The sequence below is a fragment of the Bacillus sp. SRL543 genome, assembly GCF_984799205.1.
This window is the reverse complement of record NZ_OZ481794.1, coordinates 3,061,499-3,174,566: the sequence shown is the minus strand read 5'-3', so window position 1 is coordinate 3,174,566 and position 113,068 is coordinate 3,061,499. Positions and strand designations below refer to the sequence as shown.

Sequence of the window (113,068 nt, the reverse complement as noted above, 5' to 3'; positions counted from 1 at the left end):
CAGCTGGCCCGATGCTGGCCTCCTCGAAAGGAGCGCCAGTTTTTTGCTGTTCAGGATAATAAATTGTACAGTCTTCTAACTTTATCCAGGTCCTGATCCGTGCCCGGAGCTGCTCCCGGCCCCTTGAGCTTGACTAGTTGGGAAAATAGTATAAAATGATTCTTGGCCTCCTGGTTTACAGGCCGTTGATGCTGCAGAAAGCAGCTTGGATACTTGAATGGATGGCCGTGCTGTCACGGCTGTAAATAATATTGAAAATTACCGCCTCAGCCAGGCGGTTATACTATTTTATGCTGAAAAATCGCAGGAACTGCTGCATGTGCAGGAGTTCTTCCGCAATAGGCGGACCAGGCACACAGGCCGCAGTCCGGTCCCGGCATACTGCAAAAGATACAGGAAGCCCCCGGGACGCTTCTGGATATAGGAGGATTACATGCAAAACCAATTGCCCTTTGCCGTAGCAAAAACAGAATCATTTTTTGAGAAGCTTGGCGACTGGATCGGGGATGTTTTTTATGATCTGCTCCCTGAAGCCGGTTTTGAATTGAGAGACGAACAAATCTATATGGCTTTCCAGCTGGAAAATGCCTTCAAGGAGAAGAAGACGATCTTTGCTGAAGCAGGTGTCGGGACAGGAAAAACGCTTGTCTATCTCCTGTATTCCATCTGCTATGCGAGGTATACGAATAAGCCGGCTATCATTGCCTGTGCCGATGAAACCCTCATTGAGCAGCTTGTTAAAAAAGAAGGGGATATTGCCAAGCTGGAAAAGGCGCTTGGATTGAATATTGATGTACGCCTGGCTAAGTCAAGGGATCAATATCTCTGTTTGAACAAGCTGGACAAGGCTGTCGCGGAACAGGATCATGACGGATATGGAAACATCTATGACCAGCTCCCGTCCTTTACCCACAGCGGCGGATCCTTGCAGAATTTCGAAAGATACGGAGACAGGAAGGATTATCCTGAGCTGACAGACAGCGAATGGACCGGTGTGTCATGGGATTCTCTTCAGGATTGCTTTACATGCGAGAAAAGGCACCGGTGCGGACAGACACTCCACAGGGATTATTACCGGAACAGCCGGGACCTGATCATATGCTCGCATGACTTCTATATGGAGCATATCTGGACAAAAGAATCCCGAAAAAGAGAAGGCCAGCTGCCGCTGCTTCCTGAATCCTGCACAGTCGTGTTCGATGAAGGCCATCTGCTTGAGTATGCCAGCCAGAAAGCATTGACATACAGGCTGACCGAGCAGATCCTTGAATCGCTGCTTACCCGCCTTATGGCTAATGATGTCAGGGAAAAAACACTGAATCTGATTGAAGACACCATTGTCCAGAATGAGACTTTCTTCCATGCCCTTTCAAGCGCCGCCGGAATCCGGACGGACTCAGAGAAACAGCAGATTGCCAAAGGGCCGGCTGTCCTGAAAGAAGGAAAGCTCCTGCTTGAAATGATCGGCATGCTGGAAGAAGAGCTTGTATTCGAAAGCGAAATGTATGTCATAAATGAATATGATCTGAAGGTCGTTGAAGAATATCTTGAGCAAATTTCATTCTCGCTCTCCCTGTTTATTAAAGATAAAGGGGGGATCAATTGGTTTGAAGATCATAATGGAGAACGGACACTTGTCATCATGCCAAGAATGGTAGAGGAAATCATGAGGGATGAAGTGTTTTCACAAAAGAAGCCCTTTATCTTCTCTTCCGCCACTTTATCGGAAAAAGGCTCATTCGACTATATGGCCTCAAGCCTGGGCATTGACGACTATTTATCTTTCACTGTTGCTTCGCCTTTCAGCTATGATGAAAAAATGGCCATTCATATGCCAAAATACAGCAAAGAAGATATGGACGGCAAAATGGAATATACCATGGAGCAGCTGAAGATATCTGGAGGCAGAGGCCTTGTGCTCTTTACTGATCAGCGGGAGCTGAACCTTTTTAAAGACTATGCACAGGGCAGGGCGGAATTTCCTGTTTATTTTGAAGGCGAGGCCGAAATCAGTACGCTCGTATCGAAATTCCAGAACGAAGAAGAAGCTGTCCTTTGCTCTACAAATCTCTGGGAGGGACTGGATATTCCGGGCAGATCACTCGAAAATGTAATCATTTTCTCACTCCCGTTCCCTCCGCATGATCCAGTGTTTGATGCCAAGCGTGAAAGCGCAGAAGATTCATTCCGGGAAATCGACATGCCATACATGCTCCTCAGGCTCCGCCAGGGAATCGGCAGGCTTATCAGGAGTCATGATGACAGAGGAACAGTGCACATCCTGACCAGCAGAGAAGAAGATGTTTCTGTGCTTGAGTCTGTTGAAGCTGTACTGCCAGTCACACCTGTGAAATAATGTTTTGATTGCCCCCCCTGGCAGAGGGAGGGGCTTTTTTGCATGCATGGGAGGGGATGGCAGCAATCTTACTTCAGCCTTCTTCACTGCATTCAAAGCAGATCGTTTTCTTTTCTTCCGTTATGATTCCGTTGAAAAATCCGTCCAGGCAATAAATTGTTTTCCCGCATTGTATGCAGGTTCCGGCAGGTTCCCTCATCATTCTTCCTCCTGTTTTAGGTGATTTGTAGTTCTATTCTAGCGTTTTATTCAGAAAAATGTGATAAAATATATTTTGCAAATGATTTTTAGGGGGATGCCAGCATGAATGAAGCATTGAAAAAAACTGAAAAACACTTTCTTGATTTTGTAAAAAAGATGGGCGCATATAATGAGGCGCTGTCATTAATATACTGGGATCTTCGGACAGGCGCTCCCAAGAAGGGTGTAGACCAGCGGACTGAAGTAATTGGCATGCTGTCTTCCGAAGTGTTCAAGATGTCCACTTCCGAGGAAATGGCTGCATACATAGCAAAGCTTTCAGGAGAAGAAGCGGCTGCATCACTTGATGCAATTACCGTGAAGGTACTTGAAGAAAGCAAGAAAGAATATGACCGGAATAAGAAAATTCCGGCTGAGGAGTATAAGGAATACGTCATCCTGCAGTCAAAGGCAGAAAGTGTGTGGGAAGAGGCAAAAGACAAATCGGATTTCACCCTTTTCCAGCCGTATCTGGAAAAGCTTGTTGAAGCCAATAAGCGCTTTATCCAGTATTGGGGCTATGAAGGCAATAAATACAACACACTCCTGGATATGTATGAACCAGGCGTGACAGTCGATGTGCTGGATAAAGTCTTTGGCGAGCTCAGGAGCAAAATTGTGCCCCTCGTCCAGAGCATATCCGAATCAGATTCAAAGCCGGATACCAGCTTTTTATATGAACATTTCCCGAAGGAGAAGCAGCGTGATTTCAGCCTGGAAATCCTGAAGCAGATGGGCTATGACTTCGATGCAGGAAGGCTTGATGAAACGGTACATCCTTTTGCAACCGGATTGAATCCCGGGGATGTCAGAGTGACAACGAAGTATGACGAAAAGGACTTCCGCACAGCCGTATTCGGTACGGTCCATGAAGGCGGCCATGCACTGTATGAACAGAATATTTCCAAAGACCTGATAGGCACTCCGCTGTGCACCGGGACATCAATGGGAATCCATGAATCACAGTCACTCTTTTATGAGAATTTTGTGGGGCGCAGTGAATCATTCTGGAAGAAAAATTACGGACTGCTCAAGCAGTATGCCAATGGCCAGTTTGATGGGGTGGAGCTGGAAGATTTTTACCGTGCCATCAATGAGTCAAAACCGTCGCTGATCAGGATAGAAGCAGATGAACTGACCTATCCGCTTCATGTGATTGTCCGCTACGAAATTGAAAAAGGGCTGTTCAATGATGAAATTGAAGTAAAGGACCTTCCGGAAATCTGGAACAGCAAATACGAAGAATATCTGGGAGTGAGGCCGTCAAATGATGCTGAAGGAGTTCTTCAGGATGTCCATTGGGCAGGGGGCAGCTTTGGTTATTTCCCTTCGTATGCCCTCGGGTATATGTACGCGGCACAGCTGAAGCAGGCGATGCTGAAGGATCTTCCTGATTACGACCAGCTCCTGGAAAAGGGTGATCTTGCCCCAATCAAGGAATGGTTCACGAAAAACGTCCACCAGTACGGCAAGCTGAAAAAGCCGCTTGAGATTCTTGAAGATGTTACAGGAGAAGGACTGAATGCCAGCTGCCTGTCTGATTATCTTTATGAGAAATACGGGAAGGTCTACCGTTTAAAAGAGTCCTCCCGTTAATTTGAAAAAATGAAGAAAGGGAAAAAGAGCGGGATGCAGTCGCTCTTTTTCTGCAGGGTGAGGCAATGAAGAAGCTGATGCCATATTTTGCAATCTCTGCCGGTGCTTCTTTATGGGGACTGATTGCCTATTTTATCAGGGGCCTGTCCGGGTTTGGCTTTTCTTCTATGGAAATAGTCGGGATCCGGGCAGTAACTGCCGCTGCGGCTTTGCTGCTGATAGGGCTTTTTCTGGGCCCTGGCCGGCTGTCTCTGAAAAAGCCTTCTGATATTGGCCTGTTTGCCGGTACCGGGATCTGCAGCATCGTATTTTTCAATTGGTGCTATTTTACCAGCATTCATTTGATGGATATTTCGATTGCAGTCATACTGCTGTATACTTCTCCTGCATTTGTTGCAGTTTTGTCCTATATTTTCCTCAAAGAGAAAATAACCGGGCGGAAAATCATTGCCGTTTGCGGGACTGTTGCCGGCTGCATCCTGATTGCAGGGGTGGGGGGCGGTGCCGGTTTGAGTGTGATTGGAGTGGTTATTGGACTGGGAGCGGGTCTTGGCTATGCGCTTTACAGCATATTTGGAAAGTTTGCGCTTCAAAAGTATGAGCCGTTTACTGTCACGCTTTATACCTTCCTGACTGCCTCTGCTGTCCTGCTGCCGATTACCAGGCTATGGGAAAAAGCTTCTCTGTTTTTAAAGCCGGAGGTCCTGTTCCTGGGCCTTGGCCTCGGCCTGCTGCCGACCGTGCTTGCCTACTTTCTTTACACCTGGGGTTTAGAGAAGACAGAAAGCAGCAAAGCAGCGGTCATTGCTGCAATTGAGCCTGTCGTCGCCATCCTCCTGGGTGTTGTTTTATATTCGGAATCTCTGGGATTACTGCAGCTGTCCGGCTCTATGATAATTATACTGTGTGTCATCCTCATGAACCTCCCGGGCCGAAAGGCGAGAACAGGCCTTGGGGCCGGCAATAGTGCATAAGAAAACACTCCAGCTGCTGCTGGGGTGTTTTCTTTCGGTCTGGAATTTTTTTGGATTGTTTTATGCTTGAGGCCCACAGGATGTGGGTCATGCAGGCGTTGCCACAGGACGTGGCGTTTTTAGACTACGTTCCTTAATCTGTTCAAGCCGCCTCCGCTTTTCTTTATTGTCCAGCTCCGGGCGCTAGCCCCTCGAGTCATAAGCCACTTCAGGATTGAAGGCAAAGAACGCCTTCTATCCTGAAGCGTCTTATGCTTGTCGGGGCTGAGCAAGCGCCCTCCGCTTTTCTTTTTGTCCAGCTCCGGCTCCTAGGTGCTCGAGTCATAAGCCAATCAGGCCAGAAGGTTAAAGAACAACCTTCCGTCCTGCTTGTCTTATGCTTGTCGCACCTGAACAGTCGCCTCCGCTTTTCTTACCACAGTTTATACCCCTTAGATCCAGGCGGTGCGTTTTGGATTAGGTCGATGAATGGGATGGTGTAGGCGAACAGGATTAGAGCAGCGGTGATGCCGATCCAGAGCTTCCAATTTTCAAAGACAAGAGGCGTTTTTTCGGCATTTTCCGCTGTTTCGCCTACCGGGAATTCTTCAGAGCCTTTAGGGGCCATGAAGGCTAGATTTACAAAGATATAGAGCATCAGGATGATAGCAAGGAACAGGATGGATCCCCCGATCGCCTGTGCGACCTGATAGGGTATCCATTCGGCTGCCTGTGCCGCACCGCCGTATTCAGAAAAGGAAGAGCGGCGCGGGGCTCCCAATAATCCTGCAGCATGCATGGCCCCGGACATGAACGTCATGCCGATTGCCCAAAGCAAGCCTTGTGTAATGGCGAGGCGATTCATTGCTTTCGTCAGGACCCTGCCGGTCAAATGCGGGACCAGCCAGTACGAAATGCCGAAGAATGTCAGCACAACAGCAGTAGCCACGGTCAAATGGAAATGCCCGGTTACCCAGATTGTGTTATGCACTACCTGGTTCATCTGGTGTGATGCATTGACAATGCCCCCTGCCCCTGCAGGGATGAAGGCAACCATTCCGATGAAAGGCACCGTAAAGCGGGCATCACCCCAGGGAAGCTTTTTCAGCCATCCGAATAAGCCTGCAGACCCTTGGGATCTCCCGAATCCTTCAAACGTGGCAAATAGTGAAAAAGCAGTCATTAAAGAAGGGATGACAACCAGAAATGTCAGTATTACCTGCAGAAATTTCCAGGCTGCATCTATTCCAGGCTCCATCAGCTGATGGTGAAATCCGACCGGTATGGAAAATAGCAGGAACAGAATGAATGACATCCGTGCAAGGGAATCAGAGAATATTTTAGCGCCAATGACCTTTGGAATTACGACATACCAGCCCATATAAGCTGGAAGGAGCCAGAAATACACAAGCGGATGCCCGAAATACCAGAAGAGCGTCCGGCTTACCCCGACATTGACTGTTTCAACAAGTCCGAGCGACCATGGCAGCAGCTGTATCAGCACCGTTGCGGCGACTCCAATGGTAGCAACGATCCACATGATGGTATTTACAAGGCTCATGAATGTAAGCAGGGGACTCGCCTGTTTAGGATTATTCCTGCGCCATTCTGCATATTTCATGATGATTGCAGCGCCATCAAACCAGCTGCCGACTACTACGAAGGTCAGTCCCAGATAATAAATGGCATGTGCCTGCAAAGGGGCATAAAAGGTATACAAGACGCTAGCTTCATTCAGCAGAATCATGATGGCTGCCATGGTGGTTCCGGCTGTCATGAGCCAAAAGCCGATCCAGCCCATCGTGCGCTGCTTTTTCGTCAAGGTCCCGGATGTTTTGCTGACTGCAGCAAGCTGAAAGCCCATGATGAAGAATGTGGTAAGAACCAGGCCCAAGACGACCCCGTGGACAGTAAGAATCTGGTAATAGCCGATTCCTGCCGGCAGCTGGAATTTGCCTGACCGTACGAGCACCTGCAAAAGGCCGGCAAGACCGCCGATGGCGAGAGCCGTGAAAGCTACATAGAAATGGGCCATGGCAAGCTTTCCGTCCAGCCTGGCAACTTTTGTATACACATCTGGTTTCATTATGCTTCAACCACCTTTATTTTTGACGTCATCATATGGTGTCCTGCCCCGCAGTACTCATTGCAGAGAATAAGAAATTCCCCGGCTTTATCAAAAGTTGCTGTATGCTCACTGATATAACCGGGCTCTATCATCATATTGATGTTGGAGCCTGCGACCTCAAAGCCGTGGATTACGTCCTTTGTTGTTGCAATGATCTTCACTGTTGCACCTAGAGGAATTTCCACATCACCGGGATTATAGGAAAAGGCAGAAACAACGAATATCAGCTCATAATCCCAATCCTTGCCTTCGACTTTTTTTAGGCCAGGTTCATTGAATGGCGCTGTCTGATCGACTTTTTCCGGGTTGATGGTCGCAAGGCAGCTTGGAGGCTGGTTGCCCAAATAAAATGCGCTGATGCCAAGGACCGTCAAAAACACGATCAGTGAGCCGATTCCGAAGCCGAGCCAGGCTTTTTCAAATTTATGCATATGCATAGCATTTTTCTCCCTTCAGGCATTTCAATCATAATAGATTGCATGCTTGGATGATTAAAATCGATCTATAAATAAGAAATATACGCCTGCCCATACTCCGATTAAAAATAAGCCCAGAATAAACACAGAGGCCAAGGTTCCCTTTAAAGAGGAAGCATCCTCGATCTTTGTTTTAATTTTCCTGCCAAGTTCCGTGTTTGCCATGGCATTTTTCTCCTTTCAATATGGATGAATAAGTAATGATCACATCTTCATCATACAAGGAATTTCTCCGGATACTACCAGTCTTCACCTGTTTCACAAAGTGTTCATTCACTCTGTTGGCACTATGCTGATAGTGTAAAATTGATGTGCCAGTCTCCATGGGGAGGAATCTCCCTGGGGAAATGTGAAATTTATGTGAAACAAAAAAACTTGAAGCGTCTTTATGTAAAAGAGCCCATGCCAATGGAAGGGTGGAACTTTCATGATCAACGGAGTCAGCATTTTAAAAATAATCAGAATTCAGTCTGTTTTCCTTTCATTTTTAAATCAAATCCAGCGATTAATTTCTAAAACCGAACAATTATTGTGGAGACAAAAGAAATAATTCGACTTTTTCTTCGGTAAATGTATTGAAAAATCTTATTCAGGTGATATAATGAAACATAATTTCATACGGAAACACTCATATAATCGCGGGGATATGGCCTGCAAGTTTCTACCGGACTGCCGTTAACAGTCTGACTATGGGTGAGCAATGGGAGGCCTTAGTATTTTTTGCTATTGCCCCTGCCTTATAAAAGCCTGAAGGGATTGCTTCACTCATTTTTTTTGCAGTGAGCAATTACCTTCAGGCTTTTTATTTTTCTATTCAATAGGGAGGACAACGATGAAACTGCTAGAAGAAACAATCAAAAGAGAAGGCCGGGTGCTGTCTGACAGTGTCCTGAAGGTCGACTCCTTTCTTAACCATCAGATTGACCCTTTCCTGATGAAGGAAATAGGCAAAGAGTTTGCGGCCCATTTTGAAGGGGAGGCTATTACGAAGATTCTTACGCTGGAATCTTCAGGGATCGCACCATCTGTCATGGCAGGGCTCGAGCTTGGGGTGCCCGTGCTGTTTGCGAGGAAAAGAAAATCTTTGACTCTTTCAGAAGGGCTGCTTTCCGCCAGTGTCTTTTCTTTCACAAAACAGGAGTCCAACGAGATTTCAGCATCTTCTAAATATCTTGGTGATGATGACAGGGTCCTCATCATCGATGACTTCCTTGCCAATGGCCAGGCTGCTTTGGGGCTCATTGAGCTTGCAGGACAGGCTGGGGCTTCAGTGGCCGGTGTTGGGATCGTTATTGAAAAGTCCTTCCAGGAAGGACGCAGCTTATTGGAAGAGAAAGCTATTAAAGTGGTATCCCTTGCACGAATCCAGTCGCTTGGGAATGGAAGCATCACATTCTTGGAAAATAGCAGGGAGGCATCAACACTATGAAAAACTCACCTTTTAAAATAGCTTCATTGGGAATTCAGCATGTTTTAGCCATGTATGCAGGTGCTGTCATTGTACCCCTTATCGTGGGCGGGGCACTGGGCCTGTCAGGAGAAGAGCTGACATATCTTGTTTCCATTGATATCTTAATGTGCGGAGTGGCGACGATCCTCCAGGTATGGCGCAATCAATTCTTCGGCATCGGCCTTCCGGTTGTGCTTGGCTGTACGTTTACCGCAGTCAGCCCAATGATTGCAATTGGCGGGCAATATGGCATTACAGCTATTTACGGATCGATTCTGGTATCGGGGCTCTTTGTTATCCTGGTGGGAAAATACTTTGGCAGTCTTGTGCGTTTCTTCCCTCCTGTTGTGACAGGTTCGGTCGTTACCATCATTGGAATTACCCTTATCCCGGTTGCGATGAATAATATGGCTGGGGGCGAAGGAAGCGCAGATTATGGTTCGCTCTCCAATCTGGCCCTGGCGTTTGGGACTTTATTCTTCATCATTATTTTGTATCGTTTGTTTACCGGATTTATCCGCTCCGTATCTATCCTGCTTGGTTTGTTTGCGGGAACGGCCGCTGCGTTCCTGATGGGGAAATCTGATTTCTCAGCAGTTGGTGAGGCTTCATGGTTTCATATGGTCCAGCCTTTTTATTTCGGGATGCCGACATTTGAACCGGCAGCAATCCTGACGATGATCATTATCGCAATGGTCAGCCTGGTTGAATCTACAGGCGTTTATTTCGCCCTTGGGGATATTTGCGGTAAGAAGCTGGATAAAAAAGACCTGGCAAACGGCTACAGGGCAGAAGGGCTTGCGATTGTACTTGGCGGGCTGTTCAATGCATTCCCATATACAACGTATTCTCAGAACGTCGGTCTTCTCCAGCTGTCAGGCGTGAAAACCAAGAACGTCATTTACACAGCGGGCGTATTCCTGATCCTCCTTGGCCTGGTTCCGAAAATCGGCGCCATGACTACAGTCATTCCTTCGGCTGTATTGGGGGGCGCAATGATTGCCATGTTTGGAATGGTTATCGCCTATGGAATCAAGATGCTGAGCCAGGTGGATTTTTCTTCTCAGGAAAACCTCCTGATCATTGCCTGCTCAGTCGGCATGGGGCTCGGGGTGACAGCAGTGCCAGGCTTGTTTGCTGAAATGCCTGAGAGCATCAGGATCCTGACAGATAACGGTATTGTAGCGGGAAGTTTGACGGCTATTGCACTCAATCTGGTGTTCAATGTTAAAACTTCCAAAGCGAAGGGTGCAGCCTCCAAGTTTGAAGAGAAAGCAGCATAATCATAGTGGCTGGCCATCCTGCTTTTTAAGGGGATGGTTTTTTTTTGAAACATATATGCTCTTCATTCGTATTGAATACCATGATGCTCCAAAGGAGGAACGAATATTGAAAAACATCTTCCGGCTAATAATGGTTTTGGCCCTGGCCTTTTCCCTGGCAGGCTGCTCCTTCCTCGACGAAGCGGCAGGCACTGTTGAGTATGCGAATAAAGCAGCAGATCATGTTGAAAAGCTGAATGCTTTCGCGGAGGATGCTCCGCAGATGATTGAAGAAGCTGCCATGGATTCAGAAATCCGGCAGCAGCTTGAAGATAGGCTGTTTGACTTAAAAGAGGATATTGAGAATTTTATCGGTATTCAGGATATTCCAGCTGCTGCCGAGGCCATTCATGAGGAGCTGGCTGCCAAAAATGAAGTGCTGCTGGCAGAAATTAATCTGGCGATCGATGGCGGCAATCTGGCCCTTGATCAATTGGAGAGCTCCGAAATGATTAAAATAATAAATGATGCATCTGCCCTGCTGAACCGGATTGAAGGGCTGATGAATTAATCGATAAAAGGGCATCGCCGGGATGCCCTTTTAACTTGTCATTTTCCTTCCAGCAGCTCATCGGTAAATCTTATGCTCTTTTCCAGCCTCTCCCGGTAGCTGCCGTTGATTATTTTATAACAAACATTATGTTCATCAAGAAGAGACTTCAGCAGAAGGTGATTTTTCCAGCGCAAATCCTGATCCCCGAAGCTCCTTGTCCCGTCATCGACCCATTCCACATCCGGCTCTAATAAAAGCCATAAATCATATTCCTGCACCCTGGCCATTTCATCGAGGACCGGCTGTCTCCTATTCAGGTAGGCATGTGAGAAAAACTGGGTGGTGATCGCCTCAGTATCAACAAATAGGATTTTGTCTGCCAGCTTCTGCTGCTTCCATTCCTCCAGCTTATGAGCATATGCAATATGGGGATAATCTTCCGGTACTGTTATACCCTCGCATCCTCCAAGTTCTTCATAAAAAGTACGGCCATACTCCTTCACAAAAGAAGTATTATAAAGCTGTGCCATATTGGCTGCCAGCGTGGATTTTCCGCAGCTTTCGGTACCGGCAATCACCACTTTTTTGACGAAATGCGGCCGGACGCATTTAGGCACCATATCCCAATGCCTCAGCACACCATCTTTCCTGAACATCGTACCTGATACCGGATACCTTTTTCTCTCCGGATCTATGAGAATATGCTCTGCTTCCGGGTAAAGACGGGAAAAAATCGGTCCGTAATCTTGCTCTGAGCTGAACACAAAATCGATTGGACTCCCGATTGCGGCGCGGATTTTTTTTGCGCCATTCTCCCAATCGGAGAAAGAGCCGGTCTGTTCATCATAAATTTCATGGACATGCACATGCGGCAGCTCCCTGGTCAGCTGTTTCCACCAGCGAAGCCGCAATGTGAAGCTGACATGCTCTGCACAGCCGCCTTCACAAAGCTTTCGTTCATAGTCACTGTCGTGTGAGATGATGACATGAAGCTCGTCGGCTATTGCGGCTGCCGCCGTCATGCTGTATACATGGCCAAGATGGGGGAAAGGAAGGAACTTTCCCCCGTACATACCAATTGTTTTTTTCTTCAAACCGCTGCAGCTCCCTGTTTTTTATAAAGTTTCGTCCAATTTATATACCCATAAATGCTGTTAAACAAGAATGCCGTCCACATGACAAGCATAGATATATCATTGCCCCCTGTTGAAACCAGGGCATTAAACCAGAGGATGACGGACAGGACATTGACAAGGATCCATAAAAGCCACTGCTCTGCAAATCGTCTCAGCATCAATATCTGTGCAGTGACGGAAAGGACATTTGTGGCAGAGTCAATATAAACAGATCTGCCTCCCAGAGAGTCCAGGAGAATGGCATAAAGAAAAATGGACACCAGCACGGTGATGCCAAGAAGAGACCATCCTTTGGAATCAAGCGTCTTAACCTTCACATCTTCACCCTTAATGCTGTCTCTTGTCTGATTCTTCCTCCAGAGATAGATGCCTATGAACTGAACGGGGAAATAGAACAGACCATTGAGCATGCTTTCACCATACAAGCCGTAGGTGTAGGAAATATAAGCATAAGTCCCTGTCTGAATGATGCCAAAATAATAGTTTGCGATTTTTCCCTTTGCTACGAGGACTACGCAAAGCATCCCGGCCAAAGAAGAAATAAGGCCAAGAAGTGAATCCTGCCATGCAAAAAACAAATACACGTTAATGATTGTAAAAACAAGAAGCCAGCTTATTTCAAATATCGTCCAATCACGGAATAGTTTCATGTTTTCCTCCTAAAACAGGTTATGCGGCCATACAGCCTAAAATTTATTATAGGTTATTTGTTTCCAGAATAGGAAATAAATTTCTGTTATTTTCAAATGGCAGCATGGTCAAGGAACACTTTGAATTTATTAAAATAAAATATTATGCAGCAATACAGAATGAGGGTGAGAAAGTGGAAAAGTTCTATTGCGAGCATTGCAGGCTCCTTTACAATGAAGAGGGAATTTGTAAAGTATGCGGTTCTGCTGCAGGGAAGAAAATCATCATTAATGTCCAGACCCAGGATATTTCGTCCGAAAAATCCCGGGAATAGGCTGGAAGGGCGCCGGCAGAAGGCATTGGCCTGCATCAGGCAGACTGTTAGGTGTCCTGGCCGGCTCTGTGATAATATTTATATGAATTTTCTAAAAAGGGTGATAGATATGTATTTGCCTGATTTCAGGGTAGAAGGGAAAAAGGCATTGGTGACCGGTGCCGGGCGCGGAATAGGACGGGCCCTTGCGATCGGGCTTGCAGAAGCGGGCGCGGATGTAGCCCTGCTGGCAAGAACGAAGGGCGATTTGGAAGAAACCGCCGCAGAAGTGAGGAAGACAGGCAGGGAGGCCATTGTCATCCAGGCTGATGCGACCAAAAGGGAAGATGTACATAAAGCCGTCAAAACGGCTGCAGAACATTGGGGAAGGCTGGATATTGCCGTCAACAACGCAGGCATGAATATTCGTTCAAAAGCGCTGGATGTGACAGATGAAGAATGGCAGACGATCATGGATACTAATCTGAAATCGGCTTTCATGGTCTCACAGGAAGCGGGAAGGATCATGAAAGATAGCGGGACACCGGGCCGGATCATTACCATTGCCTCCGTTGCCGGACATGTCGCTTTGAGGACGGGAGTCGTATATGCAGCAACAAAGGCTGCCTTGATCCAGATGACTAAAGTCCTTGCCATGGAATGGGGCCCATACAATATTAACGTTAATGCTATCGGTCCATGGTATTTTAAAACACCGCTTACAGAAAAGCTCCTAGCAGATCCTGAATATCTGCAGGAGATATTGGATGTAACGCCGCTGAACCGGGTCGGCGAGCTGGAGGAACTTGTTGGCCCGGCAGTATTTCTGGCGAGTGCTGCCGGCAGCTATGTGACCGGCCAGACACTGTTTGTTGATGGCGGTATGACGATCAAAGGATTTTAAGCAGGAAAGCTAAATCCCCCGGCGATGTGCCGGGGGATGTCTTTTCTTTTTATTCAGTTGAAAGGGGACGACTGCTGCTATTCAAGCATCAGGATGACCATCAACTCACCGGCGCATGCAATCTTTACAGGGAGGCTGTACGCCTTCTCGAATCCGAAGACCTTCGTCTCGCCTGCAAGGACTGTAGGGGGAGTGATATCCATTTGCAGGCCCAGTCCTGAAATATTTATAGATAGATTGCCGGCAAGCATATTCCCGAGTTCACCCGCAAATGATTCCAGCATCTCGCCTTCCAGCAGCATGCCAAACATAGCTTCGCCTATTTTGCTGAAAGTCTGCTCTTCTCCATCTATAATGATCCTGCCCCGCAAATCGCCCGTCATTCCAATCAGCACACCGATGCTATGCTGTGTAAAAGGCTGTGAAAATTCCGCCGGCTCCTCAACTGAAGATTCAAAAGGAAAAACACTTTTAATTGATTCAATAGTCCCGCTAATGATATCTTCAATACTTTTTGTCAATGTCATGAACGATCCCTCCAGCAACCAGCTAACATTTATCTTAACATAATTTCCCACGGTTGGTAGTATGTTTTTGCAAAAAAACGACTGATTATTTCCCGAGACTGACAGAGGAAAAAGTCGCAGGACTATCAGCATTGATGCAAGTGGTTATTAATTGGAAAAGATTAAATAATGAATGCCCCATAAAAACGATATATAATAGAAGAGCACAGCAACTCCTTCAAAACGTGAAGCTTCCTCCTGGCGGGGAAGCTTTTTTTTTGCCCCCGGCTGCCGCTGCTGCAGCTAAAATCCCGCAGCGGAGCGGAATGAAAACCTGTGTATAATACTTCTTTATTAGGAAAAATTAACAAGGAATTGTTTATAGAGTGAGGAGCGTATAATATGCCAGCTATCATCTCGGCTGCTGAAGCCATTCCAGCGCACGCGCTGGAGCAGGGACAAGTAATGGAGTTTGCAAGGGATTTGTTTTCAGAGTCATTCAAGGATGTTGAAAGGCTGCTGAAAGCTTTTCATAATGGACAGATACATAAAAGGCATTTTGCTAAGGAAATGGATTGGTACAGGCGTGAACATTCTTTTGAAGAAAAGAATGAAGCATTCATTGAATGTGCGGTAGAGCTTGGGGCAGAGGCGATACAGAATTGCCTCCATAACGGGCAGTTCCTTGCACGGAAAATAGATTACTCGGAGATTGATGCCATATTCATGGTGACGAGCACCGGGATTTCCACTCCAAGCCTTGAAGCAAGGATCATGAACGTCCTTCCCTTTTCACAGCACACAAAGCGGATTCCTTTATGGGGGCTCGGCTGTGCAGGAGGTGCCTCAGGGCTTTCGAGAGCCTATGAATATTGCCTTGCCTATCCGAAGGCGAAAGTGATAATCCTTGCCGTCGAACTCTGCAGCCTGACCTTCCAGCGGAATGACCGGACAAAAAGCAACCTGATCGGCACCTCATTATTTGCGGACGGTGCGGCTTGTGTCTTAATGGCCGGTGACAATGCGGACCTGGAAAGTATCCGGCTCTCTCCAGCCATTCCAAGGATAATCGGGACAGCTTCAACTACAATGCCTGATTCCCTGGATGTAATGGGCTGGGATGTAAAGAATGAGGGGCTTTATGTGGTGTTTTCCAAAGATATTCCCTCAATCATTGAAAATTGGCTGAAGCCGAATGTTGAAGGCTTTCTGGAGAGCATGGATACGAGACTGGATGAAATTGTTCACTTTGTTGCGCATCCCGGCGGCAAAAAGGTGCTGGATGCTTATGTCAGCAGCCTGAAATTTCCTCCTCATATGACGGATGTATCCCTTGAGGTGCTGAAGGAGTTCGGCAATATGTCTTCTGCGACGATCTTGTATGTACTGAGAAGATTTATGGAAAAGGGAAAGGCAGGAGATCTCGGAATTGCGGCCGCCCTTGGGCCTGGCTTCAGCTCAGAGCTTCTGTTGCTGAGGTGGGAATGATATGGATGTATTTGCCGTTTTTATAATCATCATCATTCTGCAGAGGCTCGGGGAGCTGGCGGTAGCCAAAAGAAACGAGAAATGGATGAAAAGCCAGGGGGCGCTTGAATTTGGAAAGGGGCATTACAGTTTTATGGTAGTAATCCATGCATCATTCTTTCTTTTTTACAGCATGGAGGTTTCATGGGGGAACAGGAGCCTTTCTTCGTTTTGGCCAGCTATTTTAACAGTCATCATCTTCACTCAGGCTGGACGGCTGTGGGCGCTTCTTTCACTGGGGAAATACTGGAATACGAAAATCCTGGTCATTCCCCGTGCCAATGTGGTCATGAAAGGGCCTTATCAATTCATCCGCCATCCGAACTATATGATTGTAACCCTGGAATTCCTGGCTTTCCCGCTTATGTTTCAGGCGTATTGGACTTTGGCTCTATTTACAATCCTGAATCTTGCCATCCTTTCGGTCAGGATTCCGGCAGAGGAACAGGCTCTTGGCAGCCTGACTGAATACCGGCACAAATTAAACCATAACCGGTTTCTGCCATGGAGGTCCAAAAGAATTCCTGAAGAAAGCAGTTGAAAATGATTTTCATTGATGATAAAATTCTAAATGAGGCTGAATATTATTCTCAATTAAAAAAAGATTCGACCAAGGACGGTGTTACATATGATAACCTTTTTTATTATTAGCGTAATCGCTGTATACTCGTTTGTCATGAAACACGTTTTGAACCATGTTGCAAAGCCGCAGACAATCAAATAAACCATACATGCCCTTTTCCTTGCCGAAAAGGGTTTTTTATTTGTCTTTTTCGGCGTATAAGAGCTCCTTCCGCAGAACCGTATAACTGCATAGTTATAAATATATGAAAAGAGAGAATAATCGTTTAAAATGGTAGTAAATTCATAAAAGCAAGGAGAAGTATCGGATGTCATTCACATTGCCAGAGCAGCAGACAGCAGAGAAGGTCAACAAAGCTGCCGCCCTTCATGATTATTTTGCAGAACAGAAAGATGCCCAATCAGCAGAAAAGGCGGTCCAGCTTGCCAGAAAAATCCGCCGGAATGAGTTTACAATTGCTTTTTGCGGCCATTTCTCAGCCGGAAAATCAAGCATGATCAATAAAATCATCGGGGAAGACCTCTTGCCGTCCAGCCCCATCCCTACAAGTGCCAACTTAGTTAAAATCAAATCCGGGGAGGATTATGCCAAGGTTTATTTTAAAGAAGGAAATCCGCGGATCTACCCTGCACCCTATGATTATGAGCGTGTAAAACAGTATTGCCGCGATGGCGACCAGATTCATTCCATTGAAATCAGCAAGCCGGGGACAAGACTTCCGGAAAATATCGCTGTCATGGATACACCGGGTATTGATTCCGCTGATGATGCCCACAGAATTTCAACAGAGTCTGCGCTTCATCTTGCCGATCTGATCTTTTATGTAATGGATTATAATCATGTCCAGTCAGAGCTTAATTTTTTGTTTACAAAAGAGCTTGCTGCTGCCGGAAAAGAGATCTATCTGATCATCAATCAGATTGACAAGCACCGTGAAGAAGAGATAGATATGGAGAAATTCAAAAACAGTGTAAGAGAGTCTTTCTCCTCCTGGGGAGTTGAGCCTGAACGCATTTTCTATACATCACTAAAGAAGGAAAAGCATCCCCATAACGAATTTGGAAAGCTTCGCCAATTCATCCAGGAAAAGATGTCAGGCGGCGACGAGCTGCTCCCCCGTGCAGCTGAAGAAGCAATAAGGAGGCTCGCTGATGAGCATATCCGGTTCCGGGAAACACTTGACGAAGCAGAGGTGCAGCGGCTTGAAGAAATCCTTGAAGAGCTTCCGGCAAAGCGGAGGGAGTCTCTGGAGAAGGAAGCGGCCGATGCAGAAGAAAAACTAAAACAGAGTAAGGAAGAAAATGATGCCTTCCAGGAAAAACTTCGAAAGGAGCTGGAAAAGGTATTAAAGAACGCTTACCTGATGCCTTATCAGACAAGGGAGCTTGCAGAGAAATATCTCGAATCCCGGCAGCCTGGCTTTAAGGTCGGCCTGTTTTTCTCACGCCAGAAGACGGAGCAGGAGTCCGCCCGCCGGCTGGATGCATTCTGCCAGGATTTGCACGACCGGGTAAAAACAGAGCTGGCCTGGCATATCAAGGAAGTCTTTTCAAGGACGATAAAAGAAGAACAGCTGCATGATCCGGCATTGCTTGAAGCGGTCCAAAGCTTTACCATCCCGTTCTCGCCCCGTATGATCGAACAGACTGTTAAAAGCGGTGCGATGCTGACAGGGGAATATGTGCTCAATTACACCGAGGATGTAGCCTCGGCTGTCAAAAAAGCGGCTAAGGATAATTATGAAAGCATTAAAGACAGCATGATCCTTAGCGCAGCGGAAAACAAAACTGAAGTGATTGAAAAGGCAGAAGAAAAGTACAGGAAAATCAAAGGTTTTGCTGAAGCATGGATCACTCTTAATGAATTAAAAGAAAAACAGCTGGCTGCAAAGATGCGGCTGGAAGGGTTAATTAACGCTGACTATCCTTCTGATGCTATCAGCGGCAGTGCAATTGTGCTGACAGACGACAATGAAACGGCCGAAATTGCTTCAGCTGAAGAAGAACCCCTCCTTGAAAGGATCACTGAAATAGCTGAAAAGGCTGACGAAGGCATCCATCTTATAGAGCAGGGCACAGATCCGGAGACAGTTATTGAAAAGCTTTTGTTCACAGCTGAAAAATTGAAGGATGTCCCCGGTTTTTCCAAGACTGCTGCCGAATTGGCGAGAAAAGCAGTGCGGCTGAAGGACAAAGATTTTACTGTTGCTTTATTCGGGGCCTTCAGTGCCGGCAAGTCATCTTTCGCCAATGCGCTGATCGGCGAAAGGCTGCTCCCTGTTTCGCCAAATCCGACGACAGCTGCGATCAATAAGATCAGGCCAGTCAATCATGAACATGCCCACGGCACAAGCCTTGTGCATTTTAAAACAGCCGAGGTCCTTTACGGTGATGTCAATCGTTCCCTCAAGGCTTTTAATGAACAGGCAGCAGACCTTGATGATGCCCTGCAAAAAATCAGCAGGCTGGGTGAAGCAGGGGACTTGAACAGCAGTGAAAAAACCCATCTCGCCTTCCTGAACGCTTTTTCGAAAGGATATCCGGAGTATCGTGCCAAGCTGGGAGATACAATGACAGCCAGTCTGGCAGAATTCGGGGCATTTGTGGCAGATGAGGAAAAATCCTGCCTGGTAGAGCTGATTGAGGTATTTTATGACTGCCCATTGACAAGGCAGGGCATCACTCTTGTTGACACTCCCGGGGCCGATTCCATCAACGCCCGCCATACAGGTGTAGCATTCGATTATATAAAAAATTCTGATGCCATCCTTTTTGTCACATATTATAATCATGCATTTTCAAGGGCAGACAGGGAATTCCTTATCCAGCTCGGAAGGGTGAAGGATTCATTTGAACTTGATAAAATGTTCTTCGCCGTGAATGCGGTCGACCTTGCTTCCAGTGAGGAGGAAATGAAGAGTGTGCTCAGCTATGTGGAAGATCAGCTGACACAGTACGGCATTCGCCGGCCGCATCTGTATCCGGTCTCAAGTTTGCTGGGGCTGCAGGAGAAGCTGGGCGAAGCTGCCGGGAAATCCCATTTGGCAGAGTTCGAGGAACGGTTTTATTCCTTTATTTCCAGTGAGCTTTCCGCCATTGCCGTAAACTCCGCTGAAAGTGAATGGGAACGCGCCATCGGGCAGCTCAGGAGCTTTATCCGCTCTTCACAGGAAGATGAGTCGGCAAAACAGCGGAAGCGCCAGAAGGTAGCAGGGGAGAAGGCTGGAATCATGGACACCCTTGAAAAAGGCTCTTCTTCGGTGCTGAAGAAAAGGCTTGAACAGGAAGCGGATGAGCTTATCTTTTATATTAAGCAGCGGGTATTTTTCAGGTTTGGCGATTTTATCAAAGAAGCGTTTAATCCTTCTGTCCTGAAAGATGATGGCAGGAATATGAAGAAAGCACTCCAGGACGCCCTGGCCGACTTCATCAGCTCTTTCGGATTTGATTTTGCCCAGGAAATGAGGGCCACTTCGCTGAGGCTTGAGATGTTTGCCAGCAGGCTCGCAAAGGAAGCCCAGTCTTCCCTGGAATCTTCCATCAGCAAAATCAGCGGAGAAATTACATTTACAGAATTTGAAGTCTCAAGCCATCCAGGGGTTGATTTCCCGGCCGCTTTTACGGACATGGGGCCGGAGCTGTTCAAAAAGGCTTTAAGCTATTTTAAAAGCCCGAAAACATTTTTTGAACAGAATGGCAGAAAACAGCTGGGAGAAGAACTGCACAAAGTGCTGGATGGGCCGGCTGACAGTTATCTTGCTTCTGAAGGCAGCAGGCTGAAAGACTATTACACAGGCATCCTGGAAGAAGAATACCGAAAACTGACAGCCGAAATGGCAGAGCAGGCCGCTGAATATTATGAAGGTATTTCTGCGGCTCTGAGTGATGAGATCCCTCTAGAAAAATTGACTGAACTGGAACGCTCACTGGTCCATTTCTCTTCTGGCAGCAATGGGCGGTAACGTGAAAGAATGGCTTCTGGACCTGGAAAAAAAGCATAATATCACGATCTATTATGCATGTGAAGCAGGAAGCCGGGCCTGGGGAACGGCTTCGGTGCAATCAGATTACGATGTTCGATTTATTTACAAATACAATGATGTACGCAGCTACTTAGCATTAAAGCCGGAACAGCAGACAATCATCCAAGATTACCCTCCTGATTCGGCAGGCTGGGATTTGTTCAAGGCGTTCAGCCTGCTGGAGAAATCGAATCCGAGCCTGTATGAATGGGCGTATTCCCCGATCGTCTATATCGACAGGCTGGATTTTGCCAGCCGGCTGAGAAGCTTCATAAAGGAGGAATATTCCCCCTTTAAGCTTGCAAAGCATTATCAGGGCTTGATGGTGCGGAATTTAAAAGAGGTTTCCGGCAAGGAATTGACGTCCAGGCGGCAGAAGCAGCTGATTCATGCTGCAAGATCCTGCCTGCTGGCCGGAATGCTGTCAAAAGAAATTAAGGCTGTGCCTTGGAAGGATCTCCTTGGCTGTGTTCAGCGAGAGCCGGACTTCGTGAAGATTAAGAAGTACTACTTGATGCTTGCAGAAGAAAAGGCCAGCGGCAGACTGATAAGTGAAAGTGACAGGGCTGAATTGGAGGTCCTTTTGTCCAGGCAAAAGAACGGTCCGGACACAGCGTCCGAGGGGCCGGCGGAAAAAAGGGGAAAAACCAGGGAGAAGCTTAACCAATGGCTTTGGGAACTTCTCGATATTTAGGGGGAAATGATGGGGAAATCATTCCATGCTTGTGCCACCTGCATCCATTTCCAGGCAGAGAGGGCCGGCGGGAAAATGGAGTACCGGTGCAGGCGGCTCGGATTTGACACAATGCCGCATTATCAATTCAATTGCTGGGACCCAAAGGAAAATGTCAGGAAATTGATGAAGAAGAGGGAAGGGGGAGAAGAAAATGAAATATGTAAAAGAACTTAAAGAGGTGCTTGATGGGCTGGGCAGCCAGGACGTCCGGTTCTGTGATTGCCGTTTCAGTCTGGGGGAGCCGGAAAAAGGGGAGCAGGATTATCTTGAAGAGCATATCCCGGGCGCTGTTTATTTTCATTTGGAAAAAGACCTTTCCGGCAAGGTTTCAGAGCATGGCGGAAGGCACCCCCTTCCTGATATGGATGAATTCAGGGGAAAACTGGAACAGGCCGGAATTTCCAATCATACGGCTGTCATTGCTTATGACGGCGGAGAAGGGGCATTTGCTGCAAGATTATGGTGGCTGCTGAAATATGCCGGCCATGAAAATGTCTTTGTCCTGAATGGCGGCTTCAAGGGCTGGAGGAAGGAAGGGCTTCCTCCAGCAAGAGAGATCCCCCGTTTTACCAGAGGTTCATATACGATGAGCCTCAATGCTGATATAATGGCGGATACAGAAGAGGCAAAGAAGTATTCAGGCACACAGGGCCGGAAATTTTTAATAGATTCACGTGAGAAAAAACGGTATTTGGGAATAGAGGAGCCTATTGATAAAAAAGCCGGCCATATTCCCGGAGCGGTCAATTTTCCATGGACAGATGGATTCGACAGCGGTAATTACCGGAAAGCAGAGGAACAAAGAAGACGATTCAGCAGCATCAGCCAGGAAGATGCCGTCATTGTTTATTGCGGCTCCGGTGTCACAGCTGCCCCTAATTATATTGCTTTAAAGGAAGCGGGCTATGAAAATGTAAAGCTTTATATCGGCAGCTTCAGCGATTGGATTTCCTATCCGGAGAATCAGGTGGCCCAGGCAGCTGAAGAATAAGAAGAAAATCCCTTGAAAAAGGGATTTTTTAACTTTTATTCATGTTGTATAATTAAGAAGGTTCTGAAATCTGGATAGGGGGATATTTTTTCATGAGCACAGGCTATACCATTACAAAAAAGAGAAAAACGGAAATGAGCCAAATCTTTGTTTCATGTGCGATCATTTTAATATTGTCATCATGTCTGGTGCCGATCTTCATTCTGATACCTCTGCAGGAAATCCTGTTTTCACCTTCGGGAGAATGGTTCTTTGAGCCTTTAAGGTCTGCTTATGTATTCTTTATTGCCGGCCTGCTTTTGCTTGCAGCTGTTTGCATTGCTGCAGCAGTGCTGCTTAGCAGTCAGAAAATGACAGCCGGATCTAAAGGGGTATTGGCAGTAAGTGCTGTAATAGGTGTGATGTTCATTCTGCTGAGCACAGATGGCTATCATTATGCAGACCAAAACGGAATCACGGTCGACCCTATTTTTTCCCTGAAGGAAAAAACCCATGCTTGGGATGAGGTGGCAGCTGCAGAGCAGACAGCCAAACTATCAGGGGGAATAGCAACTGATGACAAATTCATTGTGACGTTCAAAGACGGAAAGAAATATTCCATGGTATTGAATAACAATGTAGTCAAAGCAAGGGTTGCCATGCAGTATGTACTTAAAGAAAAAGGAATTGAGGTTGTCAAGAAAGATCCGCCGGCAGAATAATAGAGCTGAAACCAAAGAGGCCTGTCCAGGGCCTTTTTTCTGTTAAGAACCCTAAATCTTTACAGGAAAGCCATGCCCACATTCATGTTATAATAGTGAAATATGAAAAGAGAAAAGGGGATGTACAATATGACTGAGAATAAACCTTCCCTGCTGCTAGTTGATGGCATGGCGCTGTTATTCAGGGCTTTCTTTGCGACGGCTGTCACCGGCCAGTTTATGATAAATTCAAAAGGTGTTCCGACCAATGCAATTCAGGGATTTCTGAAGCATTTTTTCACGGCGGTATCATCCTTTAAGCCAACACATGTTGCTGTATGCTGGGATATGGGCAGCAAAACCTTCAGGACTGAGATGTACAGCGGCTATAAAGCAAACCGCTCAGAAGCTCCGATCGAACTGCTTCCACAGTTTGATCTGGTCAAAGAAGCTGTAGAGGCTATGGATATTCCCAACATCGGGCTGGCCGGGTTTGAAGCCGATGACTGCATCGGCACGATTGCGAAAATGCTTCAGCCGGAGGCCAGGGTTTCAATTCTGACAGGCGACCAGGATATTCTGCAGCTCCTTGACGAAGATATTTCAGTCATCCTGCTTAAAAAGGGCTTTGGCAATTATCTTGTCCATACAGCAGACACTTTTTATGAAGAAAAAGGGATAACACCTAAGCAGATGATCGACCTTAAAGCTTTTATGGGAGATCCAAGCGATAACTATCCTGGTGTAAAAGGAATCGGCGAAAAGACAGCATTAAAGCTTTTGCAGCAGTTCGAGCATGTGGATGGCGTCATCGAGAATCTTGATAAGCTCACAAAAGCGCAAAAAGCTAAAATTGAAGAAGGGCTGGAAATGCTCCATCTAAGCAGGCAGCTGGCAGAGATTAAATGCGATGTTCCAGTCGAATGCGTACTGGAAGATGCTGTTTATAAAATCAATCAGCAAAAGGCGATGGAAAAGTTCAGTGAACTCGAATTAAGGGGGCTGTACAGGCACCTTGAAAGGCTTGAGGAAAGCAAGAGCCTTGCCTGAGTCAAGCATTATACAAGAATGGAGGAGCTGCAGCTATAGCAGCTCCTCTTGCTGTTATTTCGTGTTTTTCTTTTTTGCAGCATTTTCAAGCTTGCTTTTTGGCTCTTCAGCAAACTCGGCATCCTGCCCGTAGCCTTGAGGATTAACGCCTGGGGCTTTTTTTCCCCTGTTGGCATGGCCGTTCTTACTCATATTCATTCACCTCCGGAAAAGTGGTGCAGCTGCTGAATTCTGCACCTGCAGCTTTAGTATTTGCCAAACGAATATTTAAACCCGCTCATCTTCACAATATAAAATGAGGTGATGGCAATTGAATAAAGGAGTCATTGTAGCGCTGCTCAGCATCTTCCTTGCCCAGGGCATGAAAATACCGCTCCACTTTTTTAAAAAGAGGGAATGGAAGCCAGGTTTGTTTTTTCAGACAGGCGGGATGCCGAGCTCCCATTCAGCAGGCGTGTCCTCCCTGACTACATTCATCGCCCTGAAACGCGGGCTGCCGACGATAGATTTTGCTCTGTCTCTTGTGTTTGGCCTGATTGTACGATGCCCAGGGAATTCGGAGGCAAACGGGCGAGCTGACCTTGAAGGTTAATTCTATGGAAGAGCTGATGGATAAAGTCCATAAAGATGAGACTGTTGAATTTAAGGAAGAAAAACCGAAAAAACTCAAAGAGATGCTCGGACATCAGCCCGAGGAAGTGCTTGGAGGCGCCGTGCTTGGAATCCTTACCGGCTCGGCAGGTTATCTGCTGTCAAAAAAAGATAGAAAAATGTCGAAATTTAAGGTAAAATTTAGAAGATAGGATGACAAGATTCAGGGAGCTGCAGCATATTGAAAACGGTTGAAGAGTATTTGAATCATCTGGAAAGCAAAGGCTTTCAATTCGGCGAGGACGCAAAAGGTTTTGTATACTTTGGCAAGCAATATACGAATGCCTCGGATGAACTGGCAAATGCCGCTATCGAAATAACATTAAAAGCACAAAAAGCCTTTGACGGGAGCTTTTATGTGTCCCTGCTGGAAATGCTGATAACAAATGGGGTCACTACCCGCAAAGAAGCGCTCCAATTCATTAAACAAAAAGAGCTTTTGGCTATATAAGCCAGAGGGAAGGCAACGGCCTCCCCTCTTTTTTTATGCTGCGAGCTGGTGCATTTGGCCTTAGATGAAATATAAGCCCCGGCAAATGCCGGGGCTATTCATTCCTATACTCAGCAATCAGCTGGCCCTTTTGCTGTTTTCTTTATGATGCAGATTTCTGCTCGCGGGCCATTGCTCTTTTTTCCTTCCTCGAAGGCATCTCTGCATAGACCATTCCCGCAAAAATCAAGCCGCATCCAGCAAGAGCTGAAACCGTAAGGCGGTCCCCTGCCCAGAAATAGCCGGCCGCCGCCGCAAAGACTGGCTCCATTGCAAAGATAAGCGCCACTCTTGTGGGAGTGGTGAATTTCTGGAAAGCAGTTTGTGCCAAAAAGGCGAGGGCGGTTGCAAATATGGAAGTCACCAGCAAAGCTGTAACCACATTTCCTTCGAGAATGATATCAGGATTCAGGGCTGACTGCCAATCCTCGAATAAAATAGCAGAAATACTCGAAAGAGCTGACACAGTCAATATTTGAACAACCGTCAAAAGAAGGGCCGGATGCTGTTTGCTGAATTTGCCGGTGAAAATGATATGAAGGGCAAATCCCACAGCACAGGCAAATGTCAGCATATCCCCTTTATTCAGGGAAGATGCATCTGTCATGGCAAGCAGATAAAGGCCGGCTGCCGCCGCTGCCACTCCGATGACGCTGTTGCCGCCTGGCTTTATCTTCAGCAGAGCAAATGCCAATAAAGGCACCATCACAACACTCAAGCCCGTAATGAAGCCTGCTTTGGAAGAGGTTGTATAAAGAAGGCCGGCTGTCTGGAAGGCATATCCTGCAAACAGCCACAAGCCTATGAATATGCCTGAGGACACAAGCTTCCAATTAAGATGGATCAGCTGCTTCCGTTTAAAGATAAAAAGCCACATCGCAAGGAGCGCCCCGGCGATAAAAAAACGGATCGCATTAAATGTGAAAGGCTCCAGAAAGGAAATGGCATTCTGGACCAGCACAAACGTCGCTCCCCAAATGAGGGCGACCAATAGCAGGCAGATATCGGCAATAGTCTGAGGCTGTTTCATCTGGCAGTCCCTTCTTTCCCATTGTCGCGGACAGCCTTCCTGGCCAGTTCATCAGCTGTTTTGTTTTCAGTGCTTGGAATCCATTTCATAAAGAAAAGGTCAAACTGCCTGGATAGGCCGAGAGCTTTTTCCAGCAGGCCGCTGTAAAGAGGGTTCTTGACGAATTCCTTTTCGACTGCTGCATTCACAAGCTGGGAATCTGTCCGAAAAGAAACGGTCCTGTAGCCATTTTGCAGGCAAATTTCAAGTGCGAGGATAAAAGCGTGATATTCTGCCTCATGGTTGCTCATCTCACCAAGGGGGATGCTGTGCCGTTCAACAGCCTCTCCGCCTTTGATGAAAATCCCGGCTCCGCTTGGTCCCGGGTTGCCGGCGCTTGCACCGTCAATATATACTTCAATCATCATAAATCCTCCATATAAAAAGAATGAACCTTGCTTATCCCGCATGAGAACGGGTAACACTATATGTAAGTTTATCACAGAAAAAGCTATTTCAAATCCAGGTGACAGTAAAAAAAGAGTGCCGCGGCACTCTCTTTTACTATTGGTCAGCGGATGTTTCTGACATGCTTCTTTTATGCATTTTCTTGGCAAGATAGCCAAAAGGCGTATCAAGGATGGCAACAATGAATTTCAGCAGGTAGGTTGTAATGAATATCTGAATCCATTCATTGAGGGGGAAGACCCCTGCAAAAGCAATCCCGGTAAAAACGAGGGTGTCAATAAATTGGCTGATGATGGTACTTCCGTTATTCCTGATCCAAAACTGATTGTCTTTCGGGAATTTTCTTTTCAGGAACTGAAAGATGTATACATCCAGGAACTGGCTTGCAAGATAAGCTGCAAGGCTTCCCAGCGCTATTTGCGGAAGAAACGAGAAAATCGTATTCAATGCACCCTGTGCGATATCAATCTCATGCGGTTTGAAAAACAGCACCATCTGCATGATCACAGTCATCGACAAAAGTGTTAAGAATCCAAGCCAGACCGCTTTCTTCGCGTCTTCTTTGCCGTACTTTTCGTTCAGAATGTCAGTAACAAGGAAGGCGGTGCCATACATGGCATTTCCCAGGGTGGCAGTCATCCCGAATATTTCAATTGTTTTTATGACCTGCAGGTTGGCAAGTACAGTAGAAAGGCCAATCCAGACAAAAAGTCCGGTTTTGCCGAAAATGCGGTAAAATAATAGGACGAAAGAAAAATTAACTAAAGCAAAAATGAAGCCAAACCATTCGTTAAACATAAGATCCTCCTAGTTTTGATAGTGCGGGAAGTTGCGAACCGCCATATATTTAATTGTCCTTGACCATTATAGCGTGAATATAGAAGGAAAGACACATCTTAGCAAAAGTGAAAGTTTTGGCAATCTTGTGATACTTGTTCGTGATTTGGAATAGGCTAAACAAATACTTGATACTGCTGCGAAAGGCGGATACTATGAAATACAAGTTAGAGTGGCTATACAGGCTGAAAGGAACAGACGGGATCCGGTTCACCTCAGACTGGATGGACGGGGAAACTGCGCTTGAACTCGGCGGAGATCTGGAAAAGGGAGGAAAGGCCCTTGATCTTGAGTTTTTCGATGAGATGGGGACCGGCTGGTCTTTGAAGGAAATGAGGAAGCTGCTGGCCGAAGTGGAGGCAGAGCCCCACGATATAACAGTGTATTTTGACGGCGGATTCAATAAAGACACTCTTCAGGCAGGTCTGGGAGCAGTCATTTACTATAAACAGGGAAAAAAGAAATTCCGCATCCGGGCAAATGAAAGGATCAGTGAAATGGATACAAATAATGAGGCGGAGTACGCCGCCATGCATTATGCTGTTACACTGCTTGAGGAGATGGGGGTGCATCATATGACCTGCCGTTTCCTTGGGGATTCACAGGTCGTACTTAAGCAGCTTGAGGGAGAATGGCCTTGTTATGAAGAAAGTTTGAACAGATGGCTTGACCGGATAGAAGAAAAAATAAACAAGCTGGGACTTGAGCCGAAATATGAGCCTGTTCCGAGGTCTGAAAATAAAGAAGCGGATAAGCTTGCCGGCCAGGCGCTTGAAGGTAAGCTGATCAACAGCAGAATGCAAATCATATAAAAGATGAAATGAGTGCTCTCAGCAGGGAAAGGAAGGAAAGAGTTGGAACGGAAGGATATCTATAAAGAAACGGAAGAGCTTATGGAACAGTTCTGCAAAGACTGCTTTCTCCACAAACATCATAAGGAAGAAAAGGGCAAGCGGTTTGCACATCGATTTTGCATTACTCAATGCACAATCGGGGAAAAATTAAAAAAATGCGGCAGCAGGCTGTCTTAGAAACAGCCTGCCGCCGCTTTCATTTACATATGTAAAAAAGGCTGGCAGCATGCCAGCCTTTTTTAATTGGTCTCCAACGGGCCAATTATCTATAAGTGCTGATTAAAGTTTTACAACATTAGCTGCTTGAGGTCCGCGGTTTCCTTCAACGATTTCGAAAGAAACTTCCTGGCCTTCTTCCAAAGACTTGAAGCCGTCGCCTTGGATAGCAGTGAAGTGAACGAACACATCGTCTCCGCCTTCAACTTCGATAAAACCAAAACCTTTTTCGTTATTGAACCATTTAACTTTACCGTTTTGCATGTGATCTTTTCCTCCTAAGCCTTTCAAGACACAGATTGTGTCGAAATAAATATTATCATCAGCAGAATAATTAACCGGTTATTGAAAAATCAGAAAACTATTCTGTTAAATGATGTCTATAATATACACGAAGGGAAAATCCCAGTCAAGGAATAATGCGGAAATTTCTACAAAAATATCAATTATTTTTTGAATATTTTATATTAATAGAATATGAAGAAAAAAAGCTGGTGCTGTTTCCTGTTTTTGTTAAAATTAGAATAATAGAATGATTTTGCGGGCGGGGTGAAATGGTGAGAACCTTAACGGAACTCGGCAGGAAGAGGCCTTTAACTTCAGCAGAAATAGACCGGCTTCTTTTGCAGCTGAAAAGAGACAATCCTGGGGATCCGGTGTTGATTTTGGGCACAAGGGATGAAGAAGGCAGGCGGAAAGCTGCTGCGCTTATTGATGAAGCCGTGAAACAGGTTGAGGATATATTTGCCGGAGCAAGATTAGGGGAAGGGATTGGAATAACTTCAATCAAAAAAGATATACTGCCTGCCATTCGGACACTTGCGGAGATTCCCGGTGTGTCCCATATGTTTCATCAGCTTAATAGAAAAGACAGATATACCTCCAGCCATGCCGTATGTGTCAGTATGATCGCGGGGATGATCGGGCGCTGGCTCGGTATTGGCGGAGCCCTGATGGAAGATTTGCTTCTAGGCTCCATCCTCCATGATATTGGCAAAATAAAGATTCCTGATGAAATTCTATCAAAGCCTGGCAAGCTTACTTTATCAGAATATGAAGAAATGAAGCTTCATTCTGTTTATGGGTATGAAATGGTTAGGGATTTGGAAGCTGTCAGTCCAAAAGCAGCTCTCATTGTCCTCCAGCATCATGAAAGAGAAGATGGGCGGGGGTATCCGCTTGGACTGAGAGGGACGGAAATAGAGCATCTGGCCAAGATCACGGCAATAGCAGATGTTTTCCATGCCATGTCGTCCTCGCGCATTTACCACGAAGCACTGCCTTTTTACCAGATCATGCGAAAAATGAAGGATGGTGCATTCGGTTCATTTGAACCGGGCGTCATGCTTATCTTTATCCAGAACCTGATGAACAGCCTGGCAGGGTCAAGGGTCAGGCTGACGGACCGGTCAGAGGGGAGGATCCTGATGATCCACCCGTATGATCCTTTATCCGCCCTCGTGCAGACGGAAGATCGCCTCATCGATTTAAGATACAGCGGGGAGCTGCAGATCGACCGGATTTTATGAGTATGGAAGATTGCTTGTCATGTTCAGCCCTTTTTCTCATAGATTATAAAACAGCTGACTTACACTCGAGTAACGCGGAGGCTGCTGAAAAACAAAGAAAAAGGTGAGAGGATGTACAGGTTCTTAATAGGGAACGAGGAATGGATATTAAGATTTTCCCCGAATGTCGAGGCAGGGCCTGAAATCAAGCAGGCTATCCTTAGTTCACTCATACAGCTTGGGGAAACATTTGTGCAAAGTTCACACGGCGATTCTTTTTCTATCATAGATGAACAAATCGGCATGATCATATTTACTCTAGAGAAAATACCGTCCCTGATACTCACTGTATCCCATGTTGTCCCAAAGGAAAGATGGTATACCCAGTGCAATTTGTCAATAAAGCCTTATCAACCATAAACCGGCGCAGCCGGTTTATTTTTTTTGGTTAAACGGATTGACAAATATTATACTGAGGTTAAAATGTTTACCAAGAGAAACATTTGTGATTGTGAGTAAAATTTATAGTTGTGAGTAAAAAGTGTGCACATCACTAAAAGAGGTGCATACAATTTAAGACTGAGGATGAAGAAAAAACAAGGAAGAGGTGTCTGGATTGAAAAAGTGGATGATGTCAGTATTTGTTTTTAGCTTGATAGCCCTGGCAGGATGCTCTGAGAAGACAGCAGAAAGTGAAGGAGATGGAGAGAAGCTTTATGTCACCACAACGATCGGGCAGATAGCCGATGCAGTGAAAATCATAGCGGGGGAAAAGGCGGAAGTCCACAGTCTGATGGGACCGGGCACAGATCCCCACCTCTATAAAGCCACACAGGGAGATATGGAGAAACTTCAGGAAGCGGACATCATTTTTTACAGCGGGCTGCACCTGGAAGGGAAGATGCTCGATATCTTTGAAAAAATGAATGAACAGAAGCCGACATACGCCATCGCTGAATCTATAGAAGAAGAGAAGCTTTTGACTGCAGAAGGCAGCAATGCCCATGATCCGCACGTTTGGTTTGATATTGATTTATGGAAAACCGCTCTCGAAAAGGCAGAAGAAGGACTAATCAAAGCAGATCCAGATAATGAACAATATTACCGGGAAAATGCAGATGCCTATTTTGCAGAAATGGATGATCTTAAAATTTTTGCTGAAAACGAGATGTCAGGGATTCCTGAAGAACAAAGGGTGCTGGTTACAGCACATGATGCTTTTGGCTATTTTGGAAGAGCATACGATATGGAAGTGATGGGCCTTCAAGGGCTGAGCACTGATGCCGAATATGGACTCGGCGATGTTCAGGCACTTGTCGATACACTGGTCTCACGCAATATAAAAGCAGTTTTCGTTGAATCGAGCATCTCGGAAAGATCGATAAATGCCGTCATCGAAGGCGCAAAGAAAAAAGGCCATACCGTTTCCATTGGAGGAGAGCTGTACTCTGACGCAATGGGGGAGGAAGGGACAGAAAAAGGAACCTATCTGGGAATGTATAGGCATAATGTCGAAATTATTGCAAAAGCGCTGAAATAGGGGGAAAGACCATGAATTCAGTAGATATAAAAAATCTGACAGTCGCATATCAGAAGAAGCCGGTACTGGCCGATGTAAGCTTTTCGGTTGGTGAAGGAAGCCTGGTAGGGATCATCGGGCCGAATGGAGCCGGAAAATCAACGCTTATTAAAGCCATACTTGGCCTGATACCAAGAGCTTCGGGGGAAATAAAGGTTTTCGGCAAAGAATACCGGCCAAAAGACAGGCTCGTTGGATATGTGCCGCAAAGGGGTACAGTCGACTGGGATTTTCCAACGGATGCCCTTGATGTTGTCCTGATGGGGCGCTACGGCCATGTCGGATGGTTCAAGCGTCCAAAAAAAGCGGATGTGGAAGCGGCGAGGGAATGCCTCCGGAAAGTAGGAATGGAATCTTTTCAGCACAGGCAGATCAGCCAGCTGTCAGGCGGCCAGCAGCAGAGGGTCTTCCTTGCAAGGGCGCTTGCACAGGATGCAAGCATCTATTTCATGGATGAACCATTTGTCGGTGTGGATGCCGCTACAGAAAGGGCTATCATCAGCCTGCTGAATGAATTGAAGGAGCAGGGGAAAACGGTGCTGGTCGTCCATCATGACCTCCAGACGGTAAAAGAATATTTTGATTCTGTCATTCTGCTTAATATGAGGACCATCGCCCACGGCCCGGCAGACGAAACATTTACGATGGAAAACCTGCATAAGACATATGGCGGCAAGCTGGCTTTTCTGGAAAAGGGCCAAGTGATGGTCGAGCAAAGGTGAGGTGTCTTGTATGAAAGAACTAATCCAAATCCTGGGCAACGCGAATACACAGTGGGTCCTGTTCGGTACAATGCTGCTTGGGGTGGCCAGCGGAGTGCTTGGAAGCATTGCGCTTTTAAGAAAACAAAGCTTGATCGGGGATGCGGTTGCACATGCAGCATTGCCGGGGATATGCATTGCTTTTATGCTCACAGGTGAAAAATCACTGCCTGCCCTTCTTATCGGGGCGGCTATCACAGGTCTGCTGGCCGCCTATTGCATCCAATTCATCACGTCCAGCTCAATTCTAAAAGAGGATAGCGCGATTTGCCTGGTATTGTCTGTATTTTTCGGATTCGGGATTGTCCTGCTTACAAAGATATCCCAATCACCTGCAGGCAATAAGAGCGGGCTGGATGATTTTATCTTCGGGCAGGCCGCTTCCATGGTAGGCGGTGATGTAAAGCTGATGGCAGGGGCTTCTGCCGTGCTCATTGTAGTGACTGTGCTGTTTTTTAAAGAGCTGAAGGTCCTGACTTTCGATCCTGATTTTGCGAGGGGGCTCGGCCTTCCTGCCGGCTGGCTGAACTTTATGTTCCTGACCCTGCTGGCTGGCGCCGTTGTGATCGGGATTCAGGCAGTTGGTGTCATCCTTATGGCAGCCATGCTGATCACTCCAAGCGTTGCTGCGAGGTATTGGACAGATTCGCTCGGAAAGATGATTGTCATTTCAGGATTATTCGGTGCTGTTTCCGGAATGATAGGAACCCTCTTGAGCACGCTCGGGCAGGGGCTGGCGACCGGGCCGTTCATCGTGGTTACCGCGACTGCTCTATTTCTGTTCTCAGTCCTGGCTGCCCCGCAGAGAGGCCTGCTTACCAAGCTTTCAAAGAGGATCGTTTTTAACAGGCAGACGAAGAGAAGCCAGGTCCTGAGAGCGCTGTATAAATTAACAGAGGCTGAATTCAGGGAGACGGGAAAAGAAAAGCTGATCATTGGGGAACATCTTATTTCTGAAGAGCTGGCTTTCTCGAAATCCCATACAGCCAGGCTGCTGAATGATTTATATAGAGAGCAGCTGACCGTAAGAACCCCTGGGGGCTGGATGCTCTCGGATAAGGGCATACTGGAGGGCTATGTCCTGACTCTCAAAGGCCGCATCAATGAGCTGTTCCTGATGCACAGTGAAGAATTCAATGAGGACCAGAAAGAGGCACTTGCTGAAAAGCTGATTGAAAGACCGTCCGATCCGCTTGCCAAAAGAGCGGAAGGGCTGCTGTGGCAGTATAATATGATGCCTGCCCTTTCTCCCTTCCCCCTCCCTGAAAGGAGAGAGAATCTATGAGCTATGAATTTTGGATACTGGCAGTAGGATCACTGGCGGGAATCACCTGTGCCATCACAGGATGCTTTCTAATATTAAGAAAGCTCTCCATGCTGGCCGATGCCATCAGCCATACAGTGCTCCTCGGAATCGTCCTTGCTTTTCTGGTCAGCCAAAGCATGAACGGATTTTATATGCTCATTGGTGCAGCGGCAACAGGGCTGGCGACAGCCTTCCTTGTCCAGACCTTTAACAGCAGCGGCGTGCAGGAGGATGCCTCGATCGGTGTTGTGTTTACCTTCCTGTTTGCTGTAGGTGTTATCCTGGTATCGCTTTTTGCGGAAAATGTCCATCTGGATGTCGACCATGCGCTTATGGGTGAGATTGCTTTTGTTCCCTGGGATCTCGTCCAGATCGGAGCGCTGCCTGAAGTCCCGAAGGCATTTCTGATGCTTAGTGGTGTGCTGCTGTTTAATCTGCTGCTGATCGGGCTTTTCTATAAGGAATTCAAACTTACATCTTTTGATCCCCAGATGGCAGCAGCGATAGGGATTCCCGTCCTGTTCATACACTACCTGCTTATGGGGATGGTATCAATTACGACTGTGGCTTCCTTCGACAGCGTCGGGGCAGTCCTTGTCGTGGCCATGCTGATCGCACCTGGAGCATCAGCCTACCTGCTGACAGACAGGCTTGGGACCATGCTTTTATATAGCGCGCTGATCGGGGCGGCTGCGGCTGTCAGCGGATATTTCGCTGCCAGCTGGCTGAATGCCTCGATTTCCGGAAGCATGGCAGCTGCCAATGGAATAATCTTTGCACTGGTTTTTCTGCTGTCCCCAACAAAGGGGTATATAATGAAAAAGCGGAACAGCATGCGGGTCCATACAGCGGAATGATCATGGTCCTGAGGACAGCGGTTCTACAAGAAGCTTTTAAGAAAGAAATATTAATAGTATAATAGAAGAAGCGCCGAGAAAGGCGCTTTTTTCTGCTGCCTTAAGCTATAGGCACTGCAGCTTTCCTCAAGGTATTCACCCCAAAGAAATCCCCCTTTCCAATCAACTCTGAAAAAAGCGCCTGGTCCAATCTGCCAGGAGTTAAATGGTGCCGGAAAAGCCTGGAATCATGTATAATCTTTTTTTCGGGCCCCGCTGCCGTTTGGGTAAAGCAACACATTAATCAAATTGGACTTGCGCAGTCCCGAGCAAGGAGAATCAAAATGAAGCTGATTATTGCAGAAAAGCCCGATCAGGGAATGAAGCTTGCTGCCCCGTTTTCATCTAGGAAAAAAGAAGGCTATCTGGAGATTGCGCCGAACCAGCTATTCCCGGATGGAGCTTTCATGACTTGGGCCATCGGCCATTTATGCGAACTGGTCCCCCCCGAGGAATATGACCCAAAGTGGAAAAAGTGGTCTTTAAGCACACTCCCGATCCTTCCCGAGCAATTCAAGCACCGGGTTTCCAAGTCAAAATGGAAGCAGTTCAAAGTCATTAAAGAATTGGTCCATCATAAAGAAGTCAATGAAATTATCATCGCTGGTGACGCGGAGAGAGAAGGGGAAGCGATTATCCGCGTAATTCTGTCACAGTGCGGCAGCAAAAAGCCGATGAAGCGTCTTTGGATATCCTCGCTCACCGCCAAATCGGTTTTGAATGGCTTCGAAAATCTCCTCGATGAGTCGAAGACCAGAAATATCTATTATGAGGCATTGAGCAGGGCATGCGCCGACTGGCTCGTCGGCATGAATGCCTCCAGGGCATACACCCTGCTGCTTCAGCAAAAAGGAATCCAGGATGTGTTTTCAACCGGGAGGGTGCAGACCCCGACCCTCGCCCTGATTGTAAAAAGAGAAAAGGAAATCGAGAGCTTTAAATCAGAGCCTTTCTGGGAAGTTACCGCGACTTTCAATATGGAAGGGAAGGTTTATAAAGGGAAATGGCATAAGGATGGCAATTCCCGTCTGGACAATGAGGGGATGGCCAGAAAAATTCAGCAGTTTGCAGCAGGAAAGGATGCCAGGATCGAATCGATCGACAAAGAAAGAAAGGAATTTCTGCCTCCTTACTTATTCAATCTATCATCCCTGCAGGCTGAAGCAAATAAACTATTTAAATACTCCCCGCAAAAAACGTTGGAAATCGCCCAGAAGCTGTATGTAAAAGGAATCATTTCGTATCCGCGGTCAGATTCGAGCTTTGTCACGAAAGAGGAAGCGGGTGCTTTTCCTGAAACACTTGAAAAGCTTTCGAATATGGATGCATTTAAAGCTTATTTCCCGCTTCCTGTTTCATCCATCCTAGATAATAAAAGGTATGTGAATGAAAAAAAGGTGACAGATCACTATGCCATCATACCGACAGAACAGGCAGCAGACCCTGGAAAAATGGGTGCTGATGAAGCGAGGATTTATGAGCTTATTGTAAAAAGGCTGATCGCCGCACATTATGAAAAAGCCGTCTTTGATTATACAACGATTCATACGCTGGCGGACGAGAGGGCAGCTTTTCTGTCGAAGGGTAAGGAAATGATCCAGGAAGGCTGGAGGAAGGTCCTGTACAGTAAAAAGAAAAGCGAATCAAAAGATGAAGATGAGCAGGATCTTCCTTCCCTGGAATCCGGCGAAAAAGGGATCGTTCAGGATGCTGAGGTAAAAGAGAGCAAGACGCAGCCGCCAAAGCGGTATACCGAGGGGCAGCTTATCACTTTGATGAAAACTGCCGGCAGGCATTTGGAGGATTCTGATCTTGTTAAGGTGATGAACCAGACAGAAGGGCTTGGCACTGAAGCGACGCGAGCGGGCATCATTGGCATTCTTAAGGACCGGATGTATATTGATGTCCGCAAGAATCAGGTGTATGCAACGAATAAAGGAAAGCTGCTGATCGACTCAATCGGGTCCAGCCTGCTGGGTTCTCCTGAAATGACTGCCAAATGGGAGCAGCGCCTGAATGAAATCGGCGAGGGTGCAGCATCTCCCAAAGAATTCATGGAGCAGGCGAAGAAGCTGTCAATCAAGCTTATCAATGATGCGACTGAACAGAGTGCCCAGTGGAGCTTTGATGGATATGACCTGGAGGAATTCAAGGATAGAAGGCCCGGGAAGAAAGGCAAAAGGGGCGGTGCTGGCACGAAGGTCGGCAAATGCAAGCTTTGCGGCGGCGATGTTGTCGACAAAGGAACTTTTTATGGCTGTGCGAATTATAAAGCTTCTGACTGCCGTTTCACCATATCCAAAAAAGTGCTTGGAAAGACTGTCAGCCAGGCGAATATCCGCAAGCTTTTGAAAGATGGGCAGACGGATCTTATCAAAGGGTTCAAAAAAGGCGAAAAGGAATTTCAGGCCAGGCTCCAATGGGGAGAAGGCAGGCTTAACTTCGTCTTTGAGAACACCATGAATCAGCAATGAATGCAGGGGAGGAGCATCAGCTTCTCCCTGATGTTTTCCTTGCCTGACTTGTTTGTCCCCTCCATCTATAGTAAAATTTTTATTGGACAATTTTTACTGAGCTGCATGATGGACCTCTATGTTTGCAGGAAAGCATGGGCCGGTGGACGATTTTTAACAGATAATAGCAATGAAGCTGGAACCGGGCGTCTTATATGTCCGGCACGAAGCTGGTTTTAATACTTAGGAGGTTATCGGATGCCTACTCCAAGCATGGAAGATTATATAGAACAAATATACATACTGATAGAAGATAAAGGTTATGCACGTGTATCCGATATCGCCGAAGCTTTGTCAGTACACCCATCTTCTGTTACTAAGATGGTGCAGAAGCTCGATAAAGATGAATATCTTGTTTATGAAAAATACAGAGGACTGATTCTGACGCCAAAAGGCAAGAAAATCGGCAAAAGGCTGGTATACCGCCACGAACTTCTGGAACAGCTGCTAAGGATCATCGGCGTGAAAGAAGAGAATATTTACGAAGATGTAGAAGGAATAGAACATCATTTGAGCTGGGACGCGATTGACCGTGTGGGTGATCTTGTCCAGTTCTTTGAAGAAGATCAGGGCAGAGTGGATTCGCTCCGTGAAATCGCCAGGAAAAATGAGCAGACTGAAGGATAAAGACAAAAAAGCGGCAAGGTATGAGAGTATACCTTGCCGCTTTTTTGTCTTTACTTGCAATGATTTGAGGTTTTGCTTATAAATGGAGTCTGTTGATTTGCGTTCCAGGCACTTCGCTTTCCGCGGGGCGAAGTTGAGCCTCCTCGCGCTCCGCGCTGTGGGGTCTCAACATTTCCGCTGCAATCCCGCAGGAGTCTGCGTGCCTTCCACTCCAATCAACAGGGCTTAAGAATTATGTTTACATCAGATTTCCTGTTACATATATTCTCTCCTTAAACCTGGTCAACAGGGGTGTACTCCCATCCGCAGGTTGTTTTAACTAACCAAAGCTCGGAAAATCCTCTAACAGATTCACTGTATTAACATCCGCTTCCATCAGGCTGTGTTCCGCCTCTGCAAGTTCGATGAGCCCTTCCTCTGCTTCCATTAATGCTTTTCTCAATGATATGATGCGCCCTCCCGAGGTCTGGAAAGACATGATCTCACCCTGGTGGTTTCTTTGGACGGCAATTAATTTTTCCGGCTGCATGTATAGCCCCTCCTTTAATTTCCTTAGTACAAAGGATTACCAGGTGCCCTTATAGAAATACAAGAATGAAACCTTTTTAAATTATATCCGTAATAAAAGTGAGGGATCATCAATATGGAATTTAATTGGGCCGCTGAAGCGGAAAGGCTTTGGGATGAAAAATCCGGCTCCTGGAGCCGGCAGAGCAGGGAGATGTGGGAATCAGGCAGCCGGAAGGAAATTGCAGGCTTTTTCAGCAGGCATGTTCCTGCCGGCTCTGCGGTTTGCGACCTTGGCTGCGGCGATGGCTACGGCACTCTAAAGCTTGCAAGTGCCGGCTATAAAGTAACAGGGGCAGATGTTTCAGAGGAAATGATACATAAAGCCATCAAGGTTAATGAAGGAAATGATGCAAGTTTTATTAAAACTGATATTTCGTCTTTAGATATTTCTGATGATGCCTTCGATGCAGTGCTGGCGATTAATTCGCTTGAATGGACAGAGAGCCCCCTTGGAGTCCTCCGGGAAATGCAGAGGGTGGTCAGGCCGGGAGGATTTGCGTGCGTCGGGATTTTAGGACCCACTGCTAAGCCTAGGGAAAACAGCTATGAAAGGCTTTACGGCAAGAAGGCAGTCTGCAATACGATGTTGCCGTGGGAGTTTGAAAGGCTTGCCAGTGAAAACGGCTGGAGCAGGATATCCGGGTTCGGCGTTTATAAAAGAAGTGCTGAACAGATTCCCAAAGGCTCTTTAACAGAAGAACTGCAGCAGGCTTTGTCGTTTATGTGGGTATTCATGATCAAAAATGATAAATAAGAGGAGAGTAATAGAATGAGCAGATATTCAATCGAAGAATTCGTGAACCAGACAAAACAGCAGGATAAAGGGGAAGGCCTGTTTGAGCTTGAAACACCGAGGATGCTTGAAATCAACCTGACAAATCAGATATGGGCAAAATCAGGAGCCATGGTTTCATACAGGGGGAGCATCAAGTTTGAAAGAGAAGGGATCCTGGAGCATGGCTTAGGTAAAATGTTCAAAAAGGCGCTGACAGGTGAAGGGACATCCCTTATGAAAGCGACCGGGAATGGCAAGCTCTATCTGGCAGACCAGGGTAAAAAGATTTCCATCCTGAACCTCGGGGGGGAATCGATCTTTGTGAACGGAAATGATTTGCTGGCATTTGAACCCGGCATAGACTGGGATATCAAACTCATGAAAAGGATTGCCGGCATGATGGCAGGCGGGCTTTTCAATGTCCGCCTGGAAGGGCGCGGCATGGTTGCAATCACATCCCACTATGAGCCGCTGACATTGCTAGTCACACCGGATAATCCAGTGTACACAGATCCAAATGCGACAGTAGCCTGGTCAGGCACCCTTCAGCCGGAGTTTGTGACTGATATATCCTTTAAGACATTCCTTGGGAGAGGAAGCGGGGAATCAATCCAAATGAAATTCTCGGGCAGCGGGTTTGTTGTGGTGCAGCCGTTTGAGGAAGTCTACTATAGCCAGCAAAGCTGAATGAAACCATAAAATTAAAATGGCTGCCTCTAAGAGTGCAGCCATTTTGTTATTTTTTCTGAAAACAGACGTTACCATTCATATGGTGTTTCCTGATAGACATAATAATTCAGCCAGTTTGAGAAAAGCAGATGTGCGTGGGACCTCCATCTGTTCTTTGGAGGCAGCGCAGGGTTGTCTTCAGGGAAATAGTGCAATGGCAGGTCTGGGACCAGCCCCCTTGCCTGGTCCCTCTCATATTCATCAGCCAGGGTTCGTGATTCATATTCCAGATGGCCGGTGACCATGATTCTTCTGCCATCCTTTGAACTGATGATGAATGCACCGGCTTCGTCTGAAACCGACAAAAGCTTCAGGGACGGATTCTCGTTTATTTTTGCAATTGAAACGTCTGTGTTCCTTGAATGCGGAGCAAGGAAATGGTCATCAAAGCCTCTCAGCAGCTTTATGGAAGGATCGCAAACGGTATGGGAGTATACTCCCGAGCATTTCCGCGGGAGGATTTCCTTGCCGATTCCATAATAATGATAAAGCGCAGCCTGCGCACCCCAGCAGATATGCATGGATGAGGTCACATTCTGCTGAGCCCAATCCATGATCCCAGTCAGTTCTTCCCAATAATCGACTTCCTCGAAACCCAGCATCTCAATCGGCGCCCCGGTAATAATCATCCCATCGAATTTTTGATTCCTGATCTCTGGAAAAGTGGTATAAAACTGCTCAAGATGCAGTTCGCTCGTATTTTTTGATTCATGTGTGGCAGTTTTGAGGAACGATATATTCACTTGAAGCGGTGTATTGCCAAGAAGCCTCAAAAGCTGCGCCTCTGTTTTTTCTTTTTCAGGCATCAGATTCAAGATGATGATATTAAGCGGACGTATGTCCTGCTTCCTTGCCCGGCTGTCATCCATAATAAAGATATTTTCTTTCTCCAGGATTTCACGGGCAGGCAGCAGAGGCGGGATACAAATAGGCACGGGCCTTCCTCCTTGTTGGAATATTCAATTATCTAATTATAAAAGCAAACGGCACTGTGAAGCAATGCCGGGCAAAAGTTCCATTATTTAAAATTCTATCACTTATTATAAGACGCGGTGGTACAATATAGAAGGAAACTTTGCATATTTCGGGGGGACAAGAATGAACGTGAAACCAAAGGTGAAGTCAGATATTGAAATCGCACAAGAATCAGAACTGAAACCGATCAAAGAAATCGCAGCCGGGATCGGACTGGATGAAGATGATTTGGAGCTTTACGGAAAGCACAAGGCCAAGCTCTCTTATGAGGCAGTAAAAAAGCTGCAGACAAAAGAGTCCGGTAAAGTCATTCTTGTAACAGCCATCAATCCAACTCCGGCTGGAGAGGGGAAGTCAACGGTGACTGTTGGCCTTGGGGATGCACTGACAAGGCTCGGAAAGAAAACGGTGATAGCGATGCGCGAGCCTTCCCTTGGACCGACTATGGGGATTAAGGGCGGCGCCACTGGCGGCGGATATGCCCAGGTTCTGCCTATGGAGGATATCAATCTTCATTTCACGGGGGATCTCCATGCCATTACTTCAGCCAATAATGCGCTCTCTGCCTTGATTGATAACCATCTTCAGCAGGGAAATGAACTGGGTATCGACCAGCGGAGGATTGTCTGGAAGCGGGCAGTCGATTTGAATGACCGGGCGCTCAGAAAGGTGATTGTCGGCCTTGGAGGCCCCATGCAGGGAGTGCCGAGGGAAGATGGATTTGATATTACGGTAGCTTCGGAAATCATGGCCGTTTTATGCCTGGCATCCGATCTGGCAGATTTGAAGCTGAGGCTTTCCAGGATGGTCATCGCCTATAATGGCCAGAAAGAACCTGTAACAGCTGGCGATTTAGGTGCAGAAGGCGCACTTGCCCTGCTTTTAAAAGATGCCATAAAGCCGAATCTGGTCCAGACGATTGAACATACACCGGCCCTGGTGCATGGAGGGCCTTTCGCCAATATCGCCCATGGCTGCAACAGCGCAGCCGCTACAACAGCTGCTTCAAAGCTGGCCGATTATGTGGTTACAGAGGCTGGGTTCGGTGCAGATCTTGGTGCGGAGAAATTCCTCCATATCAAAACAAGAAATGCGGAAATCCAGCCTGAAGCCGTGGTAATCGTAGCCACAATCAGGGCGCTTAAGATGCATGGCGGAGTAAAGAAAAATGATCTTGCAGAGGAAAATGCCGCTGCATTGGCAGAAGGGTTCGCCAACCTGAAGAAGCACGCTGAAACGATTAAGAGTTTCGGCCTTCCATTCACTGTGGCCATAAATAAATTTGTAACAGATACAGATCTGGAAGTGAGCACACTGCTTGAACTCTGTGAGAAAGAAGGCTTCCCTGCTGCCCTTACAGAAGTGTGGGAAAAGGGCGGCGAAGGCGGACTTGCATTGGCTGAGACCGTTCTGAAGCTTATTGACAAGAAGGAAAGCAGCTTTGCTCCGTTATACAGTCTGTCAGATCCGCTTGAAGAGAAAATCAGGACAATCGTCCAGAAAGTATATGGGGGAGCTGATGTAGAATTCACAGGCAAAGCCAAGAAGCAGCTTGCTGACTTTGAAAGCTTCGGATGGGGCCGGCTTCCGGTCTGCATGGCTAAAACACAGTATTCTCTATCAGATGATCCGGCAAAGCTGGGAAGGCCGGAAGGGTTCACAGTAAATGTCCGCGAGCTGAAACCGTCCATCGGGGCAGGTTTCATCGTAGCCCTTACGGGAGATGTCATGACAATGCCGGGACTTCCGAAAGCTCCTGCTGCTTTGAAAATGGATGTGGATGAGAACGGTAATGCTGTTGGTTTATTTTAAAAGGGGGGTTCTGCTTGTTTGACCCTACTGCGTTTGAAAATATGAAGATCGTCATGGAGGGCCTTTTGTATGATAAGGACCTTGCCGGTCAAATCATCATCTTAGACCGCAACGAACTGATCAATACAGCCAAGCTTTCGAGGAAATTTGAAATAACGTTTCAGGACAGGGAATACGTCAAAGCTTCATGCACCTTCATCATGGAAGCGGCGCTCGAAAATCTGGCGGCTGAGCTTCATCCTGCCCTCCTTTCTGAAAAGCTCTCGGGCTGCATGATCAGCATCCGGTTTTCTTTCAGCCAAAAGAATGAGCCGGGACAGACAGCCGGGATTGACAGACTGATGAAGGCCATTTGGGGAGAAAATAGAACCATCCGCCAAACGGTGTCTTATGATCCCTTGCAAAAGCCGGACACTGTGCAGAATACGACGGAAATCTCTTTTGGCAGACTCATTTATGAAGACCAGATTGATGATCTTGCACTTCTGTCCGATCATATGGCCGAATGCCTGAGGGAGCTTGAGGATGTGCTCTCTTAAACAAGAGTTTAAACTGGCATTATAGGCTGATCGTGATTACGATAATAGCAGGAGGTGCAATGATGTCTATATATCAATTTAATGCAATGAAAGCAGATGGCTCGGATGTCCCGCTGAGGGAGTTTGAGGGGGATGTGCTTCTCATTGTCAATACAGCCAGCAAATGCGGCTTTACACCGCAGTTCAAGGAGCTTCAGGAAATCTATGATAACCTTCATAGGGAAGGGCTTGAAATCCTTGGATTTCCCTGCAATCAATTCATGAACCAGGACCCGGGCAGCAACGAGGAAATCCAGCAGTTCTGCCAGCTGAATTATGGGGTGTCATTCCCGATGTTTGCGAAGGTGGATGTCAACGGGAAGAATGCCGATCCAATTTTTCAATATTTAACTGAAGAGGCGCCTGGCATGCTTGGCATGAAAGCTGTCAAATGGAATTTCACCAAATTCCTTGTCAACAAAAAAGGGGAAGTCGTCAAGCGGTATTCTCCCAATACAAACCCGAAAGAAATACTCGGCGATATTGAAAAAGAATTGGCAAAATAAAGCTTGCAGTCTGAAAATCGGACATAAGAAAGGCTCTGCTTCGGCAGGGCTTTTCTTATGTCCATTTTTGGCGTTTTAAAAATTTAGAATTATCTTTACTTTAATTCTCTTACCTAATACGATAATAATGGGCATGCCAAAATGTTCCACCGATGCAAATGACTGCCCTGATTAAAGGAGGAAAAGAAAATGGACAAAGCAGGAAAAATACAAATTCAATTGAGCGATAAGATGGAGGGCACGTAGTTAAGAATCGAGGAGGAAGAGACATGGAAAAGGTGATGAATAAGATACAGGTGGTCCGCTACCAGCCTGGATTGGCGGATGCTATTGCGAAGATGTGGAATATGAGCCGGGAAAGCTGGGGCGGCGACAACAGGGTGATGACAGGGGAGCAAGTAAAGACAAAAGAGGAAAACTCGGATAATATCGAGCTGTATATCGCCCTGGATGGGGAAGAGGTCGTGGGCTATTGCGGACTTTCAGAATATAAGGAAGATGAAGGAGCGCTTTATATTCCTCTCCTGAATGTGCGGCCGGATTATCATGGCAGAAAAATCGGCAAGCTCCTTGTTCTTGAGGCACTTGAAAAGACAGTGGAGCTTGGGTGGCCGCGCCTGGACCTGTATACCTGGCCCGGCAATACAAAAGCTGTGCCATTGTACAAAAAATGCGGATTCTTCTGGGAGGACAGAGACGACTCCACTCACTTGATGAACTTCATTCCCGCTGTCTTGAATACGCCGCTTTTAAAGCCTGTTTTTGAAAAGCTGGACTGGTACAGCTCAAGCTCCAGGGTAATTGAAGTGAAACCTGATGGGAAAAACGAAAATGGCTTCACTTATTATGATTATGAGTGGGAACATGAGGGAACTCGTGCAAGAGTCCAATTTGAACGTTCAGGAAGGGGCATGCGCCTGATTGAAACAGATGAATTCCTGGCTGAACTCGTATTGAACGGGCACCAGCTCATTGAGGGGCGGAAGGAGTCCATTTCATTGAGGGTTGTCAATAAATCCGGAAATCCGCTTGCGGTTGAAGCAGCCGGGAAGGACAGCGGGCGCGTGAAATGCAGCTTAACAGAATCCCTGATGGTCTCTGGCGAAGAGGTCATCACAGGAGTGCTGGACATCAGCGAAGGAGAAGCGCCTGACTCCTGGAAGACACACCCATCTGCTGAAGTGGACTTGTCCATAAATGGCCGGAACTGTTCACTGAGGCTGGGCATCCATCCTAAAAAGCCGGCTGATGTCAATGCCTCGCTTCTAGGACATCTGAGCTACCAGGGAAAACAGGCAGAGGTTGCTGTCGAGGTTAAAAATAATCTGCCGGAAGATGCAAAAGTGCAGATCCATTTTCCGGAAACAGAGAATCTCATTCCAGAACAAAAAGAAATTGTGCTTGATTTAAAACCGAAAGAGCGGAAAAGCTTTTTCCTCCCGTGTAAGGTAAAGAAGCATGGTTTTTCTGAGCACCTTCTGCAGATGTCTCTAGCTGGTTCAAAGGGAAGCCGATTCCAATTTGAAAAGAAAGCCGGCCTGGCACTGAAGGGTTTTGGAAGCCAATTTGGCGGCGAAACAGAGGAATACTGGCAAATCTTCAATGGAAACAGCCAGGTGAATATCAGAAAGCGGGACTATACTGTGAAAGCCGGCCGAAGCGGGAATCTGGATCAGCCATTCTCGTTCTTCCAGCCGAAACTGGGAAAACCGTATACCGCAGAATTCACCAAAAAGAAGCCTGTATCTGCAGAGTGGTATAAAGATGGGGCAGCTGTAACTCATAAGCTGGAATTTCTTTCGGAGAATATGCCTGGAATTAAGCTTAGCATCTTTACCTCCCTTTATGCTGAAGGACTTGTAAAGAGGTGGATGGAATGTGAAAATGGCAGGGAAGAGCCTGTGGAAGGGCTGTATGTCAGCCAGTCCATGTACCATGAAGGCCGGGAGATGGTGTTTCCGCTGGATGGGGAGGCTGTTGCGTTTTCAGATATGAAGGAGCTTCTGTACGGAGATGTCAACTTTAGCTCTCTGTCAGGAAGTTGGTATTTCGCAGGACAAGGAGGGGAACCGGTAGGGCTTGCCTGGCCGGAAAGCGCCAAGGCTGTGCCGGATAATTGGCAGCTTTCAATTGAATTCCAAACCGGTGAGATCCGGGCGAAAGAAAAGGCGGTCCTCGAACCTCTTTATCTATCAATAGGAGCCTTCCGGTCATGGGAAGAATTCGCAGCATTTGCATCCTGCTCCCCTTCAGCTGATAAAAAGAGTACAGCTCCTGAGAAGGAGATGAACATCACTTCTGTATTCGGCTGTGATGATAAATTTACAGCAGATCTGACTTTGAACAGCCGCAGGCTCCAGCCATTCGAAGGGAAGCTCTCCATTTCAGTTGATGGCAGTGTCAAAGCTTCTGAAGAGATCATGATTGAAGGCGGGAAAGTTTATAAAACCAGCATTGCAATGGGGGAAAAAGCAGGAATCAGCATTGTGTCTGCAGTTCTTGAGGAAGGCAGCAGCTGCGAAAAGATCGATAGCATCGTCCTGAAGGCTGGTGGAAAGGTGCAAGTAACATCGGAAGAGGAAGCCGGATTAAAAGTGGCAAAAGCAGTAAACGGCCCAGTGGAAATCAAATCGGCTCCAGGCTTCTATCCCGGACTGTTTTCCATCTCAGTGAACGGGAGAAAATGGCTGGACCACTCCTTCCCTTCACTGCAGGCAAAAGGCTGGTGGAATCCCTGGGGCGGTGGAATGAAGACAATCCCTTCTAAGCTGAATGTTTTCTCTATCCTGAAAGGCCAGACAGAGGCGGAGGCAGCTGCGGTTCTGGATAGTTCAGGAAATTCGTGGCAGGGACTCAAGATTACAACAAGGCTTGGGGAGCATCCTGTATGGCAGGGACTTGTATTTTCACAATATTATCTCATGCTCCCAGGTGTACCATTGATCGCATCATTTCTCCGGATAGAGGAAGCGGGCGGCAAGCTACTTGCTGGTGAGTATGCTGTCAGTGATGCTTTCCTGAAGGGCGGAAAGCTTGAAGATCTTTCTATCAGGCCGGACGGAGCAGGTGAGAATGGCTTTTATACAGCAGGAAAGGACGAGAATGTTCTCTTTTTGGGGAATGGCTCATCCATCTGCAGCACACATGCAGAAGAAAAGCTGTATATGGTGACAAACAGCATGGCTGACCATAATGAGGCATATATGAACAAAGAGGCATGCCAGCTTATATCAAGGCAGCCATTCAGCGCCGGAGGGCAGGATAGCCGGACGAAACCGGTATTCATGCTGTTTGACAGCAGGGATTTGTCCGGGAAGCTGCTGGATAGGCTGCAGAAAATCAGTTTCAGCAATGAGGAGACAGAATGAAAATAATAGACGCACATATGCACTTTTCACAAATTACATCTTTTTATGAAACAGCAAGGGACCTTTCGTTTGTTGATTATTCTTATAAAGGGATCGCGGCGGAGTACCGGGATGCGGGTGTCTTGCTCGGAATCGGCATGGGCCTTGGTGAAACAGACGGTATGGGTTTTCCGGACCATGATGCAAGGACGCCGATGATGCTGGACCTGGCTGAATCCCAGCCTGACATGTTAGTGGCCTGCGCCGGCATTAACCCTTTCAATATGGATTCTGAGGCGCTTGAAAGGCTGGAAGACGTGATTCAGCGCCCCGGGACTGTCGGATTTAAAATCTATCTGGGCTATTATCCTTTTTACGCTTACGATGAAGTATATGAACCAGTCTATAAGCTTGCTGAAAAATACAGTGTGCCGGTTGTCTTCCATACTGGCGACACTTATTCAGAAAGAGGGCTGCTGAAGTACTCACACCCTCTTGCCATCGATGAAGTGGCAGTCAGGCATCGGAATGTCAATTTCATGATGGCTCATTTCGGTGATCCCTGGACCCTGACTGGAGCTGAGATCATTTATAAGAATCCGAACGTATACGCTGATCTCTCAGGACTGATAGTGGGTACGGAAGAAGAGCTGAAGAAAAGGAGCGGAGGGCGGTTCCTCGACCATCTGCGCCATGCAATTGAATTCGCAGATTCGTATGATAAATTGATCTTTGGGACCGACTGGCCCTTGATCCCTATAGCTCCATATATTGAGTTTATCAAAAATCTTATCCCGGAAGAGCATCATGAAAAGGTATTTTACCAGAATGCCTTAAAGCTCTTTCCGAAAATAGCGGCATTTTTGCCGGAAGAATAAAAGTGTGCGGCTATCCCTTCTATAGGGATAGCCGTTTATAACAGAAATAACCAGTACATAATTACGGCAAGGAGGAAACCTGATGGGAAAAGTGGCATGGGTTACCGACAGCACAGCATGCCTGGATGAAGAATTAGCGGCGCACCCGGATGTCTATGTTGTACCGATGACAATCATCATGGATGGCCAGGAGTATATAGAGGGGAGGACCATAAGTGCTGAAGACCTGTTCAGGCGGCTGAAGACACTTTCTTCGCCTCCAAAGACCTCACAGCCTTCTGTGGGCTCTTTTCAGGCTCTTTTTGAAGAGCTTGAAGAAAGCTATGATTCTATCGTGGCTGTCCTTGTATCGGCGAAGCTCAGCGGGACTGTTTCATCCAGCCAGCAGGCAGCACAGCTGGTGAACATACCTGTCTATACAGTCGATTCGGGCATCTTATCGTACCCTTTGACGAGGCTGATAAAGGAAGGGATGCTTTTGACAGAATCAGGGACCGCGGGCAGCGAAGCAGCCCGGAGGATCGAGGAAATCGGATCCACATCGGAGACATTAGTCCTTGTCGGGAGCCTCGAGCAGCTTCATCGCAGCGGCAGGATGACAGGGCTGCAATTTTATTTTGGCAGTCTATTGAACATTAAGCCTATCATTGCCATAACCGGCGGGGCACTTAGCATAAAGGAAAAGGCAAGGAGCATCAGGAAAGCTAAAGAACGGATGAAGGCCCTGCTGAAGGAAGCCTATGAACAGCATGGTTTCAGGGAGGTATTCATCCTGTATGGCTTATATGACGGAGAGGCAAAGGAATGGATGGCAGATCTTAGGGCCAGCTTCCAGGAAATCGAGTTCAGCGCTTTCCCTCTTGGGGCCACAATCGGGGTTCATGCCGGGGAAAATACCATCGGGTTCAGCTGGTTCAACGGGCTGAAATAAATCAGTATGCAGAAAGCCTTGCACAGCAGCAAGGTTTTTTCTTTTGATATTTTGCTCAGAAAAAGACAGATATAGCTGAGAAGAAACATCCTGCCCCTTTTCATGATAAAATAAGCTTCAGCAGGAAAGAGGTGCGTTTTCAATGGATAAGATAATTTCGCAGGCAGAGCGGTATGTCCGCGCTGAGCTTGGCCGGGATGCTTCAGGGCATGACTGGCATCATATAGATAGAGTCAGGAAAAATGCGTTATATATACAGAGTCAGGAAAAACGGGGAGATGCTTTCATCATTGAAATGGCGGCCCTTTTGCATGACATTCCCGATGCTAAGCTGAATGCCGGTGAGGAGCAGGGATGGGAAAGGCTCCGCAGCTTTTTTGCAGATGCTGGGATTGATTTCGGCCTTCAAAAGCAGCTGGAAGAGGTCATCGCCGCTGTTTCCTTCAAAGGAGGCTCAGGCCTGAAAGCTGAATCTCCTGAGGCAAAGATTGTCCAGGATGCAGACAGGCTCGATGCCATTGGCGCAATCGGGATTGCACGGACATTTGCCTATGGCGGCATGAAAGGGCATCCCCTTTATGACCCGGCGCTCTCTGCCAGGGAAGAAATGACTGTGGAGGATTACCGTAAAGGGCAAACCTCCTCCATCCATCATTTTTATGAAAAACTGCTGAAACTCAGCAATCTTCTGAATACAGATACAGCAAAAAAGATGGCAAAACAGCGCCATGAATTTATGCTAGCATACTTAAATGAATTTTACAGGGAATGGAATGGTCAGGCATGAAAATGATTTCAATTGAAAACTTATCAAAATCTTACGGGGAAAAGCAGCTCTTCCGGAATGTTTCTTTCACGATAAACGAAAAAGAAAGGGCAGGGCTGATCGGCGTTAACGGAACTGGAAAGTCTTCTTTGCTGAAGATCGTGGCTGGTGTCGATGTTCCGGATTCAGGGGAGATTGTATGCCCGAAAGATTATAAAGTGTCTTACTCTGAACAGAAGCCTGAGCTGGATCCGGGGCTGACAGTGCTTGAGCAGGTATTTGAAGGGGATGCGCCGATATTCCGCCTGCTGAGGGAATATGAACATATTATGGCGGGCCTCGGAGATTCTCCTGAGGACACCGGACTCCAGGAAAAGCTTTTTGCTCTTCAGAAAAGAATGGATGAGCTGGATGGCTGGGAAGCGGATGCCAGCGCGAAGGCGATCTTAAGCAAGCTCGGCATCGAGGAATACAGCAGGAAAATCGGGGAGCTTTCCGGAGGGCAGAAGAAGAGGGTTGCCCTTGCACAGGTGCTGATCCAATCTCCGGATCTTCTAATTCTTGATGAGCCGACCAACCATCTTGATTATGAAACCGTCAAGTGGCTGGAAGAATATCTTAGCCGATTCAATGGCGCGCTCCTGCTGGTCACGCATGACCGTTATTTTCTCGACCGGGTCACCAACAGAATGTTTGAACTGGATGGAGGAAGCCTCTACAGCTATAAAGGCAATTATGCCGCTTTCCTTGAAGCGAAGGCCGTCAGGGAGGAAAATGAGGCCGCTACTATTGAAAAGCAGAAAAATCTTTTCCGCAGGGAACTTGAATGGATCAGAAGGGGCGCAAAAGCCAGGACCACGAAGCAAAAAGCAAGGATACAGCGGTTTGATCAGCTGGAGGACACCCTGTCTGCTGTCAAAGCATCGGAAAAGCTCGATATGTCTTTATCCGGAAGCAGGCTCGGAAAGCAGGTTTTCGAGCTGAAAGATGCTTCTAAAGAGCTTGGCGGAACAGTTGTGCTCGACGATTTCAGCTTATTGGTCAAGCCTGGCGACAGAATCGGGATCATCGGCAGAAACGGTACAGGAAAGTCCACGCTTCTGAATATACTTGCCGGTAAAATTCCCCTGGATTCAGGTGATCGGATCATCGGCCAGACAGTCAAAGTAGCTTATTATACGCAGGAAAGCGAAGACATGGACGAAAACAAAAGAATGATTGAGTATTTGAAGGAGACAGCCGAGATCGTCCACACCTCTGATGGCAAAACGATTTCTGCAGCACAGATGCTCGAGCGCTTCCTTTTCCCGTCAAGCACACATGGAACACCAATCAGAAAGCTTTCCGGCGGGGAAAAGCGAAGGCTTTATCTTTTGAAGATTCTTCTGTCGGAGCCGAATGTCCTTTTGCTGGATGAGCCGACGAATGATCTGGATACACAGACACTGACCGTACTTGAAGACTATCTTGACGATTTTGCAGGTGTGGTCATAACTGTTTCCCATGACCGCTATTTTCTTGATAAAGTGGCAGAGCAGCTGCTCATTCTCGAAGGAGGCGGCAGAATCGGCTCTTACTATGGAAACTATACAGAGTATATTGAGAGCCAGCCGCAGCAGGCAAAACCAAAGAGCGTGAAACAGGAAGCTAAACCAAAGCAGGAGGCAATGCCGAAGAAAAAGCGCATGTCTTACAATGAGCAGAGAGAGTGGGAAAGCATCGACGGAAAGATTGCCGCTGCCGAAAAGCGCCTTGAGGAAATTGCCGGTGAGATGGCAGAAACGGGCAGCGATTTTATGAAGGCAAATGAACTTCTCGAGGAAGAAGCACGATTGAATGAGGAGCTTGAAGAGCTTATTGAAAGATGGAGCTATCTGGCCGAGCTTGCGGAGAGCTGAGAGCAAGCAGAGGGCCGGCAATGGGCTGGTCCCATATGTTAAGATGAAACAAAATTCTATCGAATCATAAGGAGGAACCATCATTGAAAATAAAATCAATTGAGCCTACACCAAGCCCGAATACGATGAAAATCATCCTTGATGAAGAATTGCCTATGGGCAAAAGCAATAATTATAAAAAGGACAAGACAGATGGAGCGCCAAAGGTTGTTTTGGATATCCTGCAGATAGAAGGAATCAAAGGGGTATACCATGTAGCAGATTTCCTTGCGGTTGAACGCAATGCAAAATTTGACTGGAAAGAGCTTCTCCCTCAGGTGCGTAAGGCATTCGGAGAGGAAGCGGAAGAATCAGGCGGCGAGGCAGCCCTCAATGAACATTACGGCGAGGTAAAAGTCCAGGTGCAGATGTACAAAGATATCCCGATGCAGATCAAACTGGCTGACGGAACTGAAGAGAAGCGCTTTGGACTGCCGGAAGCTTATGTGCAGGCAGTCCGTGATGTGCAGCAGCCTGATGATAATGTTGTCATGAGCAGAAAGTGGAAAGAATTTGGTGTCAGGTACGGAGATATGGACCAGGTCGGTCAGGACATTCTAGAAGAATTGCTGGCAGCTTATCCTGAAAGCAGGCTGAAGAGCCTTATCGAGCAAGGCAAGCATGGCGCAGCTGCAGACAGCAGGCCTGCAAGGACAAAAAGGAAGCTGTCGACTGAGGATCTGGACAGCAGTGATTGGCGGATACGCTATCAGCTGATGGAACAGATGGAAGATCCGGGGATGGAGGATTATCCAGTACTGGAAAAGGCGCTGGAAGATGAGAAGGCGTCAATCCGCAGGCTGGCAGCCGTCTATCTGGGAATGATCGAGGACAAAAGTGTTCTTCCATATCTATATAAAGCACTTAAGGATAAAAGTGTAACAGTAAGGAGAACAGCGGGCGACTGTCTATCAGATCTTGGCTTTGCTGAAGCAGAGGAAGCAATGATAGATGCCCTCCAGGATACAAGCAAGCTTGTCCGCTGGCGTGCAGCCATGTTCCTTTATGAAGCAGGTACAGAAAAGGCGCTCCGGGCATTAAAGAATGCGGAAGAAGATCCTGAATTTGAAGTCAGCATGCAAATCAAGATGGCCATTGAACGGATAGAACAGGGTGAAGAGGCCAAGGGATCTGTCTGGAAACAGATGACCGAGGCAAGAAACCAAAGCAGCTGACAATGTTTATAAAATCAGCTTATTGTCCAGAAAAGGGTCCGGAACGGAAGCGTTCGGGACCCTTTCTGTTTTTTGGGGGTCTGTGTTAAACATTGTTGTTGATTTTGGGCTCCTTCGTATGAATCTCAGTTTCACACGCCTTTCAGCACATGCAGCACTAACAGAGCCTTTTTCTTCGAATATTACCGCTTCACTTTAAAGCTTGCTTGCTTTTTAGCATTAAAAATTCATTAAATTTTGTGAAAATTATTGCAATTGCTGAAAAAGTCCTCTATATTGAAAAGAAAATCTTTCAGGAGGGCTTATAATTGGGAAGAGATCTTAGGATAAAAAGCCATGTAATCAGCGACGATGAAAGGCGGGCGCCAAACCGCGCCATGCTTCGGGCAGTGGGATTTACCGATGAAGATTTCAAGAAGCCGATGATCGGCATTGCCAGCACATGGAGCGAAGTGACTCCGTGCAATATACATATCAATGAACTTGCCTACAAGGCGAAGGATGGTGCAAGGGAAGCAGGGGGTGCCCCGCTTGTGTTCAATACGATTACTGTATCTGACGGCATCTCTATGGGGACGGAGGGCATGAGATATTCCCTTCCAAGCCGCGACCTGATTGCGGACTCCATCGAAACGGTTGTCGGCGGGGAAAGCCTGGACGGTTTCGTGGCGATCGGGGGCTGCGACAAAAATATGCCTGGCTGCTTAATGGCCATTGCAAGGATGGACCTGCCCGCCGTATTTGTGTATGGCGGAACGATCAAGCCTGGCAAGCTGCAGGGGCAGGATATCGATATTGTGTCAGTTTTTGAAGGGGTAGGGCAGTTCAGCGGCGGGGCCATCGATAAAGCCGGTCTCAATGAGATTGAATGCCATGCATGTCCGGGGGCCGGCTCCTGCGGCGGAATGTACACTGCCAACACGATGGCGAGCGCCATTGAAGCACTGGGGATGAGCCTTCCGGGCAGTTCCTCCAATCCGGCAGAAACGGATGAAAAACGGCAGGATTGCCATGAAGCAGGAAAGGCGGTCTATCGCCTCCTGGAGCAGGATATCAGACCAAGGGACATCCTTACGAAGGAAGCATTTGAGAATGCGATTACCGTCGTGATGGCCTTGGGCGGCTCGACAAATGCCATCCTCCATTTGATGGCCATTGCCCACTCCGCTGAAGTGGACCTTTCCCTGGAGGACTTTAACCGGCTGCAGAAAACGGTTCCCCATATTGCCGATTTGAAGCCAAGCGGAAAATATGTCATGCAGAATCTCCATGAAGCAGGAGGGGTCAGTGCCGTAATGAAAATGCTATTGAGGGAAGGGCTCCTTCACGGCGAATGCCTGACTGTCACAGGGAAGACACTCGCTGAAAATCTGGAAGAAGCAGAAGACCTGAAAGATGGCCAAAAGGTCATATACCCGCTCAATGCCCCTCTCAGGGAAAACGGGCCGCTCGTAGTCCTGAAAGGCAATCTTGCCCCGGAAGGCGCCGTAGCGAAGGTATCAGGACTGAAGGTCACAAGACACACAGGGCCTGCCAAAGTGTTTGATGATGAGGAGTCTGCTACAGATGCTGTACTGAGGGGGGACATCCAGACCGGTGATGTACTGGTAATCAGGTATGAAGGGCCGAAAGGAGGGCCTGGTATGCCTGAAATGCTTTCCATTTCGGGCATCCTCGTAGGAAAAGGGCTCGGCGAAAGCGTGGCCCTGCTAACAGACGGGCGTTTCTCGGGAGGGACCCACGGCCTTGTGGTCGGCCATATTGCACCGGAAGCCCAGGTAGGCGGGCCGATCGCACTCATACAGACCGGTGATATGATTACAATTGACAGCACCGAACAAACACTTGAAGTGGATATCTCTCCTGCTGAGCTGGACGAGCGCAGGAAATCCTGGAGTCCGCCGCCGCTTTTGGCCCGCGGAGCCCTGGCAAAGTATACAAGACTCGTTTCATCCGCTTCCAGGGGGGCTGTCACAGACCATTTTGAGGAAGAGCCCGCCGCGAGGCCTCTTAAAGTATAGTAAGCCATCCGATTGCAAATAGAGCAGAAATTATAGTATGCTAACATTGCAAACGTTTAAAGGAGGCAATCAAACATGTCTATGGCATATGAAGAATATATGAGGCAGATGGTAAAGCCGATGCGTGCTGAACTAACACAGGCAGGCTTCAATGAACTGGCTACTGAAGAAGAAGTTGAACAGTTTATGGAAAATACAGAGGGGACTGCACTTGTTGTTGTCAACTCTGTCTGCGGATGTGCGGCCGGTCTGGCGCGCCCAGCTGCGACGCAGGCTGTCATGCATGCTGAAAAAAAGCCTGATCACCTTGTGACTGTGTTTGCAGGGCAGGACAAAGAAGCGACGGCAAAAATGCGCGAATATTTTGATGGAATTGAACCTTCTTCACCAAGCATGGCTTTACTGAAAGGGAAGGAAGTTGTCCACTTTATCCCGCGCCATGATATCGAAGGCTTCCCGATGGAAACCATCATGGAAAATCTTCTGGCTGCATTTGAGGAAAACTGCTGAAGCAACACAGAAAGGATGCCGTAAAAGGCATCCTTTCGCATTTTCTGCATTTCTCAGAGAGGAAAAGGGAGGTCCATGGGGACTAAAAGCCAATTATTATTACTCAGTCAGGAAGGTAGAAACTATGTTTGTAACTACATCTGGAAGGACAAGCCCTGGCATGATCCAGGCGGCGAAAGAGGCTGCAGCTGAACTGGGAGTCGCTTTTCATCCGCGAAAGAGCCTTTCTGTTTCTTCACTTCAGGAGCAATATAAGGATGATTGCATTGTATATGGCAAAAACAGGCTCGAATTATTTTCATATGGAGAAAGCTCACCGTACTTCTTTCATCCGAATTCCGCAGCATTCAGGATAAAAAGGCTGATGCGAGGCGAGCCTGATCCCTTTTTGGAAGCGGCGAAAATCGAGCCGGGGGACACAGTGGCGGACTGCACGCTCGGCCTGGCTTCAGACAGCATCATCGCAAGCTATGCAGCAGGTCCATCCGGCAAAGTGACCGGTGTGGAAGGCAATCCTTTCCTTGCTTATCTCGCAGGGAAGGGGCTTAAAACCTGGAAGTCAGGAGTTCCGCAAATGGATGAGGCAATGGAGAGGGTCGAGGTCATCAGTGCTTTCTCCCTTGACTACTTGAAGGGCATGCAGGACCAGTCCGCAGATATTGTATACTTTGACCCCATGTTCGAGGAAAAACTTTTGGACTCCGACGGAATCAAGGAACTGGCTAAGTTTGCCTTGTATGGGCTGTCCGAGGAGCTGGTAGAAGAAGCCAAAAGGGTTTCGCGTAAGAGGGTCGTCCTGAAAGACCATTTCCGGAGCGAAAGATTCAGCACCTTCGGCTTTGAGGTTTACCGGCGGAAATCCTCCCGCTTTCACTTTGGGGTCCTGGAAAGAAAAAGATAAGCAGGCATAATTAAAAGCGCAGGAATTTCCTCCCTGCGCTTTGGTTTTTATTTTGCGTGAACCTTAATCCGTAATTGACAGGAATACAAAGTATCCCAGCGTCAGCAGACTTACAGCAACAAAAACAATTTCCCACTCCATTATTTTCCTCCTCGGACTATGTATTCATTTACCATTAGTTTTATATTATCCCCCAAATTTTCTCCCTTTAATCGCATTTTTCTAGGAAATTTTCTTTTTTTTCAAAATTTTTCTCGCATTTTTTCTTTTTTCTTAAAAAAAGAGTATAATATTTTCTAAGAAAGCATCAGGCTTTAAAGAATACTGGAGGTTTCTAGTATGAAAATATCCATGGCAAAGAGAATGGATGCATTTGGGGAAAGTGTATTTGCAGAATTGTCCCGCCTGAAGAAAGCCAAGATCTCTGCAGGTGAAGATGTGATTGATCTAAGCATCGGCAGCCCTGACCTCCCGCCTCCGCCCTTTATAAGAGAGGCAATCGCTGAAGGGGCGCTGGACAGCACCCAGTATGGATACACCCTTGCAGGGACAGAAAGCTTCTGCGAAGCAGTCAGCTCCTATTACCAGAAGAATCACAGCGTATACATAGATCCGATAGAGCAATGCTCTCTCCTGATGGGGTCCCAGGACGGACTTGTCCACTTTCCTCTTGCTTTATGCAGTCCGGGGGATTACATCCTGATGCCAGATCCTGGGTATACAGCCTATGCTGCGGGTGCCGCACTGGCCGGGGCAGACATATACCCTATGCCTTTAAGGAAAGAAAAGCAGTTCCTCCCTGATTTTTCGGATATACCTGAGGAGATAAGGGAAAAGGCCAGGCTGATGATCTTGAACTTTCCCGGCAATCCTGTGCCCAGCCTTGCAAATGAAGAGTTCTTCAGGGAGGCAATAGAGTTTGCCAGAAAATACGAGATTGTCATATTGCATGATTTTGCGTACTCAGAGCTCTATTTCGAAGAAAAACCGGTAAGTTTTTTAGCTGTCGAAGGCGCATTTGAAACAGGGATAGAAATGAATTCCCTCTCTAAGAGCTTCAACATGGCAGGCTGCAGGATTGCCTATGCAGCCGGAAACAAAGACGTGATCCGCATGATTTCAGATCTGAAATCCCATCTGGACTACGGTGTATTCCATCCCATCCAGACAGCGGCTGCCATGGCTCTGGCAGATCAGTCGGGTTTCCTGGAAGATTCAAGAGAGGTATACAGGAAGCGCAGGGATGCTCTTGTAGAAAGCCTGCGGGAGGCAGGCTGGGATGTTGACAGCCCGAAAGGTTCAATGTTCGTTTGGGCAGAAATTCCAAACGGCATCAGCTCCAGGGAATTCAGCATCCGCATGCTGGAGGAAGCTGGAGTGGCTGTTACACCGGGAAGCGCATTCGGCACTGCCGGCGAGGGGTTTGTGCGGATTGCACTTGTACAGCCGGAAGGCAGGCTCCGCCTGGCCGCTCAGAAAATCAGATCCTCCGGAATTTTAAAAAAGAAGTCTATCATTTGAAAATAGTCTTTAATGGGGAGTGATAAGAATGCCTAAGTGGCTGCGCAAATCGTTTGTGGTGATGGTAACCATCCTTACCTTTGGGCTGGTTACGCCATCACAGGCATTTCTGTATGATAATGCAAACCAGGACAGATCTCCTAAACGCGATGTCCTGGAGAGCCAGGCAGAAGAAATGGAACTTGCTTCCCCTGAGGAGGATGAGGCATCGGTCAGGCAAAGGTTCATCCAGGCCGCCGTCCAGGAAGCTGAGAACCAGTCTTATATCAAATTCGGGGGCAAAATCAAACCTGTCATTGAAGATGAGTTCCGCGAAGTCATCCTGCCGAATATTGAAAAAGCAGTGGAGGAAACAGCTGCAAGGATTCCGGGAAGCGACCTGGGCAATCTCGAGATAACCGAATGGCCAGGCGGGGGCAGCTCAGAAAAAATCTTCCATATTGTCAACCGGCAGTCTAACGAAGATGTCCTCCGTTTCCATGTGAGGAGAGACCATCCGCCCCAGGAGGGATACTGGTTCAACTTCCACTACCATACCTCAGAGGATGCCTTCCAAAAGCATCATGAGCTGGGTTCCATCTACTGGAATAAAAATACTCCGCCAAAATGGCTGAGCTGAGATTTGAAATGTAAGCAAAAGTATGAAAAAATATGCTTGTAGTTTTGAAACTTTTTAAAGATTGAAACGTAAGCATACTATCACAATAATTGGAGGTAGAAAAAATGGCAGTAAGTTTATCAAAAGGACAGAAGGTAGATTTGACAAAATCCAATCCGGGCCTCACAAATGTAATCGTAGGGGTAGGCTGGGATACCAATAAGTATGATGGAGGAGCAGACTTTGACCTGGATTCCTCAGTTTTCCTTCTGGGAGAGAACGGCAAAGTTGCTTCCGAAGCGGATTTTGTTTTTTATAACAACACAACAGGCGGAAACGGCTCTGTCGTACATACGGGAGATAACCGCACAGGCGAAGGAGAAGGCGATGATGAGCAGGTAAAGGTTGAGCTCGGTGCTGTGCCGGCAAATGTCCAGCGCATTACATTCACCATCACAATCCATGATGGCGAAGCGCGCAGCCAGAACTTCGGGCAGGTTTCCAATTCATATGTCCGCATCCTTAATCCCGAAACAAATGAAGAGCTGATCCGCTATGACCTTGGAGAAGACTTCTCCATCGAGACAGCACTTGTTGTAGGTGAACTGTACAGGCACGGCGGAGAGTGGAAATTCAGCGCAATCGGGTCCGGCTATCAGGGCGGCCTTGGTGCACTTGCAACTGATTTTGGCCTTCAGATTGGATAATCACTTTTTTTATCATTGATCTTCGAGACTCGGCTCTGCCGGGTCTTTCGTTAGCACTTATATAAGGTAATGGAGGAACTTCAAGAGATGACAATTATTCAAGGTTTTATAGATACATATGCCGCATTCTTTGACTGGCAGATGTGGGCGGAAGTTCTAAGCGACCCTGTTAGCTGGGGGCTTATCGGAACACTCGTAATCCTGGAAGGACTGCTTTCGGCCGACAATGCACTTGTACTGGCTGTTATGGTAAAACACCTTCCGCCGGAACAGCGGAAAAAGGCTCTATTTTATGGACTGCTTGGAGCATACCTTTTCCGTTTCATTGCAATCGGAATTGGGGTATTCCTGATTAAGCTGTGGTGGGTAAAGATTTTGGGAGCCGGCTACCTGGCATGGCTTGCCATTAAATATTTCATTGATAAGAAAAAAGGCGTCGGCGATGATGAGGAGCTTGAAGGCCTCAATCAAAGCGGTTTGCTGATCCGCCTGTTTGGTACCTTCTGGGGAACAGTAGCAGCGGTAGAGCTTATGGATATAGCTTTCTCAGTTGACAGCGTCCTTGCGGCATTTGGAGTCAGTGATCAAATCTGGGTCCTTCTTCTCGGCGGAATGCTTGGGGTCCTGATGATGCGAGGCGTGGCAGGAGTATTCCTTAAGCTGATCGATAAAGTGCCTGAGCTTGAAACAAGCGCATATGTGCTGATTTTGCTCATTGCTGTGAAGATGCTCCTTGGAGTATTCCATATTCATATTGATCATATCTACTTCTTCCTGCTGCTGATTGTGGTCTTCGGTGCAACTTTCATCGTCCACTTCATGAATAAAAAGAAAGCTGAGCAGGGCCAGAAAAGCAACTGACAGACATATAGAAACAAGGAAAGGGAACTGACAATTGTCCGCTCCTTTTCTTTTTATCCTTTTTTGGCAGTTTGAAAGCTTCATAGATTGGACAAGTATGCTTAGGGGGATGCTTGATTAATCCTTGAAGACAAGCGTTTCCCTCTTTTACTATGCATGAATAGGAGAATTGTAATGAAACTATTTGCTGATTTGGAAAACCGGGAGATTGACAGGCTATTTTATAAAAAGCCGGGGTCCTTCTCTAAACATTCCCCGAAAGAACTTTTGTCCTATTGCTTAGGCGCCACCCTTTATATGCCTGCTACCAGGCCGAATATCCATCAGGATCTGCTTTCAAAAAAGCATTCGGGCCTCACTTCCATGGTGATATGCCTGGAGGATGCCATTGGCGATTCGGAGGTAGAGCAGGCCGAAGAAAGCCTGCTGGCTGAACTGAAGCTTCTCCATCAAGAGCTTGGGAAAGGATATTTCCAGGAGGACGATCTGCCTCTCATCTTTATAAGGATCCGCAGCCATGAACAGCTGGTGCGGCTGTTTTCCAGGATGGGCCAGGAGATAAGCATGCTGACAGGGGTCGTCATTCCTAAATTCGAACCTGGGGAAGGTGCAGAAACACTTGCAGAAATCAGCCGCAAGAATAGAAATGGCCACGTTCTATATGCAATGCCGATTCTGGAAACAAAGAAAATCATCCAGAAAGAAACAAGAGTCGGAGAGCTTCTGGACATAAAAACGCTTCTTGAACAATACAGGGATATTGTCCTCAATGTCAGGATAGGGGCGACCGATTTTTCCGGCCTGTACGGCATCAGGAGAAACTCGGATAACACCGTATATGATATTGCGGTCATACGTGACTGCATTGCTGATATCATTAATGTTTTTGTTCGTGCAGACAGCCATTATACGGTATCAGGGCCGGTATGGGAATATTTTTCCTCTAAGGATAGAATGCTTAAGCCCCAGCTGAGGCAGACGCCTTTCCTGGAGAAGTACGGGGAGGCAGGCATCAGGATGAGGACGGGACTGATCGATAAGCATATGGACGGCCTGATCCGTGAAATTATGATGGATATTGCCAATGGCCTGACAGGAAAGACAATCATACATCCTACCCATATAAGGCCGGTGCAGGCTTTGAATGCCGTTACGCTCGAAGAGTACGAGGATGCGAAGAATATTGCTGCCAGTGCAGAAGGCACCATTGGCGTCATGAAAAGCGCCTATTCAAACAAAATGAATGAAATTAAGCCGCATTTATATTGGGCGCAGAAAATTTTATTAAAATCAGAAATATACGGGGTGCTTCATGAAGAATACTCATACATTGACCTGCTCGAAAAAGAAGTATTTGCATCAAGTTATTGAAGGGCTGCAAGTAGAACTTGATATAACAGAAAATCCTTATAACATACCTGTTGACCACTTTTTTACAATGGCCGCACGAATCAACAAAAAGAGGTCATTCCTTTTTGTCAGCAAACTGCTGGGGAAGCATCTGCCTATCCATCCGGAAAAGGCGCTTATCACTGGAGAGCTGCTGGCCGCACGATATGCAGAATTAAAAGAAGGCAGGCATCTGCCTGAAACTGAAGGGCTCCTTGCTTCCTTTTTGCAGGAACCGGCAGGCAGCAGGCAATCGACCCCATTTATTGACAAGAAATTTAATCCGGTGATCATCGGGTTCGCAGAGACTGCAACCGCGCTCGGACACAGCTTTTATAATGCCTTCAAGGCGGCAGGGTATTTTCATACTACAAGGGAAATGCTTCCTGAAGAGGTATCTATAATAGACTTCGAGGAAGAGCATTCTCATGCAACCTCCCATCGCTGCTACGCGGACAGAGAGCTTCTTGACAATCAGCGTGAAGTCATCCTGGTTGATGATGAAATGACCACAGGCAAAACGGCAGTCAATATCATCAGATCGATCCAGTCAGAATTTCCGCGCAGTGAATATACTGTCGCTTCTATATTGGACTGGCGTTCACAGGACAATCAGGCTGCATTCCAGGTGCTCGAAAAAGAACTCGGGATCACCATCAACAGTGTAAGCCTTTTAAAAGGGGAAATGCAGGCTGCTGGAGAACCTGTCATCCAAACGAATATAGAAGACAGAAAGCTGGGTACAGGCGGGGCCGGCATCAGATTCATCAATCTGGGTGAATCTGGGCTTTCTTTTGAAAAGGCAGGAAGTTCTTCGATCACACTCGGAGGCGGGGTCTGCAATATTCCCTACCTCAAAGGAACAGGCAGATTCGGGCTCCAAAAGGGAGCAGAAGAGCCTGAAAGGGAGCTGGAGGCTGCAGCCGCCCTCCTGTCTAAGAGCAGAAAAGGAGATAAAACACTTGTCCTGGGAACAGGCGAGTTTATGTATATCCCTATGAAAGTGGCATCGCAAATGGGGGAAGGTGTCTTTTTTCAGTCCACTACACGAAGCCCTGTCCATGTTCTGGACCGGGAAGGGTACGGGGCAAGGGAAGGACTGTCATTTCCTAATCCTGAGGATGCTGATATCAGGCAATTTGTCTATAATATCACTCCCGGATTTTATGATGACCTCTTTATCCTCTTTGAACGGGAACCGAATCGGGAAGCGCTTGTCCCATTGCTGGAGGAACTGAAGCAAACAGGGATCAAGGATATAAAAATCGTTTATTTTAATGGAGGGAACAACAATGGCTGAAACAGCAGCAGAAACTTTTGGGTCCTACAGCAGTGAAGATGTCATCTTTCTGCTGAAGGATCTCAGTGCATACGAATTGGAAGGGGCAACTGAAAACAGGGAAAAAAAGATCCAGTCCGGCCAGCATTACAGCGAGACGCTTCCGATTGAGTACATCCCTCCAGCCCATTATTTAGAGCTGTTCTGGAAAACGCTTGAAGACTACAAGGAAAAGGTGGCGCTTTGCACAGCGGTAACGGCGAAAAAGCTGCTCAGCAGAAGAGGGGACAAAATCGTCCTCGTTTCCCTTGCACGGGCAGGCACCCCGGTCGGGATCCTGATGAAGCGGTATATAGAGCGTGTATACGGGACAACCCTTCCCCATTACAGCATTTCCATCGTCCGTGACAGAGGCATTGATGAGAATGCCCTGAAATACATAATAGAAAAGCATCCTGGCTGCAATATTCAGTTTGTCGATGGGTGGACAGGCAAAGGAGCTATCTCGCTTGAATTGACGAAAGCATGCAGAAACATGAATGAAAAATATGGCTGGGATCTTGATGACACGCTTGCTGTCCTCGCTGATCCAGGCTATTGCACCAGTCTGTATGGCACAAGGGAGGATTTTCTGATTCCAAGCGCCTGCCTGAATTCGACTGTTTCCGGCCTTGTCAGCAGGACGGTGCTCAATGATTTGATCGGGCCTGAAGATTTCCACGGTGCCAAATATTATCGCAGCCTTGCAGAAGCGGATGTTTCCAATGAATATATCAGCATAATAGAAGAACAATTCGATTCCGTCATGGAAGAAGCGAAAAAAATCAGTGATGGCTATTCTGCTGAAGCTGAATCCGAACCTGATTTCAGGGGGATGGAGGAAGTACTTGCTATCAAAGAAAAATTTGGCATAGAAAGCACGAACTTTGTAAAACCCGGTGTCGGTGAAACAACGCGCGTCCTCTTAAGGAGAGTTCCATGGAAAATTCTGATGAGGGACCCGGAAAGCCCCTATGTCAGGCATATCAAACTCTTGGCTGAAGAACGCGGGGTGGAGATCGTCCGGTACCCTGACATGAGCTATACATGCTGCGGGCTGATCAAAAAGGTTGGCGGCCAGTCATGAATATGTTTGCGACAGATCTTGACAGGACTATGATTTATTCAAACAGAGCACTTGAAGATCTTGGCTGTGAGGAGGATCTCCAACTGTCAGCCGCCGAGATGAAGGAAGGGCAGCCTGCTGCATTCATGACTGCAAGGTCGCTTAACCTGTTAAGGGAGCTTGCAGAAGAAGCACTCGTTGTGCCTGTTACAACCAGGACATATGAACAATATAAAAGAGTAGGGATATTTGGAAGAGATATCCCTGTCTCTTATGAGGTCACTTCAAATGGAGCCCAAATCCATTATAAGGGGAAACTGCTGGCTGAGTGGACTGAGCGGGTAGATAAGCGCCTAAAGGAAGAATGCGCGCTGCAGGAGGAAATGGCTGAGTTTGCTGCAGGATGCAGATTTTCCGGGACTTTGAAAAAAGCAGGGGATTCCTTCTTCTACTATATCCTCCAGGAGCGCATCAGCCTTCAGGAAAAGAAAAAACTGGAAGAGGATGTCCGCCGTCTCGGATGGAGGATATCCCTGCAAGGCAGGAAGCTTTACTTTATGCCGATTCCTGTCTGCAAGGGAGAGGCGGTGAAATTCATCAGAAAAAGAGAGGGAGCAGATATTCTTGCCGGTGCGGGAGATTCCCTTCTCGATTATGATTTCCTGAAGGTATGCCATCATGCTTTTGTCCCGGATCATGGAGAACTTTCTATGGAGATGCCTCTTGGATTCAGCTGCAATTTTTCGGAGAACAGGGGAATACTTGCCGGAGAAGAAATCCTCCTGAAGGCATACAGTCTGCTTCTTGGCCGGGAAGCTGCCGTCAGCGGGAATCCCGGCCCCGGCCGGACTGCCCTTTTATAAAGAACTGAAGCAATAGCAGGAGCAGGCTGCCAAAAGCATAAAAAGTAAGAAAAATCGCGAGTGCATAAGTTGGCGAGTCGTGAAGATTGTATGTCATGATGGCGAGCATGGCTGACCATAGCAGGAGGTCAATGAATTGGTAAGCGCCGGAAGACATGATCTGCCGGACAACCGCCAATTCGTTCCTGCAGCTTTCATAAGAGGGCCTTTTAATCAGGAAGCGCAAGGGATCACCTTCTTTAATTATTTGTACTCAACTATATGCCGGGATAAGCCCGTTGGTGATTGTGCCGGGAAAGAGTGAATATAACTTGTATTGATGATATTGAAACTTTTTTCAGCCTGATCCGTATATTCTATAAGAGTTGAAAGCCAGTGCTGAAGGCTATCGTTGTTAAAACAAGCACCTGATATGATATGATGAAAGAAATTTACATAAGCCAATAGGGCTAAATCTTTCGCTCCTAGAGGGAAGGGATAATCATGTATCCAACTTACAATGTATTAAAGGTCAATCTGCTGCCTGTGTCTGCGGACAATTGGCTGTCTGCCATTAAAAAGCGCAGCTCTGAACGCCCGCAGTATCAGGCAGGCGACGGCATTATCCAGATCAGCCAGGTTGCTGCAAGGTTTCTGGGCATTCCTGCGGATGAAGATGAATACTATAATCAGCTTTATGATTATATACACTCACCAGATAATGGACTTATCCTTTTAAGCAGCGATACTCTTGATAAAACGATCGACAACCAGCATTTTCAGGCCATTCAGAAGGTATTGAACATCAACAGGGAGCAGAAGCTTTCAATCAACCGCTTCGTCGCCTTCCTTGATGGTGAGCAGCTGCTTTTGAAGCCTGATAATCCCCTTGTCCATAGAAAGGTAAGGGAGGCATTCACTAAAGTCATTGAGATGTTTGCCGGGAGGGAAAAAGAAGGCCTTGAAAGCCCAGACTTCCGCAGGGTGCTTGTAGATCTTGTGAAATGGTCCTTTAACCATCTCTCCCAGCCGTTAAGCGGCAGCAATCCGGAAGAAAGCATGCCGAAATTTCTTTGGTATGGAGAAGCAAGCAAGAGCCAGCAATATTTCCTGTCATTCATTTTTTTTCTTGGCTGCGATCTCGCAGTTTTCAGCCCGGATGGCCAGGACGTCCTTGCACTCGCCGACCCGGGGAAAGAGCAGACATTTGTCCACCAATATCCGGAGCAGAAGCCTGCTGAGCCTTTTCCCAAGGAGAAAAGGAGAAGGAAATCAACTGTGGCCTATAAAGCTTCAAGAGAGATCGAAACCATCCTTAACCATGAAGGCTCAGGCCTTTATAAAGCTTGGCAGCTGAGGGATTATAACCCCTCTGCAGTGACGCTGAAAACAACTTATGATGAACTGTTCATCCTCGCCAAAGAAAAAGCGATGATCAGGCCGAACTTTGAAGTCAGCGGCGGAGAAGTGAAGATCCCTTCCATTTTTTCGAAAATCAACGGAGTGAGCAAAAGCCGGAAAGAATATTGGGACCGCTTGCATGCCCTTGCCGAGAACGACTACAGCTTTCTGATCAGGCAGTTCCCATTTTCAAATCCTCTGACAAGCGACTTTCGCTTTCATTACAGAAATGCACTTGGAAAAGACGGGAAGCTCGATCCTGAAATCATCATGGGCTCGCACTACTGGAAATACGGCCATCTTCCCGGCGGCCTCCAGAAAGGGATCTCCCATGCACTCAGGAATCTTTGCACAAAGCCGGAGCTGAAGCCCGGCCATAATGAGAGCCAGGAAGAAATCAGCATCTATTTGTTTACACAGGCGATGCAGATGCCGGCCAGCATCCTTAAGCTTTTGCAGAAGTTTGATTACTCTCAGGATGTACCCAAGGTGATCCTCTATAACAATGAAATGAATGGTACGATGACAAGGAGCGATGCAGCACTCCTGCTTCTCCTGAACCAATTTGGAGTTGATATCATCGTGTATAATCCGCCCGGCCACAATGACCTTGAAAACTATGTCAATGAAGGGGCCTTTGATTCGCACTGGCTGGAAGAAGTGGTCTTTGACCAGGACTATAAAGAGCCTTCACTGATTAAGAAAGTGTTTCTGCAAGGGCTGTTGAAAAATTTGAAAGGAGATTAAATCATGAACGATCCCCAACTAGCAAATGCAGGACTGGTTACCCAGGATCCGGCCGATGTGCTTACAGAAACGAAGGTGCCGGAAATAAAACTGGCGCTGAGGCAGGAAGCGGAAGTCCAGAACCTCGCCAGAACGATCGATGAGCGCGACCAGATCCAAATACTTGAATTCGGGAAAGAACCTGCACAGCAGATTTCCCGCTTCTCTGACCAGATTCTCGGCAATATGCGGGCTACCAAGGTAGAAGACTCAGGCGTGCTCCTTAAGCAGCTGGGAAAAATCATGGACAGGTTCGACAAGAAGGATTTTGAACAAACTTCAGGCGGCTTGTTCGGAAAGCTGTTCAAGCGCGGGGAAAAAATGATCGAAAAGCTCTTTGGGAAATATCAGACAATGGGCAAAGAGATTGACAAGGTGTATGTCGAGATCTCCAAGTACCAAAGTGAAATGGTGGACTCCACCAATATGCTTGAGCAGATGTATGATCAAAACTACCAATACTACCTCACACTTGAAAAATATGCAGTTGCAGGCGAGATGAAGGCAGAAGAGCTCAAGAGCACACAGCTTCCGCAGCTGGAAGCAAGGGCAGCATCAGGGGACCAGGTCGCCTCCATGCAGGCCGACACGCTCCGCAACAGCATCGATCTGCTTGAACAGCGTGTGTATGACCTGGAAATGGCGAAGATGGTGGCCCTCCAGACGGCTCCCCAGATCCGCCTTCTCCAAAGAGGGAACACAAAGCTGATAGGGAAAATCAATTCGGCGTTTGTTACGACCATACCGATTTTTAAAAACGGCCTGATCCAGGCGGTTGCCGCCAAGCGACAGAAGCTGGTTGCCGATTCTATGAGCGAGCTTGACCGGAGAACCAATGAGATGCTCGTCCGCAATGCCCAGAATATTTCAACCCAAAGTGCAGAAATAGCCCGGCTTGCCGGAGGTCCGAGCATCAAGATTGAGACGATTGAAGAATCGTGGAATATCATCATGAAGGGTATGCAGGAAACGAAGTCCATCGAAGATGAAAACAGGCGCATGAGGGAAGAAGGCACCAAAAGGCTTGAACAGCTCCAGGAAAACTTCAAAAATATGAAAAACCAAGGCTGATGCTGCTTTTTTCAGCCTGAACCCGGGCTGTTAAATATAAAAAATACAGAAAAGAAAATTTATGAGGTGAAATGAATGGCGATTAATTTGCAAAAAGGGCAAAGAGTAGATCTGACAAAAGGAAATCCCGGTTTAACGAAAATAACGGTCGGCCTCGGTTGGGACCCGGTTGAAAACAAAGGAGGAGGCGGACTTCTAGGCTCCCTTTTCGGCGGAGGCGGAAGTGCTAATGTCGATTGTGATGCTTCAGTCATCATGCTTGGCGAGAATGATAAATTAAGGAATAACAGCGATGTTATCTATTTCGGCAACCTCAAGAGCTCAGACGGCAGCGTTCAGCATACTGGCGATAATCTTACCGGAGAAGGAGATGGCGATGATGAGCAGATCAATGTGGATTTAAGCCGCGTCCCTTCCCACGTCCAGAAGCTTGTATTTGTAGTGAATATCTATGATGCTGTTAAGCGCAAACAGCATTTCGGCATGATCCGCAATGCATATATCAGGATTGTGAATCCGATGGGCAGGGAAGAGCTCATCCATTATAATCTCACTGACGATTACAGCGGCAGTACAAGCCTGGTAGTCGGAGAACTTTACAGGCACGGAACTGATTGGAAGTTTGCAGCAGTCGGAACAGGCACCAATGCACCAGGGCTGTCTGATGTAGTCCGTTCTTATACTTAATAAGCTGGTTGTAAGATGATAATAGAAAACTATCAACAGAGGTGAAGATAAATGAGCAGCATCAATCTTTCTAAAGGGCAGCGCATTGATTTGACCAAGAGCAATCCCGGCTTGACAAAAGTGATCATCGGGCTTGGCTGGGACACAAACCGCTATTCCGGAGGCGGCGACTTTGACCTTGATGCATCTGCATTCCTGGCCGATGAAAATGGCAAGGTCGTCCAGGACCACGATTTTATTTTCTATAATAATCTCATCCACCCAAGCGGCTCTGTGGAGCATACAGGGGATAACCGGACAGGGGAAGGCGAGGGCGATGATGAGCAGATCAAAATCGACTTCAGCAAGGTGCCGGCCCATGTCCACCGCATTGCCATCACTGTTACAATCCATGATGCCGAGAGCCGCAGCCAGAACTTTGGACAGGTATCCAATTCATTTGCCCGTGTAGTGAATGAAGACACAAACCAGGAAGTGCTCCGCTTTGATCTGGGAGAAGACTTCTCTGTTGAAACGGCCGTTGTCATCTGTGAGCTGTACAGGCATGGAGGCGAATGGAAATTCAATGCTGTAGGAAGCGGCTTTTCCGGCGGACTGGCTGCACTGTGCAAAAATTTCGGCCTTGCCGTTTAATTTTATTTATCCCAAAGCCCGGCAAAACTGCCGGGCTTTTGCTTTTGGAAAAAATGAGGAATAATATTTGTTATGAAACTGGTTTCATGCTTTATAATTTCTCAGGAAGAAAAGGGCGCTGCTTATAAGCAGCCGGCGTAACGCCATTAGTATTCAGAGACTTTTCTGCAGAAAATAAGAAAGATTGCATTGACAATACAAAAGATACTGGAATATAATTCATTTAATCTTCTTTATATTTCCAATAAGCTGGGAAAAGGACATGAATCATTTCCGCTGCTTCCGACAGAGAAAAGGGCCGCCGGCTGAAAGCCCTTAGGAGAAAGAAATGAATTTACCGCCTTGGAGCTGTCATGGACAAAAGCCGTCTTTGGCCAACCATGATCGGGAGACCGTTATCTCGTTTGAGCGCCGCATGCTATGCATGAGGCGGAATTAGGGTGGAACCACAGCCGCAATTGTCCCTTGTACAGGGAGAATTGCGGCTTTTTTGTTATAAACAAATATAATAAGCTGGGAAAAGGACATGAATTCTTTCCACTGCTTCTGACAGAGAAAAGGGCCGCCGGCTGAAAGCCCTTAGGAGAAAGAAATGAATTTACCGCCTTGGAGCTATCATGGACAAAAGCCGTCTTTGGCCAACCATGATCGGGAGACCGTTATCTCGTTTGAGCGCCGCATGCTATGCATGAGGCGGAATTAGGGTGGAACCACAGCCGCAATTGTCCCTTGGTACAGGGATAATTGCGGCTTTTTTAATACAAAAATTTAGGAGGAAGTAAAAATGTCAATTAGAGCAGAAGCAGAGAAGAGAAATCACAGAAAGCTCGGTCAAGAACTGGAGCTGTTTATGTTCAGGGAAGAAGCGCCGGGGATGCCGTTTTATCTGCCCAAGGGAATGCAGGTAAGAAATATATTGGAAAACCTTTGGAAACAAAAGCACCAAAAAGCGGGCTATTACGAGGTCAAGACGCCGATCATGATGAAGCAGGCATTATGGGAGCAGTCTGGTCACTGGGAGCACTATCATGAGAATATGTACTTTTCAAAGGTAGATGAACATGACTATGCGATCAAGCCAATGAGCTGCCCGGGGGCTGTATTGATTTATAACAGCAAAAGGAGGAGCTACCGGGAACTGCCGCTCCGCTATGCAGAGCTCGGGCTTGTTCACCGGCATGAGCTCTCAGGATCCTTAAGCGGGCTTTTACGGGTGAGATCCTTTACACAGGATGATGCACACCTTTTCGTAAGAGAAGATCAAATAAAAGAAGAAGCAGCAAAAGTGCTGGAGCTGGTGCACCAATTTTATTCGCTGTTCGGCTTTGAATATAGAGTTGAGCTGTCTACTAGGCCGGAAGAATACATGGGGTCAGAAGAAACATGGAACCAGGCAGAAGCCGCATTGCAATCGGTCCTGCAGGAAAGGGGCATTCCATTCGAAATTAATCCAGGTGACGGTGCGTTTTATGGCCCGAAAATCGATTTCCATATCACTGATTCTCTTGACAGGAGCTGGCAATGCGGCACTGTCCAGCTTGATTTTCAGATGCCGGAGCAATTCGGCTGCCAATATATCGGCGAAGACAATCTGCCTCACAGGCCAATCATGATACACCGTGCCATATACGGTTCGATAGAAAGATTCCTTGCCATTTTGATTGAGCATTTCGCAGGAGATTTTCCTTTCTGGCTTGCACCGGTCCAAGCCGAAGTGCTCCCGGTTTCTGATGCCCATATCGGCTATGCGCTGGAAGTCAAATCTCAACTTGAGGAAGCTGGCTGCCGGGTTGACATTGACAGCAGGGCAGAGAAGCTTGGGCTCAAAATCAGGGAAGCAGAGATGCAGAAGGTCCCCTATATGATCATCATTGGAGACAAGGAGCAAGAGCAGGGCGGAGCTGCCTTGAGGAAAAGAGGGGTAGGAAATCTGGGCGTTTTCGACCTGCAGATGATCTTGGAGCGATTTCGTGATGAAGAATGTAAATAAGGCGCAAAAAAGGGGCTCTTGCAGCCCCTTCTTTTCTTTAAACATAGAACTGAATGGGAAAAAGAATCAATCCATAAGAATTCCGGCATACAATATACCCCTTACCAATGACTCTTTCATTCAAAAAACCCCCGCCATTCCGATGCTTCTGCAAAACTTCCTGAAATTGCCCATGAATCGCGGCCTTTTTACCGAAAATGATATGCTATAATATTTTCATATATACATAGATAGCAGGCAGCAAACGGGGCCGGAAGCGTCTGAGAATGGACAGAAGGTGATAGCATGAGAATCAGGATTTTTTTTCTGCTTATTGTAGTGTTTTCCCTGGCGCTTATGGGTAATTCCCAGGCAGCAATGGGTGGTATAAAACTTAAAGATTTCCCTGGCAACTCAGAGCTTGTCAAGTCTCTGTCTCTTCATTCAGGACAAGATCTGGGCAGGATTATTATTCTTCCTTTAGAGGACTTCGATCAGGAGGAAGCGGCAAAGATGATAGAAAGGCTGGATCAGCTTCCCTCATCATTGCTGTCTAAAATCAGGCAAGAAGGCATCTCGCTTAAGCTTTTTACAGGACAGCTCACAGACAACCCCACTGCAAGCCATCTGGCAGGTTTGACACCCAGGGGCTATCAAAATAAAGAAACAACCTGGGATGATGTACCGGGAATCGGCGGGGGGCGGACTGTTCTTGTAAAGATAGGATTTAGCGGCAGGGGCATGGGGCATGGATCTATCAACCTGGAACTCCATGAGCTGGCACACTCGGTTGACCGCTTTGTCTTAAGCGAGATCCGCTTCAACAGAAAGTTCCAGGGGATATGGAAAGAGGAGAAGGCAAAGCTGTTTCCCGGCCAGCCTTACTTCCTTTCATTCCCTGAAGAATATTTTGCTGAAACGTTCGCCATGTACTATATGGGAGGAGTAGAGCGCTTGCGCTTAAAAGAAAAAGCTCCGCTCACCTGGCAATTTTTCAGTACGCTTAATTAAGATTCATTTAGGAGGTCAATGGAATGGAGCAGTATTTACAGCTTTGCAGGCATGTCCTGGAAAAGGGTACAATTAAGGAAGACCGGACGGGAACCGGTACAATCAGCACTTTCGGATATCAGATGCGATTCGATCTGAAAGAAGGCTTCCCATTGGTCACAACAAAGAAACTGCATCTCAGGTCGATCATCCATGAGCTTCTTTGGTTTCTGAATGGAGACACCAATGTGAAATATCTCCAGGATAATGGTGTCAGGATTTGGAATGAATGGGCCAATGAGGAAGGAAATCTCGGACCTGTATATGGCCATCAATGGAGATCCTGGACCGGCGCGGATGGTAAAACGGTTGATCAGATCAGTGAGCTGATCAGCTCAATCAAGAATAATCCTGATTCAAGAAGGCTGATTGTTAATGCGTGGAACGTTTCTGAAATCGGCAATATGGCGCTGCCTCCCTGCCATTGCCTTTTCCAGTTCTATGTGGCGGACGGCAAGCTGTCCTGCCAGCTTTATCAGCGGTCTGCTGATGTCTTCCTTGGAGTGCCGTTCAATATCGCTTCGTATGCCCTCCTGACACATATGGTCGCCCATGTGTGTGATCTGGAGCCGGGTGAGTTCATCCATTCGTTCGGGGATGTCCATATTTATAGAAATCATCTGGAACAGGTGAACCTGCAGCTTTCAAGGGAGCCTCTCAAGCTGCCTCAGCTGAAGTTCGCCCGCAAGGTTGAAGATATCTTCAGCTTTGCGTATGAAGATTTTATCCTGGAAGGCTACGAATCACATCCTCACATTAAAGGAGTTGTCAGTGTTTGATTTCTTTGCTTTGGGCCATGGACGAAAACTCGGCCATCGGCAACAAAAATGATCTGCCCTGGCGCCTGCCGGAGGATCTGAAATACTTCAAGCGGGTTACGATGGGCCATTCAATTGCAATGGGCAGGAAAACATGGGACTCCATCGGCCGCCCTTTGCCTGGCCGGGAAAATATCGTGCTGACGCGGGACAGTGAATTTACCTGCGAGGGCTGTACCGTTTTCTATTCTTTTGATGAATTTCTTGCAGACTGCAGGGAAAAAAGTGATCAGGAGATTTTCATCATTGGCGGGGCTGAAATCTTTAAGATGGCCCTTCCAGCTGCCGACAGGCTTTATCTGACGATGATCCATGATAAGTTTGAAGCAGATACCTTCTTTCCTGAACTTGATTTGAAGAAATGGCAATTGGAGAGCCGGGACAAAGGGACCCGTGATGAAAAAAACCCCTATGACTATGAATTTTTGGTTTATACAAGAAAAGAACAGCCATGAGGCTGTTCTTTTCTTTAGATTTCCTCCAGCTGTTCCAGCATACTGCGGAATTGGCCGGGATCGCAGAAATCCTCCTCATGGAAATTGTGTTTAACCCAGTGGATGAGGTCTGATCTATTATTGAAAACTTCACCGCTTGTATCCGCCTTCCTGATCATATAGCGGCCATTATCTTCATCAGCCGTCACTTCCACAGGCATCCTGCTGTCAAGGCTGCAGAGCGAAAATTCCATTCTGTCCGCCCTCCTTTGGCTTTTTAATTCTATATTCAGTAAAACAAGAAAAAATGACCTGCTTGGCAAGCTTTTCATTAGTATATGCATAATAAGAATCCGGACTCTCAACTTTTTGAAGATAAAAAACACAAATTTTTTGATTATTCTGTTGATTAGGTATTCTGCCGTGTTATAATGTACAAATTATAACGGCAGAAATGAGGGTAGGCTTATGGAACAGAAATTAATGAAAAAAAAATGGGTGCAGCTGGAGGATATTCTGATCGCATACCAGCAGCTCAAGGATATCGTTGCCCATACACCGCTGCAGAAAAATGACCGGCTGTCGGAAAAATATAATTGCAATGTGTATTTAAAAAGGGAAGATCTCCAGCATGTGAGGAGCTTCAAGCTTCGCGGAGCCTTTTACAGCATGAAATCACTTGGCGAAGAGAAACTGGCAAAAGGGGTTGTTTGTGCGAGCGCGGGGAATCATGCCCAGGGAGTCGCCTATTCATGCAGTCTGCTTGGAATTGAAGGCAAGATCTTTATGCCGGCCACAACACCCCGCCAGAAGGTCAGCCAGGTTGAGCTGTTTGGCAGGGGCCATGTGGAGATCATTCTGACAGGGGATACCTTTGATGATTCTTATAAAGAGGCTGTAAAATGCGCAGAGGATGAGCAAATGGCATTCATCCATCCATTTGATGACGAGAAAATCATTGCCGGCCAGGGCACTGCCGCAGTCGAGATACTGAATGACTGTGAAGAGCCGATCGATTTTGTTTTTGCCAGCATCGGCGGCGGCGGATTGATGGCCGGCCTCAGTACATATTTCAATAGCGTATCGCCCCTGACAAAGATGATCGGCGTTGAGCCTGCCGGAGCTGCTTCCATGAAGGAGTCCTGCCTTTACGGCTCTGTGACCCCGCTCGCAGATATAGATAAATTTATCGACGGGGCCGCTGTGAAAAGTGTGGGAGAAAAGACTTTTGACATTTGCAGTGAGCTGGTGGAAGATATTGTATTAGTCCCTGAAGGAAAGGTCTGCACCTCGATTTTACAACTGTACAATGAGCATGCAATCGTAGCGGAGCCTGCAGGCGCCATGCCAATTGCCGCTCTTGATCTGTATAGTGAGGAGATAGCCGGCAAGACAGTTGTATGTGTCGTGAGCGGCGGAAATAATGATATAGGGCGGATGCAGGAAATCAAGGAAAGATCGCTTCTATATGAAGGGCTATTATGCTATTTTATCGTAAATTTCCCCCAGCGGGCTGGTGCACTGCGGGAATTCCTTGATGAGGTCCTCGCCCCTTCGGATGATATCACTAGATTTGAGTACACGAAGAAAAACAATAAAGAAAACGGGCCTGCACTCGTCGGTATTGAACTTAAGGACAAAGATGACTATAGCAGCCTGATTAAAAGGATGAACAAAAAAGGCTTTGCATTTACGGAAATCAATAAAGACAGCAACCTTTTCCACTTGCTGATTTAATTGGAACCCCCGAACTTTCCGGGGGTTTTAATTTGCAGAAACGTTCTTTATAAAGTACAATTTTGTTAGCGGAAAAGTTTCAGTGTTTCTTCTTTTTTAGACTTGGAGATTATTAATAATGAATGCAAATAGGATCGGGAAGCGGTGAGTCCATGCGTGGAATATACATCTATTTAGGGATATTGAATGCGGTGGATGCACTGGCCACCTGTCTGGGTCTGAATGCAGGGTTGATAGAAGAAGCGAATCCGGTGATGGGAGGATTGTACGAAAAAGGGCCGCTGCTGTTCCTCCTGGCCAAAATATCTTTCAGTGCCTTTCTATGTTACTTTGCTTATATGAAATATATGCCTGAAACGAAACTCCTGAAAATCCTGCTGCTGTTTTCTTCTTTTTTATATACATCAGTATGCCTTCTCCACCTGTATTGGATAGCCAGCCAGATTCCATGATGAAACAGCTGCCCTTCTTCGAAAAATATCACAAACAGCGCAGATTTAGACACACTTCGGGACTGTCATGAGGTATAATATAATAAACGGGTGAAAAAGAGGATTGATATTTTGCTATTCAAAAGCCTAGAGTTCAAAAATGCTGTTGGACAGAAGGTTAAAGTCATTGAGATTCCAGTATTGGAGGAAGATAGCCCAAATTTCTTTATGATCCAAGTCCGTTTAAAGACATTCATCTCGGCCGTTCACAAAGACACCAGCAGGAGAAGTGTGTACTCATTCAGAGAATACTTGAAAAGAGTCCTGAAATGGAAGGATTATGAACACCTGTTTAATGTACCCGAATTAAAAAATAATGCTTGACTCCTTGCGCCGGTTTACCGGCGTTTTTATTTTGCCCGAATCCCTGTAATGAAGGAAATTCGCAAGCATTTAAACCGCTTTCTATTTTATTTGCTGTCCAAAACCATGTATAATAACATTCAAAAGTGGATTGTTGGGAAGTGATATTTTGGCAAAGGTAAAGATAGTGACAGATTCAACAGCAGACCTGCCGGCAGCCCTCGCAGCCGAGCTTGGAATCGAAGTGGTGCCGCTGTCGATCAGCATAGATGGCGAAACCTATCTGGACAGAATTGAAATTACGCCTTCTGAATTTATGGAAAAAATGAAAACTTCTGCAGAACTGCCAAAAAGCTCGCAGCCGCCTCCAGGAAAGTTCGTTGAGCTATACGACCGTTTTGGCGAAGAAGGCTATGAAGTATTGTCGATACATATGACAGGCGGGATGAGCGGGACTGTCCAGTCAGCAGAGAGTGCGGCAAAGATGTCCTCTGCGAAAGTAACAGTCATTGATTCCCGTTTCATATCGAAAGCACTTTCTTTTCAGGTAGTAGAAGCTGCAAAGATGGCCGGCGAGGGGCTGGGTGTGGAAGATATATTAGATAAACTTGCAAAAATAAGGGAGAAGACGCATTTGTATGTGGTCGTGGATACTCTCGAAAATCTCGTTAAGGGAGGGAGGATCGGCAAAGGAAAAGCTCTTATCGGATCTCTCCTGAATATCAAGCCGATCGCTTCACTTGAAGGCGGCGTCTACACGCCGGTAACGAAGGTTAGAAGCTATACCCAGGCTGCCAAATATCTCGTAAAGCAATTTGCAGGGGATGTTAAAGGCAGGACAATAAAAGGGGTAGGCATCTGCCATGCAGAAGGACTTGAGCTTGCGATGAAGGTCAAGGAGGGGCTGGTAGAACTGACAGGTTATGAAAATGTCGAAATAGAGGAAACGACCCCGATCATCAGCACTCATACAGGGCCGGGTGCTATTGGTTTTATGTATTATTATGAATGAAGGTAAGCCGGATATTTCCGGCTTTTTTCTTTTGGCCTGCATCCTTCCATATGCCTATTTTAATGAAATTTCAAAAAAATGCCATCAAAGACAGGTGTATGAAATATTCTAAATAGGGGGGAGATAATATGGCCAAAATGAAAAATGTCCTGCTTTTCAGCGACTTTGGAATAGATGATTTTGTGGCAGCCATCTATGCCTTGTTTTCGGAAGAAGTCAATATAGTCGGGATCGTTGCCGATTATGGCAATATCTCAAGGCTTGATGCCCTCAGGAATGCAGCTTATCTGCAAGAGGTCACAGGCGTTACCAACATCCCGGCATTCAGCGGGGCCGAGCTGCCGCTGACGGGCGAGACCCCTGTCTACTATCCTGATGTCCATGGGCTGGAGGGCCTTGGGCCGATTTCTCTGCCTGAATATGAAATAAAAGAAGAGTTTTTTGAGAATTTTGATGGCATCAAGGAAATAATCGCTAAATACGAGGGTGACATAATAATCGTAAATTTGGGGAGGCTTTCGTCCCTGGCTACAGCTTTTATTTTATATCCTTCTTACATGTCGAGCGTAAAGGACTTTTATATTATGGGCGGGGCCTTTAATGTTCCCGGGAATGTCAGCCCGGTGGCAGAAGCCAACTTTTTCGGAGATCCGTACGCGGCAAATATCATCATCAGGCAGGCGCCAAAGCAGATTCATATTTTCCCTCTTGATGTGACCATGTCAGCCATCGTGACCCCGGCACTCATAGACCAGCTTGATGAATATTACAGATCGATAGACAGCAAGCCTGGATTGCTTGTAAAGCCGATGGTTGATTATTATTATGAATTTTATAAAAAAAGAGATCCTGATATAAGCGGGAGCCCCCTTCACGATGTCTTTACACTTTGGGCTCTTACTGAAGGTGCGGCAATTAAGTATCAGGAACTGCCTGTAAACATTCAGGTGGATAAGGGGGAAGGGCAGGGGCAGAGCATCGGGGACTTCCGGAAATATGTGGAGAAGGCCGACTACCCTATACATAAAGTTGCCGTATCCTTCGATTATGCAAGATTTATCAGCAGTTTTTACAGTTCGATGAAGAATCACCACAGCACACCCCTCCCTGAATAGAAAGTCACATCCTTCTGCCGGACCCTGTAAAAGGGCCGGCTTCTCTTGCTTCCGCCGGGCTCCTGTACCCCAAAGGTGAAAAGCCAGGAGTTTCCTTCCTCTTTTTGATAAATTTCCTTTCTTCGGAAAAGCTATAGAAAAACATATAAAAAAGGTGTTCATCATGTTCAGAGGCAGACGAGGAAAAAACAATTTAAAGGAGCAGGTTAAAAACCGTTCCCATTCTTTAATAATTGAAGAGCTGCAGAAAGAAGTATGCCAGGAGCTCAATGACAGCCCTGATCTGCTATTCCGCGTCCTTAGGAATAATGGGCAGAAAATGGCAATCATCTATCTGAAGACACTGATTGATTCGCTGATCCTGGACGAAAGGGTGCTATTGCCGCTCCAGAAGGCAGAAGGCCCCTTTGAGGCAGAAGATATCCCTGATCTGCTCCCAATAGGGGAGGTGGCTTCTGCAAACCAGCTGAAAGAGATTGCTGCTGCACTCTTGAATGGAAATACGTATGTCTATATTGAAGGGCAGCCATTTGGGACTCTAGCAGGAACGGGTAAAACGGCTGAAAGGTCGATTGAGAAAGCTGAAACGGAATCCCTTGTTTACGGTCCAAAAATCTCCTTCACCGAATCGCTTGAATCCAACGTCAATATTGTCAGGAGAAACCTGAATGGGGCGAATCTCCGTATTGAGGATGTGGAAGTAGGAGGAAGGAGCAAGCTTAAAGCCAAGCTATTTTACATTAAAGATGTGGCAGACCCGGACAATGTCCAGACGTTCCGGCAGAGGATCAGTGAATTGAAGACAGATTATATCCCGGATACAACCATCCTTGCACAGTATATCGAGGACAACAGCTGGTCGGTGTTCCCCCAGGTCCTGACAACAGAACTGCCGGACAGGTTCTGCATTTCGCTCACCAAAGGGCAGGTAGGGGTTTTGCTTGACAGAAGCCCCAGTGCCATGTACGGACCTACGACTTTTTTCAGCTTTTTTGAGACAACCGAGGACCTGTATATGCGCTGGAACATGGGAACTTTTCTGCGCCTGCTCCGCTTTTTATCCATTTTCCTGTCTGTCCTTCTGACCCCGGCCTATGTTGCGGTGTTAACGTATCATTATGAAGTGATCCCTTCACCGCTACTCGTTTCTTTAGGCCAGTCGAGATCAAATGTACCCTTTCCGCCTGTTTTTGAGGCGCTTCTCCTTGAGTTCATCATTGAGTTATTAAGAGAAGCAGGCGCACGGCTTCCCACAAAAGTAGGGCAGACAATGGGTATAGTAGGCGGTATTGTTATTGGTCAGGCAGCTGTTGATGCCGGTTTCACCAGCAATATCCTGATTATCATCATAGCGCTGAGCGCTCTTGGTTCCTTTACAGTTCCCAGCTATTTAATGGGGACTGCCATCCGGATCATCAGATTCCCTATTATCATAATGGCTGGTTTGTGGGGCGGCATCGGCATCATGATATCTTTCTGCTTCCTGCTGATTCATCTGCTGAAGCTCTCAACGCTCGGCCGTCCGTATTTGGCACCCATTTATCCTTTAAGATGGAAAGACCTGCGCTACAGCATGGTGCGCTTCCCGCTCCAATATTTATCGCAGCGTCCAGAGATGAATATGCCTAAAGATTCAACAAAATTCCCCGCGAAAAAGTCAGCGAAAACGAAAGATGTTGATGAATAGGAGGTGCCGGTGTGAAGCCGCAAGTGAACATTAATCCAAAAGATAATATCCTATTTGATGCATTTTTTATGTTTTTCCTTATCCATACCATCCAGACAGGGGTGGGGATTGCCGGCCTTCCGAGGATTGTGTATCTTTCTGCCGGACATGATGGCTGGATTTCCATCTTGCTGGCTGGACTGCTTGTTTCAGCTGTCATTTTTATGTCGTTCCAGATGTTGAAGCAATATGACAGTGCGGATCTATTTGGCATACATTACGATGTATTCGGCATCTTTGCAGGCAGGCTGATCAATTTACTGTATTCCTGCTATTTGATTTCCGGCATTTATGTGATTGTCATGAATTATGTGGAAATAGTCCAGGCTTGGGTATTTCCGGATCTGAGCACCTGGTTTCTTGCATTAATTCTGCTGCTGCTGGCTGTTTATGCAGTAATGGGAGGCGTCAGGGTTGCTGTAGGCTTTGCTTTCATGTCTTTTCTTCTGACGTTTTGGATTGTCTTAATCATCATCATACCAGCCCGGGATTTTGACTATACCCATTTAATGCCGATATGGGATACAAACTACAAAAATATCCTGAAGGGAGTGTATAAAACCTCTCTATCCATCGCGGGGTTTGAGATGCTCCTTTTTCTGTATCCGTATATCAAAGATAAGAAAAAAGCCCATTTATACACCCAGCTGGGCGGTTTATATACAATCATTCTATTTGTCCTCGTTACAGTCGTATCTATTGGTTTTTTCGGAGAAAAAGGGCTTGAAAGGACTATTTGGCCGGTTCTATCCATGTTTAAGATAGTCCGTCTCCCGAACCTTGAGCGGTTTGAATTTATCGCTGTATCTTTTTGGATGCTGATCATTCTCCCCAATATCTGCTTGTATCTCTGGGCTGCATCGAAAGGCCTTAAAAGAACATTTCCGGCTTGGAAGCATAAAACATTCATATTAATAATTGCGCTCCTGGTTTGGGGCTTCAGTTTCCTTATTAAAGCAAGATACCAGATAAATATTGTCACTGACTATATCGGGATGGCAGGCTTTTATATAGGGATCTGCTATCCGGCAGTTCTTTCGGTGATAGTCCTGGCAAAAAAGAAACTGATTAAAGGGAGGAAAACCAGTGATGCGTAGCTTATTGATAGCGTCCCTCCTCCTCCTCCTCCCCCTCTCAGGCTGTGTGAAGACTAAACAGCTGGAAAGACTGGGGCTTATCACAGCAGTCGGCTATGATGAGAAAGAGGAGGGAATTGAGGGGACCGCAGTACTCCATACCTTCGAGTCCAAGGAGGATAGTGTGACACAAATTGTTTCGGCTGCTGGAGAAACTAGCAAGGGAATCCGCCAGAAGCAGAATGCCAAAACATCGCATAACCTTGTGTCCGGACAGCTGAGGGTAGCGGTATATAGCGAAGAAACAGCAAAAAAAGGCTTGATCGAGCTGGTGGATACTTTGAACCGCGATGCAACGATTGGAAACCTGGTTTATCTGACGGTCAGCAAAGGGAAAGCAAAAGACCTTCTGAAAAAGGCAGGAGAAAAAGAAAAGACCAATCTTGGCACCTATCTTTATAATCTGATGAAACAAAACATTAAAGATGAATTGATCATCTCGCCTACACTCCACGAATTCAATCACAGCTATTTTGATCCCGGGAAAGATCCCGTCCTTCCAATTTTAAAGCTGGAGGAAGACAGAGTGATCATTTCCGGGATGGCAGCATTTAAGGATGACATCATGGCAGGGGAAATAGAGCTGGAAAAATTATTCTATCTTAAAACACTAGAAGATAATTATGAGTCCGGAAACCTTGAGCTTGAAATTCCAAAAGAGAATGTAAAGGAGTTCCTCATCCCGATCAGCAGCGAAACTGAAGAACAAAAAGAAGAACCGGTATTTATCACAATAGATGATATTCGATCTTCTAAGAAAATCAGGCTGGAAAACAAGGAAGAAATCAAGTTTTCCATTGATATAAGATTAGAGTCCCGGATACTTGAGGTTTCAAGGGATATGGATTTAGGCAATCCCGAGGTTATAAAAGCGCTTGAAAAGGAGACAGCCCGGAAAATCAGGCAGGAAACAGAATCCATGCTGAAGCGGCTTCAGGAAATGGAGTCCGACCCCATCGGTTTCGGGAACGTATACAGCGCCAATATGGAACGCGGAAAGCAAATGACCCGGGATCAATGGCGAAACATATATAAAGAAGCTAAATTTGATATTCATGTAGAAAATATCATTGTCAGGACAGGGGTTATTGATTGAGCGGGATTTGTGAAGCAAGTTCACGGATTTGTCATATCTTTTTCTTTCTTCTTTCTAATTCGTCTGCTAGAATTATTGTCATCTGATAAAGAGCAGGTGATCATATAATGAAGCAAAAGCAGGTGTGGACAATCAGCCTCAGCCTGATGCTGGCAATCGTTCTTTCAGCCTGCGGCCAAAAAGGGATAGAGAACCCTTATAATTGGACGGTGCAGGACTTTACATATACCAACCAGGCTGGAGAACAGACGGGAATGAAGGATCTGAAGGGAAAGGTATGGATCGCAGACTTCATTTTTACAAGCTGTGAAGATGTATGCCTGCCCATGACCTTTAATATGTCGAAGCTTCAGGACAAAGCAAAGGAAGAGGGCATTGAGGACCTTCAGTTTGTTTCCTTCAGCGTCGATCCTGCCGTCGATACGCCGGAAACGCTGAAAGCATATGGAGACAACTTTGAAGCAGACTATGCCAATTGGAGCTTCCTAACAGGCTACGGACAGCAGGAAATCGAGGATTTCGCGAAGGAGAGCTTTAAGACCCTGGTTGTAAAGCCAAAATCAGATGACCAGGTGATCCATGGCACTGAATTCTATCTGATCAGCCAGGAAGGTAAAGTCCTTAAGTCCTATACAGGGCTGAAGGATATACCTTATGATGAGATTATCAAGGATATTAAATCGATTCAGTAATTGCAGAGGCGGCCGGTGCTGCCTCTTTTCCATTCCTGCTGAGGCCAGGCAGTGCTGTTTGGTTTCGATTGAGAGCAAACGTGTTATAATAACTATACTAGCATAAGGCAGGTGATTAGATGAGAAAGACATTCACCTTACTTGTTTTGGCCACTGTCTTCCTGGCTTCCTGCAGCAGGGCAGGGGATTCAACCCCAAAGAATATGGGAATGAAGAATATCAGCATTATAGAAAAAAAAATGGTGCCCAATGACTTTATTCCGCGTGATATTCAAGTGGTCTCAGTTGGAGATTCGCTGACAGAGGGTGTTGGCGACAGCACGGGACGGGGCGGCTATCTGCCATATCTCCAAGACCAGCTGGAACAGGATAAAGGCGTCGCACGGACGGAATTCCATAATTTTGGAGTGAAAGGGAACCGGACAGACCAATTGCTTAAAAAGCTTAAATCAGCGGAAGTCCGATCTGCCATTTCGGAAGCAGACCTGGTCATTATCACGATCGGCGGAAATGATGTCATGAAAGTTGTTAGGCAGAATTTCTCGAATTTGGATGTCAGCGATTTTACGGGCCAGAAAGCCCAGTATGAAGAAAATTTAGAAGAAATCATAGATACGGTGCGGAGTGAAAATTCCGGCACGCAGATTGCACTGATCGGACTTTACAATCCATTTTATAAATGGTTCTCGGATATAACGGAAATATCCGATATCATGGACAACTGGAATGAAGCGAGCAGGGAAATTCTTTCCCGCTATGATTATACTTATTTTGTCGACATTAAAGATATTTTTGAAAATAAGGCAGACGATTTGCTGTATACCGATTACTTCCATCCGAACGATAAAGGCTATGAGCTTATTGCTGACAGAGTCTACAGGCAGATTGGCCGGGAGGCACTCGAAGTGATTGCCGAGCAGCAGAAATACACAGCCAGGAAAGAGGAGAATTGACTTGAACAAAAAAAATAAATGGAAGGTCCTGTTTTTCCTCTTGTTGGGAATTGTGATTGCCTTCATAGCCTTTTTTTTCATTATGATAAATCTCCCGGCGAAAGATGAAGCAATTGACACAGCAGAGGTGGATGAAGACGGATATGTTCCATTTCATCTTCAGACCAATAAAAGCGATCTTAACAGAATCATAGCCCATTATATTGCCAAAGAAGGCCTGGACGGGCCCATTGACTATGAAGTGATTCTTGATGATGAGGTGGAGCTTTACGGAAATCTCCCGGTGTTCAGCCAAAACCTCGAAATGAAACTCACTTTTGAGCCCGAAGCATTGGAAAACGGCGACGTTGTCCTTACCCAGAAGTCCATTGCTGTCGGCCAGCTGAATCTTCCGGTATCATATGTACTGAAATTTGTCCGCGACAGATACCAGCTCCCTGAAGGGGTTGTCATCCAGCCTGATAAAGAGCAGATATATGTCTCCCTTCAGGATATGAAACTGAAGAGCGATCTTAAAGTCAAGGTTGATGAGTTTGACTTAAAAAAGGATGATATCCGCTTTACCTTATATGTTCCGACTGAATAAAAAAACTGGCTGAATTCAGCCAGTTTTTTCGTCTTAAAAAGAGATTAATAGTTACAGCAGTAATCATGCGGGCAAGTGCCGGAAGGAGACTGATAGGTTTATGACTGGGCGGTGCCTGCTTGGTCACGCTTGATGAAGTAGGGAGTTCAGGTTATCCTTCGATGATAATTGCTTCAAGCGGCGGTTCCCCGGCAGCTGTGCCTACAGCAAGGATGGTATACACTTTATTCGGCTGCAGCTTGACTCCAGGGAGGGAAAGAACTGTGTTGCTTGAACCGGCAACCCTGACCTCGAGATCAACGGTCATCGGTGAGAGTCCCAGATATTGAGTCGCCTGCCTGAAAGATATGTTCGGAAAGATGACATCCCCTTTTTTGACGGCGATATCGACGGCCGGTGCGTCCGGTGAAAGGTGAATGAATCTGGCTTTTGTCTCGCCTGACGGCACAGAAGGCTGATCCTCGAAGGCAAGCAGCTTCAGCTTGCTTGCCGGTCCTGCTGCAGCAAGAGTATATGATTTCCCGCCTTCCACTGTGACCTTTTTGCTGAGGACGGTCGACACCATGCTGCCGGCAGGATAAATGTCTATCTGATACTTCCCGGCAGGAAGGGATAGATAGCCGCTGACGTCTTTGTAAGGGAAATCCTTTAAAATTCTGTTTCCGTTCACGTAAATATCGACATTCGGTGCATCTGGGGAAGCGTGCACCACCCTGACCATTGCCGGCTGCCTCATGGCTTCATACTGCTGGACAGCCTCCATCCGCATGCTCTGGACAGCCCTTCTAATATATTTTAGATGCTGATAATAATAGGCAACATGCAAAGCTGGATCGCTGTACTTATAATACTTGGCCAGCAGCGCGTATTTATTGGCTTTGGCAAAATCATCATGCTGATCTCTGTTAAAAGACATACCTTCCGCTCCTATCCTCAAATATTCTCAAAGTATGATATGCCCCGCACAATAGGTGTGTGCCTAACGGACTTTTCAAAAAAATGTTTACAATCTGAGAAAAAAAGAATATAATGGAAACAAATACAAGCGAAAGCGGGTGAAGTGCTATGGAAAAATTATTAATTGCAGTAAATGAGATTGTATTTTCAAAGAGCACGGCCCGGAGAGTAGCTGTATAAACTTGAGAATAGTTCTATTCCTTTTTTATGCTGACTAAAACCATGGGCTGTGTGCCTATGGTTTTTTATTATGCTTATAAACAAAAATAAAACGGTCAGCATGGAGGAAATATTGAACATGAACTTAAAACAAATCGGCTATCATACACATTTTGAAACAGAGTTTAACAATCTAGGAACGGAAGGGCTCATCCCGGGACGGGTTGCCCTTGAACATAAAAGGATGTACCGTGTCTGGACAGAAGAAGGAGAGCTGCTCTGCGAGGTATCAGGCAAATATTCCTTTGCAGCAGGCAGAAGGGAAGATTACCCGGCAGTCGGGGATTGGGTGGCTGTTAAGCCGAGGGGCGGAGAACAAAAAGGAACCATTCAGGCCCTCCTGCCGCGGACGGGCAAGTTTTCCCGTAAAACGGCTGGAAATACAACTGAAGAACAGATTGTGGCCGCCAATGTATCGACCATTTTTCTTGTCAATTCACTGAATGACGACCTGAACCTTCGGAGGATAGAACGTTATTTGCTTCTGGCGTGGGAGTCAGGTGCAAATCCGGTCATCGTCCTGACAAAAGAAGATCTGTGCGAAGATGCAGATGAGAAAAAGTCGCTCGTTGAATCAATCAGCATGGGAGTGCCGGTGATTCCGGTCAGTGTTATGTCTGAATCGGGGATTGCAGAGCTCCGGCCATACATCGGCCACGGGTCAACAGTTGCCCTCCTTGGCTCTTCTGGTGTAGGCAAATCCACGCTCACAAACTATCTCATGGGAAGAGAAGTGCAAAAGGTACAGGAGATACGCGAGTATGATGATAAAGGAAAACATACGACAACACACAGAGAATTGTTCATCCTTCCGGACGGCGGTGTGCTTATCGATACACCGGGCATGAGGGAGCTTCAGCTCTGGAATAGTGAAAACGGGCTGTCCGAAAGCTTTTCTGATATTGAAGCCTTAGGGGATTCCTGCAGGTTCAGAGACTGCTCCCATGAAGATGAGCCAGGATGTGCTGTCCGCAGCAGCATAAAAGATGGAACAATGGAAGAAAGCAGGCTTGCGAGCTATAAAAAGCTTCAGCGTGAGCTGGCGTATCTTGACAGGCGGATGGACAAAAAAGCACAGTCTGATGAAAAGAAAAAATGGAAAAGCATCCATAAACAAGTAAAACAAAAAAATAGGCACTAACGATGAAAAATTTCTATCGGGTTATGGTGAAAACGCCGATGCCTGGAGAGCCTCCTGACTTTAGGGGGCTTTTTTAATTTCACCGTCTTCTCTGTTAAATAGGAAAAACAGCTGCCGGCTCTTTGATCAGTGCAAAGCGCTTGCACTCACCAGGTGATTTCGGATAATCTAGGGGAGATAGCTTTAAAACCCAGTTTTAAAGGGAATAAGAGTAAGGTGAATGAAAGCTGAAAAGAGGTGTCTTCAAGTGAATGAGAAGAAATTCGAAAAAGCCGTTTTTGCTGGAGGGTGTTTCTGGTGCATGGTCAAGCCATTTGATCAGGAGCCGGGGATTGAAAAAGTAGTTTCCGGATATACAGGAGGAACGGTGGATAATCCTACCTACAGGGAAGTCTGCTCCGAAACGACAGGACACTATGAGGCTGTTGAAATAACATATGATCCGGAAGTTTACCCTTACAGCAGGCTGCTTGAGGTCTACTGGCAGCAAATTGATCCTACCGACCCGGGCGGCCAGTTTTTTGACAGAGGCCAGTCATACCAGACAGTGATCTTCTATTATAATGATGAACAGAAGGAGCTTGCAGAGGAATCAAAGAAGCAGCTTCAGGAGAGCGGGCGTTTTGATAAGCCAATCGCGACAAAAATTCTGCCTGGCAAGGAATTCTACCCTGCTGAGGACTATCATCAGGACTATTATAAGAAGAACCCGGACCGATATGAATCGTATCGCGTCGGCTCGGGGAGAGATGCGTTCATCCGCAATAACTGGAGGGACAAAAAATGAAGAATAAAGAAAACCTTGAAAAGAATTTGACTCCGATTCAATACGAAGTGACGCAGAACAATGGCACAGAACCGCCGTTTCGAAATGATTACTGGAACGAATTTAATGACGGTATCTATGTGGACATCGTTTCCGGCAAGCCGCTGTTCAGCTCAAGAGATAAATATGATGCAGGATGCGGCTGGCCGAGCTTCACCAAACCGATTCAGGACGAAGAAATCATTGAAAAAGCGGATATGAGCCATTTCATGGTCCGGACGGAAGTACGGAGCAAGGAAGCTGATTCCCATCTTGGCCATGTGTTTGATGACGGTCCCGGGCCTAATGGGCTCCGCTATTGCATCAATTCCGCTGCAATGCGGTTCGTCCCGAAGGAAAAGCTCGCAGAAGAAGGATATAAAGAGTATGAAAAGCTTTTTGTCGAGGACGAGAAAAAATAATTGGCGGTGTTTGAATGTTCAAGAAATTATTTGGCAAAAGAGAAGAAATAACGGAAGTTGTACTGAAGGCGCCATTGACAGGGAAGGCGGTTGATTTGGCCGAAGTGCCGGATCCTGTATTCTCAGAAAAAATGATGGGAGACGGGCTGGCAATTGAACCTTCTGAAGGCATAGTCGTTTCACCTGTGGATGGGGAGGTTGTACAAGTGTTCCCGACAAAGCATGCGATTGGTTTAAGAGCTGAAAATGGGGCGGAAATTCTAATCCATATTGGCCTTGAAACGGTATCAATGAAAGGGGAAGGCTTTGAAACCCACATTTCCGAAGGCGCTAAAGTGAAAACAGGGGACAAGCTCGTAAGCTTTGACATTGATCTGGTCAAAGAAAAGGCGAAAAGTACGGTCACTCCTGTAATCATTACCAATGGAGATGCTCTTTCTTCAATTGAAAAGAAGCCTTTAGGAGCTGTAACGCGCGGGGAGACTCCTGTTATCACTGTGATTAAATAATGAAAAAAAGCCGTTGGAAGACGGCTTTTTTCTATTCAGAAGCATTTCCCTTATGGGTGGCCATGCCTCCGGATAAGATGAATTTCATCGCATCCTCCGGCTTTACATCAATGATCTCTATCTTGTCCTTTGGAATCAGGAATGTGAAGCCTGCCACCTGAAAAGTCTGCGGGATATAAACCGCGACGCTGTCTTTTAAAGGCTCATAGAAATATTCCAGGTTTTCTGCTGTTATGAAACCGATGCTTTTCATTTCTGTACCGGGTATAGTGACGATGGCAACCTTCGAAAAGGCCCGCTTTTCGCCAAGAAAGGAATTGATTGTATCTTTAATGACAGAGTAGATGGTCTTAACCAGAGGAATCCGATCCAGTATCCTGTCAATGAACCGGATCACGCTGCCGGTGATGAATCTGTTTGACAGCCACCCTAATATCGTAATGGCTGCAGCTGTAGCCAGCAGTCCCACACCAGGGATATAATCTTCCTTCAAATATGGCTTCAGGGTGCTGCCCAGAAGATTATCCAGGAACATGAATACTTTGTATATGACGAATATCACCAGAATGATTGGTACGATTGTCAGAATACCATTAATAAAGTTTTTCAAAAGGCTTTTCATCTTGATTTCTCCTTTATAATTGATTCCTCCGCAAAAAAAAGCTGCCGCAGGGCAGCCTAGTGCTCTTTATTGCTTTTCAGGCACGATAATCGAGGATATGCTGACAGACGAGTAGGTCAATAGACTTTGGAGGCTCTGTTCACCTTTTACAACAAATCTAATGGTATGCGGTCCGTCGGTCAGCCCGCTTGCTGCATATAGCGCCCTTTTTCTCTCAAATGGCCACCAGGTGGAAAGGGTAGTGTAATACTGGCCGTCTATAAAGACATCCAGCATGCCGCCTTCCTCACTCCTCAATACATTGACACCAACAAAGGTGCCTCTAAATTCATATTCCAGGAAGCTGCCCTTTGCCGAGCTTTTCAGAAATCCGTTTTGATACCGGAAATTCCCTTCCATCTTTCGGGCATAGCTTTTTCTGTCCATGAAAAGGTCAGCAGCATCGTGGATGGGTGATTCCAGTGAAGCAATAGAAGGATTGGCTTCTGTAAGTGAGCTGATGACAGTAAAAAGCTCTTCAGCATAAAATTTATAGCCTATTCCATTTGGATGGACCAGATCTTTGGTCAATTGTTCATCTGCAAGGCCTGACTTTTCAAATACGTTTCTCATATTTACGTTTTTTGCGTGATAATGGTTCGATATCCTTTCGATTTCATTCGTAAAGAGTTCATGGTCCAGCGGGCTTTCCGTAATGGTAATAATTTCGCTCCCCGGGTAATTCAATTTCGCTTTCCTTAAGAGCATTTCATAAAAATAAGAAAAATCCTGCTCTGTCATGTATTTGCGGTCATTTTCCCCGAATACAATAAAGATTAGGTCGATTCTTCCCTGATTTTCTGTATGCTGCAGTTTATAAATTCCTTCAAAAGCAGTTGCGCCGCTTTGAACGATTGAAACTCTTTTATAATCATTATGAAACTTTCCCTTCAGCAGCTCCTCAAGCTGGGCAAACCAGGTAAGCTCCTTCTTCTCGGCTCCTGAGCCCCTTCCGATGCTGTCCCCGATGATCATATAGCGGATATCTTCATTCCGCGCCAGTTTTTCATATACTGTCGCTTCCATTTCATCCGCCCTGGAGAAGATTTGCAGGCTCCACAAGGAGGCGGCAGCCAAAATCAATGAGATAACAGCCATTAATCTTCTATTCATTGGTGTCTCATGTTCCCCCTGATGGTTAATTTTCACTTATTAATTCGAAACAGTTCCGGGCGCCAGGTGCTCGAGTCATAAGCCACACAAGAATTAAAGGCAAAGAACGTCTTTTATTCTTGTGCGTCTTATGCTTGAGGCCCACAGGATGTGGGTCATGAAGGCGTTGCCACAGGACGTGGCGTTTTTAGCCTGCGTTCCTTTTGGAACAGTCGCCTCCGCTTATCTTTTTGTCCAGCTCCGGGCGCTAGCCCCTCGAGTCATAAGCCACACCGGAATTGAAGGCAAAAAACGCCTTCTATTCCGGTGCGTCTTATGCTTGTCGGGTCTGATCGAGCGCCCTCCGCTTTTCTTTTTGTCCAGCTCCGGCTCCTAGGTGCTCGAGTCATAAGCCGCTTTGGAACCGAAGGCAAAGAACGCCTTCAATTCCAAAGCGTCTTATGCTTGTCGCACCTAAACAGTCGCCTCCGCTTTTCTTTTTATAATAACTCAATGGGTGTTTTCTTAAAAGAGGTTTTTAAGCGGGTCTGGGGATGTACAGTTAGTTTTATGAATAATATGGGCGAATGCACATACGGGTCAAGTACCTAATACATATGGTGTATGGAAAGAGAAACAGAGAAAAACGAGGAGTGATTCGAAATGAATTATGGGTACTCAGGCTACGGGTGCGATCCATGCTATAGCGGAGGATATGGATATCCAGCATATCCGGTTGCAGGCGCGCAAGGCGGCTATGCAGGGTTTGCGTTAATAGTTGTTCTGTTCATTCTGTTGATTATCATCGGCGCAAGCTGCTACGGAAAATGGTAAAAAGGAAAGGATTGCCTCTGCGGCAATCCTTTTCTTTTCGCATATTCAGATTTTGAATTTTGAGACCAAAGCCCTCAACTGCTCTGCCTGCCTTGACAGCTGTTCTGAAGATCCGGCTATCTGGGCCATCGCTGCGGATCCTTCTTCAGCTGCAGCTGCAGAGGAGTCAGTGCTTGCTGCGGTTTCCCTGGCAATGGATGAAACCGACTCGAATGCGGCAGTCACTTCTTCGGCAAGGCTGCGGGATGCCTTTATTTCATAAAGCATCTTTTCAATATGTCCGGCTGTTTCCTCAGCCTTGCCCCTGATGTTCTTAAGAGAGGTATTCGTTGATTCTGAAATGGCGACACCCTGTTTCACTTCCTCAGCACCCTGCTGATTCCCGGCAATAATTTTTCCGATTTCCTCCTGGATCGAGCCGACAATATTTGTAACTTGCTTGCCGGCCTGCTGGGACTGATCTGCCAGCTTCCTGACTTCATCAGCTACTACCGCAAATCCTTTGCCCGATTCTCCGGCGCGGGCAGCTTCAATGGCTGCATTGAGTGACAGAAGGCCAGTTTGATCGGCGATGTCTGAAATTGTGCTGATGATGGAATTGATATCAGCCGATTTCCTCCCAAGTGCTTCAATCAGTTCTGTATTGTAGTGCATCCTTTTTTCAATCAATCTGATTTTCTCAGAAGCGAGCTGGACATTCTGCTGCCCCTCATCTGCTGCCAGCTGCATTGATTGAGAAGCTGAGCTTACGGAATCGGCACTTTCCTGTAGTGATGCTGATGCCTGGTTGAGTTTTCCCATTGCGATAAGAGAGTCCGACATTTTACTGTTGGTTTCTTCTGAACCGCTGGCAATCTGGCCTGCACTGGCAGCAATCTGGGAAATTGTCTTGGATGTTTCCTCGCTGGAAGCATACAGCTCCTGGCTGCTGGAAGAAACATTGTCAGCAAGGGAGGATACTTCCCTTACCAGTCCCGCAATTCCTTCTATCAGCATGTTGGCATCAGACGCCAGCTTTGCCAGCTCATCTTTGGACTTTACCTCGATCCTTTTCGTCAGGTCTCCGCCTGCCTGGGCAATCTCAATCATAGAGCGGCTGATTGCGCTTGAACTCCGTTTGATATTCCTTGATAATGTGAAGCCAAACAGTGCCGACAGCAGAAGTGCTGCAATGGCAAGGATAATGGTGCCGGTCTGCGCAGCTGATACCTGGCTGTTCAGATTGGCGATCCTTTCTTCGGAAGCCTTCAGCTCCTCTTCTTCAAAGAACTGGATCTGGCTCTTCAGCTTATCCATTGTTTCTTTCCCTTTTGCTGATTCAACAAGCTGAGAAGCCTCTTCTTTTGAAAAGTCCCTGCGTGTTTCAATCACAGTATCAATCCATACGAGCCATTCTTTATATGTATTTTCAATTTCAGCGATCTTTTCCATTCTTGCTTTGCTGCCGGCACTCAATTCCTTGAGCGTCTTTAGATTGTTATCAACCATGTTTTTGCCATTCCCATAAGAAGCCAGAAACGACTCTGATCCTGTGATGACAAAACCCCGTTCCCCAGTTTCTATATCTGAGTACGCTTTGGACATGAGCTGAAGCTGTTTGTGGAATTCCATGTCGTGCCCAATGATGTAATTCGTTTCGTTTTTCAGATTGTGGATGCTCAAAATGGAACCTGCTGACAGTGCAGCAATGACGATCAGCAATATTCCAAAGGAAAGATTGACCTTCCCTCTGATCGTTTTAAAATAAGAAAATACTTTTTTCATGGTGAACGCTCCCCTCTAGGTAAAAAGACCTTTTCAGGCTGATAGATCAAAAGACTGCCAATATAGAAAATTATAGCAGGTTTTAGTGGGAGACTCTGCAAAAAATAGCGAAATTTGAAAAAATATAAAGTCAGAGAATTTCTGCTGCAATGTTTTACTCTTATTTCATCGTGAGCTGAAGTTTTTCTTGTTTGTCATCCAGCTGGATCAGCACCGTAAAACTTTCTTCAATATCAGCAGGTAATTTGACATGTTCAAAAACATGCTCTACAGTCGCTTCTTCTTTGCTTGAAAAATCGGTCTGATAAGCTGCTTTGGATTGGCCGGGAAGTGAAACTGAAAAGGCAAGCTCTTTTTCTTCCTGGATTTTTTTTCCGTCATACATCAATTTAAGAGTGATTGTGGCCTCGCTGATTGTTTCATCTGCCTTTATTTCCATCTCACCCTCCCAGTTCTCGCTTTTTCCCTCATATATGTAGTAGGAAGGTGTTGAGCATCCCGTAATCAAGAACAGAAATAAACTGGCTGCGATCAGGACTTTGTCTAAGCCCATTCACATTCCTCCTTTAAAATCTGAACACTGTTATCTTTTTCTATTCTTACCCCCGATGGGGAATTTAAATGACATGTCCAAGCTGAAATTAAAATAAATTAAAGAAGCCATGCAGTTAACAGGGCTTCTGGCTTTCTGCTCAATCAGGCATGATCGTCACAATCTGTGCAATTCTTATAAAAAAGATTTCATCTCCCGACTTAACAGCGATATGATCCGGCTTTACATCCATCAGCCTTCCCCGCAATGTATCTTTCACCGTTTCGACAACAAGATTTCGGCCCATTACGCTTTGGAGCGTCTGATAAACATAGGGATCAAAATGAAAAACGGGGGCAGGCGCCTGCATTGGCTGGGTGCCCATCATATTTACATCTGCTGGCATCTGATTTCTATAATACTGCATATCTGCATCTCCTCCTGTTCAGTAAACAATATGCACCGGCCGGGCTTCCGGTGCAGGGGGATGATGCCCCGGAAACAATGATCCGGGAATTTATTCAGAAAGATTCCCGGTGGACATTCATATAATGAAGCGAGCGGGGCAGTAGACGCGACACCAGTCACTGAAATGGAGGAAGCGACATTGAATCAGCCGTCGTTTTTGATAAAGCCAATGCTGGATGCCGATTATCCAATGATTGAGCGGGGCAAGGGAGTATATTTATATGACAAAGAAGGAAAGAAATATCTGGATGCCTGTTCAGGAGCAGTGACGGCGAATATCGGCCACGGCAACGAAGAAGTGATCCAGGCAATGATGGAACAGGCTAAAAAGGTTTCATTTGTATACAGATCCCAATTCACCAGCGATGCAGCAGAAAACCTTGCCAGCAAAATAGCAGAAGCTTTGCCGGGTGATCTGAATTGGTCATTTTTTGTGAACAGCGGCTCAGAGGCCACAGAAACCGCGATGAAAATAGCCATCCAGTACTGGCAGGAAAAAGGAATTCGTACAAAGACCAAGATTTTATCCAGATGGGTAAGCTATCACGGCATCACATTAGGGGCACTTTCAATGTCAGGCCATCCGGGGAGAAGAGCCAGATTCATCCCTCTCCTGGAGGATTTCCCTGCCGTTCATCCGCCATACTGCTACCGCTGTCCATATGGGCTGGAGGCGCCTCAATGCGGCCATCTGTGCGCAGCAGAACTCGAAACGGCGATTAAACGCATCGGATCAGAACAGATTGCAGCGTTCATTGCAGAGCCGGTCATCGGGGCGGCGGGAGGAGCCATTTCTCCTCCGGAAGGCTATTACAAAGTGATCAAAAAGATCTGCGAGAAGCACAATATTTTATTCATTGCAGATGAAGTGATGACTGGATTTGGCCGGACAGGTACAATGCTTGCCTGCGAAAACTGGGGCATCCAGCCGGACATCGCCGCGTTTGGCAAAGGCATGGGAGCCGGATATGCCCCGATAGCAGCTGCCGTAGTCTCCGATAAAATAATGGAGCCTATTATGGCAGGGTCAAAGTCCATCATGAGCGGGCATACATTGAGCGCCAATCCGCAATCTTGCGCTGTTTCACTGGCGGTGCTGGAATATCTGGAAAAAGAGCAAATCATCTCTGAGGTGGTCAGGAAGGGTGAGTACCTGCGTGACCATCTCCGGCGGCTGGAGAAGAAGTACAGCTTCATTGGCGACATCAGGGGGAAGGGACTGCTTCTTGGAATCGAGCTTGTTAAGGACAAAGCGTCAAAAGAGCCATTCGGCCGGTGCCGGATGGCTGCACAAAAGCTGGTCAGCGCCGCCCAGTGGAAGGGCCTGCTCCTATATCCCGCCGGTTCAGGGATAGACGGCATTCATGGGGATGCCATCATCATTGCACCCCCTTTGAATATCAGCATGGAGGAACTGGACCAATTGGCGGTGCTCCTTGACCAGTCTTTGTCTGAATTTCAGAAAATGATAGAACAGCCGGAAGGGGGGCACACATGAGCGGCTCATTTAACAAGGTTGTGACCGCAGCGCAGGCAATGGATCTCTTCCATGATGGCATATCCATAATCGCCGGAGGATTCGGGGGAATCGGTACGCCGCCGACCCTCATAGAGGAATTGATCCAAAAAGGGACAAAAAATATCACCCTTATCTGCAATGATGCCGGATTTCCCCATATAGGCGCGGGGAGGCTTGTTACATTGGGGCGGGTCAAAAAATTGATTGCATCTCATATAGGCTCCAACCCGGAGGCAGGCCGCTTGATGAATGAAAGCAAGCTCGAAGTGGAGTTCTCTCCCCAGGGAACGCTTGCTGAAAGGATCAGGGCTGGCGGTGTTGGCATTGCCGGGATATTGACAGATATCGGCATATCAAATGAGATGGTTTCGGCAGGAAAGGCAACTCATACTATCAGCGGAAAAGAATATCTGATTGAAACAGCGATCACAGCTGACATTTCAATTGTGTATGCAAAAAAGGCGGATCCGTTCGGCAATCTTATTTATGATAAAAGTGCACGAAATACAAACCCTCTGGCAGCAATGGCCGGGAATAAAACGATTGCTGAGGTGGAGGAGATCGTCCCTATGGGCGCTATTGATCCGGATGAGGTCATGACGCCTGGGGTATTTGTGGATTATGTGGTTCCTTCAAAGGGAGTGAACTGGAAATGGGCATGGGAATAGAGAACAGAAAGAGAATTGCCAAGAGGGCAGCGGAAGAAATCAGAGACGGGATGATCGTCAATTTAGGAATCGGCATTCCTTCTCTTGTGCCAGATTTCCTGCCGGAATCTATAAGTGTTATGTTTCATGCCGAAAACGGCATAACAGGGATGGGGCCAAGTCCTGTTAAGGGCAAGGAAGACCCCCATCTCTGCAATGCAGGCGGATTTCCGGTTACCAGCGTCAGAGGGTCCTCATATTGCGACAGCACCACGGCTTTTGGGATGATCAGGCGCGGGAGGGTTGATTTGACAATTCTCGGCTCACTGCAGGTCAGCGGGAAGGGGGACCTGGCCAACTGGATCGTTCCCGGCCGGAAAGTACCGGGGATGGGAGGGGCGATGGAGCTTGCACAGAAAGCGAAGAGAGTTATCGTGGTAATGAATCAGACAGATAAAAACGGCAGCCCGAAAATTCTTGAGGACTGCACACTCCCTCTGACATCCCCTGCCTGTGCTTCCCTTGTCATTACAGAGATGGCGGTGTTTGAAATCACCAAAACAGGGATGGTCCTGAAGGAGCTTTTTTCTCCCTATTCTGTGGAGGAAGTAAAGAGCAAGACAGGCTGCAGTCTGCAGCTGGCGGAGAACATAAGAATAATAGATTAGCAGGCATCTGGGAGGCGGTTTTATTGAATGATAGTGATGGAAGAGTAAAAGAATGGCTGAGCAAAAACCGGTCCAAAGGGACCAGGCTTCTCCAAAGGCTTGTCCAGGAACCAAGCACAAGGGGGAATGAGGCCGGTGCCCAGGCTGTGATCATCGAGAAGTGCCGTGAGATGGGTCTGGAGCTGGATATATGGGAAATCGGCAAAGATGAGCTGCCTGCACATCCCCTATTCTGTTCTGACAGAAGGGATTTCAGCGGCAACCCGAATGTGGTGGGAGTCTGGAAGGGGACCGGCGGAGGCAAGAGCATCATCTTGAATGGCCATATCGATGTGGTGCCTGAGGGCAACAGGGACGATTGGAAATATGACCCCTATAGCGGACAAATAAAGGATGGGAGGCTTTATGGCAGGGGGGCGACCGACATGAAGGGCGGGACAGTTTCCCTTCTGCTGGCGCTAGAGTACCTGATTGCGGCGGGGAAGGAATTAAAGGGTGATGTCATCTTTCAGAGTGTCATAGAAGAAGAAAGCGGAGGAGCCGGAACACTTGCAGCCGTCATCAGGGGCTACAAGGCAGATGGCGCCATTATCCCCGAACCGACAAATATGAAGCTGTTTCCGAAACAGCAGGGTTCAATGTGGTTCAGGATTACAGTCAAAGGCCGTGCTGCACATGGCGGCACCCGCTATGAGGGCGTCAGTGCCATAGAAAAGGCAATGAAGGTCATAGCTTCTCTCCAAATGCTCGAAAAAAAGAGAAATGAACGGATTACTGATCCTTTATATAAAGGAATCCCTATCCCGATTCCCATTAATATCGGAAAAATCACCAGCGGGGAGTGGCCATCTTCTGTCCCTGATACTGCGGTCATAGAAGGAAGGATCGGGGTTGCCCCTGAAGAAGATATGAAGATGGCAGAAAAAGAGCTGGAAGCTGTATTGGCCTCACTTGCTGAAGAGGATGTCTGGTTCCTGGATAATCCCTGCAGGATCGAATGGTTTGGAGGAAGATGGCAGCCGGGGAATCTGGATATCGGCCATCCGCTGATGAAGATAATCTCTGAAAGCTATGAAAAGGTGGAAGGGAAAATGCCGGCGATAGAGGCGTCTCCATGGGGAACAGACGGCGGCATCCTTTCCGGGGCCGGCGGAACGCCTGTAGTAGTCTTTGGACCTGGAACGACAGAGGCCGCACATGACGCCAATGAATCCATTTCCCTTGACGAAATGTTCAAGGCTGCAGAAATCATTGCCGAGAGCATCATGGAGTGGTGCGGGTAAAATTGTGAAGATAATATCATCCTGGCGTCAGGGGAAGCCGATTGGTGGGATTTTTCAGCCCAGGAATTTATACTTAAGCTACATTGTCTATAGGAGGTAATCATATGAAGCAGGATTTATGGATCAATGGCAGTTTTGAACCCGGCAGTGAATACAGGGAGCTTAGAAGCCCTTATAATCAGGAGAAACTGGCAGATGTGGCGGCGGCTGGAAGCGGAGAAATCGAGGCAGCCATCGCTTCTGCAGAGAAAGCATCAAAAATGATGGCCGGAATGCCTGCCCATACAAGGGCTGAAATACTGGAGAATGCAGTGCAAATCCTCAAGGATGAGAAAGAGGAGTGTGCAAGAATCATTTCTCAGGAAGCAGCAAAGCCGCTGAAAGCAGCACGGGCAGAGGTGGACAGGACCATTATGACCTATGCATTTGCTGCACAGGAAGCAAGAAGGCTGTATGGGGAAACCATCCCGATGGATGCAGCACCGGGAGGCGAGGGAAGGCTCGCTTACACGGTAAAAGAGCCGCTCGGGGTCATTGGCGCGATCACGCCCTTCAACTTCCCGATGAATCTTGTTGCCCATAAGGTCGGTCCTGCCATTGCGGCAGGCAACACAGTCGTCCTGAAGCCGGCCAGCCAGACGCCTTTGAGCGCATATAAGATAGCGGACATTTTCCATCGTGCCGGCCTGCCTGCAGGTGCGCTCAATGTGATATCAGGAAGCGGCAAAACAATCGGGGACATTTTCCTTTCTGATAAAAGGATCAAGATGATCACTTTTACGGGAAGCCCTGAAGTTGGCACTTATATCAGGGAAAATGCCGGCCTGAAAAAGGTGACGCTTGAGCTGGGCTCAAACTCAGCCGTCATTGTCGACAAGGATACCGACCTGGATAAGGCGGTCCCAAGAATCGTATCAGGAGCTTTTGCTTTCCAGGGCCAGGTCTGCATCTCTGTTCAGCGGATATATGTACATGAAGCCATTTTTGAGGATTTTACTGAAAGATTTGTCCTTGAAGCCGGGAAGCTCAGAGCAGGTGACCCGCTGAATGAGACGACAGATGTATCTGCCATGATTTCTGCAGATGATGCTGAACGGGCAGAATCCTGGGTGAAAAGTGCTGTAAACAGCGGGGCTAAGCTTGCTCTTGGGGGCAGGGGGGAAGGATCTCTGTTCCAGCCGACAGTTCTCCTGGATGTAGACAAAGAAGAGAAAATTTCCTGTGAAGAGGCTTTTGCTCCTGTTGTCCATATCAATCGCTTTTCGGACGTGAATGAAGCTATAGGTTATGTGAATGACTCCCAATACGGATTGCAGGCAGGGATATTCACGAAGGATATCAATGCCGCACTGAAGGCAGCGCGCGAGCTGGAGGTCGGCGGAGTGATGATCAATGATTTCCCGACATTCCGTGTGGACCATATGCCATACGGCGGAGTCAAGCTGAGCGGGACCGGCAGGGAGGGAATCAAATATGCTGTCGAGGAAATGACAGAGCTTAAGCTTGTCAGCATCAAATATGAATAAAACCTTCAAACCGGGACGGTTTTATGAAGGCAGGGGGCGCTCGGACTGAGGGTCCCCTTTTTTTAAAGGGGGAGGAAAATGGAACAGTCGTCAGTCAGAATCATCAGGCAGGATACATTCTCTCTTGAGGTTTTCATTGATCCGTATAACAAGAGGATCAGGGTGGATGACTGCCTTGGAAACCATGAAGATGCGCTTGAATGCGCATACAGTCTAAGAAAGGAAATCCAGGCAGAAAAAATGATTGTCAAAGCAAGGGCAGAGGAGGCGGAGTTTTATCTAGAGAACGGCTTCCAGACGGAAGGCAAAATCGATGGATATTTTTTAGGATCTGATGCTTATTTGATGTCGAAATATTATAAAAGCGCCAGAAGGAGCAACCTGAACTGGGCTGAGGAGGATGAGATTGCAGAGAAAGTGCGCAGCCTCGAAAGAACCGGGAATGGTTCCAGTCTTCAGCCTCCATTCCGGCTTGTACGCTTCAAGCCGGAAGATGCCCGGGAACTGGCTGAGCTGTATAAGGCGGTATTTCAAATTTATCCCGTTCCTATGGATGACCCCCGGTATATCGAAAAGTCGATGGAAAATGGCACTATGTTCCTTGGAGTGAAGCACGAGGGGACAATCGTGAGTGCAGCCTCTGCAGAAATCAATTCTTTCTACCGAAATGCAGAATTGACGGACTGTGCCACACTCCCTGACTTCCGAAAGCATGGATTGATGAAAATACTGATTGGCAAACTTGAAGAAGAGCTTGCCTGCCAGGGAATCTTTTGCGCATATTCCATCGCAAGGAGCCTGTCATACGGGATGAATGCAGCCCTTCATCAGCTTGGTTACAGTTACAGAGGCAGGCTGTCCAATAACTGTTATATTTTTGACAAGCTTGAAGATATGAATATCTGGGTGAAAAATCTTGCGGAAGTGCCAAAAATCCGGCACTAGAAGGACAATTTTCCGGCACCTTTTCATATAGATGAGTAAGGGGGTTGGATGTATGAAAGAACAAGTGCTTACAGCCATTCTGAAAGGTATAGATGAAGGCATTCATGCTGTGGATATAAATGGGATCACCATCTTTTATAATGAAGTTGCCGCTGCACATGATGGGATGGGGATGGAAGAAGTGCTCGGAAAGCCGCTGCTTGAAAGCTTTCCATCTTTGAGCATGAAGTCAAGCACCCTTCTCCAGGTAATGAAAACAAAACAGCCGATATACGATCAGTCCCAAAGCTATATTAACCTTCATGGCAAAAAGATTGAAACCCTGAACACCACCCTTCCACTTTTTGTAGAAGGAGAGCTTGTAGGGGCCGTGGAGATTGCAAAGGACTATTCACGCCTGAAGATACTGTCCGAAAGGCTGCTGGACCTTCAGAAAGCAAGCGTGCCAAGGGAAAGGAAGCTGCGGCCGGCAGGAAGCACAGTATATACGCTGGATGATCTGCTGACAGTCAATGCTGATTTTATTCAGCTTAAAAAGGATGCATTAAAGCTGGCTGGCTCTTCTTCACCCATCCTTGTCTATGGGGAGAGCGGATGCGGCAAGGAGCTGTTTGTCCAGGGAATCCACCACGCATCAGCCAGAAGGGATAAGCCTTTCATTGCACAGAATTGTGCAGCAATACCCGAGACACTGCTTGAAGGAATTCTTTTCGGGACAGCAAAAGGCAGCTATACTGGAGCGGTTGAAAGGCCGGGGCTTTTTGAACTTGCGGATGGGGGGACTTTGTTTCTTGATGAGCTCCATACGATGCCGGCTGTTCTGCAGGCAAAGCTCCTGAGGGTGCTGGAGGATGGTGCAGTCAGGCGGATTGGGGGGGCCAGGAGCATTGCCACCAAGGTCAGGATCATTGCGGCCATGAATATCCCTCCTCATGAGGCCATGGAGCATGGGATTTTGAGGCATGACCTATACTATCGGCTGAATGTGTTTACGTTTGAGTTGTTCCCTCTTCGAGAGAGGCCTGAGGATATCGGGATCTTGGCAAGCCACTTTCTTGAATCGTTCAACAGGAATCTTGGAAAAAAAGTAAAAGAAATCGGCAGTTCTGCAGAAAAATTCTTCCGCAGCTATCACTGGCCCGGGAATGTGAGGGAATTAAAGCATACGATTGAGTATATGGTCAATATATCAGAAGGCAGTGAGCTTGCTGAAGAGGATCTTCCCGTCATGCTTAAACAAATGAGAAACACCGGCAGAAGCAAGGAAAATGCGTCTTCCTTGAAAGAGCTTGTAGAAGCTGCAGAAAAGGAAATCATTGAAGCGGCATTAACCGAGACTGGCGGAAACATCCTGCAGGCGGCCAGGCTTCTGAAGCTTCCAAGGCAGACTCTTCAATATAAGCTTCATAAGCATCATCTGGGGAATGCCGAATAACCGGCATTTCTTTTTATTTTCCTTTCTTTTCTGCAGCGCTGTATGAGGTTTTAACATTTGGCATGGAAATTGCATGTAATACAGTATAAGGAAGCTGCAAACTTTACCATTAGCTGGGAGGAATTGAAAATGAAGCTGGACTTATATAAAGCTGACCGCCATTGGAAGGATATAGAGCTTTGGAAAGATGTAACAGAAGAGCAATGGAATGACTGGCTTTGGCAGCTGACCAACACGATAAGAAATCTGGAAGATTTGAAAAAAGTCATTAATCTGACGCCTGAGGAAGAAGAGGGCGTCAAGATTTCAACTAAAACGATTCCATTGAATATTACACCATATTATGCTTCACTGATGAATCCGGATGACCCCCGCTGTCCTGTCAGGATGCAGTCTGTCCCGATTTCTCAGGAAATCCATAAAACAAAATATGACCTGGAAGACCCTCTCCATGAAGATGAAGATTCGCCTGTGCCCGGATTGACGCACCGCTATCCTGACCGGGTGCTGTTTCTTGTGACCAATCAATGTTCCATGTACTGCCGCTACTGCACAAGGAGGAGGTTCTCCGGCCAGATCGGCATGGGCGTGCCGAAAAAACAGCTGGATGAAGCGATCGCTTATATCCGGAACACACCAGAAGTCCGTGATGTGCTCATATCAGGAGGAGATGGACTTTTAATCAATGATACGATCCTGGAATATATACTGAAAAACCTGCGGGAAATTGATCATGTGGAAATCATCAGGATCGGCACGCGCGCCCCAGTGGTTTTTCCGCAAAGGATTACAGAAAATCTGTGCAATATTTTGAAGAAATACCATCCAATCTGGCTGAATACCCATTTCAATACGAGCATTGAAATTACGGAAGAAGCAAAGAAGGCGTGCGAAATGCTCGCTGATGCCGGCGTGCCGGTCGGCAACCAGGCAGTCATCCTGGCGGGCATCAATGACAGTGTCCCTATCATGAAAAAGCTAATGCATGATCTCGTAAAAATCAGGGTGCGCCCTTACTATATTTATCAGTGTGATTTATCAGAAGGAATCGGCCATTTCAGGGCGCCGGTCTCGAAAGGTCTGGAGATCATTGAAGGACTGAGGGGACATACATCAGGCTACGCTGTGCCGACTTTCGTTTGTGATGCCCCTGGCGGCGGAGGAAAGATTGCCCTGCAGCCGAATTATCTGATTTCCCAAAGTGCGGATAAGGTAGTGCTGCGGAATTTCGAAGGAGTCATCACGACTTATCCTGAACCGGAGAATTATGTACCAGGCCGGGCAGAGGACTATTTTAAAAGCATTTATCCTGATATGGACCAGAAAAAAAGCAATACAGGCATATCGGCTCTCATGAATGATTCACAGTTCAATCTTGTTCCTGAAGGCTTGAGGAGGCTGGACCGCAGGGAAGCGTACCAGCAGAATCCGGAGCACCATTCCCTTAAGGATAAACGGGAGAAGCGCGATGAATTGAAAGAAAAGAAATTCGAAGCACAGATGAAAAAATGGGGCGAGGGGAAGGAGGAGAAGGGGGAATGAGTTGTGACTGGTGCTCTTCTGAAGATACTGCAGAGCAAACCGCCTCGGTCTTCTGGGAACTGCCTGATGGGACAAAAGGGATTGAAATCAAAGAAACCCCCTGCATTGTCTGCAATGGGTGCGGAATGATCTATCAAAAAGAAAAGATCATAGAACAGATTGAAGACCAGCTCTTTTTAATTGATACGAAAAGTATTGAAAAAACACTTACCTTTCAAGAATTGATGGCTAAACCCAAGCTCCTGAAGAGGAATTATTTTAAATTTGATTAAGGACATAGCAAAAGGCCCGGGATGATCGGGCCTTTTGTCTATTCTCCTGTCAACAGCTGCAGGAGCAAGAATGGAGAATGCTAAGGTGCCTGAAAGCGCACCGGTCATGTGAAAAGAACGGGCGGTTATTGCTTATTTTCCAGCATATTGTACATGATTCCGTCCCTGACCGTTTTATCGCAGTAAACAAAATAGGGAGACCGGGCAGTCTCCATCACCTGGCATACGATTTGAATGGCAGGAAGAATGATATCTCTCCTTTTTTTTGACAAACCTTTTATTTTAGAACGCTCAGTTACATCCATGGAGGAAAGCTCAGAGAAGATGCTGTTCACTTCATGGAGCTTTACTTCTGCACTGTCAAATTTCGCGTGATGGATTCTGGCGAGGTTTTTTGCGCTTCCTCCAATCCCGATAATTGGGAGGCCGGCATTTTTCAGCCAGGGAAGGGCCTGGATGCTGTCCGATATATAGCGGCGTAATTGGGTTAGTTGATAATCATCAGCTCTTTTGCCCTTAGTATAGGTTTCATGCAGATTGACAGCACCGAATTGAAAGCTGTGATAATCTGCCATCTCCCTGTTTCTGAAAAGGGTTATTTCCGTGCTTCCCCCGCCGATATCAATAGTGATCCCCTCCTTTGCATCCATAGAATGAATCACGCCGAGGTAGCCATAGTATGCTTCTTCATAACCGCTTATAACAGAAACTGAAATACCGGTCCGGGCCGCAACCTCAGCCAGGATCTCTTTCTGATTAAGGGAGTTGCGGATAACGGCAGTGGCATAGCCGGTAATGCGGCCTGTCCCGTACTTTTCAGCAGTTTGCCGGAACTCTTTAAAAATGGTGATGATAAGCTGGATGCCTTCCGGTGTTAAAAAGCCTTTTTCATCTACATGATTGATAAGCCGTGCCGCTGTCTTGATACGCTCAACTTCATGAAAAACCTGTAAATCCTCATTGATTTCGTAAATGGCCATTTGAATGGTATTGGACCCTAAATCAATCAGGGCGATTGTCTGCTTGTTCAAAAAAAGGACACTCCTTTGAAGACTTTTATAAATACAATTCTATATGAAAATACTAAAGTCAAATGTAAAGCTATTGTAAATAAAAATACGCTCCAGGAATCATTAAGCAGAGAAAAAGTAACAAGACCTGCCTGTGGTTGTTAGCTTCAATTAACAAATTTACAAAACTTAACATTATCATACTAGTTATTTACATCCTTATTTGCTAATTTTAACATTGTCGAAGATTGCAGAAGGGGATGTAGAACCATGTACATAAACCATGAGAAACCTGAAATTTCTGACCTGGACAATCCTTCCTATTACAATAATCGGGAACTGAGCTGGCTGGATTTTAATAATAGAGTGCTGGAAGAGGCGGAAGATGATCAGAACGCGTTATTGGAGCGATACAAATTCCTATCAATTTTTAGTTCAAATCTGGATGAGTTTTTTATGGTGCGTGTAGCTGGGCTGCTGGATCAGCTGAAGGCCGGGTTTAATAAACCGGAAAATAAAGCAGGGCTGACTCCCAAGGAGCAGCTGAACGCCATTTCCGAAAAAACACATAGTCTGGTTAAGAAGCAAGATGAAATATATTGCAATAAGCTTACTCCCCTTTTAACAAAAGAACAGGTGGAAATCTCCAGAATAAAGGATCTCTCCTCAAAGGATTTGTTATTCCTGGAGAACTTCTTTGAAGCAAATGTCTATCCTGTCCTGACCCCTATGGCGATAGATGCCTACCGCCCCTTCCCGATGCTGCTAAACAAATCATTGAATCTGGCTGTCATCATAGAAGAGAATTATCCGGATAAAAAGAAGCAGCTGAACCTTGATGGAAAACTGGTCATCGTACAGGTTCCATCTGTGATCGACCGGCTGGTGGAGCTTCCCCAAAAAGGGCAGGCCAGAAAGTTTGTGCTATTGGAAGAAGTCATTATCAATTGCATACACAAACTGTTTACTGGCTATAACGTACGATCTGCCACTCCTTTCCGGATCACCCGCAACGCCGATCTGACCATTCATGAAGATGAAGCGGAGGACCTGCTGCAGGAAATTGAAGAAGAGCTTAAGAAACGTAAAAGAGGTGCAGCTGTCCGGCTGGAATACCAGCAGGATGAAAACAGCCGTCAGGTGATCGATTTCTTAAGAAAGGAATTGGAGATACACGGGAAGGACATATATGCTGTTCAAGCCCCCCTGGATCTTACATTCCTGTTTCCATTTTATAAAGAAATTCAGGCCAGCCATGAGCATTTGGCAGCACGGTCCTTTATACCCCAGCCACCTCAGGATTTGGAGGGGGACGGAAGTATTTTCGGGAAGATCCGGAGAAAGGACGCACTGCTGCATCATCCTTATGAGTCTTTTGAGCCTGTTGTGGAATTCATGAGAGAAGCCGCAGAGGATAAAGATGTACTGGCAATCAAGCAGACCCTTTATCGAGTCAGCGGGGATTCACCAATCATTGAAAGCTTGAAGCGTGCTGCCGAAAATGGGAAGCAGGTAACCGTACTGGTGGAACTGAAGGCCAGATTTGACGAGGAAAAAAATGTCCAGTGGGCAAAGGAACTGGAACAATCAGGCTGTCATGTGATCTATGGCATGACACATCTGAAAACACACAGCAAAATCACACTGGTTATCCGCCGGGAAAAAGGGAATATCCAGAGGTATGTGCATCTGGGCACAGGAAACTATAATGATGCCACCGCAAGGATTTATACAGACATGGGGCTGCTCACTTGCAATTATCAGCTTGGAGAAGATGCTATTAACTTTTTTAATTATCTGAGCGGATATATGGAGAGGCCTTCATATCAGCATTTATCTGTTTCGCCTTTCGGCATCAGGGATACCTTCATCGAACTGATTGAAGAGGAAATGTATTTTCACAGGATAAACCAGAATGGAAGAATCATTGCCAAAATGAATTCTCTGACAGACAAGAAAATCATCAAAAAATTGTATGAAGCTTCGATCGCCGGGGTGAAGGTAGACCTCATCATCAGGGGTGTCTGCTGCTTGAGGCCCGGCATTGAAGGCGTCAGCGAAAACATCAGGGTCCGCAGTATTGTCGGTGCATTTCTTGAGCATACAAGAATTTTTTATTTTCACCATGATGCAGATCAAAAGGTATTTCTATCTTCAGCAGACTGGATGACGCGGAATATGGAAAATCGGGTTGAAATTCTTTTTCCCATCCTGGAAGAACGGCTTAAAGAGAGAATATATAATGTGCTTGACCTTATGCTAAAAGATAACTGCAAAGCAAGGGAACAGAACCATGATGGCCGCTATCGCTATGTGGACAGGAAAAGCGGCGAAGGCCGTATAAACAGCCAGCAGCAGTTATGCGAGGAAGCTGTCCAGTTCAAGCTTTTGGCGAAGCCTGCTAGCAGCTATCCTCCGGCACACCGTCCAAAGCCGGCTTCACTTACAGAATCTTACTTACTGAAGCTGAAGGAGTTAATTCCATTGCTTAACAGATAGCGGAGGTTCCACAATCCATCATGTAATCGTCATTCGCTTCTCCCTGCAGCGGCCTATTGAAGTGGCAGCATACTTATCCTTCAAGCGGGTATGTCTTTGTGGACGAACCGGCAAGCATCCTTTATAGTAGACGGTATAAATGTTGAAAATGCGTGCGGCTGTTCAGCCAGCGCTTATTATACCAGAGAAGAAAGGGAGTACCATGTCGAAATCCTTTTATCATTTCCTGATGAAATACCGTCATCCTGAGCCGAAGGACAGCATCAGCTCTTTTGCCAATTCTGCATTTGAAGACCACAGCTTCCCGAAGACATTTTTTGATTATGATGAACTCAGCAGCTACTTGGAATTGAATGGCCACTATCTGGACAGCATGGCCATCTTTGATGAAGCATGGGAGCTATATCTGGTGTCAGAAACGAAGAGATAAGAATTTGTATGGAAAGACTCATTATTTATACTCTTGGGGCTGCTTGAAAAGCAGCCTTTTTTCTTTTTTTAAGCTAAGTGGCGAACAGGCAAATATGGGACCGAATATCCTCTGCCTGCATATGATATCGTAATTAATACTCACGACGATCATTGAGAGGATGGAGGATATGGAAAAGAAAAAAAAGCCAAGATTTAATATCGGTGATACAGTCGTGATCACGATGTATGGAACAGTCGGCAAAATAACAGATGTTAAATGGCTGGACGGAATGCATGTGTATGAAGTGAATAAAAGCGAGGGCCTGTTTATGGAATCCAGCCTCCAGATGCTTTCTGAGTATGAAGGTAATATAATGGAGAAAGAACATATAGATATTGAATACAAATTTTTGTTCGGCGATCTGGTGCAGGTGAAAGGGTATGGATCAGACCTCTTTAAGGTAGTGGGGTTCCGGACTGAAATCTGGCGTTACAAAGAGGATGCCTGGGAAGATGTCATTTATGAGCTTTCCAGGATTAATGACGGCGAATGGCTGGAGGCCGGAGAGGAAGAGCTGACCCTGCTTGCGGATGCAGAAAGCGCCGACACTTTCATCCAGAAGCTCGGGCTCCTTTATATAATCAACAAGCAGCAAAAGCCTGTCAATCTGAAGAAGCAGCAGGGCTCTGTAAAGCAGATGGAAAAAGAATTCCTGGAAAGCCGGAAAGAGAAAAAGCAGATGATTGATGGCCTGCTTGATATTTACAATGACTACCGGATCCTTTTTCAGCTGTTCGGCGACGATGAATACAGGCATATCATGCAGGTGATTGTACGGAAGCTTAAGCATCTGACAGGCATTGACGGCAAAAAGCACGCCTAGACTATAAACCGGAAACGAGGTATAGATAGGCAAGATAGGGAAGACCTGCTGCAAGTAGGACCAGGTACATGGAAGAAAGAACTTTCCCAAAAAAATCTATAATGCTGCTGTTTTCCTGATTAACATCATCCTTTATATCGTCAATAACCGCTCTGAGTCTATTCATCATTCCGCCTCCCAATTTTTCTGATAGAACATTGTATGCTTGTCCGGAGCAGATATGACATACAGCTAATAGATTTAAAGTTTTCCTCATATTGGGCATGAAAGAAGGAAAAGCATCATACATTCTGAAAAAGGGGGCGTTGCTGTGAGAGAAATCGAAGTTTTTATAGATACGGAGGAAATAGCAGAGTTTTTCTTTCATGAGCTTGTAAAAAGGGGATACGTTCCTGAGGAAATGGAGCTGGAGGATCTGGCGGATATTACCTTCGAATATTTGCTGGATAAGTGCATCATAGATGAGGAAGTTGAAGAGTAGAATACAATAAGAATGGAAGCTGGCGCTGGTAAGGCGCCAGCTTCTTTATTTTTCCTGGATTGATAGATTGTCAGGGGATATATGATGGGCAATGGAATCTGCAGCGGCCAGTAAGCTATGCTGCTTCAGAAGATTCCAAGTGATAACATAGTCTTCTGTTCTCGGCAGAGTATCCATATAATGTAGGCAGCTGTCCCGCTCTTTACTGTACCAGTCTGTTTTCTTTGTGAAATAGTGTTTTTTGTTCTTCCATGCCTGATCCAGGGACGGGCTGTATAGCTTGCCGGATTCTTTTTCGGCTGAATACCTGCTGCTCCAATAGTCTGACCTTGAAGCTGTATGAGGTGTCTTTAGTGCAAATTCTTTAATCTTTCTGTGATGTTTTTCGGAAAAAAGGATCTGATACAATGACTTGCCAGTGTGGATCCGGGCATCGGGAGACCTGAAATCCCTGACAGATACACCGTGTAAGATGCAGTGTTTTGCCTTCTTCAGCGGAAAGACAACCGTTGTAAAACCGAGTTTCTCCTGAAGAAGAAAAGGCAGATTCTCCAGTATGGCGGCGCCTGAAGCTCCGATAACCCTGTCTTCCAGCATTTTTTGTTCATTCACAATCATGGCGGCTGTTATTATAGCAGAAGAGCCATGCTGAAAGAAGTTTTGCCAAAAAGGCTTCATCCAGCGTGATACATAGAACTTGGGGAGCAGGTGAAACAAAGGGGTCCCCATTCTCCTGCTATATTCTAACAGCAGCAGCTGTGGATATGCATCCTGAAAAATATAAGCGTTGCAGCGCTCCAGAAATATAAAATACCTCTCCTGGTCTTCTTTTGTCAGGAAACTGTCCAGATAAGAACTTTTTATATCTGTCATATAATATCCGCCATTCCTTGATACCATATGGGCAAGGAATGCCCAGTGGATGTCGGGATTTCGCCTGTAAAACGAAAGATATGCTTCTGTCCTCGTGCTATTGTTGCGGTTATATTTTTCCGTTTCTTCAAATATAGCTTCTGCAGCCTCCTTTTCTTTTTCTGTCAAAATATAAATCGGCATATCGTTGCCGGCCTGGCTGATTAATGCCTGTTCAATACCGGCCCTCTTCTGCCCGCCAAGCAAAGCTTTCTTTGGAATGGCAGGCGCACTCCGGCGATTGAAAATTCTTGTTATCCATGCAGGATAAAATTCTGTTGATAATTTCATTTTGCCTCCCCGGAAATGAAACTTTATCATCATCCATACGTATTAAAATCATCAGGCTGAAATGAACGCATATCGTAATATTAATGTATTAATGTAATTTCGGCTTCATGTATGCTGCTTCAGCAGTCTAATCGAAATAGGGGGAATCGGGATGTCATTTTTTAATAAAGTGCTGGCGAGTGTAGGTGTGGGTTCTGCTTCTGTTGATACAAAATTGGAGCGGGATTCCTTTTATCCGGGTGAAATGGCCAAGGGTGTCATTGAAATCAGGGGAGGAAAGACAGAGCAGAAAATCGATCAGATTTACCTGGCTCTGAATACAACTTATATTAAAGAATCAGATGATAAGAAGTATACTGCTGCAGGTGTTATTGATAAATACAGGATCGCTGAGACACTGCTGATCCAGCCGAATGAAACGAGGGAAATTCCTTTTTCCATTCAAATTCCGGAAGATGCCCCGCTGACATTGGGCAGAACGAAGGTATGGATTTCAACGGGTCTGGACATCAAGAATGCGGTAGATCCCGGTGACAAGGATTATATATCCATTAAGCCAAACAGGCTGATGGACGGCGTGCTCCAGGCAGTATCAGAACTGGGCTTCAGGCTCAGGGAAGCAGAATGCGAAGAAGCGCCCCGCAGGCTGCGCGGCAGGCTCCCGTTCATTCAGGAGTTTGAGTTCGTCCCGGTTTCAGGGCCTTTCAGGGGCAAGCTTGATGAGCTGGAACTCGTATTCCGTCCTGCCGGAGGGGCGCAGATGGAGCTTATGCTGCAGGTGGACCGGAAAGCAAGGGGGTTGGGAGGCTTTCTTTCAGAGGCCCTGGAAATGGATGAAACCAATGTGCGGCTGAGAGTGTCAGATTACGATCTCGCTGGCATAAAACAGCAGCTGCAAAATACCATCTTAAGGTATTGCTGAATGGAAAGAAACTGCATGAAAGAAGGCGATGGAAAATCCATCGCCTTTTTTCATGGGGTCTAAGCAAGCAGCTCTTTTTTACAAATCTACGAATGAAAAGAGCCGTTCAAAGGTGCTGCTGTATCTGGAAGAACTGTCTGGGTAGATGTCCGAGATGATTCCGTTGACATGAAGGCGCTGCATGGCTGCGAATTGCTGTTCTTGCGTAACTGTCCATGAATTGATACTGTATCCTAATAATTTCGCCTGGCTGACAAAGGACTTGGATAAAAAGGCATGGTGGACAGACATAAAATCGGCAAAGCTTCTGTACGAAGCAAGCTGGAATGTATTAAGCGGCTTGCTGACCAGTATTCCTGCCTGTATTTGAGGCGAAAGGGCGCTGAATGTACGGATGTCAGCGATATTAAAGGACTGCACCATCAGCAGATCAGGGTCAACTCCGTCCTCCAGCGTTCTGTTCAGCAAAGCAGCCACCTCTTTCGGCAGGCTTGCCCCGCTCCCTGCTCCCTTCAATTCAATGAGAAGGCCGACCTTTCCCCCGAATCTTTCTACTACTTCGTTCAAAAGTGGAATTTTTTCTCCTTTATACCGGCCGCTGAACCAGGAACCTGCGTCCAGTTCCTTCAGTTGCCTGGCGGAAAGCTCTGTTACCAGTCCGGTTTCTCCTGTTGTCCTGCTGACATCCCCATCATGAATGACGACGGGCTGGAGGTCTCTGCTCAGCCAAACATCGAGTTCAATGAAGTCAAAGCCCAGTTCATACGCTTTTTCGAAGGCTGCCATCGTGTTTTCGGGAGCCGATTGGACAGCACCCCGATGGGCAATGGACTGGAATGGGGCGAGCGGCTGAAAAGCAAAGCTCAGCATAGAAACAATGACGGCGAGAATCATTGATCCCCTAACAGGTTTATTTTGAATATAAGAAAGTAAATGAAAATCTTTCTGCTGCAGCCTTTCACATGCTTTTATTCTTAATAGTTGGAAAAACAGAATATATGAAGAAATTCTGGAGCGGGAGGAGATGTTTCCTGCTGGAAGGGCAGATTTCTGGCCCCTCATGTTCATTCCCCCTTTAAAAGGATGAGATTTATACATAGTATGCGAAAGCTGGCATGTCCGGAAATGATATACGACAGAATTTTCTGAAAAACGATAAAAATAGAATATGTTCTCTGAAGGAATCGACAGGATGAATATGTAATAACTGAAGTAGAAATATATAGAGCCGAATGAAGAGGATGGATCTGGAAAAAGGGAAAAAATAAAGGAGGCTTTCTTCATGCTGAAGGAATTAACATTGCCAATGTTGAAGCAGAAGGATTTTGACGTGACGATTTTCCAGACGCCGGAGTTCCGGCAAAAGAAAGGGTATAAAGAAGTGTACCGGCTTCCTATTAAGGGGGCGACACATGAAGAGTGCCTTGATAATGCTTTCAGGAGCTTCAATGTCCCCGACCGCATGCCGGCTGACTTCAGCGGACGTTTTTTGTCAACCGGTGATATTGTCTTCATTGATGAGGGGAGAAGGGGGCAGTTTTACTACCAGCTCAAACCCGGAGGCTGGGTGCAGGTGAACCGGGTGCATATCAGATAGATACTTGGAAAAGCAGCAGAGAAAAAGTCCCTGCTGCTTTGCTTATTATTTTTTTCTTCTTTCGGCAGAATTTTCTTTGCCGTGGGCTTCATGTTCAGCTGCAATGGCTTCAGGCGGAATATGATTGTTTTTCTTTGGCGAATTGATGCGGCTGCGGTGTTTTTTTCCCACTTTCGCTTCTCCTCCTCTGATATGATCTCAGATAGACTATTGTTTATGCTTCCTCCGTACTGTTTTGGAGGTATGCGGTTCAGTATTGGAACGTGAAGATGGATTGGTTTCATTCGCATGCTGGACAGCCTGTCTCAGCTTTTTGCTCATCGGTTCTTGCGGCATGTTTATCCCTCCTTGGGAAAGACTAATATTAGATTGCCCGGTCAGAAAAAAAACATGCTGGCATCACTTGGTTTTCCAGCATCAGCGGAAATATGGTATAGTGTGATGTGAAAGCAGTTGCAAACCATGCTTCAGAAAAACATTGGAGGTACAAAAGATGAGTGTACATATCGGTGCAGAAGAAAATCAGATTGCAGAGACGGTTCTGCTTCCAGGAGACCCTTTGCGTGCTAAATATATAGCTGAAACCTTCCTTGAAGGTGCTGAAT

Annotated in this window: 116 protein-coding genes, 3 pseudogenes and 1 riboswitch (1 of these 120 only partly in view); of the genes and pseudogenes, 90 read left to right on the top strand and 29 right to left on the bottom strand. The window is 46.6% G+C overall.

Features of this window, described 5'->3' with window-relative positions; genetic code table 11:
- Window positions 1-217: 217 nt before the first annotated feature.
- Together AC4E8B_RS16250 and AC4E8B_RS16245 are read left to right on the top strand one after the other, a co-directional pair.
- Entirely contained in the window at window positions 218-424 is a 207-nt protein-coding gene (locus AC4E8B_RS16250) for a hypothetical protein (RefSeq protein WP_490214389.1), read from the top strand.
- A 9-nt stretch (window positions 425-433) separates the two neighbouring features.
- Window positions 434-2,356 carry an ATP-dependent DNA helicase gene (locus AC4E8B_RS16245; protein ID WP_490214388.1) on the top strand — a complete coding sequence of 641 codons (1,923 nt, stop codon included), beginning with the start codon at window positions 434-436 and terminating at the stop codon, window positions 2,354-2,356.
- Between the two features lie 73 nt (window positions 2,357-2,429).
- On the opposite strand, the gene AC4E8B_RS16240 is transcribed toward AC4E8B_RS16245, so the two are convergent.
- Window positions 2,430-2,558, bottom strand: coding sequence for a hypothetical protein (locus tag AC4E8B_RS16240; RefSeq protein WP_490214387.1), 129 nt, complete (start codon window positions 2,556-2,558; stop codon window positions 2,430-2,432).
- A 101-nt stretch (window positions 2,559-2,659) separates the two neighbouring features.
- On the opposite strand from AC4E8B_RS16240, the gene AC4E8B_RS16235 reads away from it, so the two are divergent.
- Together AC4E8B_RS16235 and AC4E8B_RS16230 are read left to right on the top strand one after the other, a co-directional pair.
- Window positions 2,660-4,192: a carboxypeptidase M32 gene (locus AC4E8B_RS16235; protein ID WP_490214386.1), complete on the top strand. Its 1,533-nt coding sequence runs from the start codon at window positions 2,660-2,662 to the stop codon at window positions 4,190-4,192.
- A 65-nt stretch (window positions 4,193-4,257) separates the two neighbouring features.
- The gene (locus AC4E8B_RS16230) at window positions 4,258-5,166 is read left to right on the top strand and encodes a DMT family transporter (RefSeq protein ID WP_490214385.1); all 909 of its coding nucleotides are present in this window, start codon (window positions 4,258-4,260) and stop codon (window positions 5,164-5,166) included.
- A gap of 412 nt (window positions 5,167-5,578) precedes the next feature.
- On the opposite strand, the gene AC4E8B_RS16225 is transcribed toward AC4E8B_RS16230, so the two are convergent.
- The 3 genes from AC4E8B_RS16225 to AC4E8B_RS16215 are packed head-to-tail and all read right to left on the bottom strand — an operon-like array spanning window position 5,579 to window position 7,914.
- Window positions 5,579-7,231, bottom strand: coding sequence for a b(o/a)3-type cytochrome-c oxidase subunit 1 (locus tag AC4E8B_RS16225; RefSeq protein WP_490214384.1), 1,653 nt, complete (start codon window positions 7,229-7,231; stop codon window positions 5,579-5,581).
- Window positions 7,231-7,710: a cytochrome c oxidase subunit II gene (locus tag AC4E8B_RS16220; protein WP_490214383.1), complete on the bottom strand. Its 480-nt coding sequence runs from the start codon at window positions 7,708-7,710 to the stop codon at window positions 7,231-7,233. Before AC4E8B_RS16220 ends, AC4E8B_RS16225 begins: the two co-directional genes overlap by 1 nt.
- 54 nt (window positions 7,711-7,764) lie before the next feature.
- Window positions 7,765-7,914, bottom strand: coding sequence for a cytochrome c oxidase subunit 2A (locus AC4E8B_RS16215; RefSeq protein ID WP_490214382.1), 150 nt, complete (start codon window positions 7,912-7,914; stop codon window positions 7,765-7,767).
- A gap of 443 nt (window positions 7,915-8,357) precedes the next feature.
- Window positions 8,358-8,459, top strand: a riboswitch (purine riboswitch).
- A gap of 122 nt (window positions 8,460-8,581) precedes the next feature.
- Between AC4E8B_RS16215 and AC4E8B_RS16210 the strand changes: the two genes are divergently transcribed.
- The 3 genes from AC4E8B_RS16210 to AC4E8B_RS16200 all read left to right on the top strand — a co-directional run bounded on the left by AC4E8B_RS16210 (window position 8,582) and on the right by AC4E8B_RS16200 (window position 11,032).
- Window positions 8,582-9,178 carry a xanthine phosphoribosyltransferase gene (locus AC4E8B_RS16210; RefSeq protein WP_490214381.1) on the top strand — a complete coding sequence of 199 codons (597 nt, stop codon included), beginning with the start codon at window positions 8,582-8,584 and terminating at the stop codon, window positions 9,176-9,178.
- Window positions 9,175-10,482 carry a nucleobase:cation symporter-2 family protein gene (locus tag AC4E8B_RS16205; RefSeq protein ID WP_490214380.1) on the top strand — a complete coding sequence of 436 codons (1,308 nt, stop codon included), beginning with the start codon at window positions 9,175-9,177 and terminating at the stop codon, window positions 10,480-10,482. Before AC4E8B_RS16210 ends, AC4E8B_RS16205 begins: the two co-directional genes overlap by 4 nt.
- Before the next feature lie 106 nt (window positions 10,483-10,588).
- The gene (locus AC4E8B_RS16200; RefSeq protein ID WP_490214379.1) at window positions 10,589-11,032 is read left to right on the top strand and encodes a DUF6376 family protein; all 444 of its coding nucleotides are present in this window, start codon (window positions 10,589-10,591) and stop codon (window positions 11,030-11,032) included.
- A 38-nt stretch (window positions 11,033-11,070) separates the two neighbouring features.
- Here AC4E8B_RS16200 and nadR read toward each other — a convergent pair whose 3' ends face one another.
- Together nadR and pnuC are read right to left on the bottom strand one after the other, a co-directional pair.
- A complete protein-coding gene (nadR, locus tag AC4E8B_RS16195) occupies window positions 11,071-12,108 on the bottom strand; it encodes a multifunctional transcriptional regulator/nicotinamide-nucleotide adenylyltransferase/ribosylnicotinamide kinase NadR (protein WP_490214378.1) in 1,038 nt (345 codons plus the stop codon).
- The gene (pnuC, locus tag AC4E8B_RS16190) at window positions 12,105-12,800 is read right to left on the bottom strand and encodes a nicotinamide riboside transporter PnuC (protein WP_490214377.1); all 696 of its coding nucleotides are present in this window, start codon (window positions 12,798-12,800) and stop codon (window positions 12,105-12,107) included. Before pnuC ends, nadR begins: the two co-directional genes overlap by 4 nt.
- A gap of 104 nt (window positions 12,801-12,904) precedes the next feature.
- On the opposite strand from pnuC, the gene AC4E8B_RS16185 reads away from it, so the two are divergent.
- On the top strand, window positions 12,905-13,114 hold the full coding sequence (locus tag AC4E8B_RS16185) for a hypothetical protein (protein WP_490214376.1): 210 nt from the start codon (window positions 12,905-12,907) through the stop codon (window positions 13,112-13,114).
- A 109-nt stretch (window positions 13,115-13,223) separates the two neighbouring features.
- Entirely contained in the window at window positions 13,224-13,997 is a 774-nt protein-coding gene (locus AC4E8B_RS16180) for an SDR family NAD(P)-dependent oxidoreductase (protein ID WP_490219728.1), read from the top strand.
- A gap of 77 nt (window positions 13,998-14,074) precedes the next feature.
- On the opposite strand, the gene AC4E8B_RS16175 is transcribed toward AC4E8B_RS16180, so the two are convergent.
- Window positions 14,075-14,524 carry a chemotaxis protein CheX gene (locus AC4E8B_RS16175; RefSeq protein WP_490214375.1) on the bottom strand — a complete coding sequence of 150 codons (450 nt, stop codon included), beginning with the start codon at window positions 14,522-14,524 and terminating at the stop codon, window positions 14,075-14,077.
- Window positions 14,525-14,905: 381 nt separating this feature from the next.
- On the opposite strand from AC4E8B_RS16175, the gene AC4E8B_RS16170 reads away from it, so the two are divergent.
- The 8 genes from AC4E8B_RS16170 (at window position 14,906) to AC4E8B_RS16135 (ending at window position 24,091) form a co-directional block, all read left to right on the top strand.
- A complete protein-coding gene (locus AC4E8B_RS16170; protein ID WP_490214374.1) occupies window positions 14,906-15,991 on the top strand; it encodes a type III polyketide synthase in 1,086 nt (361 codons plus the stop codon).
- 1 nt (window position 15,992) lies between these two features.
- Window positions 15,993-16,571 carry an isoprenylcysteine carboxyl methyltransferase family protein gene (locus tag AC4E8B_RS16165; protein WP_490214373.1) on the top strand — a complete coding sequence of 193 codons (579 nt, stop codon included), beginning with the start codon at window positions 15,993-15,995 and terminating at the stop codon, window positions 16,569-16,571.
- A 349-nt stretch (window positions 16,572-16,920) separates the two neighbouring features.
- On the top strand, window positions 16,921-20,574 hold the full coding sequence (locus AC4E8B_RS16160; protein ID WP_490214372.1) for a dynamin family protein: 3,654 nt from the start codon (window positions 16,921-16,923) through the stop codon (window positions 20,572-20,574).
- On the top strand, window positions 20,564-21,328 hold the full coding sequence (locus AC4E8B_RS16155; protein WP_490214371.1) for a nucleotidyltransferase domain-containing protein: 765 nt from the start codon (window positions 20,564-20,566) through the stop codon (window positions 21,326-21,328). The genes AC4E8B_RS16160 and AC4E8B_RS16155 overlap by 11 nt, the downstream gene beginning before the upstream one ends.
- A 6-nt stretch (window positions 21,329-21,334) precedes the next feature.
- Complete coding sequence (locus AC4E8B_RS16150; RefSeq protein WP_490214370.1) at window positions 21,335-21,544, top strand: hypothetical protein; 210 nt, start codon at window positions 21,335-21,337, stop codon at window positions 21,542-21,544.
- Window positions 21,522-22,361 (top strand): sulfurtransferase, encoded by an 840-nt coding sequence (locus AC4E8B_RS16145; protein WP_490214369.1) that lies wholly within the window; start codon window positions 21,522-21,524, stop codon window positions 22,359-22,361. Before AC4E8B_RS16150 ends, AC4E8B_RS16145 begins: the two co-directional genes overlap by 23 nt.
- A gap of 92 nt (window positions 22,362-22,453) precedes the next feature.
- A complete protein-coding gene (locus tag AC4E8B_RS16140; RefSeq protein WP_490214368.1) occupies window positions 22,454-23,062 on the top strand; it encodes a hypothetical protein in 609 nt (202 codons plus the stop codon).
- 129 nt (window positions 23,063-23,191) lie between these two features.
- Complete coding sequence (locus tag AC4E8B_RS16135) at window positions 23,192-24,091, top strand: 5'-3' exonuclease (RefSeq protein WP_490214367.1); 900 nt, start codon at window positions 23,192-23,194, stop codon at window positions 24,089-24,091.
- Between the two features lie 54 nt (window positions 24,092-24,145).
- On the opposite strand, the gene sspL is transcribed toward AC4E8B_RS16135, so the two are convergent.
- Window positions 24,146-24,283: a small, acid-soluble spore protein L gene (gene sspL / locus AC4E8B_RS16130; protein WP_022544111.1), complete on the bottom strand. Its 138-nt coding sequence runs from the start codon at window positions 24,281-24,283 to the stop codon at window positions 24,146-24,148.
- A 118-nt stretch (window positions 24,284-24,401) separates the two neighbouring features.
- Here sspL and AC4E8B_RS16125 point away from each other — a divergent pair.
- Together AC4E8B_RS16125 and AC4E8B_RS16120 are read left to right on the top strand one after the other, a co-directional pair.
- Window positions 24,402-24,894 (top strand): annotated as a pseudogene (locus AC4E8B_RS16125) (divergent PAP2 family protein).
- A gap of 29 nt (window positions 24,895-24,923) precedes the next feature.
- Window positions 24,924-25,193, top strand: coding sequence for a DUF6123 family protein (locus AC4E8B_RS16120; protein WP_490214366.1), 270 nt, complete (start codon window positions 24,924-24,926; stop codon window positions 25,191-25,193).
- 142 nt (window positions 25,194-25,335) lie between these two features.
- Here the strand turns inward: AC4E8B_RS16120 and AC4E8B_RS16115 are convergent, their stop codons facing one another.
- The 3 genes from AC4E8B_RS16115 to AC4E8B_RS16105 all read right to left on the bottom strand — a co-directional run bounded on the left by AC4E8B_RS16115 (window position 25,336) and on the right by AC4E8B_RS16105 (window position 27,507).
- A complete protein-coding gene (locus AC4E8B_RS16115) occupies window positions 25,336-26,262 on the bottom strand; it encodes a DMT family transporter (protein ID WP_490214365.1) in 927 nt (308 codons plus the stop codon).
- Window positions 26,259-26,666: a reverse transcriptase-like protein gene (locus AC4E8B_RS16110; protein ID WP_490219726.1), complete on the bottom strand. Its 408-nt coding sequence runs from the start codon at window positions 26,664-26,666 to the stop codon at window positions 26,259-26,261. Before AC4E8B_RS16110 ends, AC4E8B_RS16115 begins: the two co-directional genes overlap by 4 nt.
- A gap of 139 nt (window positions 26,667-26,805) precedes the next feature.
- On the bottom strand, window positions 26,806-27,507 hold the full coding sequence (locus AC4E8B_RS16105; RefSeq protein ID WP_490214364.1) for a queuosine precursor transporter: 702 nt from the start codon (window positions 27,505-27,507) through the stop codon (window positions 26,806-26,808).
- A 194-nt stretch (window positions 27,508-27,701) separates the two neighbouring features.
- Between AC4E8B_RS16105 and AC4E8B_RS16100 the strand changes: the two genes are divergently transcribed.
- Together AC4E8B_RS16100 and AC4E8B_RS16095 are read left to right on the top strand one after the other, a co-directional pair.
- Window positions 27,702-28,358: a ribonuclease H family protein gene (locus AC4E8B_RS16100; protein ID WP_490214363.1), complete on the top strand. Its 657-nt coding sequence runs from the start codon at window positions 27,702-27,704 to the stop codon at window positions 28,356-28,358.
- A 42-nt stretch (window positions 28,359-28,400) separates the two neighbouring features.
- Window positions 28,401-28,577, top strand: coding sequence for a zinc-finger domain-containing protein (locus tag AC4E8B_RS16095; protein WP_490214362.1), 177 nt, complete (start codon window positions 28,401-28,403; stop codon window positions 28,575-28,577).
- A 102-nt stretch (window positions 28,578-28,679) separates the two neighbouring features.
- Here AC4E8B_RS16095 and cspD read toward each other — a convergent pair whose 3' ends face one another.
- Complete coding sequence (cspD, locus tag AC4E8B_RS16090) at window positions 28,680-28,880, bottom strand: cold-shock protein CspD (RefSeq protein ID WP_009791749.1); 201 nt, start codon at window positions 28,878-28,880, stop codon at window positions 28,680-28,682.
- Window positions 28,881-29,170: 290 nt separating this feature from the next.
- Between cspD and AC4E8B_RS16085 the strand changes: the two genes are divergently transcribed.
- From AC4E8B_RS16085 to mntR, 7 genes are all read left to right on the top strand, one after another.
- Entirely contained in the window at window positions 29,171-30,145 is a 975-nt protein-coding gene (locus AC4E8B_RS16085; protein ID WP_490214361.1) for an HD-GYP domain-containing protein, read from the top strand.
- Window positions 30,146-30,740: 595 nt separating this feature from the next.
- Window positions 30,741-31,664, top strand: coding sequence for a metal ABC transporter solute-binding protein, Zn/Mn family (locus AC4E8B_RS16080; protein ID WP_490214360.1), 924 nt, complete (start codon window positions 30,741-30,743; stop codon window positions 31,662-31,664).
- Between the two features lie 11 nt (window positions 31,665-31,675).
- A complete protein-coding gene (locus AC4E8B_RS16075; RefSeq protein ID WP_490214359.1) occupies window positions 31,676-32,425 on the top strand; it encodes a metal ABC transporter ATP-binding protein in 750 nt (249 codons plus the stop codon).
- 10 nt (window positions 32,426-32,435) lie between these two features.
- Complete coding sequence (locus AC4E8B_RS16070; RefSeq protein WP_490214358.1) at window positions 32,436-33,749, top strand: metal ABC transporter permease; 1,314 nt, start codon at window positions 32,436-32,438, stop codon at window positions 33,747-33,749.
- Window positions 33,746-34,627: a metal ABC transporter permease gene (locus AC4E8B_RS16065; RefSeq protein ID WP_490214357.1), complete on the top strand. Its 882-nt coding sequence runs from the start codon at window positions 33,746-33,748 to the stop codon at window positions 34,625-34,627. Before AC4E8B_RS16070 ends, AC4E8B_RS16065 begins: the two co-directional genes overlap by 4 nt.
- A gap of 323 nt (window positions 34,628-34,950) precedes the next feature.
- On the top strand, window positions 34,951-37,140 hold the full coding sequence (locus tag AC4E8B_RS16060; RefSeq protein ID WP_490214356.1) for a DNA topoisomerase III: 2,190 nt from the start codon (window positions 34,951-34,953) through the stop codon (window positions 37,138-37,140).
- Window positions 37,141-37,377: 237 nt separating this feature from the next.
- Window positions 37,378-37,806, top strand: a complete 429-nt coding sequence (mntR, locus tag AC4E8B_RS16055) for a transcriptional regulator MntR (RefSeq protein WP_009791612.1) — start codon at window positions 37,378-37,380, stop codon at window positions 37,804-37,806.
- Between the two features lie 319 nt (window positions 37,807-38,125).
- Here the strand turns inward: mntR and AC4E8B_RS16050 are convergent, their stop codons facing one another.
- On the bottom strand, window positions 38,126-38,335 hold the full coding sequence (locus AC4E8B_RS16050) for a DUF3892 domain-containing protein (RefSeq protein ID WP_490214355.1): 210 nt from the start codon (window positions 38,333-38,335) through the stop codon (window positions 38,126-38,128).
- Between the two features lie 114 nt (window positions 38,336-38,449).
- On the opposite strand from AC4E8B_RS16050, the gene AC4E8B_RS16045 reads away from it, so the two are divergent.
- Window positions 38,450-39,130, top strand: coding sequence for a class I SAM-dependent methyltransferase (locus AC4E8B_RS16045; protein WP_490214354.1), 681 nt, complete (start codon window positions 38,450-38,452; stop codon window positions 39,128-39,130).
- A 15-nt stretch (window positions 39,131-39,145) separates the two neighbouring features.
- A complete protein-coding gene (locus AC4E8B_RS16040; RefSeq protein WP_490214353.1) occupies window positions 39,146-39,838 on the top strand; it encodes an AIM24 family protein in 693 nt (230 codons plus the stop codon).
- Window positions 39,839-39,909: 71 nt separating this feature from the next.
- Here AC4E8B_RS16040 and metA read toward each other — a convergent pair whose 3' ends face one another.
- On the bottom strand, window positions 39,910-40,815 hold the full coding sequence (gene metA, locus AC4E8B_RS16035; RefSeq protein ID WP_490214352.1) for a homoserine O-acetyltransferase MetA: 906 nt from the start codon (window positions 40,813-40,815) through the stop codon (window positions 39,910-39,912).
- Window positions 40,816-40,978: 163 nt separating this feature from the next.
- Between metA and AC4E8B_RS16030 the strand changes: the two genes are divergently transcribed.
- The 20 genes from AC4E8B_RS16030 (at window position 40,979) to AC4E8B_RS15935 (ending at window position 64,540) form a co-directional block, all read left to right on the top strand.
- Window positions 40,979-42,667, top strand: coding sequence for a formate--tetrahydrofolate ligase (locus AC4E8B_RS16030; protein ID WP_490214351.1), 1,689 nt, complete (start codon window positions 40,979-40,981; stop codon window positions 42,665-42,667).
- Window positions 42,668-42,681: 14 nt separating this feature from the next.
- Entirely contained in the window at window positions 42,682-43,206 is a 525-nt protein-coding gene (locus AC4E8B_RS16025) for a hypothetical protein (protein ID WP_490214350.1), read from the top strand.
- 62 nt (window positions 43,207-43,268) lie between these two features.
- Window positions 43,269-43,751 (top strand): glutathione peroxidase, encoded by a 483-nt coding sequence (locus tag AC4E8B_RS16020; RefSeq protein ID WP_490219725.1) that lies wholly within the window; start codon window positions 43,269-43,271, stop codon window positions 43,749-43,751.
- Between the two features lie 269 nt (window positions 43,752-44,020).
- Entirely contained in the window at window positions 44,021-47,119 is a 3,099-nt protein-coding gene (locus AC4E8B_RS16015) for a GNAT family N-acetyltransferase (RefSeq protein WP_490214349.1), read from the top strand.
- Entirely contained in the window at window positions 47,116-47,976 is an 861-nt protein-coding gene (locus tag AC4E8B_RS16010) for an amidohydrolase family protein (RefSeq protein ID WP_490214348.1), read from the top strand. The genes AC4E8B_RS16015 and AC4E8B_RS16010 overlap by 4 nt, the downstream gene beginning before the upstream one ends.
- Before the next feature lie 82 nt (window positions 47,977-48,058).
- Window positions 48,059-48,907 carry a DegV family protein gene (locus AC4E8B_RS16005; protein ID WP_490214347.1) on the top strand — a complete coding sequence of 283 codons (849 nt, stop codon included), beginning with the start codon at window positions 48,059-48,061 and terminating at the stop codon, window positions 48,905-48,907.
- A gap of 142 nt (window positions 48,908-49,049) precedes the next feature.
- A complete protein-coding gene (locus tag AC4E8B_RS16000; RefSeq protein ID WP_490214346.1) occupies window positions 49,050-49,694 on the top strand; it encodes an HD domain-containing protein in 645 nt (214 codons plus the stop codon).
- Entirely contained in the window at window positions 49,691-51,571 is a 1,881-nt protein-coding gene (locus AC4E8B_RS15995; RefSeq protein WP_490214345.1) for an ABC-F family ATP-binding cassette domain-containing protein, read from the top strand. Before AC4E8B_RS16000 ends, AC4E8B_RS15995 begins: the two co-directional genes overlap by 4 nt.
- An 83-nt stretch (window positions 51,572-51,654) precedes the next feature.
- Complete coding sequence (locus tag AC4E8B_RS15990) at window positions 51,655-52,785, top strand: conserved virulence factor C family protein (RefSeq protein WP_490214344.1); 1,131 nt, start codon at window positions 51,655-51,657, stop codon at window positions 52,783-52,785.
- A gap of 308 nt (window positions 52,786-53,093) precedes the next feature.
- Window positions 53,094-54,806, top strand: coding sequence for a dihydroxy-acid dehydratase (gene ilvD / locus AC4E8B_RS15985; RefSeq protein ID WP_490214343.1), 1,713 nt, complete (start codon window positions 53,094-53,096; stop codon window positions 54,804-54,806).
- 75 nt (window positions 54,807-54,881) lie between these two features.
- Window positions 54,882-55,316 carry a BrxA/BrxB family bacilliredoxin gene (locus tag AC4E8B_RS15980; protein ID WP_490214342.1) on the top strand — a complete coding sequence of 145 codons (435 nt, stop codon included), beginning with the start codon at window positions 54,882-54,884 and terminating at the stop codon, window positions 55,314-55,316.
- A gap of 124 nt (window positions 55,317-55,440) precedes the next feature.
- On the top strand, window positions 55,441-56,217 hold the full coding sequence (locus tag AC4E8B_RS15975) for a class I SAM-dependent methyltransferase (protein ID WP_490214341.1): 777 nt from the start codon (window positions 55,441-55,443) through the stop codon (window positions 56,215-56,217).
- A gap of 339 nt (window positions 56,218-56,556) precedes the next feature.
- A complete protein-coding gene (locus AC4E8B_RS15970; protein ID WP_490214340.1) occupies window positions 56,557-57,738 on the top strand; it encodes an LL-diaminopimelate aminotransferase in 1,182 nt (393 codons plus the stop codon).
- Between the two features lie 28 nt (window positions 57,739-57,766).
- Window positions 57,767-58,357, top strand: coding sequence for a YpjP family protein (locus tag AC4E8B_RS15965; RefSeq protein ID WP_490214339.1), 591 nt, complete (start codon window positions 57,767-57,769; stop codon window positions 58,355-58,357).
- A gap of 104 nt (window positions 58,358-58,461) precedes the next feature.
- Window positions 58,462-59,043 carry a TerD family protein gene (locus AC4E8B_RS15960; RefSeq protein WP_490214338.1) on the top strand — a complete coding sequence of 194 codons (582 nt, stop codon included), beginning with the start codon at window positions 58,462-58,464 and terminating at the stop codon, window positions 59,041-59,043.
- Between the two features lie 87 nt (window positions 59,044-59,130).
- The gene (locus AC4E8B_RS15955) at window positions 59,131-59,904 is read left to right on the top strand and encodes a TerC family protein (RefSeq protein WP_490214337.1); all 774 of its coding nucleotides are present in this window, start codon (window positions 59,131-59,133) and stop codon (window positions 59,902-59,904) included.
- 174 nt (window positions 59,905-60,078) lie between these two features.
- On the top strand, window positions 60,079-61,275 hold the full coding sequence (locus AC4E8B_RS15950) for an HpcH/HpaI aldolase/citrate lyase family protein (RefSeq protein ID WP_490214336.1): 1,197 nt from the start codon (window positions 60,079-60,081) through the stop codon (window positions 61,273-61,275).
- On the top strand, window positions 61,217-62,593 hold the full coding sequence (locus AC4E8B_RS15945; protein ID WP_490214335.1) for a phosphoribosyltransferase family protein: 1,377 nt from the start codon (window positions 61,217-61,219) through the stop codon (window positions 62,591-62,593). Before AC4E8B_RS15950 ends, AC4E8B_RS15945 begins: the two co-directional genes overlap by 59 nt.
- The gene (locus AC4E8B_RS15940; RefSeq protein ID WP_490214334.1) at window positions 62,586-63,698 is read left to right on the top strand and encodes a cysteine protease StiP family protein; all 1,113 of its coding nucleotides are present in this window, start codon (window positions 62,586-62,588) and stop codon (window positions 63,696-63,698) included. The genes AC4E8B_RS15945 and AC4E8B_RS15940 overlap by 8 nt, the downstream gene beginning before the upstream one ends.
- Window positions 63,695-64,540: an HAD family hydrolase gene (locus tag AC4E8B_RS15935; protein ID WP_490214333.1), complete on the top strand. Its 846-nt coding sequence runs from the start codon at window positions 63,695-63,697 to the stop codon at window positions 64,538-64,540. The genes AC4E8B_RS15940 and AC4E8B_RS15935 overlap by 4 nt, the downstream gene beginning before the upstream one ends.
- Here the strand turns inward: AC4E8B_RS15935 and AC4E8B_RS15930 are convergent.
- Window positions 64,500-64,766, bottom strand: a complete 267-nt coding sequence (locus tag AC4E8B_RS15930; RefSeq protein WP_490214332.1) for a hypothetical protein — start codon at window positions 64,764-64,766, stop codon at window positions 64,500-64,502. The two genes, AC4E8B_RS15935 and AC4E8B_RS15930, sit on opposite strands and share 41 nt — an antisense overlap.
- A 257-nt stretch (window positions 64,767-65,023) precedes the next feature.
- On the opposite strand from AC4E8B_RS15930, the gene AC4E8B_RS15925 reads away from it, so the two are divergent.
- The 8 genes from AC4E8B_RS15925 (at window position 65,024) to AC4E8B_RS15890 (ending at window position 73,389) form a co-directional block, all read left to right on the top strand.
- Window positions 65,024-66,667, top strand: a complete 1,644-nt coding sequence (locus AC4E8B_RS15925; RefSeq protein WP_490214331.1) for a YceG family protein — start codon at window positions 65,024-65,026, stop codon at window positions 66,665-66,667.
- 3 nt (window positions 66,668-66,670) lie between these two features.
- Window positions 66,671-67,777, top strand: coding sequence for a toxic anion resistance protein (locus tag AC4E8B_RS15920; protein WP_490214330.1), 1,107 nt, complete (start codon window positions 66,671-66,673; stop codon window positions 67,775-67,777).
- A 75-nt stretch (window positions 67,778-67,852) separates the two neighbouring features.
- Complete coding sequence (locus AC4E8B_RS15915; protein WP_490214329.1) at window positions 67,853-68,464, top strand: TerD family protein; 612 nt, start codon at window positions 67,853-67,855, stop codon at window positions 68,462-68,464.
- A gap of 51 nt (window positions 68,465-68,515) precedes the next feature.
- Entirely contained in the window at window positions 68,516-69,097 is a 582-nt protein-coding gene (locus tag AC4E8B_RS15910) for a TerD family protein (protein ID WP_490214328.1), read from the top strand.
- A gap of 784 nt (window positions 69,098-69,881) precedes the next feature.
- Window positions 69,882-71,087 carry a threonine--tRNA ligase gene (gene thrS, locus AC4E8B_RS15905; RefSeq protein ID WP_490214327.1) on the top strand — a complete coding sequence of 402 codons (1,206 nt, stop codon included), beginning with the start codon at window positions 69,882-69,884 and terminating at the stop codon, window positions 71,085-71,087.
- 285 nt (window positions 71,088-71,372) lie between these two features.
- Entirely contained in the window at window positions 71,373-72,077 is a 705-nt protein-coding gene (locus AC4E8B_RS15900) for an anthrax toxin lethal factor-related metalloendopeptidase (protein ID WP_490214326.1), read from the top strand.
- A 23-nt stretch (window positions 72,078-72,100) separates the two neighbouring features.
- On the top strand, window positions 72,101-72,895 hold the full coding sequence (locus AC4E8B_RS15895) for a thymidylate synthase (RefSeq protein WP_490214325.1): 795 nt from the start codon (window positions 72,101-72,103) through the stop codon (window positions 72,893-72,895).
- Window positions 72,892-73,389, top strand: coding sequence for a dihydrofolate reductase (locus tag AC4E8B_RS15890; RefSeq protein WP_490214324.1), 498 nt, complete (start codon window positions 72,892-72,894; stop codon window positions 73,387-73,389). Before AC4E8B_RS15895 ends, AC4E8B_RS15890 begins: the two co-directional genes overlap by 4 nt.
- 14 nt (window positions 73,390-73,403) lie before the next feature.
- Here AC4E8B_RS15890 and AC4E8B_RS15885 read toward each other — a convergent pair whose 3' ends face one another.
- On the bottom strand, window positions 73,404-73,622 hold the full coding sequence (locus tag AC4E8B_RS15885; protein ID WP_490214323.1) for a hypothetical protein: 219 nt from the start codon (window positions 73,620-73,622) through the stop codon (window positions 73,404-73,406).
- A gap of 214 nt (window positions 73,623-73,836) precedes the next feature.
- Between AC4E8B_RS15885 and ilvA the strand changes: the two genes are divergently transcribed.
- The 11 genes from ilvA (at window position 73,837) to AC4E8B_RS15830 (ending at window position 84,215) form a co-directional block, all read left to right on the top strand.
- The gene (ilvA, locus tag AC4E8B_RS15880; protein ID WP_490214322.1) at window positions 73,837-75,105 is read left to right on the top strand and encodes a threonine ammonia-lyase IlvA; all 1,269 of its coding nucleotides are present in this window, start codon (window positions 73,837-73,839) and stop codon (window positions 75,103-75,105) included.
- Window positions 75,106-75,257: 152 nt separating this feature from the next.
- Entirely contained in the window at window positions 75,258-75,557 is a 300-nt protein-coding gene (locus tag AC4E8B_RS15875; RefSeq protein WP_490214321.1) for a DUF5658 family protein, read from the top strand.
- Between the two features lie 111 nt (window positions 75,558-75,668).
- Window positions 75,669-75,920, top strand: coding sequence for a YpmP family protein (locus tag AC4E8B_RS15870; protein WP_490219723.1), 252 nt, complete (start codon window positions 75,669-75,671; stop codon window positions 75,918-75,920).
- A 148-nt stretch (window positions 75,921-76,068) separates the two neighbouring features.
- Entirely contained in the window at window positions 76,069-76,911 is an 843-nt protein-coding gene (locus AC4E8B_RS15865) for a DegV family protein (RefSeq protein WP_490214320.1), read from the top strand.
- A 128-nt stretch (window positions 76,912-77,039) separates the two neighbouring features.
- A complete protein-coding gene (locus AC4E8B_RS15860; RefSeq protein ID WP_490214319.1) occupies window positions 77,040-78,026 on the top strand; it encodes a nucleoside hydrolase in 987 nt (328 codons plus the stop codon).
- A 163-nt stretch (window positions 78,027-78,189) separates the two neighbouring features.
- Window positions 78,190-79,713: a spore germination protein gene (locus AC4E8B_RS15855; protein WP_490214318.1), complete on the top strand. Its 1,524-nt coding sequence runs from the start codon at window positions 78,190-78,192 to the stop codon at window positions 79,711-79,713.
- A gap of 11 nt (window positions 79,714-79,724) precedes the next feature.
- Window positions 79,725-80,849, top strand: coding sequence for a GerAB/ArcD/ProY family transporter (locus AC4E8B_RS15850; RefSeq protein ID WP_490214317.1), 1,125 nt, complete (start codon window positions 79,725-79,727; stop codon window positions 80,847-80,849).
- Window positions 80,842-81,984, top strand: coding sequence for a Ger(x)C family spore germination protein (locus AC4E8B_RS15845; RefSeq protein ID WP_490219721.1), 1,143 nt, complete (start codon window positions 80,842-80,844; stop codon window positions 81,982-81,984). The genes AC4E8B_RS15850 and AC4E8B_RS15845 overlap by 8 nt, the downstream gene beginning before the upstream one ends.
- A 107-nt stretch (window positions 81,985-82,091) precedes the next feature.
- Window positions 82,092-82,676 carry an SCO family protein gene (locus AC4E8B_RS15840; protein WP_490214316.1) on the top strand — a complete coding sequence of 195 codons (585 nt, stop codon included), beginning with the start codon at window positions 82,092-82,094 and terminating at the stop codon, window positions 82,674-82,676.
- A gap of 119 nt (window positions 82,677-82,795) precedes the next feature.
- On the top strand, window positions 82,796-83,629 hold the full coding sequence (locus AC4E8B_RS15835; RefSeq protein WP_490214315.1) for an SGNH/GDSL hydrolase family protein: 834 nt from the start codon (window positions 82,796-82,798) through the stop codon (window positions 83,627-83,629).
- A gap of 1 nt (window position 83,630) precedes the next feature.
- Entirely contained in the window at window positions 83,631-84,215 is a 585-nt protein-coding gene (locus tag AC4E8B_RS15830; protein WP_490214314.1) for a YpmS family protein, read from the top strand.
- Between the two features lie 151 nt (window positions 84,216-84,366).
- Here the strand turns inward: AC4E8B_RS15830 and AC4E8B_RS15825 are convergent, their stop codons facing one another.
- The gene (locus AC4E8B_RS15825) at window positions 84,367-85,131 is read right to left on the bottom strand and encodes a DUF4397 domain-containing protein (protein WP_490214313.1); all 765 of its coding nucleotides are present in this window, start codon (window positions 85,129-85,131) and stop codon (window positions 84,367-84,369) included.
- A 339-nt stretch (window positions 85,132-85,470) separates the two neighbouring features.
- Between AC4E8B_RS15825 and rsgA the strand changes: the two genes are divergently transcribed.
- The 4 genes from rsgA to AC4E8B_RS15805 all read left to right on the top strand — a co-directional run bounded on the left by rsgA (window position 85,471) and on the right by AC4E8B_RS15805 (window position 88,268).
- Window positions 85,471-86,532 (top strand): ribosome small subunit-dependent GTPase A, encoded by a 1,062-nt coding sequence (gene rsgA / locus AC4E8B_RS15820; protein ID WP_490214312.1) that lies wholly within the window; start codon window positions 85,471-85,473, stop codon window positions 86,530-86,532.
- A 247-nt stretch (window positions 86,533-86,779) separates the two neighbouring features.
- Window positions 86,780-87,319, top strand: coding sequence for a peptide-methionine (S)-S-oxide reductase MsrA (gene msrA / locus AC4E8B_RS15815; RefSeq protein ID WP_490214311.1), 540 nt, complete (start codon window positions 86,780-86,782; stop codon window positions 87,317-87,319).
- Window positions 87,316-87,759, top strand: coding sequence for a peptide-methionine (R)-S-oxide reductase MsrB (gene msrB / locus AC4E8B_RS15810; protein ID WP_490214310.1), 444 nt, complete (start codon window positions 87,316-87,318; stop codon window positions 87,757-87,759). Before msrA ends, msrB begins: the two co-directional genes overlap by 4 nt.
- A 14-nt stretch (window positions 87,760-87,773) precedes the next feature.
- Complete coding sequence (locus AC4E8B_RS15805) at window positions 87,774-88,268, top strand: PTS sugar transporter subunit IIA (protein ID WP_490214309.1); 495 nt, start codon at window positions 87,774-87,776, stop codon at window positions 88,266-88,268.
- A gap of 31 nt (window positions 88,269-88,299) precedes the next feature.
- Here AC4E8B_RS15805 and AC4E8B_RS15800 read toward each other — a convergent pair whose 3' ends face one another.
- Together AC4E8B_RS15800 and AC4E8B_RS15795 are read right to left on the bottom strand one after the other, a co-directional pair.
- Window positions 88,300-88,890 (bottom strand): DUF502 domain-containing protein, encoded by a 591-nt coding sequence (locus tag AC4E8B_RS15800; RefSeq protein WP_490214308.1) that lies wholly within the window; start codon window positions 88,888-88,890, stop codon window positions 88,300-88,302.
- Between the two features lie 66 nt (window positions 88,891-88,956).
- Window positions 88,957-90,042, bottom strand: coding sequence for an SGNH/GDSL hydrolase family protein (locus AC4E8B_RS15795; RefSeq protein ID WP_490214307.1), 1,086 nt, complete (start codon window positions 90,040-90,042; stop codon window positions 88,957-88,959).
- A 642-nt stretch (window positions 90,043-90,684) separates the two neighbouring features.
- Here AC4E8B_RS15795 and AC4E8B_RS15790 point away from each other — a divergent pair.
- Window positions 90,685-90,855, top strand: coding sequence for a YjcZ family sporulation protein (locus tag AC4E8B_RS15790; RefSeq protein WP_009795448.1), 171 nt, complete (start codon window positions 90,685-90,687; stop codon window positions 90,853-90,855).
- Window positions 90,856-90,900: 45 nt separating this feature from the next.
- On the opposite strand, the pseudogene AC4E8B_RS15785 reads toward AC4E8B_RS15790, so the two are convergent.
- From AC4E8B_RS15785 to AC4E8B_RS15770, 4 genes and pseudogenes are all read right to left on the bottom strand, one after another.
- Window positions 90,901-91,530, bottom strand: a pseudogene (locus tag AC4E8B_RS15785) (methyl-accepting chemotaxis protein); the annotation flags it as partial.
- Between the two features lie 345 nt (window positions 91,531-91,875).
- A pseudogene (locus AC4E8B_RS15780) lies at window positions 91,876-92,466 on the bottom strand (CHASE3 domain-containing protein); the annotation flags it as partial.
- A gap of 313 nt (window positions 92,467-92,779) precedes the next feature.
- The gene (locus AC4E8B_RS15775; RefSeq protein ID WP_490214306.1) at window positions 92,780-93,172 is read right to left on the bottom strand and encodes a hypothetical protein; all 393 of its coding nucleotides are present in this window, start codon (window positions 93,170-93,172) and stop codon (window positions 92,780-92,782) included.
- 139 nt (window positions 93,173-93,311) lie between these two features.
- Window positions 93,312-93,578, bottom strand: a complete 267-nt coding sequence (locus tag AC4E8B_RS15770) for a YuzF family protein (RefSeq protein ID WP_490214305.1) — start codon at window positions 93,576-93,578, stop codon at window positions 93,312-93,314.
- Between the two features lie 165 nt (window positions 93,579-93,743).
- Here AC4E8B_RS15770 and AC4E8B_RS15765 point away from each other — a divergent pair, with 165 nt between their 5' ends.
- The 9 genes from AC4E8B_RS15765 to AC4E8B_RS15725 all read left to right on the top strand — a co-directional run bounded on the left by AC4E8B_RS15765 (window position 93,744) and on the right by AC4E8B_RS15725 (window position 103,456).
- The gene (locus AC4E8B_RS15765) at window positions 93,744-95,117 is read left to right on the top strand and encodes an aspartate aminotransferase family protein (protein ID WP_490214304.1); all 1,374 of its coding nucleotides are present in this window, start codon (window positions 93,744-93,746) and stop codon (window positions 95,115-95,117) included.
- The gene (locus tag AC4E8B_RS15760; protein WP_490214303.1) at window positions 95,114-95,806 is read left to right on the top strand and encodes a CoA transferase subunit A; all 693 of its coding nucleotides are present in this window, start codon (window positions 95,114-95,116) and stop codon (window positions 95,804-95,806) included. Before AC4E8B_RS15765 ends, AC4E8B_RS15760 begins: the two co-directional genes overlap by 4 nt.
- Complete coding sequence (locus AC4E8B_RS15755; protein ID WP_490214302.1) at window positions 95,791-96,453, top strand: 3-oxoacid CoA-transferase subunit B; 663 nt, start codon at window positions 95,791-95,793, stop codon at window positions 96,451-96,453. Before AC4E8B_RS15760 ends, AC4E8B_RS15755 begins: the two co-directional genes overlap by 16 nt.
- A gap of 23 nt (window positions 96,454-96,476) precedes the next feature.
- Complete coding sequence (locus AC4E8B_RS15750) at window positions 96,477-97,736, top strand: peptidase (protein WP_490214301.1); 1,260 nt, start codon at window positions 96,477-96,479, stop codon at window positions 97,734-97,736.
- Between the two features lie 104 nt (window positions 97,737-97,840).
- A complete protein-coding gene (locus tag AC4E8B_RS15745; protein ID WP_490214300.1) occupies window positions 97,841-99,262 on the top strand; it encodes an aldehyde dehydrogenase family protein in 1,422 nt (473 codons plus the stop codon).
- 78 nt (window positions 99,263-99,340) lie between these two features.
- The gene (ablB, locus tag AC4E8B_RS15740; protein ID WP_490214299.1) at window positions 99,341-100,207 is read left to right on the top strand and encodes a putative beta-lysine N-acetyltransferase; all 867 of its coding nucleotides are present in this window, start codon (window positions 99,341-99,343) and stop codon (window positions 100,205-100,207) included.
- Between the two features lie 52 nt (window positions 100,208-100,259).
- Complete coding sequence (locus tag AC4E8B_RS15735; RefSeq protein WP_490214298.1) at window positions 100,260-101,642, top strand: sigma-54 interaction domain-containing protein; 1,383 nt, start codon at window positions 100,260-100,262, stop codon at window positions 101,640-101,642.
- A 129-nt stretch (window positions 101,643-101,771) separates the two neighbouring features.
- Window positions 101,772-103,184 carry a lysine 2,3-aminomutase gene (gene kamA, locus AC4E8B_RS15730; protein ID WP_490214297.1) on the top strand — a complete coding sequence of 471 codons (1,413 nt, stop codon included), beginning with the start codon at window positions 101,772-101,774 and terminating at the stop codon, window positions 103,182-103,184.
- The gene (locus AC4E8B_RS15725) at window positions 103,181-103,456 is read left to right on the top strand and encodes a YokU family protein (RefSeq protein WP_490214296.1); all 276 of its coding nucleotides are present in this window, start codon (window positions 103,181-103,183) and stop codon (window positions 103,454-103,456) included. The genes kamA and AC4E8B_RS15725 overlap by 4 nt, the downstream gene beginning before the upstream one ends.
- A gap of 125 nt (window positions 103,457-103,581) precedes the next feature.
- Here the strand turns inward: AC4E8B_RS15725 and AC4E8B_RS15720 are convergent, their stop codons facing one another.
- A complete protein-coding gene (locus AC4E8B_RS15720; protein ID WP_490214295.1) occupies window positions 103,582-104,487 on the bottom strand; it encodes a Ppx/GppA phosphatase family protein in 906 nt (301 codons plus the stop codon).
- Between the two features lie 249 nt (window positions 104,488-104,736).
- Here AC4E8B_RS15720 and AC4E8B_RS15715 point away from each other — a divergent pair, with 249 nt between their 5' ends.
- From AC4E8B_RS15715 to AC4E8B_RS15705, 3 genes are all read left to right on the top strand, one after another.
- The gene (locus tag AC4E8B_RS15715; RefSeq protein ID WP_490214294.1) at window positions 104,737-106,965 is read left to right on the top strand and encodes an RNA degradosome polyphosphate kinase; all 2,229 of its coding nucleotides are present in this window, start codon (window positions 104,737-104,739) and stop codon (window positions 106,963-106,965) included.
- A gap of 202 nt (window positions 106,966-107,167) precedes the next feature.
- Window positions 107,168-107,395, top strand: coding sequence for a YozE family protein (locus AC4E8B_RS15710; RefSeq protein WP_490219719.1), 228 nt, complete (start codon window positions 107,168-107,170; stop codon window positions 107,393-107,395).
- 169 nt (window positions 107,396-107,564) lie between these two features.
- Window positions 107,565-108,260, top strand: a complete 696-nt coding sequence (locus AC4E8B_RS15705) for a hypothetical protein (protein ID WP_490214293.1) — start codon at window positions 107,565-107,567, stop codon at window positions 108,258-108,260.
- 1 nt (window position 108,261) lies between these two features.
- Here the strand turns inward: AC4E8B_RS15705 and AC4E8B_RS15700 are convergent, their stop codons facing one another.
- Window positions 108,262-108,429, bottom strand: a complete 168-nt coding sequence (locus AC4E8B_RS15700) for a hypothetical protein (protein WP_490214292.1) — start codon at window positions 108,427-108,429, stop codon at window positions 108,262-108,264.
- A gap of 141 nt (window positions 108,430-108,570) precedes the next feature.
- Here AC4E8B_RS15700 and AC4E8B_RS15695 point away from each other — a divergent pair, with 141 nt between their 5' ends.
- Window positions 108,571-108,741 (top strand): YozD family protein, encoded by a 171-nt coding sequence (locus tag AC4E8B_RS15695; RefSeq protein WP_490214291.1) that lies wholly within the window; start codon window positions 108,571-108,573, stop codon window positions 108,739-108,741.
- Window positions 108,742-108,786: 45 nt separating this feature from the next.
- Here AC4E8B_RS15695 and AC4E8B_RS15690 read toward each other — a convergent pair whose 3' ends face one another.
- Window positions 108,787-109,944, bottom strand: a complete 1,158-nt coding sequence (locus tag AC4E8B_RS15690) for a DUF2515 family protein (protein WP_490214290.1) — start codon at window positions 109,942-109,944, stop codon at window positions 108,787-108,789.
- A 151-nt stretch (window positions 109,945-110,095) separates the two neighbouring features.
- Between AC4E8B_RS15690 and AC4E8B_RS15685 the strand changes: the two genes are divergently transcribed.
- The gene (locus AC4E8B_RS15685) at window positions 110,096-110,866 is read left to right on the top strand and encodes a sporulation protein (RefSeq protein ID WP_490214289.1); all 771 of its coding nucleotides are present in this window, start codon (window positions 110,096-110,098) and stop codon (window positions 110,864-110,866) included.
- 78 nt (window positions 110,867-110,944) lie between these two features.
- On the opposite strand, the gene AC4E8B_RS15680 is transcribed toward AC4E8B_RS15685, so the two are convergent.
- Window positions 110,945-111,928 (bottom strand): glycerophosphodiester phosphodiesterase, encoded by a 984-nt coding sequence (locus tag AC4E8B_RS15680; protein WP_490214288.1) that lies wholly within the window; start codon window positions 111,926-111,928, stop codon window positions 110,945-110,947.
- A 220-nt stretch (window positions 111,929-112,148) separates the two neighbouring features.
- Here AC4E8B_RS15680 and AC4E8B_RS15675 point away from each other — a divergent pair, with 220 nt between their 5' ends.
- Window positions 112,149-112,463 (top strand): YodL domain-containing protein, encoded by a 315-nt coding sequence (locus AC4E8B_RS15675; protein ID WP_490214287.1) that lies wholly within the window; start codon window positions 112,149-112,151, stop codon window positions 112,461-112,463.
- 45 nt (window positions 112,464-112,508) lie between these two features.
- Here AC4E8B_RS15675 and AC4E8B_RS15670 read toward each other — a convergent pair whose 3' ends face one another.
- Window positions 112,509-112,634: a hypothetical protein gene (locus AC4E8B_RS15670; protein WP_490214286.1), complete on the bottom strand. Its 126-nt coding sequence runs from the start codon at window positions 112,632-112,634 to the stop codon at window positions 112,509-112,511.
- A 36-nt stretch (window positions 112,635-112,670) separates the two neighbouring features.
- Window positions 112,671-112,799, bottom strand: a complete 129-nt coding sequence (locus AC4E8B_RS15665) for a hypothetical protein (RefSeq protein WP_009795474.1) — start codon at window positions 112,797-112,799, stop codon at window positions 112,671-112,673.
- Between the two features lie 157 nt (window positions 112,800-112,956).
- On the opposite strand from AC4E8B_RS15665, the gene deoD reads away from it, so the two are divergent.
- Window positions 112,957-113,068: the beginning of a purine-nucleoside phosphorylase gene (gene deoD, locus AC4E8B_RS15660; RefSeq protein WP_490214285.1), read on the top strand. Its footprint extends 590 nt past the window's final position; 112 of the gene's 702 nt are visible here — the first part of the coding sequence; the start codon lies at window positions 112,957-112,959; its stop codon lies off the right edge, out of view.

Coding starts and splice junctions, on each gene's coding strand:
- AC4E8B_RS16250 (WP_490214389.1), top strand. CDS start 218: ATGGATGGCCGTGCTGTCACGGCTGTAAATAATATTGAAAATTACCGC.
- AC4E8B_RS16245 (WP_490214388.1), top strand. CDS start 434: ATGCAAAACCAATTGCCCTTTGCCGTAGCAAAAACAGAATCATTTTTT.
- AC4E8B_RS16240 (WP_490214387.1), bottom strand. CDS start 2,558: ATGATGAGGGAACCTGCCGGAACCTGCATACAATGCGGGAAAACAATT.
- AC4E8B_RS16235 (WP_490214386.1), top strand. CDS start 2,660: ATGAATGAAGCATTGAAAAAAACTGAAAAACACTTTCTTGATTTTGTA.
- AC4E8B_RS16230 (WP_490214385.1), top strand. CDS start 4,258: ATGAAGAAGCTGATGCCATATTTTGCAATCTCTGCCGGTGCTTCTTTA.
- AC4E8B_RS16225 (WP_490214384.1), bottom strand. CDS start 7,231: ATGAAACCAGATGTGTATACAAAAGTTGCCAGGCTGGACGGAAAGCTT.
- AC4E8B_RS16220 (WP_490214383.1), bottom strand. CDS start 7,710: ATGCATATGCATAAATTTGAAAAAGCCTGGCTCGGCTTCGGAATCGGC.
- AC4E8B_RS16215 (WP_490214382.1), bottom strand. CDS start 7,914: ATGGCAAACACGGAACTTGGCAGGAAAATTAAAACAAAGATCGAGGAT.
- AC4E8B_RS16210 (WP_490214381.1), top strand. CDS start 8,582: ATGAAACTGCTAGAAGAAACAATCAAAAGAGAAGGCCGGGTGCTGTCT.
- AC4E8B_RS16205 (WP_490214380.1), top strand. CDS start 9,175: ATGAAAAACTCACCTTTTAAAATAGCTTCATTGGGAATTCAGCATGTT.
- pnuC (WP_490214377.1), bottom strand. CDS start 12,800: ATGAAACTATTCCGTGATTGGACGATATTTGAAATAAGCTGGCTTCTT.
- AC4E8B_RS16185 (WP_490214376.1), top strand. CDS start 12,905: ATGGTCAAGGAACACTTTGAATTTATTAAAATAAAATATTATGCAGCA.
- AC4E8B_RS16180 (WP_490219728.1), top strand. CDS start 13,224: ATGTATTTGCCTGATTTCAGGGTAGAAGGGAAAAAGGCATTGGTGACC.
- AC4E8B_RS16175 (WP_490214375.1), bottom strand. CDS start 14,524: ATGACATTGACAAAAAGTATTGAAGATATCATTAGCGGGACTATTGAA.
- AC4E8B_RS16170 (WP_490214374.1), top strand. CDS start 14,906: ATGCCAGCTATCATCTCGGCTGCTGAAGCCATTCCAGCGCACGCGCTG.
- AC4E8B_RS16165 (WP_490214373.1), top strand. CDS start 15,993: ATGGATGTATTTGCCGTTTTTATAATCATCATCATTCTGCAGAGGCTC.
- AC4E8B_RS16160 (WP_490214372.1), top strand. CDS start 16,921: ATGTCATTCACATTGCCAGAGCAGCAGACAGCAGAGAAGGTCAACAAA.
- AC4E8B_RS16155 (WP_490214371.1), top strand. CDS start 20,564: ATGGGCGGTAACGTGAAAGAATGGCTTCTGGACCTGGAAAAAAAGCAT.
- AC4E8B_RS16150 (WP_490214370.1), top strand. CDS start 21,335: ATGATGGGGAAATCATTCCATGCTTGTGCCACCTGCATCCATTTCCAG.
- AC4E8B_RS16145 (WP_490214369.1), top strand. CDS start 21,522: ATGAAATATGTAAAAGAACTTAAAGAGGTGCTTGATGGGCTGGGCAGC.
- AC4E8B_RS16140 (WP_490214368.1), top strand. CDS start 22,454: ATGAGCACAGGCTATACCATTACAAAAAAGAGAAAAACGGAAATGAGC.
- AC4E8B_RS16135 (WP_490214367.1), top strand. CDS start 23,192: ATGACTGAGAATAAACCTTCCCTGCTGCTAGTTGATGGCATGGCGCTG.
- sspL (WP_022544111.1), bottom strand. CDS start 24,283: ATGAGTAAGAACGGCCATGCCAACAGGGGAAAAAAAGCCCCAGGCGTT.
- AC4E8B_RS16115 (WP_490214365.1), bottom strand. CDS start 26,262: ATGAAACAGCCTCAGACTATTGCCGATATCTGCCTGCTATTGGTCGCC.
- AC4E8B_RS16110 (WP_490219726.1), bottom strand. CDS start 26,666: ATGATTGAAGTATATATTGACGGTGCAAGCGCCGGCAACCCGGGACCA.
- AC4E8B_RS16105 (WP_490214364.1), bottom strand. CDS start 27,507: ATGTTTAACGAATGGTTTGGCTTCATTTTTGCTTTAGTTAATTTTTCT.
- AC4E8B_RS16100 (WP_490214363.1), top strand. CDS start 27,702: ATGAAATACAAGTTAGAGTGGCTATACAGGCTGAAAGGAACAGACGGG.
- cspD (WP_009791749.1), bottom strand. CDS start 28,880: ATGCAAAACGGTAAAGTTAAATGGTTCAATAACGAAAAAGGTTTTGGT.
- AC4E8B_RS16085 (WP_490214361.1), top strand. CDS start 29,171: ATGGTGAGAACCTTAACGGAACTCGGCAGGAAGAGGCCTTTAACTTCA.
- AC4E8B_RS16075 (WP_490214359.1), top strand. CDS start 31,676: ATGAATTCAGTAGATATAAAAAATCTGACAGTCGCATATCAGAAGAAG.
- AC4E8B_RS16070 (WP_490214358.1), top strand. CDS start 32,436: ATGAAAGAACTAATCCAAATCCTGGGCAACGCGAATACACAGTGGGTC.
- AC4E8B_RS16065 (WP_490214357.1), top strand. CDS start 33,746: ATGAGCTATGAATTTTGGATACTGGCAGTAGGATCACTGGCGGGAATC.
- AC4E8B_RS16060 (WP_490214356.1), top strand. CDS start 34,951: ATGAAGCTGATTATTGCAGAAAAGCCCGATCAGGGAATGAAGCTTGCT.
- mntR (WP_009791612.1), top strand. CDS start 37,378: ATGCCTACTCCAAGCATGGAAGATTATATAGAACAAATATACATACTG.
- AC4E8B_RS16050 (WP_490214355.1), bottom strand. CDS start 38,335: ATGCAGCCGGAAAAATTAATTGCCGTCCAAAGAAACCACCAGGGTGAG.
- AC4E8B_RS16045 (WP_490214354.1), top strand. CDS start 38,450: ATGGAATTTAATTGGGCCGCTGAAGCGGAAAGGCTTTGGGATGAAAAA.
- AC4E8B_RS16040 (WP_490214353.1), top strand. CDS start 39,146: ATGAGCAGATATTCAATCGAAGAATTCGTGAACCAGACAAAACAGCAG.
- AC4E8B_RS16030 (WP_490214351.1), top strand. CDS start 40,979: ATGAACGTGAAACCAAAGGTGAAGTCAGATATTGAAATCGCACAAGAA.
- AC4E8B_RS16020 (WP_490219725.1), top strand. CDS start 43,269: ATGTCTATATATCAATTTAATGCAATGAAAGCAGATGGCTCGGATGTC.
- AC4E8B_RS16015 (WP_490214349.1), top strand. CDS start 44,021: ATGGAAAAGGTGATGAATAAGATACAGGTGGTCCGCTACCAGCCTGGA.
- AC4E8B_RS16010 (WP_490214348.1), top strand. CDS start 47,116: ATGAAAATAATAGACGCACATATGCACTTTTCACAAATTACATCTTTT.
- AC4E8B_RS16005 (WP_490214347.1), top strand. CDS start 48,059: ATGGGAAAAGTGGCATGGGTTACCGACAGCACAGCATGCCTGGATGAA.
- AC4E8B_RS16000 (WP_490214346.1), top strand. CDS start 49,050: ATGGATAAGATAATTTCGCAGGCAGAGCGGTATGTCCGCGCTGAGCTT.
- AC4E8B_RS15995 (WP_490214345.1), top strand. CDS start 49,691: ATGAAAATGATTTCAATTGAAAACTTATCAAAATCTTACGGGGAAAAG.
- AC4E8B_RS15980 (WP_490214342.1), top strand. CDS start 54,882: ATGTCTATGGCATATGAAGAATATATGAGGCAGATGGTAAAGCCGATG.
- AC4E8B_RS15975 (WP_490214341.1), top strand. CDS start 55,441: ATGTTTGTAACTACATCTGGAAGGACAAGCCCTGGCATGATCCAGGCG.
- AC4E8B_RS15970 (WP_490214340.1), top strand. CDS start 56,557: ATGAAAATATCCATGGCAAAGAGAATGGATGCATTTGGGGAAAGTGTA.
- AC4E8B_RS15965 (WP_490214339.1), top strand. CDS start 57,767: ATGCCTAAGTGGCTGCGCAAATCGTTTGTGGTGATGGTAACCATCCTT.
- AC4E8B_RS15960 (WP_490214338.1), top strand. CDS start 58,462: ATGGCAGTAAGTTTATCAAAAGGACAGAAGGTAGATTTGACAAAATCC.
- AC4E8B_RS15955 (WP_490214337.1), top strand. CDS start 59,131: ATGACAATTATTCAAGGTTTTATAGATACATATGCCGCATTCTTTGAC.
- AC4E8B_RS15950 (WP_490214336.1), top strand. CDS start 60,079: ATGAAACTATTTGCTGATTTGGAAAACCGGGAGATTGACAGGCTATTT.
- AC4E8B_RS15945 (WP_490214335.1), top strand. CDS start 61,217: ATGAAGAATACTCATACATTGACCTGCTCGAAAAAGAAGTATTTGCAT.
- AC4E8B_RS15940 (WP_490214334.1), top strand. CDS start 62,586: ATGGCTGAAACAGCAGCAGAAACTTTTGGGTCCTACAGCAGTGAAGAT.
- AC4E8B_RS15935 (WP_490214333.1), top strand. CDS start 63,695: ATGAATATGTTTGCGACAGATCTTGACAGGACTATGATTTATTCAAAC.
- AC4E8B_RS15925 (WP_490214331.1), top strand. CDS start 65,024: ATGTATCCAACTTACAATGTATTAAAGGTCAATCTGCTGCCTGTGTCT.
- AC4E8B_RS15920 (WP_490214330.1), top strand. CDS start 66,671: ATGAACGATCCCCAACTAGCAAATGCAGGACTGGTTACCCAGGATCCG.
- AC4E8B_RS15915 (WP_490214329.1), top strand. CDS start 67,853: ATGGCGATTAATTTGCAAAAAGGGCAAAGAGTAGATCTGACAAAAGGA.
- AC4E8B_RS15910 (WP_490214328.1), top strand. CDS start 68,516: ATGAGCAGCATCAATCTTTCTAAAGGGCAGCGCATTGATTTGACCAAG.
- thrS (WP_490214327.1), top strand. CDS start 69,882: ATGTCAATTAGAGCAGAAGCAGAGAAGAGAAATCACAGAAAGCTCGGT.
- AC4E8B_RS15900 (WP_490214326.1), top strand. CDS start 71,373: ATGAGAATCAGGATTTTTTTTCTGCTTATTGTAGTGTTTTCCCTGGCG.
- AC4E8B_RS15895 (WP_490214325.1), top strand. CDS start 72,101: ATGGAGCAGTATTTACAGCTTTGCAGGCATGTCCTGGAAAAGGGTACA.
- AC4E8B_RS15885 (WP_490214323.1), bottom strand. CDS start 73,622: ATGGAATTTTCGCTCTGCAGCCTTGACAGCAGGATGCCTGTGGAAGTG.
- ilvA (WP_490214322.1), top strand. CDS start 73,837: ATGGAACAGAAATTAATGAAAAAAAAATGGGTGCAGCTGGAGGATATT.
- AC4E8B_RS15875 (WP_490214321.1), top strand. CDS start 75,258: ATGCGTGGAATATACATCTATTTAGGGATATTGAATGCGGTGGATGCA.
- AC4E8B_RS15860 (WP_490214319.1), top strand. CDS start 77,040: ATGGCCAAAATGAAAAATGTCCTGCTTTTCAGCGACTTTGGAATAGAT.
- AC4E8B_RS15855 (WP_490214318.1), top strand. CDS start 78,190: ATGTTCAGAGGCAGACGAGGAAAAAACAATTTAAAGGAGCAGGTTAAA.
- AC4E8B_RS15845 (WP_490219721.1), top strand. CDS start 80,842: ATGCGTAGCTTATTGATAGCGTCCCTCCTCCTCCTCCTCCCCCTCTCA.
- AC4E8B_RS15840 (WP_490214316.1), top strand. CDS start 82,092: ATGAAGCAAAAGCAGGTGTGGACAATCAGCCTCAGCCTGATGCTGGCA.
- AC4E8B_RS15835 (WP_490214315.1), top strand. CDS start 82,796: ATGAGAAAGACATTCACCTTACTTGTTTTGGCCACTGTCTTCCTGGCT.
- AC4E8B_RS15825 (WP_490214313.1), bottom strand. CDS start 85,131: ATGTCTTTTAACAGAGATCAGCATGATGATTTTGCCAAAGCCAATAAA.
- rsgA (WP_490214312.1), top strand. CDS start 85,471: ATGAACTTAAAACAAATCGGCTATCATACACATTTTGAAACAGAGTTT.
- msrB (WP_490214310.1), top strand. CDS start 87,316: ATGAAGAATAAAGAAAACCTTGAAAAGAATTTGACTCCGATTCAATAC.
- AC4E8B_RS15805 (WP_490214309.1), top strand. CDS start 87,774: ATGTTCAAGAAATTATTTGGCAAAAGAGAAGAAATAACGGAAGTTGTA.
- AC4E8B_RS15800 (WP_490214308.1), bottom strand. CDS start 88,890: ATGAAAAGCCTTTTGAAAAACTTTATTAATGGTATTCTGACAATCGTA.
- AC4E8B_RS15795 (WP_490214307.1), bottom strand. CDS start 90,042: ATGAATAGAAGATTAATGGCTGTTATCTCATTGATTTTGGCTGCCGCC.
- AC4E8B_RS15790 (WP_009795448.1), top strand. CDS start 90,685: ATGAATTATGGGTACTCAGGCTACGGGTGCGATCCATGCTATAGCGGA.
- AC4E8B_RS15775 (WP_490214306.1), bottom strand. CDS start 93,172: ATGGGCTTAGACAAAGTCCTGATCGCAGCCAGTTTATTTCTGTTCTTG.
- AC4E8B_RS15770 (WP_490214305.1), bottom strand. CDS start 93,578: ATGCAGTATTATAGAAATCAGATGCCAGCAGATGTAAATATGATGGGC.
- AC4E8B_RS15765 (WP_490214304.1), top strand. CDS start 93,744: ATGGAGGAAGCGACATTGAATCAGCCGTCGTTTTTGATAAAGCCAATG.
- AC4E8B_RS15760 (WP_490214303.1), top strand. CDS start 95,114: ATGAGCGGCTCATTTAACAAGGTTGTGACCGCAGCGCAGGCAATGGAT.
- AC4E8B_RS15755 (WP_490214302.1), top strand. CDS start 95,791: ATGGGCATGGGAATAGAGAACAGAAAGAGAATTGCCAAGAGGGCAGCG.
- AC4E8B_RS15745 (WP_490214300.1), top strand. CDS start 97,841: ATGAAGCAGGATTTATGGATCAATGGCAGTTTTGAACCCGGCAGTGAA.
- ablB (WP_490214299.1), top strand. CDS start 99,341: ATGGAACAGTCGTCAGTCAGAATCATCAGGCAGGATACATTCTCTCTT.
- AC4E8B_RS15735 (WP_490214298.1), top strand. CDS start 100,260: ATGAAAGAACAAGTGCTTACAGCCATTCTGAAAGGTATAGATGAAGGC.
- kamA (WP_490214297.1), top strand. CDS start 101,772: ATGAAGCTGGACTTATATAAAGCTGACCGCCATTGGAAGGATATAGAG.
- AC4E8B_RS15725 (WP_490214296.1), top strand. CDS start 103,181: ATGAGTTGTGACTGGTGCTCTTCTGAAGATACTGCAGAGCAAACCGCC.
- AC4E8B_RS15715 (WP_490214294.1), top strand. CDS start 104,737: ATGTACATAAACCATGAGAAACCTGAAATTTCTGACCTGGACAATCCT.
- AC4E8B_RS15710 (WP_490219719.1), top strand. CDS start 107,168: ATGTCGAAATCCTTTTATCATTTCCTGATGAAATACCGTCATCCTGAG.
- AC4E8B_RS15705 (WP_490214293.1), top strand. CDS start 107,565: ATGGAAAAGAAAAAAAAGCCAAGATTTAATATCGGTGATACAGTCGTG.
- AC4E8B_RS15700 (WP_490214292.1), bottom strand. CDS start 108,429: ATGATGAATAGACTCAGAGCGGTTATTGACGATATAAAGGATGATGTT.
- AC4E8B_RS15690 (WP_490214290.1), bottom strand. CDS start 109,944: ATGAAATTATCAACAGAATTTTATCCTGCATGGATAACAAGAATTTTC.
- AC4E8B_RS15685 (WP_490214289.1), top strand. CDS start 110,096: ATGTCATTTTTTAATAAAGTGCTGGCGAGTGTAGGTGTGGGTTCTGCT.
- AC4E8B_RS15680 (WP_490214288.1), bottom strand. CDS start 111,928: ATGAGGGGCCAGAAATCTGCCCTTCCAGCAGGAAACATCTCCTCCCGC.
- AC4E8B_RS15675 (WP_490214287.1), top strand. CDS start 112,149: ATGCTGAAGGAATTAACATTGCCAATGTTGAAGCAGAAGGATTTTGAC.
- AC4E8B_RS15665 (WP_009795474.1), bottom strand. CDS start 112,799: ATGCCGCAAGAACCGATGAGCAAAAAGCTGAGACAGGCTGTCCAGCAT.